The 114,357-nt window shown below is 54.2% G+C and carries 99 protein-coding genes, 1 tRNA gene and 5 pseudogenes; 46 read left to right on the top strand and 59 right to left on the bottom strand.

The features are described from left to right. Positions 1 to 512: 512 nt before the first annotated feature. Positions 513 to 2,225, top strand: a complete 1,713-nt coding sequence (locus ACR0DX_RS18095) for an adenylate/guanylate cyclase domain-containing protein (RefSeq protein ID WP_170356584.1) — start codon at positions 513 to 515, stop codon at positions 2,223 to 2,225. 335 nt (positions 2,226 to 2,560) lie between these two features. Here ACR0DX_RS18095 and ACR0DX_RS18100 read toward each other — a convergent pair whose 3' ends face one another. Continuing rightward, positions 2,561 to 3,463 (bottom strand): LysR family transcriptional regulator, encoded by a 903-nt coding sequence (locus tag ACR0DX_RS18100; protein ID WP_170356585.1) that lies wholly within the window; start codon positions 3,461 to 3,463, stop codon positions 2,561 to 2,563. A 194-nt stretch (positions 3,464 to 3,657) separates the two neighbouring features. On the opposite strand from ACR0DX_RS18100, the gene cuyA reads away from it, so the two are divergent. The 5 genes from cuyA (at position 3,658) to ACR0DX_RS18125 (ending at position 9,048) form a co-directional block, all read left to right on the top strand. After that, a complete protein-coding gene (gene cuyA / locus ACR0DX_RS18105; protein WP_480847016.1) occupies positions 3,658 to 4,671 on the top strand; it encodes a D-cysteate sulfo-lyase in 1,014 nt (337 codons plus the stop codon). A 32-nt stretch (positions 4,672 to 4,703) separates the two neighbouring features. Next, positions 4,704 to 5,663, top strand: coding sequence for an ABC transporter substrate-binding protein (locus ACR0DX_RS18110; RefSeq protein ID WP_170356586.1), 960 nt, complete (start codon positions 4,704 to 4,706; stop codon positions 5,661 to 5,663). A gap of 69 nt (positions 5,664 to 5,732) precedes the next feature. Further along, positions 5,733 to 6,788 (top strand): betaine/proline/choline family ABC transporter ATP-binding protein, encoded by a 1,056-nt coding sequence (locus ACR0DX_RS18115; RefSeq protein ID WP_170356587.1) that lies wholly within the window; start codon positions 5,733 to 5,735, stop codon positions 6,786 to 6,788. Next, positions 6,785 to 8,329 carry an ABC transporter permease subunit gene (locus ACR0DX_RS18120; RefSeq protein WP_170356588.1) on the top strand — a complete coding sequence of 515 codons (1,545 nt, stop codon included), beginning with the start codon at positions 6,785 to 6,787 and terminating at the stop codon, positions 8,327 to 8,329. The genes ACR0DX_RS18115 and ACR0DX_RS18120 overlap by 4 nt, the downstream gene beginning before the upstream one ends. Then, positions 8,326 to 9,048 (top strand): alpha/beta fold hydrolase, encoded by a 723-nt coding sequence (locus ACR0DX_RS18125; protein ID WP_170356589.1) that lies wholly within the window; start codon positions 8,326 to 8,328, stop codon positions 9,046 to 9,048. The genes ACR0DX_RS18120 and ACR0DX_RS18125 overlap by 4 nt, the downstream gene beginning before the upstream one ends. Before the next feature lie 194 nt (positions 9,049 to 9,242). Here the strand turns inward: ACR0DX_RS18125 and ACR0DX_RS18130 are convergent, their stop codons facing one another. From ACR0DX_RS18130 to ACR0DX_RS18145, 4 genes are all read right to left on the bottom strand, one after another. Then, positions 9,243 to 10,145: an SMP-30/gluconolactonase/LRE family protein gene (locus ACR0DX_RS18130; RefSeq protein WP_480846953.1), complete on the bottom strand. Its 903-nt coding sequence runs from the start codon at positions 10,143 to 10,145 to the stop codon at positions 9,243 to 9,245. Between the two features lie 129 nt (positions 10,146 to 10,274). After that, complete coding sequence (locus ACR0DX_RS18135; RefSeq protein WP_170356591.1) at positions 10,275 to 11,234, bottom strand: glutaminase; 960 nt, start codon at positions 11,232 to 11,234, stop codon at positions 10,275 to 10,277. Further along, entirely contained in the window at positions 11,209 to 12,651 is a 1,443-nt protein-coding gene (locus ACR0DX_RS18140; protein ID WP_170356592.1) for an alanine/glycine:cation symporter family protein, read from the bottom strand. The genes ACR0DX_RS18135 and ACR0DX_RS18140 overlap by 26 nt, the downstream gene beginning before the upstream one ends. A 391-nt stretch (positions 12,652 to 13,042) precedes the next feature. Further along, complete coding sequence (locus ACR0DX_RS18145; RefSeq protein WP_480846956.1) at positions 13,043 to 13,585, bottom strand: hypothetical protein; 543 nt, start codon at positions 13,583 to 13,585, stop codon at positions 13,043 to 13,045. A gap of 640 nt (positions 13,586 to 14,225) precedes the next feature. Here ACR0DX_RS18145 and ACR0DX_RS18150 point away from each other — a divergent pair. Beyond that, positions 14,226 to 15,005: a serine hydrolase domain-containing protein gene (locus tag ACR0DX_RS18150; RefSeq protein ID WP_480846958.1), complete on the top strand. Its 780-nt coding sequence runs from the start codon at positions 14,226 to 14,228 to the stop codon at positions 15,003 to 15,005. 737 nt (positions 15,006 to 15,742) lie between these two features. Here ACR0DX_RS18150 and ACR0DX_RS18155 read toward each other — a convergent pair. From ACR0DX_RS18155 to ACR0DX_RS18170, 4 genes are all read right to left on the bottom strand, one after another. Further along, positions 15,743 to 16,411 carry a hypothetical protein gene (locus ACR0DX_RS18155; RefSeq protein ID WP_170356594.1) on the bottom strand — a complete coding sequence of 223 codons (669 nt, stop codon included), beginning with the start codon at positions 16,409 to 16,411 and terminating at the stop codon, positions 15,743 to 15,745. A 355-nt stretch (positions 16,412 to 16,766) separates the two neighbouring features. Beyond that, the gene (locus ACR0DX_RS18160) at positions 16,767 to 17,747 is read right to left on the bottom strand and encodes a CobW family GTP-binding protein (RefSeq protein ID WP_170356595.1); all 981 of its coding nucleotides are present in this window, start codon (positions 17,745 to 17,747) and stop codon (positions 16,767 to 16,769) included. A gap of 4 nt (positions 17,748 to 17,751) precedes the next feature. Further along, complete coding sequence (gntH, locus tag ACR0DX_RS18165) at positions 17,752 to 19,224, bottom strand: guanitoxin biosynthesis MBL fold metallo-hydrolase GntH (protein ID WP_170356596.1); 1,473 nt, start codon at positions 19,222 to 19,224, stop codon at positions 17,752 to 17,754. A 10-nt stretch (positions 19,225 to 19,234) separates the two neighbouring features. Further along, a complete protein-coding gene (locus ACR0DX_RS18170) occupies positions 19,235 to 19,468 on the bottom strand; it encodes a hypothetical protein (protein WP_170356597.1) in 234 nt (77 codons plus the stop codon). A gap of 99 nt (positions 19,469 to 19,567) precedes the next feature. Here ACR0DX_RS18170 and ACR0DX_RS18175 point away from each other — a divergent pair, with 99 nt between their 5' ends. Next, positions 19,568 to 20,902: a tetratricopeptide repeat protein gene (locus tag ACR0DX_RS18175; protein ID WP_170356598.1), complete on the top strand. Its 1,335-nt coding sequence runs from the start codon at positions 19,568 to 19,570 to the stop codon at positions 20,900 to 20,902. Positions 20,903 to 21,840: 938 nt separating this feature from the next. Here the strand turns inward: ACR0DX_RS18175 and ACR0DX_RS18180 are convergent. From ACR0DX_RS18180 to ACR0DX_RS18205, 6 genes are all read right to left on the bottom strand, one after another. Beyond that, a complete protein-coding gene (locus tag ACR0DX_RS18180) occupies positions 21,841 to 22,986 on the bottom strand; it encodes an ABC transporter permease (RefSeq protein WP_170356599.1) in 1,146 nt (381 codons plus the stop codon). Continuing rightward, the gene (locus ACR0DX_RS18185; protein ID WP_170356600.1) at positions 22,983 to 23,909 is read right to left on the bottom strand and encodes an ABC transporter ATP-binding protein; all 927 of its coding nucleotides are present in this window, start codon (positions 23,907 to 23,909) and stop codon (positions 22,983 to 22,985) included. The genes ACR0DX_RS18180 and ACR0DX_RS18185 overlap by 4 nt, the downstream gene beginning before the upstream one ends. Further along, entirely contained in the window at positions 23,906 to 24,856 is a 951-nt protein-coding gene (locus ACR0DX_RS18190) for an HlyD family secretion protein (RefSeq protein WP_480847018.1), read from the bottom strand. Before ACR0DX_RS18190 ends, ACR0DX_RS18185 begins: the two co-directional genes overlap by 4 nt. 122 nt (positions 24,857 to 24,978) lie before the next feature. Beyond that, the gene (locus tag ACR0DX_RS18195; protein ID WP_170356601.1) at positions 24,979 to 25,869 is read right to left on the bottom strand and encodes a haloalkane dehalogenase; all 891 of its coding nucleotides are present in this window, start codon (positions 25,867 to 25,869) and stop codon (positions 24,979 to 24,981) included. 34 nt (positions 25,870 to 25,903) lie between these two features. Beyond that, positions 25,904 to 26,290: a GFA family protein gene (locus ACR0DX_RS18200; RefSeq protein WP_170356602.1), complete on the bottom strand. Its 387-nt coding sequence runs from the start codon at positions 26,288 to 26,290 to the stop codon at positions 25,904 to 25,906. Positions 26,291 to 26,303: 13 nt separating this feature from the next. Beyond that, the gene (locus ACR0DX_RS18205) at positions 26,304 to 26,681 is read right to left on the bottom strand and encodes a hypothetical protein (protein ID WP_170724740.1); all 378 of its coding nucleotides are present in this window, start codon (positions 26,679 to 26,681) and stop codon (positions 26,304 to 26,306) included. A gap of 117 nt (positions 26,682 to 26,798) precedes the next feature. Here ACR0DX_RS18205 and ACR0DX_RS18210 point away from each other — a divergent pair, with 117 nt between their 5' ends. Beyond that, positions 26,799 to 27,392: a TetR/AcrR family transcriptional regulator gene (locus ACR0DX_RS18210; protein WP_170356604.1), complete on the top strand. Its 594-nt coding sequence runs from the start codon at positions 26,799 to 26,801 to the stop codon at positions 27,390 to 27,392. Positions 27,393 to 27,721: 329 nt separating this feature from the next. On the opposite strand, the gene ACR0DX_RS18215 is transcribed toward ACR0DX_RS18210, so the two are convergent. Together ACR0DX_RS18215 and ACR0DX_RS18220 are read right to left on the bottom strand one after the other, a co-directional pair. Beyond that, positions 27,722 to 28,063 carry an antibiotic biosynthesis monooxygenase gene (locus ACR0DX_RS18215; protein WP_170527481.1) on the bottom strand — a complete coding sequence of 114 codons (342 nt, stop codon included), beginning with the start codon at positions 28,061 to 28,063 and terminating at the stop codon, positions 27,722 to 27,724. Between the two features lie 108 nt (positions 28,064 to 28,171). Continuing rightward, positions 28,172 to 28,933 (bottom strand): IclR family transcriptional regulator, encoded by a 762-nt coding sequence (locus ACR0DX_RS18220; protein WP_480846965.1) that lies wholly within the window; start codon positions 28,931 to 28,933, stop codon positions 28,172 to 28,174. Between the two features lie 70 nt (positions 28,934 to 29,003). Between ACR0DX_RS18220 and ACR0DX_RS18225 the strand changes: the two genes are divergently transcribed. The 3 genes from ACR0DX_RS18225 to ACR0DX_RS18235 are packed head-to-tail and all read left to right on the top strand — an operon-like array spanning position 29,004 to position 31,189. After that, on the top strand, positions 29,004 to 30,359 hold the full coding sequence (locus ACR0DX_RS18225; RefSeq protein WP_170356607.1) for a selenium-binding family protein: 1,356 nt from the start codon (positions 29,004 to 29,006) through the stop codon (positions 30,357 to 30,359). Between the two features lie 2 nt (positions 30,360 to 30,361). Next, positions 30,362 to 30,721, top strand: coding sequence for a 2Fe-2S iron-sulfur cluster-binding protein (locus ACR0DX_RS18230; RefSeq protein WP_029621660.1), 360 nt, complete (start codon positions 30,362 to 30,364; stop codon positions 30,719 to 30,721). Between the two features lie 3 nt (positions 30,722 to 30,724). Then, complete coding sequence (locus ACR0DX_RS18235) at positions 30,725 to 31,189, top strand: CoA-binding protein (protein WP_170356608.1); 465 nt, start codon at positions 30,725 to 30,727, stop codon at positions 31,187 to 31,189. Positions 31,190 to 31,532: 343 nt separating this feature from the next. Here the strand turns inward: ACR0DX_RS18235 and ACR0DX_RS18240 are convergent, their stop codons facing one another. Then, positions 31,533 to 32,432 (bottom strand): porin family protein, encoded by a 900-nt coding sequence (locus tag ACR0DX_RS18240; protein WP_170356609.1) that lies wholly within the window; start codon positions 32,430 to 32,432, stop codon positions 31,533 to 31,535. A 138-nt stretch (positions 32,433 to 32,570) separates the two neighbouring features. Next, positions 32,571 to 33,092 (bottom strand): glutathione peroxidase, encoded by a 522-nt coding sequence (locus ACR0DX_RS18245; RefSeq protein ID WP_480846969.1) that lies wholly within the window; start codon positions 33,090 to 33,092, stop codon positions 32,571 to 32,573. 576 nt (positions 33,093 to 33,668) lie between these two features. On the opposite strand from ACR0DX_RS18245, the gene ACR0DX_RS18250 reads away from it, so the two are divergent. Beyond that, positions 33,669 to 34,166 (top strand): lactoylglutathione lyase family protein, encoded by a 498-nt coding sequence (locus tag ACR0DX_RS18250; RefSeq protein WP_480847020.1) that lies wholly within the window; start codon positions 33,669 to 33,671, stop codon positions 34,164 to 34,166. Positions 34,167 to 34,508: 342 nt separating this feature from the next. Here ACR0DX_RS18250 and ACR0DX_RS18255 read toward each other — a convergent pair whose 3' ends face one another. Then, entirely contained in the window at positions 34,509 to 35,726 is a 1,218-nt protein-coding gene (locus tag ACR0DX_RS18255; protein WP_170356611.1) for an HlyD family secretion protein, read from the bottom strand. After that, a complete protein-coding gene (locus ACR0DX_RS18260; protein ID WP_170356581.1) occupies positions 35,723 to 36,103 on the bottom strand; it encodes a hypothetical protein in 381 nt (126 codons plus the stop codon). Before ACR0DX_RS18260 ends, ACR0DX_RS18255 begins: the two co-directional genes overlap by 4 nt. 396 nt (positions 36,104 to 36,499) lie before the next feature. Between ACR0DX_RS18260 and ACR0DX_RS18265 the strand changes: the two genes are divergently transcribed. From ACR0DX_RS18265 to ACR0DX_RS18295, 7 genes are all read left to right on the top strand, one after another. Next, positions 36,500 to 37,165 (top strand): AraC family transcriptional regulator ligand-binding domain-containing protein, encoded by a 666-nt coding sequence (locus ACR0DX_RS18265; protein ID WP_480846971.1) that lies wholly within the window; start codon positions 36,500 to 36,502, stop codon positions 37,163 to 37,165. 54 nt (positions 37,166 to 37,219) lie between these two features. Further along, a complete protein-coding gene (locus ACR0DX_RS18270; RefSeq protein WP_480846973.1) occupies positions 37,220 to 37,507 on the top strand; it encodes a helix-turn-helix domain-containing protein in 288 nt (95 codons plus the stop codon). Positions 37,508 to 37,650: 143 nt separating this feature from the next. Then, positions 37,651 to 37,941 carry a hypothetical protein gene (locus ACR0DX_RS18275; protein WP_170356613.1) on the top strand — a complete coding sequence of 97 codons (291 nt, stop codon included), beginning with the start codon at positions 37,651 to 37,653 and terminating at the stop codon, positions 37,939 to 37,941. A 397-nt stretch (positions 37,942 to 38,338) separates the two neighbouring features. Next, positions 38,339 to 39,721, top strand: coding sequence for a cytochrome ubiquinol oxidase subunit I (locus tag ACR0DX_RS18280; RefSeq protein WP_170356614.1), 1,383 nt, complete (start codon positions 38,339 to 38,341; stop codon positions 39,719 to 39,721). Next, the gene (cydB, locus tag ACR0DX_RS18285) at positions 39,721 to 40,722 is read left to right on the top strand and encodes a cytochrome d ubiquinol oxidase subunit II (RefSeq protein ID WP_170356615.1); all 1,002 of its coding nucleotides are present in this window, start codon (positions 39,721 to 39,723) and stop codon (positions 40,720 to 40,722) included. The genes ACR0DX_RS18280 and cydB overlap by 1 nt, the downstream gene beginning before the upstream one ends. 1,237 nt (positions 40,723 to 41,959) lie before the next feature. Next, positions 41,960 to 43,225: a TAXI family TRAP transporter solute-binding subunit gene (locus tag ACR0DX_RS18290; protein ID WP_170356617.1), complete on the top strand. Its 1,266-nt coding sequence runs from the start codon at positions 41,960 to 41,962 to the stop codon at positions 43,223 to 43,225. A gap of 227 nt (positions 43,226 to 43,452) precedes the next feature. Next, on the top strand, positions 43,453 to 45,330 hold the full coding sequence (locus ACR0DX_RS18295) for a DUF3604 domain-containing protein (RefSeq protein WP_170527478.1): 1,878 nt from the start codon (positions 43,453 to 43,455) through the stop codon (positions 45,328 to 45,330). Between the two features lie 301 nt (positions 45,331 to 45,631). Here the strand turns inward: ACR0DX_RS18295 and ACR0DX_RS18300 are convergent, their stop codons facing one another. From ACR0DX_RS18300 to ACR0DX_RS18340, 9 genes are all read right to left on the bottom strand, one after another. Further along, positions 45,632 to 46,522: a DUF2950 family protein gene (locus ACR0DX_RS18300; RefSeq protein ID WP_170356619.1), complete on the bottom strand. Its 891-nt coding sequence runs from the start codon at positions 46,520 to 46,522 to the stop codon at positions 45,632 to 45,634. 1 nt (position 46,523) lies between these two features. Next, a complete protein-coding gene (locus ACR0DX_RS18305; protein ID WP_480846978.1) occupies positions 46,524 to 47,825 on the bottom strand; it encodes a DUF3300 domain-containing protein in 1,302 nt (433 codons plus the stop codon). An 837-nt stretch (positions 47,826 to 48,662) separates the two neighbouring features. Then, entirely contained in the window at positions 48,663 to 54,197 is a 5,535-nt protein-coding gene (locus tag ACR0DX_RS18310; RefSeq protein WP_480846980.1) for an AAA family ATPase, read from the bottom strand. Next, positions 54,190 to 55,503, bottom strand: a complete 1,314-nt coding sequence (locus ACR0DX_RS18315; protein ID WP_170356622.1) for a tryptophan 7-halogenase — start codon at positions 55,501 to 55,503, stop codon at positions 54,190 to 54,192. Before ACR0DX_RS18315 ends, ACR0DX_RS18310 begins: the two co-directional genes overlap by 8 nt. Beyond that, on the bottom strand, positions 55,500 to 56,822 hold the full coding sequence (locus tag ACR0DX_RS18320) for an FAD-dependent oxidoreductase (RefSeq protein WP_170356623.1): 1,323 nt from the start codon (positions 56,820 to 56,822) through the stop codon (positions 55,500 to 55,502). The genes ACR0DX_RS18315 and ACR0DX_RS18320 overlap by 4 nt, the downstream gene beginning before the upstream one ends. Positions 56,823 to 56,827: 5 nt before the next feature. Next, entirely contained in the window at positions 56,828 to 57,349 is a 522-nt protein-coding gene (locus tag ACR0DX_RS18325; RefSeq protein WP_170356624.1) for a hypothetical protein, read from the bottom strand. 24 nt (positions 57,350 to 57,373) lie between these two features. Then, complete coding sequence (locus ACR0DX_RS18330) at positions 57,374 to 59,665, bottom strand: TOMM precursor leader peptide-binding protein (RefSeq protein ID WP_170724735.1); 2,292 nt, start codon at positions 59,663 to 59,665, stop codon at positions 57,374 to 57,376. Next, positions 59,656 to 59,886, bottom strand: a complete 231-nt coding sequence (locus ACR0DX_RS18335; protein ID WP_170356626.1) for a hypothetical protein — start codon at positions 59,884 to 59,886, stop codon at positions 59,656 to 59,658. The genes ACR0DX_RS18330 and ACR0DX_RS18335 overlap by 10 nt, the downstream gene beginning before the upstream one ends. A 150-nt stretch (positions 59,887 to 60,036) precedes the next feature. After that, complete coding sequence (locus tag ACR0DX_RS18340) at positions 60,037 to 61,323, bottom strand: cytochrome P450 (RefSeq protein ID WP_170356627.1); 1,287 nt, start codon at positions 61,321 to 61,323, stop codon at positions 60,037 to 60,039. A gap of 26 nt (positions 61,324 to 61,349) precedes the next feature. Here ACR0DX_RS18340 and ACR0DX_RS18345 point away from each other — a divergent pair, with 26 nt between their 5' ends. Further along, positions 61,350 to 62,666: a SagB family peptide dehydrogenase gene (locus ACR0DX_RS18345; protein ID WP_170527475.1), complete on the top strand. Its 1,317-nt coding sequence runs from the start codon at positions 61,350 to 61,352 to the stop codon at positions 62,664 to 62,666. Positions 62,667 to 62,999: 333 nt separating this feature from the next. Here the strand turns inward: ACR0DX_RS18345 and ACR0DX_RS18350 are convergent, their stop codons facing one another. Then, the gene (locus tag ACR0DX_RS18350; RefSeq protein WP_480846985.1) at positions 63,000 to 63,899 is read right to left on the bottom strand and encodes a LysR family transcriptional regulator; all 900 of its coding nucleotides are present in this window, start codon (positions 63,897 to 63,899) and stop codon (positions 63,000 to 63,002) included. Positions 63,900 to 64,056: 157 nt separating this feature from the next. Here ACR0DX_RS18350 and ACR0DX_RS18355 point away from each other — a divergent pair, with 157 nt between their 5' ends. The 4 genes and pseudogenes from ACR0DX_RS18355 to ACR0DX_RS18370 all read left to right on the top strand — a co-directional run. After that, entirely contained in the window at positions 64,057 to 64,377 is a 321-nt protein-coding gene (locus ACR0DX_RS18355; RefSeq protein ID WP_480846987.1) for a sulfatase-like hydrolase/transferase, read from the top strand. A gap of 37 nt (positions 64,378 to 64,414) precedes the next feature. Further along, positions 64,415 to 65,119 (top strand): annotated as a pseudogene (locus tag ACR0DX_RS18360) (sulfatase-like hydrolase/transferase); the annotation flags it as partial. Between the two features lie 33 nt (positions 65,120 to 65,152). Then, positions 65,153 to 65,632 carry a hypothetical protein gene (locus ACR0DX_RS18365; RefSeq protein WP_480847022.1) on the top strand — a complete coding sequence of 160 codons (480 nt, stop codon included), beginning with the start codon at positions 65,153 to 65,155 and terminating at the stop codon, positions 65,630 to 65,632. 76 nt (positions 65,633 to 65,708) lie between these two features. After that, positions 65,709 to 65,909: pseudogene (locus ACR0DX_RS18370) on the top strand (integrase core domain-containing protein); the annotation flags it as partial. 222 nt (positions 65,910 to 66,131) lie between these two features. Here ACR0DX_RS18370 and ACR0DX_RS18375 read toward each other — a convergent pair. The 3 genes from ACR0DX_RS18375 to ACR0DX_RS18385 all read right to left on the bottom strand — a co-directional run bounded on the left by ACR0DX_RS18375 (position 66,132) and on the right by ACR0DX_RS18385 (position 68,550). Next, complete coding sequence (locus tag ACR0DX_RS18375; protein ID WP_170724733.1) at positions 66,132 to 66,371, bottom strand: hypothetical protein; 240 nt, start codon at positions 66,369 to 66,371, stop codon at positions 66,132 to 66,134. 125 nt (positions 66,372 to 66,496) lie between these two features. Next, entirely contained in the window at positions 66,497 to 67,957 is a 1,461-nt protein-coding gene (locus ACR0DX_RS18380) for a catalase (RefSeq protein WP_170356632.1), read from the bottom strand. 221 nt (positions 67,958 to 68,178) lie between these two features. Further along, positions 68,179 to 68,550: a DDE-type integrase/transposase/recombinase gene (locus tag ACR0DX_RS18385; RefSeq protein ID WP_480846988.1), complete on the bottom strand. Its 372-nt coding sequence runs from the start codon at positions 68,548 to 68,550 to the stop codon at positions 68,179 to 68,181. Positions 68,551 to 68,786: 236 nt separating this feature from the next. Here ACR0DX_RS18385 and ACR0DX_RS18390 point away from each other — a divergent pair, with 236 nt between their 5' ends. From ACR0DX_RS18390 to ACR0DX_RS18405, 4 genes are all read left to right on the top strand, one after another. Next, the gene (locus ACR0DX_RS18390) at positions 68,787 to 69,434 is read left to right on the top strand and encodes a hypothetical protein (RefSeq protein ID WP_170356633.1); all 648 of its coding nucleotides are present in this window, start codon (positions 68,787 to 68,789) and stop codon (positions 69,432 to 69,434) included. A 695-nt stretch (positions 69,435 to 70,129) separates the two neighbouring features. Continuing rightward, the gene (locus tag ACR0DX_RS18395; RefSeq protein WP_170356634.1) at positions 70,130 to 70,468 is read left to right on the top strand and encodes a hypothetical protein; all 339 of its coding nucleotides are present in this window, start codon (positions 70,130 to 70,132) and stop codon (positions 70,466 to 70,468) included. Next, complete coding sequence (locus tag ACR0DX_RS18400; protein WP_170356635.1) at positions 70,461 to 71,687, top strand: HlyD family secretion protein; 1,227 nt, start codon at positions 70,461 to 70,463, stop codon at positions 71,685 to 71,687. The genes ACR0DX_RS18395 and ACR0DX_RS18400 overlap by 8 nt, the downstream gene beginning before the upstream one ends. Positions 71,688 to 71,718: 31 nt before the next feature. Then, positions 71,719 to 72,045: a potassium channel family protein gene (locus ACR0DX_RS18405; protein ID WP_170356636.1), complete on the top strand. Its 327-nt coding sequence runs from the start codon at positions 71,719 to 71,721 to the stop codon at positions 72,043 to 72,045. A gap of 98 nt (positions 72,046 to 72,143) precedes the next feature. Here the strand turns inward: ACR0DX_RS18405 and ACR0DX_RS18410 are convergent, their stop codons facing one another. The 4 genes from ACR0DX_RS18410 to ACR0DX_RS18425 form a co-directional block, all read right to left on the bottom strand. Continuing rightward, positions 72,144 to 72,578 carry a c-type cytochrome gene (locus ACR0DX_RS18410; protein ID WP_170356637.1) on the bottom strand — a complete coding sequence of 145 codons (435 nt, stop codon included), beginning with the start codon at positions 72,576 to 72,578 and terminating at the stop codon, positions 72,144 to 72,146. An 11-nt stretch (positions 72,579 to 72,589) separates the two neighbouring features. After that, positions 72,590 to 73,456 carry a CopD family protein gene (locus ACR0DX_RS18415; RefSeq protein WP_170356638.1) on the bottom strand — a complete coding sequence of 289 codons (867 nt, stop codon included), beginning with the start codon at positions 73,454 to 73,456 and terminating at the stop codon, positions 72,590 to 72,592. 2 nt (positions 73,457 to 73,458) lie between these two features. Continuing rightward, positions 73,459 to 73,800, bottom strand: a complete 342-nt coding sequence (locus tag ACR0DX_RS18420; protein ID WP_480846994.1) for a copper resistance CopC family protein — start codon at positions 73,798 to 73,800, stop codon at positions 73,459 to 73,461. A 131-nt stretch (positions 73,801 to 73,931) separates the two neighbouring features. Then, positions 73,932 to 74,645: a DUF6629 family protein gene (locus tag ACR0DX_RS18425; protein ID WP_170356639.1), complete on the bottom strand. Its 714-nt coding sequence runs from the start codon at positions 74,643 to 74,645 to the stop codon at positions 73,932 to 73,934. A 1,048-nt stretch (positions 74,646 to 75,693) separates the two neighbouring features. Here ACR0DX_RS18425 and ACR0DX_RS18430 point away from each other — a divergent pair. After that, the gene (locus tag ACR0DX_RS18430) at positions 75,694 to 76,224 is read left to right on the top strand and encodes a hypothetical protein (RefSeq protein ID WP_170402035.1); all 531 of its coding nucleotides are present in this window, start codon (positions 75,694 to 75,696) and stop codon (positions 76,222 to 76,224) included. A 394-nt stretch (positions 76,225 to 76,618) separates the two neighbouring features. Here the strand turns inward: ACR0DX_RS18430 and ACR0DX_RS18435 are convergent, their stop codons facing one another. Continuing rightward, positions 76,619 to 77,563, bottom strand: coding sequence for an aldo/keto reductase (locus ACR0DX_RS18435; RefSeq protein ID WP_170797863.1), 945 nt, complete (start codon positions 77,561 to 77,563; stop codon positions 76,619 to 76,621). Between the two features lie 653 nt (positions 77,564 to 78,216). On the opposite strand from ACR0DX_RS18435, the gene ACR0DX_RS18440 reads away from it, so the two are divergent. Further along, a complete protein-coding gene (locus ACR0DX_RS18440; RefSeq protein WP_170576671.1) occupies positions 78,217 to 79,143 on the top strand; it encodes a sulfotransferase domain-containing protein in 927 nt (308 codons plus the stop codon). Between the two features lie 345 nt (positions 79,144 to 79,488). On the opposite strand, the gene ACR0DX_RS18445 is transcribed toward ACR0DX_RS18440, so the two are convergent. The 4 genes from ACR0DX_RS18445 to gntH (ACR0DX_RS18460) all read right to left on the bottom strand — a co-directional run bounded on the left by ACR0DX_RS18445 (position 79,489) and on the right by gntH (ACR0DX_RS18460) (position 84,678). Beyond that, entirely contained in the window at positions 79,489 to 80,748 is a 1,260-nt protein-coding gene (locus ACR0DX_RS18445; protein WP_480846998.1) for a HupE/UreJ family protein, read from the bottom strand. Between the two features lie 4 nt (positions 80,749 to 80,752). Then, on the bottom strand, positions 80,753 to 82,522 hold the full coding sequence (locus ACR0DX_RS18450) for a hypothetical protein (protein ID WP_170356839.1): 1,770 nt from the start codon (positions 82,520 to 82,522) through the stop codon (positions 80,753 to 80,755). Further along, positions 82,473 to 83,078: a hypothetical protein gene (locus ACR0DX_RS18455; protein ID WP_170356838.1), complete on the bottom strand. Its 606-nt coding sequence runs from the start codon at positions 83,076 to 83,078 to the stop codon at positions 82,473 to 82,475. Before ACR0DX_RS18455 ends, ACR0DX_RS18450 begins: the two co-directional genes overlap by 50 nt. Positions 83,079 to 83,346: 268 nt before the next feature. Beyond that, the gene (gene gntH / locus ACR0DX_RS18460; RefSeq protein WP_480847001.1) at positions 83,347 to 84,678 is read right to left on the bottom strand and encodes a guanitoxin biosynthesis MBL fold metallo-hydrolase GntH; all 1,332 of its coding nucleotides are present in this window, start codon (positions 84,676 to 84,678) and stop codon (positions 83,347 to 83,349) included. Between the two features lie 168 nt (positions 84,679 to 84,846). Here gntH (ACR0DX_RS18460) and ACR0DX_RS18465 point away from each other — a divergent pair, with 168 nt between their 5' ends. Continuing rightward, positions 84,847 to 86,178 carry a tetratricopeptide repeat protein gene (locus ACR0DX_RS18465; protein WP_170356834.1) on the top strand — a complete coding sequence of 444 codons (1,332 nt, stop codon included), beginning with the start codon at positions 84,847 to 84,849 and terminating at the stop codon, positions 86,176 to 86,178. A 320-nt stretch (positions 86,179 to 86,498) separates the two neighbouring features. Here the strand turns inward: ACR0DX_RS18465 and ACR0DX_RS18470 are convergent, their stop codons facing one another. After that, the gene (locus ACR0DX_RS18470) at positions 86,499 to 86,732 is read right to left on the bottom strand and encodes a hypothetical protein (protein WP_170356787.1); all 234 of its coding nucleotides are present in this window, start codon (positions 86,730 to 86,732) and stop codon (positions 86,499 to 86,501) included. 61 nt (positions 86,733 to 86,793) lie between these two features. Between ACR0DX_RS18470 and ACR0DX_RS18475 the strand changes: the two genes are divergently transcribed. Then, the gene (locus tag ACR0DX_RS18475; protein ID WP_170356785.1) at positions 86,794 to 87,063 is read left to right on the top strand and encodes a hypothetical protein; all 270 of its coding nucleotides are present in this window, start codon (positions 86,794 to 86,796) and stop codon (positions 87,061 to 87,063) included. Here the strand turns inward: ACR0DX_RS18475 and ACR0DX_RS18480 are convergent. Continuing rightward, positions 86,968 to 87,212, bottom strand: a pseudogene (locus ACR0DX_RS18480) (integrase); the annotation flags it as partial. The gene ACR0DX_RS18475 and the pseudogene ACR0DX_RS18480 sit on opposite strands and share 96 nt — an antisense overlap. A 224-nt stretch (positions 87,213 to 87,436) precedes the next feature. On the opposite strand from ACR0DX_RS18480, the gene ACR0DX_RS18485 reads away from it, so the two are divergent. Continuing rightward, complete coding sequence (locus ACR0DX_RS18485; RefSeq protein WP_170356832.1) at positions 87,437 to 88,978, top strand: phospholipase D family protein; 1,542 nt, start codon at positions 87,437 to 87,439, stop codon at positions 88,976 to 88,978. 59 nt (positions 88,979 to 89,037) lie between these two features. On the opposite strand, the gene ACR0DX_RS18490 is transcribed toward ACR0DX_RS18485, so the two are convergent. After that, complete coding sequence (locus ACR0DX_RS18490) at positions 89,038 to 90,312, bottom strand: serine hydrolase domain-containing protein (protein WP_170356830.1); 1,275 nt, start codon at positions 90,310 to 90,312, stop codon at positions 89,038 to 89,040. A gap of 429 nt (positions 90,313 to 90,741) precedes the next feature. On the opposite strand from ACR0DX_RS18490, the gene ACR0DX_RS18495 reads away from it, so the two are divergent. Then, positions 90,742 to 92,703, top strand: a complete 1,962-nt coding sequence (locus ACR0DX_RS18495; protein WP_480847005.1) for an amidohydrolase — start codon at positions 90,742 to 90,744, stop codon at positions 92,701 to 92,703. Positions 92,704 to 92,758: 55 nt separating this feature from the next. Here the strand turns inward: ACR0DX_RS18495 and ACR0DX_RS18500 are convergent, their stop codons facing one another. Next, positions 92,759 to 93,520: a YbaY family lipoprotein gene (locus tag ACR0DX_RS18500; RefSeq protein WP_170356827.1), complete on the bottom strand. Its 762-nt coding sequence runs from the start codon at positions 93,518 to 93,520 to the stop codon at positions 92,759 to 92,761. A gap of 241 nt (positions 93,521 to 93,761) precedes the next feature. Beyond that, positions 93,762 to 94,316, bottom strand: a pseudogene (locus ACR0DX_RS18505) (site-specific integrase). Positions 94,317 to 94,628: 312 nt separating this feature from the next. On the opposite strand from ACR0DX_RS18505, the gene ACR0DX_RS18510 reads away from it, so the two are divergent. The 4 genes from ACR0DX_RS18510 to ACR0DX_RS18525 are packed head-to-tail and all read left to right on the top strand — an operon-like array spanning position 94,629 to position 98,553. Beyond that, positions 94,629 to 96,047, top strand: coding sequence for a circularly permuted type 2 ATP-grasp protein (locus ACR0DX_RS18510; RefSeq protein WP_170356825.1), 1,419 nt, complete (start codon positions 94,629 to 94,631; stop codon positions 96,045 to 96,047). A gap of 2 nt (positions 96,048 to 96,049) precedes the next feature. Further along, positions 96,050 to 96,991 (top strand): alpha-E domain-containing protein, encoded by a 942-nt coding sequence (locus ACR0DX_RS18515; protein ID WP_170356823.1) that lies wholly within the window; start codon positions 96,050 to 96,052, stop codon positions 96,989 to 96,991. Positions 96,992 to 96,994: 3 nt separating this feature from the next. Next, positions 96,995 to 97,792, top strand: a complete 798-nt coding sequence (locus ACR0DX_RS18520) for a transglutaminase-like domain-containing protein (RefSeq protein WP_170356822.1) — start codon at positions 96,995 to 96,997, stop codon at positions 97,790 to 97,792. Positions 97,793 to 97,803: 11 nt separating this feature from the next. After that, positions 97,804 to 98,553, top strand: a complete 750-nt coding sequence (locus ACR0DX_RS18525) for a proteasome-type protease (protein ID WP_170356820.1) — start codon at positions 97,804 to 97,806, stop codon at positions 98,551 to 98,553. Between the two features lie 310 nt (positions 98,554 to 98,863). Here the strand turns inward: ACR0DX_RS18525 and ACR0DX_RS18530 are convergent. The 3 genes and pseudogenes from ACR0DX_RS18530 to ACR0DX_RS18540 form a co-directional block, all read right to left on the bottom strand. After that, positions 98,864 to 99,058 (bottom strand): annotated as a pseudogene (locus tag ACR0DX_RS18530) (DUF6538 domain-containing protein); the annotation flags it as partial. Between the two features lie 56 nt (positions 99,059 to 99,114). Next, positions 99,115 to 99,190: transfer RNA gene (locus ACR0DX_RS18535), tRNA-Val, on the bottom strand. Between the two features lie 62 nt (positions 99,191 to 99,252). Then, positions 99,253 to 100,506, bottom strand: a complete 1,254-nt coding sequence (locus ACR0DX_RS18540; RefSeq protein WP_170527758.1) for an aminotransferase class V-fold PLP-dependent enzyme — start codon at positions 100,504 to 100,506, stop codon at positions 99,253 to 99,255. Positions 100,507 to 100,731: 225 nt separating this feature from the next. On the opposite strand from ACR0DX_RS18540, the gene modA reads away from it, so the two are divergent. From modA to ACR0DX_RS18565, 5 genes are all read left to right on the top strand, one after another. Then, positions 100,732 to 101,511 (top strand): molybdate ABC transporter substrate-binding protein, encoded by a 780-nt coding sequence (modA, locus tag ACR0DX_RS18545; protein WP_170356816.1) that lies wholly within the window; start codon positions 100,732 to 100,734, stop codon positions 101,509 to 101,511. Positions 101,512 to 101,514: 3 nt separating this feature from the next. Next, on the top strand, positions 101,515 to 102,207 hold the full coding sequence (gene modB / locus ACR0DX_RS18550) for a molybdate ABC transporter permease subunit (protein WP_170356813.1): 693 nt from the start codon (positions 101,515 to 101,517) through the stop codon (positions 102,205 to 102,207). Next, entirely contained in the window at positions 102,204 to 103,301 is a 1,098-nt protein-coding gene (gene modC, locus ACR0DX_RS18555) for a molybdenum ABC transporter ATP-binding protein (RefSeq protein ID WP_170356811.1), read from the top strand. The genes modB and modC overlap by 4 nt, the downstream gene beginning before the upstream one ends. 84 nt (positions 103,302 to 103,385) lie before the next feature. Then, positions 103,386 to 103,793, top strand: coding sequence for a hypothetical protein (locus tag ACR0DX_RS18560; protein WP_170356809.1), 408 nt, complete (start codon positions 103,386 to 103,388; stop codon positions 103,791 to 103,793). Positions 103,794 to 103,933: 140 nt separating this feature from the next. Continuing rightward, complete coding sequence (locus tag ACR0DX_RS18565; RefSeq protein ID WP_480847011.1) at positions 103,934 to 104,347, top strand: hypothetical protein; 414 nt, start codon at positions 103,934 to 103,936, stop codon at positions 104,345 to 104,347. Here ACR0DX_RS18565 and hemF read toward each other — a convergent pair whose 3' ends face one another. From hemF to clpS, 4 genes are read right to left on the bottom strand one after another with little or no spacing between them, the layout of a single operon-like run. Beyond that, positions 104,348 to 105,232: an oxygen-dependent coproporphyrinogen oxidase gene (hemF, locus tag ACR0DX_RS18570; protein WP_170356807.1), complete on the bottom strand. Its 885-nt coding sequence runs from the start codon at positions 105,230 to 105,232 to the stop codon at positions 104,348 to 104,350. Between the two features lie 4 nt (positions 105,233 to 105,236). Next, positions 105,237 to 106,034 carry an SDR family NAD(P)-dependent oxidoreductase gene (locus ACR0DX_RS18575; protein ID WP_170356805.1) on the bottom strand — a complete coding sequence of 266 codons (798 nt, stop codon included), beginning with the start codon at positions 106,032 to 106,034 and terminating at the stop codon, positions 105,237 to 105,239. A gap of 37 nt (positions 106,035 to 106,071) precedes the next feature. Further along, positions 106,072 to 107,037, bottom strand: coding sequence for a class I SAM-dependent methyltransferase (locus ACR0DX_RS18580; protein WP_170724894.1), 966 nt, complete (start codon positions 107,035 to 107,037; stop codon positions 106,072 to 106,074). Positions 107,038 to 107,061: 24 nt separating this feature from the next. After that, positions 107,062 to 107,403, bottom strand: coding sequence for an ATP-dependent Clp protease adapter ClpS (clpS, locus tag ACR0DX_RS18585; RefSeq protein ID WP_170356801.1), 342 nt, complete (start codon positions 107,401 to 107,403; stop codon positions 107,062 to 107,064). A 93-nt stretch (positions 107,404 to 107,496) separates the two neighbouring features. Here clpS and ACR0DX_RS18590 point away from each other — a divergent pair, with 93 nt between their 5' ends. Together ACR0DX_RS18590 and ACR0DX_RS18595 are read left to right on the top strand one after the other, a co-directional pair. Next, positions 107,497 to 108,198 (top strand): HAD family hydrolase, encoded by a 702-nt coding sequence (locus ACR0DX_RS18590; protein WP_170356799.1) that lies wholly within the window; start codon positions 107,497 to 107,499, stop codon positions 108,196 to 108,198. A gap of 281 nt (positions 108,199 to 108,479) precedes the next feature. Further along, entirely contained in the window at positions 108,480 to 109,856 is a 1,377-nt protein-coding gene (locus ACR0DX_RS18595; protein ID WP_170724892.1) for a D-alanyl-D-alanine carboxypeptidase family protein, read from the top strand. A 149-nt stretch (positions 109,857 to 110,005) separates the two neighbouring features. On the opposite strand, the gene ACR0DX_RS18600 is transcribed toward ACR0DX_RS18595, so the two are convergent. The 4 genes from ACR0DX_RS18600 to ACR0DX_RS18615 form a co-directional block, all read right to left on the bottom strand. Then, positions 110,006 to 111,253, bottom strand: coding sequence for a hypothetical protein (locus ACR0DX_RS18600; protein WP_170356795.1), 1,248 nt, complete (start codon positions 111,251 to 111,253; stop codon positions 110,006 to 110,008). Between the two features lie 150 nt (positions 111,254 to 111,403). After that, positions 111,404 to 112,165, bottom strand: coding sequence for a 5-oxoprolinase subunit PxpA (locus tag ACR0DX_RS18605; RefSeq protein WP_170356793.1), 762 nt, complete (start codon positions 112,163 to 112,165; stop codon positions 111,404 to 111,406). A gap of 13 nt (positions 112,166 to 112,178) precedes the next feature. Continuing rightward, on the bottom strand, positions 112,179 to 113,177 hold the full coding sequence (locus ACR0DX_RS18610) for a 5-oxoprolinase subunit C family protein (protein WP_170356791.1): 999 nt from the start codon (positions 113,175 to 113,177) through the stop codon (positions 112,179 to 112,181). Next, positions 113,174 to 113,929: a carboxyltransferase domain-containing protein gene (locus ACR0DX_RS18615; RefSeq protein WP_170724889.1), complete on the bottom strand. Its 756-nt coding sequence runs from the start codon at positions 113,927 to 113,929 to the stop codon at positions 113,174 to 113,176. The genes ACR0DX_RS18610 and ACR0DX_RS18615 overlap by 4 nt, the downstream gene beginning before the upstream one ends. Between the last annotated feature and the right edge of the window lie 428 nt (positions 113,930 to 114,357).

The raw sequence follows: 114,357 nt of genomic DNA on the forward strand, positions 1-114,357 counted from the left end.
TGGCAGATATTCATGGATCCAATTGCGACGGAATAAACCCAACGCCTTGCGTCACGGCCAGTGTTTGGGACGCGGAAGCTAAAACGTGGCGCTCGTCTGCTGGATATTGGGAGTAAACTGGAATTGGGCACCGTATTAAAGCCTGAGAGCCTGTTTGTTCGATGGGTTCTCTGTAGCATGCAAACTTAAGGGAAAATCGTGCATAGCTATGCGCAAACACCGCACAGAGTTATGGGCAGGATTTTAAGATTTTATTCAATGAAATCAATGATGGGAATGCAGCGCTTTCAGCGCACCTAAATCCGGTCCCGGAAATTACAAAGTCCTGTTACGAATGTCCGCTTTGGGCTGACTGCGGTCCTTTGGAGAAAAAAATGCGGATTTCAGCAATGTCCCGCAAAACGGTTGCTCATGCCGAGTGTAGCGAATGTCTGCTTCGAGCCCGAAGGTGACCTTGTTGGGCTGACAGAACATGAGTGTCACGTTAAGTTCCCAGAAACGGGAGGCAACTAATGGACAGACGGCTAACCACTGTGCTTGCAGCTGATATTGTCGGCTACTCAGCACTGATGGATCGTGACCGTGAAGGTACGATTAGTGCGCTCAGATCATTCCGTGAAGAAACGCTCCAATTGCTGCTAAAGGCCCATGGAGGGACAATGATCAAAAGCTTGGGCGATGGTTGGATCGCCGAGTTTAAGTCCACGTCAGACGCTGCAGATTGCGCCATTGCAATTCAGTCGGCGCAGAAACCAGACAATATCAAGCTTCGAATTGGCGTCCATACCGGCGAGGTTGTCACCGAAGGTGATGATATTTTTGGTGATGGAATAAATGTCGCTGCTCGTCTCGAAGCTATGGCCGAGCCGGATCAGGTTTTGATATCGGACACGTCTCACAACAGCCTTGACCGAGGCGACGCTTCCAAATTCGAAGGCGGCGAGCAGACAGAACTCAAAAATATCACACGTCGTATCGGTGTCTGGTGTTGGCCCAAGGGCACTTCAGCCAATCTGTCACAAATGACAGATGTCAGACCTGGGATTGCAGTGCTTCCATTCGACAATATGTCTAGGGATCCCGAACAGGAGTTCTTTGCAGACGGCATCACCGAAGACATCATCACAGAGTTGTCTCGTTTCCGATGGCTGATGGTTGTGGCCCGAAATTCGTCCTTCACCTTCAAAGGTAAAAGCACGGATATCCGCGAAGTCGGTCGCATACTGGGAGTGCGCTATGTTCTCGAGGGTTCAGTCAGACGAGCAGGTCAACGCGTCCGCATTACAGGACAGTTGATTGATGCGGAAGACGGCAGTCATCTCTGGGCAGATCGCTTCGACGGCGTGCTTGATGATATTTTCGACCTTCAAGACAAAGTCACATTAGAGGTTGTAACGGCGATAGAGCCATCTCTAAGGCACGCCGAAACCAACCGTGCGCGAGCGAAACCTACGGATAATTTGGAAGCTTATGAACTTTACCTTCGAGCGCAGTCGCATTTCCATCTTTTAACGGATAAAGACAACCGAGAGGCCATACGATTGACGACCTTCGCATTGGGTCGTGACCCAGACTATGCGTCCGCATCAGGGTTGTTGGCTTGGTTACATATTCAACGAATGGTTCAAGGGCTTGAGCCTATTGGCGAAGGCCCGAAAGAGGCCGTAAAGGCAGCCGAGCGGGTACTGTTGAGCGATCGTGCAGACGGGATCGCGCTGGCGTATGCTGCGCATTCGATCTCAATGCTGGCGCGGGACTTGCCACGCGCGCGGGTTGCTTTCAAACAAGCTCTCGAGCAAAACCCAAACGCAGCAACAGTTCACATGCTGGCATCCATCAACCTTTTTCTTCTTGATCGGCCGGAGGAGGCACTAAGTCACGCGATTCAGTCTGTCGACCTGAGCCCGCACGATCCGTTGCGCCATGCTGCTTACATTGCTCAGGCAAGCGCACTCTTTCATCTTGGGCGCTACGAGGAATCGGTTAAGGCTTGCCGAGATGCCTTATCTGTGCGTTCAAGCTTCGTAATGACTCATCTCATGCTGATTGCCGCTCTGGGACACCTCACTGATGATGATGCGGCTCGCGAGGCGGTTGCGAATCTTCAGGCGTTGCGCCCAGGGCTGACCGTAACCTCAGCGCAGACTCAGTTACCAATATTTACTGTTCCATCTTGTGCAAACAATTGGCGTGAAGGTTGGTTAAAAGCAGGGTTACCTCAATAGGTAACTGGTAAAGTTGATAAACATAGATTCACGCCACTCCACGCGAAGCTAGCGAAACCTCAGAAATGTAAAACCAAGAAAACTGAATACCCGAAGCAAAGGCTTTTTACCCCTTGCCACATTCAAAAACCTTACTGTCCCGCGTGCCAGACATTCACTGAATTCTACCGAACGTCTGCACCGAGCCCAAAGCGATCATTGAAAATTTACGAAATCCGGACGACTGTGGGATAGGATACCGCGAGAAGCGCGGCAATTTCACACAGCTTTCAGAGGTCAATGTTTGGTGCCGACAGATGGCTATGGTCTTTGGCGCTGATTGGCGTTTTATCGGCTCAAGACTTTGAAAACGGCCTGTTTGTCCAGAAATCAAGTAACGTTTCCGCTATCTTGGTCTGGTGATGAGCATAGACCACCACGTCGAGCTTTTCCTGGCCCAGTTGGTTGCGTAGGGAGATCAGCTCGCCGCTTTCAATTTCCTTATGCACCATACTGAACGGCAGCCAACCAACACCGAGACCGTTCAGGATCATTTCCTTTGCTCCACTTGAAAAGGCCGTCTGGCAAACGGGGTTTTTGCTGAAATCGGCGGTTCCGAACGGGAGTTTGCTCTTGTTCAATGCTTCGCCGAAATAGCTGTTTTCGGGATAGACGATCGCTGGCGTATCCAAAGGCACGTCGCCGTTTCCACGCACTGCATACCGCAATCCGCCACCGATGACCGGAATAAGGTAGTCGTGACCCCAAGTGCCGCGACGTATGCCTGCTCCGAACGGCATTGGGGCGACGGTTTGCGCCTCGTAACATAGCAGCATGTTGGTATCGCCGCGCAGGAACAGAGTGACGCAATCGTTCAGATTGGCAGTCCTGAGGCGAAAACGGAGCCCCTTGAACGTGGCACGTGCACGCAATGCCATATCAGGGAAGGTGGAGACGACCGATGCGTGTGTCGCGGCGATCGTCACAATCGAAACGGTGGGGCCATGTTGCGCAATTTTTGTGCGAAGGTCATTTAGCCTTGCGATCAAAGAGCGGATTTCGGCCTCGTTAGAGGCCAGTGCTGGACTGATCTCGACCCGGTTCGATTTGCGATCAAGAACTTCAATCCCCAGCCACTCCTCAAAACTGCGAATACGCCTTGAGAACGCTGGTTGTGTGATGTTTCTGCGGGCCGCAGCCCGTGTCATGTTCCGCTCTTCCAGAAGGGCCAGAACATCGTCAAACCACAGCATATTCATCCGCATCTCCCGAGTACCCAAAGAAAATGTATGAGCAGCCTGCGCAATATGCACTGTTTTTCTTCTTTTTCTTTTGAAAGTGTTTGGCTGTTGGCAAACGCAGGGAGAGTGTGGTGGCGGAGACAATTCAGATGACCGGCGGTGACGCGATGGTCGCGCCGGAGATGGTTTTGAGCTTGTGCAAGGAGCTATCGCTGACACTGGCGAAATTTCCCCGGGTATCGCTTGGTCATCTTCCTACGCCTTTGGAGCCGATGGATCGCTTGAGTGAGGTTTTGGGTGGTCCACGTTTATGGGTCAAAAGGGATGATTGCACCGGCCTCTCGTCGGGTGGGAACAAGACTCGTAAGCTGGAATTTCTGATGGCTGACGCTGTCCAGAAAGGTGCAGATACCATCATCACGCAGGGGGCGACGCAATCCAATCACGCGCGCCAGACAGCAGCGGCGGCCGCAAAACTTGGCCTTGCGTGCCATATCCTGCTTGAGGATCGCACGGGTTCTAATGATCCGAACTATATTCTGAATGGAAATGTCCTGTTGGATCGTTTGCATGGCGCCAGTGTCTCCAAGCGCCCCGGTGGTGCGGACATGAACGCAGAGATGGAAGCCTGCGCCGCGCAGATGAAGACAGAAGGCAAAACCCCTTACATCATTCCCGGCGGTGGATCGAACCCGATCGGGGCTTTGGGCTACGTGAATTGCGCGCGCGAGTTAAACGAACAGGCCGTCCATGCCGGGTTGAAAATTGACGCTTTGGTACATGCAACCGGTAGCTCGGGCACACAAGCCGGATTGGTCGCCGGTCTTGCCGCACTGGAAAGTGACATTCACCTTTTGGGCATCGGCGTGCGTGCCCCACAAGACAAACAGGAAGGCATGGTCCATGATCTGGCCGTACGTACTGTCGAGTATATGGAGACGGGTACGCCCATTGCGCGCGAAAATGTACGCGCAAATTGCGACTACGTCGGTGCAGGATATGGTCTTCCCACCAAAGGGATGATTGACGCGCTTAAGCTGTTGGCCCGCACCGAAGGGCTTCTGTTCGACCCGGTCTATTCCGGTAAAGGGTTGGATGGTCTCATCGACCAAACCCGCAAAGGCTATTTCGATGGTATGGACAATGTCGTTTTTCTGCATACCGGCGGAAGCGCAGCCCTATTTGGCTATCCCGAAACTTTCGAACTTCCTGGCTACGTGGCCTGAAAATAAACAACAAACCAACAAGGAGATATCAAATGAAACTAAAAAAATACTTGATCAGCGCGGCTTTGGTTTCAGCTCTCGGCGCACCACTTGCCGCTGAAGAGGTTAAGATCGGTGTTCCTACTTGGACCGGAGCGCAGGCTATTGCCCATGTCTTGGGTGAGATCGTGACCACCCGCATAGGCGGCACGGTGGAGTATGTGCCCGGTAACAATGCCACGATCTTTCAAGCGATGGATCAGGGTAAGGGCGATATCGACGTTCACCCCGATGTATGGCTGCCAAATCAGGAAGCGTTTACCAAGCAATATGTTGATGGTGCTGGCACAGTGACGTTGTCATCGAACCCATATCAGGGCAATCAGGGCTTCTGCGTCTCCAAAGACTTTGCAGCAGAGATGAACATCACCGACATCGCGGATCTTGGACGCCCCGATGTGGCGGCTGCGATGGACAGCGATGGCAATGGTAAGGGTGAGATGTGGATCGGTGCGCCCGGCTGGGCCTCGGCCAATGTCAACGAGGTGAAGGTGCGCGACTATGGCCTGTTGGATTTCATCGATCCGATCCGCGCCGAGGAAGCTGTGAAGACCGCGCGCATCAAGGACAGTATTGCCAAAAAAGAAGGATATGCCTTCTACTGCTATGAGCCGCATGCTGTTTGGTACATGTTTGACGTAGTGATGCTGACCGAACCGACTTATGACCCTGAAAAATACGTGATGGTGCAACCCTCCGACGACCCTGATTGGTACAACAAGTCGATGGTAGCCAGTAAGGACGCTCTGAAGGAAGTTCAGATCGCCTGGTCCAACTCGCTTGCGGATCGCTCGCCGGCGATTGCGGAATTCTTCGCCAACTTCGCGCTGACCGCCGATGACGTTAGCTCGCTGGCCTTCGAGATCAGTGCCAATGGGCGCGATGCTGAGGAAGTTGCGGCCGAATGGGTTAACGCCAATTCCGAGCGCGTAGATTCGATGCTGGGTCTCTGAGCCAAGCCAAAAAACAACGGGCAGCACCTAGCGGTGCCGCCCCACTTGAAGGCACGCACAGGTGGGCGGATGAGCGACGAGACTGTAATCGAAATTTCCAACATCTGGAAAATCTTCGGGGCAAAACCCGAGGCCGCTCTTGAAGCCATTCGTGCGCGGGGGCTGACCAAGGCTGAAGTCCTTGCTGAATTCAACGCGGTGGTGGGTGTTGCCGATGTCAGCCTCGACGTCAAACGCGGTGAGATCTTCTGTATCATGGGCCTATCAGGGAGCGGCAAATCCACGCTCGTGCGCCATTTCAATCGCCTGCTCGAACCAACGGCCGGCAAGATCGAGATCGAAGGCACGGACGTCATGGCCCTCGGCACAAAGGAACTTCAGGCTTTCCGCAACCGGAAAATCGGGATGGTCTTCCAGAATTTTGCGCTGATGCCCCACCGTTCAGTCCTTGACAACGTGGCTATGCCGCTGGAAATCCGCCAAGTCGCCAAGAACGAGCGCATGCGGCAGGCGGCCGCCATTCTCGACATTGTCGAATTGGGGGCTTGGGGGTCAAAATTCGCTCACGAACTCTCTGGCGGCATGCAGCAACGTGTGGGACTTGCCCGTGCGCTCGCAGCCAACCCTGATGTTCTACTGATGGATGAGCCCTTCTCCGCACTTGATCCCCTGATCCGGCGGCAGTTGCAGGATGAGTTCATCCGGCTGTCAAAAATCCTCAAGAAGACCACGATCTTCATCACCCATGACCTTGATGAGGCCGTCCGCATTGGAGACCGGATTGCGATCATGCGTGACGGCAAGATGGTGCAGATCGGCTCGGCTGAGGACATTGTGATGCATCCCGCTGATGACTACGTCGCCGATTTCGTGGCCGGGATATCGCGCCTGAAGGTGGTGCATGCTCATGCGGCGATGCAGCCCTTGGACAGCTATCTCGCTAGGCACGGCCCACTGCCGGCTGACATCGACAGGGTCGACCACAATGAGACACTTTCCGCTTTAATTACACGAGCCATCGACGACGAACGGCCGGTTCTGGTGTCCGAAGGCGGCGAGGACAGAGGTGTCATCACTCGCGCAGATCTGTTGCGCACCGTGATTGAAGGGACGGAAATGTCATGAGCGAAGATCTTGGTGTGAACCCCCTTGAAGACACAGAAAGCGAAGCCGCGCAGGCCTATGCCGAGGAACGCCGAGAGAATATCCGCACCTTTGTGCGCACCAGCCCCGACTACTACATCCGCAACTTCGACAAGATCGGGGCGTCCGCACGCTTTACGGCAACCTTCAACGCGATGGCCGGGCTTTTTGGTCCGATCTGGTTCGGCGCCCGCGGCCTTTGGTCATGGGCATTGGCCTTTCTTGTCGTCGAAGCGATCGGCTTTGTGCAGATCGCGCGGGGCTTGTTCGGAGATCTGGGAGCAGACGCGATGGCCCGTGTGACCTCGATCGAAGGTACGCTCGATTTGCGCTACCAGCAACTCGCGGCCGCGCAAGAGAGCGGCTCGGATCGAGCCGCAGCCATCCAGCGCCAGATCGAAGGTCTAGAGGCCAATATTGAAGGGTTCCGCGCTGAGGCAGATTTGCTCGCTGCGCAAGGCCCATCGATTGCATTCACCGGTGTCGTCATCTTGCTTGTAGCAAAGCTCATACAGGCTGTGGCCGCCAATTGGGCGCTGGAGGCCCGCTTTTCTGACTGGCTCTCAGATCGCACCATTCGCTCCGGCATGCCGGTCAGCCAGATTGTTTTCAGCGCGGGTTTCATGATCCTGTTGGTCGCGACTGCAATGGTCCACTACAGTTTCCCGGGCCGTTTTTCATTTCTTAGCGAATTCCCGACAGATAACTCAATCCGCCTGGCCAGTATTGACAGCGTAGAGGGTTTTATCGCCTGGTGCGTCGCCAACAGTGTGGCGTTCTTTGACGGGCTCACCGCAGCCATTCGCTGGTTGCTGGATGCCATGGAGGTTGCGTTAGTTCAGACCCCTTGGATCGTGGTGGCCGCGCTGATCATTCTTTTGACCTGGCTTACCGCTGGCTTGCGCATGGCTATATGGTCTGGCGCCTTTCTGGCCTACATGGGTCTCCTCGGCTTCTGGGAAAAAGCTATGACCACTTTGGCGCTTCTCGGCACTGCGGCGCTGCTTTCCATCGTGATTGGCATTCCTCTGGGCATGTTTTCTGCGCGTCGACCGCGCTTCTACGCTGTCATCCAACCGATCATGGATTTCATGCAGACCATGCCTGCCTTTGTCTTCATGGTGCCTGTGATTGCCTTTTTCGGGGTCGGCAAGCCAGCGGCAGTTATTGTCACTATGATCTTCGGCGGGACACCCGTGGTACGCCTTACCGTTTTGGGCCTGCGTGGTGTTCCTGAAAGCGTGCGTGAAGCCGCGATCAGTTTTGGCGCCAACAAGTGGTACCTTCTCACCAAAGTTGATCTGCCGCTTGCCAGCCCGTCCATTCGCGCAGGCATCAACCAGACAATCATGCTGTCACTTGCCATGGTCGTGGTGGCCTCGCTTATTGGCGCGAAAGGGCTGGGCGAAGACGTTCTGGAGGCGCTGCAATACGCCAATGTAGGCCAGGGTATCCTCGCGGGCTTTGCCATTCTCTTCTGCGCGATGATCCTTGACCGGATCGTTCAAGGTCAACGAAAGTGACCCCCCTTGTCCTTGTCCATGGTTTCATGGGAGGCAGCGCACAATGGGATGGATGTCGCGATACACTGCAGCAGCATGCTGATGTGATTGCCGTCGACCTGCCCGGGTTCGGAGCAAATGCCCATCTGCCACCAATTGACAGTATTGGCGGATATGCGGATTGGGTCGCCCGGCACCTCCGCGGCCTTGGAGTAGAGGAATACCATCTGCTGGGTCATTCCATGGGCGGTATGATCGCTCAGGAAATTGCCTTGCGCGACGGTGAAAGGATTAACCGACTTGTGCTTTACGCGACTGGCGCGGTCGGTGTTTTGCCGGGGCGGTTCGAGACTATTGAGCACAGTAAGAGGCGCGCTGGGAAAGACGGCCCGGCGGCCACCGCACGTAGGATCGCAGCGACTTGGTTTCTGGATTGTGAAGCTGCAACAGGATATGAACACTGCGCTGGGATCGCTGCTAAAGCCAAACTGGCCGCCATAAATGCTGGGCTTGAAGCCATGCAATCCTGGTCAGGAGAGCAGAACCTTAGCCGGATCCGGCAGGAAACTCTTGTGCTCTGGGGCGATCAAGATCGGACATATCCGTGGAGCCAAATTCAAATGCTTTGGGAAACAATTCCCAATACGTTGTTGGCAGTTGTGCCAGGTTGCGCTCACGCTCTACATGCCGAGAGACCTGATTTTTTCACACGTTTAATCTCCGACTTTTTGGACCGCTGAGCAATACCAACAACTTGGACTTTTGCAGGGCGGCAGCCAAGATCAGCTTTGTCCGCACACCGGTCGTTCACTGAATTTTTCTGAGCGACCGCACTGGGCCCAAAGTTGTCGCTTAAAAAGCGAGCCAGGAGATTTGAGAGCCCATTAGGTAAACCGCTATTCCTAATCGTGCAGAAGCACTTCTGAGAGTAGTGTCATCCTCCCGTCATGCCAGCTACGTTGACATAAAGGGCGTACACAGAATGGCTTGCTGCCATAAAAAGCCGGCTGTTGGCACGGCCTCCAAAGCAGAGATTGGCACATCGTTCAGGCAAAGCGATGCGACCTATTGGAGTTCCATCAGGGGCAAAGACCATCACTCCGTCCAGTTCGGCATCACCCATGCCCCAACCGCACCAGAGATTACCGTCCACATCCACGCGGAACCCGTCAGGCGTGCCAGAACCTGCATCGATTAGCACACGCTTGTTCTGGATCGAGGCACCATCCGTGTTCACGTCATAAGCCAGTATCTTTCGAGACGGTTCACCACGCGATTCAACAATGTAAAGCACGGTCTCATCGGGGCTGAAGGCCAAGCCGTTTGGCCCTAGAATGTCATCGGCTACGACTTTCAGTTTTCCGGTGTCGGGGTCCACTCGGTATACGTTCTGGCCTAACTCTGGTTCGGCGCGATGACCCTCATAGTTGCCCGAGATGCCAAACGGTGGATCGGTGAACCAGACACTGCCGTCGGATTTGACGATCACATCGTTGGGCGAGTTGAGTCGCTTTCCGTCAAAGCTCTCGGCTAGCACAGTGATTGAGCCATCATATTCTGTACGCGTAACCCGTCGTCCACCGTGCTCGCACGTTATCAGACGACCTTGCCTGTCCCGGGTCTGACCATTGGCGAAATTCGACGGCTGGCGAAACGCCGATGACTGTCCGGTAACCTCGTCCCAGCGCATGATCCGGTTATTCGGAATATCACTCCATAGCAGATAGCGCCCGTCACCGAACCACACTGGCCCTTCACACCAGCGACAACCAGTTGCCAATCGTTCGACGCCGGCCAACGGCAGCTTGTATTTATCAAACCGAGGATCGAGTGTCACAACGGAGGGATCTGGATACCGTTGGGATGGTTGCCAGCTATTTTCGAAGTCATTTTTGTCCGTCATATATCGTCCTCAGTCTGGCGCCTGCTCAAGCTATGTGACTGGTCTTGAATTGAACAGGGCAGGCTATGCACTCGGTCCAAAGATCGACCAGCCTGTCGCACGAACTAACTCCTGAAATGCGATAGTCGCCAAATGGGAGTTGCCTTTTTGATCTAGCCCGGGGCTCCAGGCGACTACAGATGCGATACCAGGTACAATGCACAGGATTCCGCCACCAACACCGCTTTTCGCTGGAAGGCCAACACGGAAGGCGAACTCACCCGAGGCATCATAAGAACCACACATCATCATCAGTGCGGTTACTCTTCTGGCTCGCTGTGCCGACAATACTGTGGCACCGGTGGCCGGATTTTGACCCGCTGCGGCGAGAAAGCGGCCCGCCAATGCTAGCTGTTCACATGACATTGCGATGCTACATTGGCGAAAGTACAGAGACAAAACATCCTCTACCGGCGCGTTTAGATTTCCTTCCGCCTGCATAAAATGCGCAAGAGCGCGGTTTCTGGACCCAGTTCGCATCTCAGACTCTGCAACTGACGCATCGACCTCGATCGAGTTGTCTTCCGAAAGCTCTTGGCACAATGCCAAAAGGTCGTTGACTGCTTCATCAGAAGAACGGTCTTCGAGCAGAACATCTGCCACTATGATCGCGCCCGGGTTGATAAACGGGTTCCTTGGGATTCCGCGTTCGTGTTCAAGCTGAACGATTGAATTGAATGGATCGCCGGAAGGTTCCCGACCGACTCTTTGCCACAAAGTGGCACCAACCTGTTGAAGCGCCAATGTGAGCGAGAACACTTTTGAAATGCTCTGACTCGAGAATAGCGTGCTCGCGTCTCCAGCGGAAATTAACGGGCCGTTGATTGGTGCAATGGCAATACCGAATTGGTTCAGATCAACTGTGGCGAGTTCTGGAATGTATTGCGCTACTTTCCCCCTTTCGGACATGCCGGCAATGCGATCTGCGATATCGTCCAAGACTTCCTGAAGCCGTTCGCTATCGGTGATTTTGAGTATCGGCATGGATCTCCTCCGTCCAGACAGTGTGATCTACGCCCTTACTAAACTCGGGAAATTTGCTTGCGACAAAGCGAGGTTCAAGGTTCTGTCGGCGTTGCGAAAAATAGTCCACCGTTAATTTGTATACGGTGCCAGACAGGAGCACTATTGCCACCAAATTGATGGTTGCCATTATTCCCATGGCGGCATCCGCGAAATTGAACACTGTGGCAACAGCTTGCACAGCGCCCCAAACAACCATTGCAAGGCAGCCCAAACGCAAGAAGTAAATCGGCAGCTTCCCTTCCAATTTTAAGAACGTCATCGCGTTTTCGGCATATGAGTAGTTGCCAAGTATGGATGTGAAGCCAAAAAAGACGATAGCAATCGCGATAAAGTGGCGACCGATTTCGCCGAGATGGACCGCCGCCGCGTCTTGAGTCAGTCGCATCCCCGTAGGACCATCAATTTCGATTGCGCCCGACAAAAGAATTAGCAATGCAGTTGCCGTCGCGACCAAAATTGTATCCACAAAACACCCGAATGCCTGAACGAAACCTTGGCTGGAAGGGTGGTGGGGCTCAGGTGTGGCAACCGCTGCAATGTTCGGTGCTGAACCCATGCCCGCTTCGTTGGAGAAAAGTCCCCGTTTTATGCCGTTAAGGGCAGCAGCCATGACGCCGCCTGTCACGCCTCCGGCAGCTTCTTGAAGGCCAAATGCCCCTGCAACAATCGACCACAACATAGCGGGTACTTCGGAAATGTTCAGGACTACCACAACACAGGCAAGCAAGAGGTAGAGACCTGCCATGAGCGGCACGACGATCTCAGCGAACTTTGCGATGGTCCTTATTCCACCGAATATGACCACGGCTGCGGCTGCGGCCAGCGCTATGCCAACGATCAATTTGTTCAACCCGAACGCGCCTTCGAAAGCTTCGGCGATCGAGTTGGATTGGACGGCGACAAAAACCAAACCAAAGCTAACAATCAGGCAGATCGAAAAAATGACTCCGGCCCAAGGAGCATTCAAGGCGTTGGCCATGTAGAACGCTGGGCCTCCTCTGAACCTGCCGTTGGACGATGTGACTTTATAGAGTTGGGCCAAAGTACTTTCAGAATAAGCCGTGGCCATTCCAACCAATGCTACGATCCACATCCAAAAGATGGCGCCCGGACCTCCTAAGGTCAGGGCCACAGCCACGCCAGCCAGGTTTCCAGTGCCGACGCGTGAAGCCAAGCTTACCGTCAGCGCTTGAAACGGAGTAATACCTCTTTTGTCCGTGCTCTTCGAAGACGTGAGTACGCGCACCATTTCCCCAAAATGAAGAAACTGAAGTGCGCCAAGACGAATTGTAAAAAAGATACCGGTTCCAAGAAGTCCGTAAATTAATGCGTAGTTCCAAAGAACCGTGTTTATGCCATTAACCAATACTTCCATAGCACGCCTCTTAATAATTCAAACACTTCCCGGAAGACAAAAACAGTCTGCCTAGTTTTTCATCATGCACAAAGATGCGAAAATTGTCAGGAATAAGCTGCGCGGTATCAATAAAAGGTTGACGTGGATAGCACTGAAATTGAGGCACAGGCATATAGCTACGTATCCATTTGGCAATTCGCTCAGCAGTAGTTCACGCCAAGTGCTGCGAACGACAGCGTCGAACCCAAAGAGGCAAATGCTGCGCTTTATGCGACTGTCCCATTTGATTGGATTCTTCGGAAAGCGGCAAAGCGTTCGTACAATCCCAGTGCAGCCGACGGCTGCTACTAGCACAAAGCAGAAATGCTTGAAGGGCAGCGTGCTCTTAAGTTGTCCCGCGCTTTTTCAACTATTTGCAGATGGGCAATTCTAGTGGCCGTTGTTTAGGCAAGGAAGCTCTCCAACTATTTATGATCGGTTGGAGGCTACTTTTGGGCCAGAACTTTGGTGCGCCTATTGCTTGCAAGCAAGCTGCGTTCCAATAAACTCCTGCCCGCGATAGTGATTTCCCCTTTTTCACAGCCTTAGCGACAGCATTGATATCCTTGGATTCCGGGTAGATATACAGGGTCGTCGGATTCCCTTCCACAAGCGCCAATATCTCTTTTGAGGCCGACTGTGACCAGGTTGTGCAGCCATTGCTACGGCCGCCAGTGTAGTTCACAAGTTTTCCGTAGGGGACATAGCCGTCGTTGTCTGCATGATTGCTTCGAGGACTTTTGAACCTACATTGCCACTTAAGGAAAACAGCGGGATGGCCTCCAATGGCGCGCTCGCGAGCATTGCTCGTTTCTCCTTCCCCATCAAACAAAAGAAAGGTGCGGTAGAACGGCTGCGTTTTACCGGAATGACTGTAATAACCTTTGAAGGACGTGCGGGTTTCAGCCGTCACATAGGCACCTCCGGCGGTAAGTTTAGATCCTTCTGCATTGCTGAAGTTCTTCGCGCATTGCCGACCATTCGAAAAATTGGCGCCCCTTAGTTTTCGGCCATTTCCATAGCCGGACGAAACCGCTCGGAAAGAATTTTGTGACTCGCAGATGACGTAAAACCGCTTCGCGGGATTGCCGTTTCTTGCAGTGCTGGGGCGGGTTGCATCCTTGGCAAAGTAGCAGGGGTTCCTTACTTCGCCTCGTCGTACTTTCTCTATGTAAAGCGCTCGCGCCCTGTTTAAAACGATCGGCGCGATTTGGCCGTCACCCGTACCCACGTGTTTTTGTAACCACACTGGGACATCTTGCGATATCGCCTCGACGCGCTCTGGGAGGACGCCTGCCGAGATGGCAATTGTAGTGGCAGTGAGTGCGAGACGGAGTGAATTCGGTAGCAACTGGAGATCTCCTGCTGGAATGTCCTCCTGGCCAGTCTAACACAGTTCTTATACTTCACGACGCCAGCCAAGTGTACCAACGAAGCTTCGTGTTGCCACAAATCCCACACTACGTTTTTTGGGGGGCTAACACTTTGCGCTATTAGGCTGCTATGTTGCGTAGAATTCTGGACATTCAGAGTTTTGCTTCCAAATAAATGCTATGACCACACGTCGAAAGTTCCTGTTCTTGACCGTAACCGCAATGGCTGCTCCATACATAGCGCGGGGACAAACGGTAGCGCTGAATAATGTGATAAGCGGTCTGCCGCAGTTGCATTCACTTCAAATTCAACGCGGAGATGAAGTCATTTTCGCTAAGACTCAACAGGGTGCAGGCCTAGACAGGCCCGCTAACATTAAGTCCTGTTCGAAAAGCATTGTGGCTCTGTTGCTTGGGACGGCGATCGATCGGCAGGAAATCCCATCTGTAGACGCCACCCTGCGGAAGGTCGCTCCGCAGCTCTTGCCTGCCAATGCTACACCCGGCACCGAAAGCATAACCATGGAGGACCTGGTGACGCTGCGAGCCGGTCTCGAAAGAACCTCTGGCAGTAACTACGGGGAATGGATCAGCTCTCCTAACTGGGTCGCGGATGTATTGACACGGCCGATGGTTGCTGAGCCAGGACAACAGATGCTCTATTCCACTGGATCAACTCATGTTCTTGGTGCAGCGTTGACCGAGGCTGCCGGCCAAAGTCTTTTGACGCTCACGCGTGAGAGGCTGGGAATACCTCTTGGTATTGAGATACCTGCTTGGACGAGAGATCCACAGGGTTACTACCTAGGAGGCAATGAGATGGCAATTACTCCAAAGTCGATGTTGAAGATCGCGGTTTTGCTTCGGGACCGCGGGGCCTTTGCTGAAAGGCAAATTATTCCTGAAAGCTGGGTCTTGGAATCGACCAAGCCATATGGCCGCTCGGCTTTCTCGGGTTAGACTATGGGTATGGTTGGTTTCTGACCCCTTCGGGTTATGCTTTGGCGCGTGGGTACGGAGGGCAAATATTAGCTGCTCATACTGACCGAAACCTAGCCGTAGCAATCACATCTGATCCTACTCGTCCTGCTCGTTCCGGAGGATACTTTGGAGAATTGGTAAGATTATTGGACGGTCCAATCTTGAACGCCACCTAATTAGAACTTTCTATGGAAGTCGCCGAGTACGTTACAAGGGTCAATATACGCAACGGGGGCGTAGCGCATTAATGTTGTCGATTTTACTTGATTGAGCCCCATCTAGTTGAGGAAATCGACGTGGAATTTAATGGCCACGTCGACATCACGGTCATACCCAGATTGGATGGAGCTCGCCGGATTTCCTCCTCCAAGTTCGGCGAGCAATTGAAAAAACCTTTCCAGAAACAACTATAACTGAATGGCTCTCGCAGCCAACATTAACCAAGGCTTTACGATCACAGTTAAAAGTCAGCTTTGTCCGCAGAACGGTCATTCGTCGCAACTCTGGTCAATGTCTGCTTTGCGGGACTTTGCAGACATCCGCAGTATTGCTTCAAAGGACCGCAGTCAGCCCAAAGCGGACCTTCAAACCCGAGTTTGCAATGTCCGAGAGGCGAACAAGTTCGTTCATCCGCATTTAGCGCTGCAATACCTGCAACCGGCCCGGCCGGGCATTTTCGGCTAAAAGTCCATTCGAACAAACCTAAAAGCAGTTTGTTAATTGGGTTTTGAGACAAATACGCTGGCTTCAGGGTTCAGATCATCATTCGGATCCGTGAAAACGCCAGCTGGAAAGGAAACCGAGATGGATCGATCCTTTGTATCAAGGCAGAGCATGTGGTTATTGTCCCCGTCACCCAGATCGGCAAGCGCCGCAGGAGTTACTATGCGATGAGATCCATCCTCGGCCTCTACGATGATCCTGTACAGATCACGTTCCGCATCGCCAGGTTCCTTGCCGTTCGCCAGCGTGACGCCACCCGCCCAAGTTACCCGAATGGCCTGTACGATGTTGTCACTTGGACAAAGGCTTCCTCTGGTTCGGCGTGGTCCCAAATTTCCGACCAAGGTCCAATCTTCAACAACCTCGGCAAAGATCATTGACGGCCCGTCTTCCAGCGGAGTCACGGCTACAGTGGCACCTCGAAAATCAAGTGTTCCATCGATGGAATGAAGGTGTCCAATAACCTCGACTTGAACAGGTGGATCCTCGGAAGCGCTCCCAAAATCCCCGATGAGAAGCACCGTGCGCAATTCACCGGGATCGGTGGCAGGCAATACTGATGCGCAATGCATTGTTCCGATCTGGCCTGATTTTGTTACGACTCTGAAGTCACCAGCTTGCAAAGTTTCCAGATCTACCTCGGCAGAAAAAATAACAGGCATCCCGTCTTTGCCCCTGGAACCTCTGCAAATGAGATTTGCTACTCGAGGCAACGCCTCGAGCCCGTGGAACGCAGAAAGCAACTCGGCATCTCGTCCTCCAGCTGAACTCGGCAATCCGAGGTTTGGGGTTGTGTCTTCAAGTTCTCGACTTGAAACGTCCTGCGCGCGCACAGCCGTTCCCGACAGGGCAATCGCAGTGGCAAGTGCAAGCAATCTGATCGCTTGGCTCCATTTCCTAAACTGCTTAAGCAATAGGGTATTTCTCCACTTTTTGGTCCTCAGCGCTGCGGGCTTTCGAGCTGTTACGTGTTGGAATTCAAGAAAAACACGCAAACAAGTTTTGTCGAACTTGCCGCTATGCGCTTGCTAACAACGCATCGGAAAGCTCGTAATCCGAAAGAGCTCCGGGTGCGCCTATTGCAACAAGCCTGGTTTCGGGTTTTCGGTGGCCCCATGCGCCATCCCTTGCGATGTCCATGCGTTTTCCGACTACCTGTACAAGAATGCGATGATCCGGATCCTCCTCGCTAAAAACAAAGCCCTTGAGGCGATAAACGTCGCCGGGAAGCTTCCGAATTGCACTCCGAAGAGAAGACAAGCTTATCGGGCTTTCAGCTTTCATCATAGTTGTTGAGAAGCTGTCCGAGTGATCAGAGTGGTGGCAACCACAATCCGGTCCATGTTCGTGATGATCGGGTACTTCTGTTTCGAGCTGTTCGGCGGCAAAGCGGCCAACAGAAAGAAGAATATCCAGTGGGACATCCGCGTTGACCGCTTCGACAAGACGATACCGACGGAAGCGAGACCCAAGCCAATCGTGCACCCTTTGAACAGCCGCCCTGTCGACGAGGTCGACCTTGTTCAAAATAACCATGTCCGAGAACGCGATTTGACGGAGCTTCAGTTCCATTTGTTCTGGCGCAGAAAAGAGCTGTTCCGCATCGACCAGGCACATGAGGCTGTCTAAGCGGATCATGTCCCGAAACTTCTGATCGGTGAATGTCATTGCAATTGATGACGGGTCCGACACTCCGCTTGCTTCGAGGACGATGTATTCCGGTTTCTCAGGCCGGGCGAGAACAGCCTCTACCGTTTCGATCAGGTCATCTCGGATCGAGCAGCACACGCAGCCGTTTGCCAAACTCATCACATCATCTTCGAGACCGACGACCAAGTCGGCGTCTACGTTTATTGATCCAAAGTCATTCACCAGAACCGCAACCCGCAACCCGTGATTGCCTGTCAGGATGCGGTTCAAAAGTGTTGTCTTACCGGCTCCGAGAAAGCCGGTAAGGATCGTTACAGGAATTGCGGATGACGACCCAATTTCGATCATGTCGTTACTCCGCCTTCTTCTTGCGGTTCGGGATCACGTCATCGACCTTGATTACGAAATCGCTGGGCCACTCGGGATCGGGAGCGCGGAATACGTCAGCTGGATAGTATTCTTTAGGATCGATCTCCATATCGCGGTATTTCTGGTCTTGCTGTTCGGCACGCGACGACCGCGGCGCAGGCGGCTTGATTTCATCCGGCAACGTGATCTTGCCTTCTGCTTCCATTTTACCCAGTTCGCGGAAGGGCGCGACTGAACCAGATTTTCCGGGAAGCGTCGCCTTCCGATACCAGATTGCATCCTTGGTTACGTTGACGACGGCGACGTCCAACCCCCAGGCGAACAGCCCATCATAATGGGCTCGGATTCCCGCTAGCATTTCGGCATCGATGTCCTCGTCTTGCGTATAGTGGGTTACCATTGCAAGCCGTGGGCGCGCCTCAGCCATCATCTTACCGACCGCATAGTGCGATGTATGATGCGTATCGATTGTATAGTTGAACAGCTCTTGCGGCAGACCGTACTTGTAGGTCATCAACTGACCGATATCCTGTCCGGACATTTCGGTCACAAACACATCGACGCCTTTTCCGTATTCAAGGCTCAGTTCATCAGGGCGGCCATCGCCGGTCCAAACAAAGCTCAGGCCATTCCAATCCAGCCGATACCCCACAGCTCCGTCCTTGGCGTGGCTACGAGGCCAGGACCGAACAGTCACACCATCTTCGTCATAGACGATGCCGCCTTCTTGGCGGAAATCGAATTCATTGACGTCGATCTCGTAGCCGTCTCCAATCGGGAACACATCGAAGGCCTCCAGATGCCATTTGAGCATCTGCTGCATGCCTTTCACCATTCCGGCTGTACCAAGCTCTGGTGTCCGACCAGAAGGACCGTGAATGCGCAGCGGCGTGTATCCACCAGACCAAGCCCGAAACGGGTAGATGTAAGGGATGTCGGCATAGTGATCGACATGCAGGTGCGTAATGAAGATGTCGTTGATCAACTGACCAGGAACCTGCATCCCTATAATGTTGCGGACACAGCCCGAGCCGAAGTCGAAGAAGAAACGCTTTCCGTTACCCAGTTCGACCATGATACAGGTGCCAGCCTGATCTTCGCGGGGCGGAAATGGGGTGGAACCACAGAACGATATCCGCATTTCGTCGGGCCCGAGGTCCTCGGAAAGCGGGAAATAGTTCGCATTCGAGCCCGTCATGTATTTGGTAGGACGGAAGTAATCCGGCAGAGTGATGCCCCCGGCAGGCCGACCGCCGTAAGGGTTCTTTAGGCTTTCGCCCAGTGGTCCATCACCGGGGTGCGCCTGTGCAGTTCCTGTACCGTAGCTTACGGCGCCGGTTGCGACCGCACCTGCTGCCAGTCCCTGCATAACGTGTCGCCGGGCAGGGTTTTCGATGTCGTCAGATTTCTGGATTTGTTCGTGCTTAAGTTCTTTGCCGTTGTCTTCTTTTGTCATGGCTGTGCCCTTAGTTGGAAATGCTACGAAGGTTGCGCTTCACCATCCGGCGAAGCTCGTTCACGAGTTCGGATCTGATGTGGGCCCATTCTGCGCGCTCTGAGGCTGTGATCGATGTGTCATCCAAGAGCGCAGTAACTTTCTTTAGGTCTTCGATTGCCTCGTTGAGCAACGCATCCGTTTCGATACGCCGTGAAAGCGCATCGGAAAGATCTGGAAGCTCGTCACTCAGTTCCCAAGTCACTGGATAATCCCCGGTTCCCACTATCTATTTTCACATCAAGATGAGTGCGGTTGACGACATGCGCCAAGTGAGTCACCGTGAGTTGGGGGTGAGTTCGCTTTGAACCAAGCTAATGAATTGCCGATAGATCAAGATGTTGCACCGCCATCGCCGGAGCTTGTCCGACAGGCACTTCAGAGCGTTGTTTCCAGCGTCGCGTTCCAAGCTTCGCCTCGACTTCAGCAGTTCCTTACTTACGTGGTCGAAGAAACTCTTGCCGGTCGCGGTGCTCAGATTCGTGGCAAAGCAATCGCGGTTGAAGTCTACGGTCGGAGTATTGATGGCACTGGTGGTCGAAACCTTGTCCGCGTCGAAGCCAGGCGGCTGCGACGGCTGCTGAATGAGTTTTATGAAGATCAATGGGACGGTCAGGGAGTTCGAATTTTTGTTGATTCCGGCGGATACAAGCCAAGGTTTTCGCAAGGAAGTACGACAAGAAGCGACAACTCAAATGCTCAGGACAGCGAATTGCTTGGCGGGCATCGACGTCTACAGCAAGTGCTCCCACTTGGGCTGGGTTGCCTGGCGTTGATTGCGGTGACAGGCTTTTGGTTCACTCGGGATAACAAGGTGGTCTTGCCCACAACTCAATCCATCGAACAGGCTGAGCGAACCGCTCTTGGCGAGCAGTCTTTGACAAGGCTTCAAGCGGCTAATCTTGCGGATCAGGCCCGAGGAATGTTTTTTCCTGTTTTCGACGTCAAGCGCCAGCAAATAGCACTGGGAATGTTTCAGCATGCCGCGGAGCTCGACCCCGCACTCTCGGACGGTTATGCCGGATCGGCACAGGTCCTGGCGACTTTGGCCATGCTGTCCCCTGATGAGGCACAAAGAGATGCCCTCTTTAGCCAAGCTTCCGTGATGTCGGAAAGAGCGCTTGATCTATCTCCCACTGACGCATGGGCAAACGGTGCAAATGGTTGGGTGTTGGCCACCCAAAACAATCCAGTCGAGGCTATGAAATACGCAAGACTGTCGGTCGAGCTTGCGCCGAATGATGGTCATATTCTGGATCTTGTCGGCATCACCGCCATCATGGCGGGTGCCCCAGAACTTGCGGCTGAGGTTAGCGATCCAGAAAGATCAAGGTCAGGATCGGGCCGCTTTGGCGCACGAAACATCTGGGGTGTATCGCAACTGATGCTCGGGAAATACGAAAAGGTAGTAGACGCCTTTAAAGGAGCGCCCGCAGCCGGTGCGCCTGTGAGTGCTCCTTCTCTCCTGTTCCAAGCCGTTGCGCAGGATCAGTTGGGACATACCGAAGAAGCTCAGCGACTTATCACCGAAATGCGCAAAACGTGGCCGGAGTTTCCATCTGAGTTTCTTGCCGGCAGGATTTTCCAGAATGATGACGCAACGCGGCAAGCGATAGTGGATACTCTGATCAGATACTGATGAAACGCGTCGCATGGTTGTCGACGCAAAGTCTGCTTTCTGCGCATTGCTGTCATTGGGGCAACGCGCAGCACCGGCCAAAGTGGGCTCTCAACAGACTTTGGCCGTAGCTTCAATGAATGGCGGCTACCGGTATTGGGTCAGAAATGCTTGACGTATGGGTCGGAATTAAAAGACGTGGTTGACCGATTTATTGGGTTTTTGTGCGTCGATTGAGTCAGAAATTAGTGACGTTCCATAGTCTTTGTGAAGCGACACATATTTCTGCCACCAGCGACAGAACCTTACCATTTTCGCCTCACTTCCTTCATCCAGCACCTTACCCCTGATGGCCAGAGGCGTTTGGCTCGTCCAAATCCCGCTGGCCCAAAAACAAGTTCGGCGGAGCAGGCTGCGCCGTTACTTTTCCGCCACAACACGTTGTTTTTCTAAAGTATCGTAGGCAATGTCCAAAACGGGGGCGGTCGGATGACAAAAAGTGACGCCAACCTCATGGACCCTACGAAAAGACTCAATGATGCACCCAAGTGCACAGCAACGGCAAAGTCCACCGGCAAGCGGTGCAAAGCTCCGGCGGTTCGAGGCTGGCGTGTTTGCCGAATTCTTGGTGCAGGCGGCGGGCATGCATCAGGACCCGACCATCTGTCCTGGAGACATGGACAAAGGTCCAGAGAAGCTGAGGAACTGCGCAAGACCATCAATGAATTGATCCGAACAGACAAGACGCTGCAGAAGCTGATCCATTGATTGGGCAAGGGCTGGTAACCGACACAAAGTAGTCATTCGACAGAACTAGTCGGATGTCTGCACCGAGCCCACTTTGACCGATGCTGCGCGATGCCCCAATCGCAGCAGTGCGCAGAAAGCTGACTTTGCAATGTCTTGGGTACAGGTCGTAACAGAAGTCTATTTTCTCAGTATTCCGGGCCCAGCCGTCTTCAACCCAACCGTTTCTTGAATCTTAGAGTGGCCGCCAACAATCCGAATACCGCAAATCCGATCATCCAGAGAATACCCCAGCGCAACTCGTAGAGCGAGGCGTCACGTAGGACCACGCCGCGGATCATGTCCATGAAATGGGTTGCCGGCAGGATCTGAGCAATCACCTGGACGGGTTTTGGCATGCCGTCGAAAGGGAACATGAAACCCGACATCAGGATCGAGGGAAGTAGGACGAAGATGGTCATCTGCATCGACTGCAATTGATTCTGCGCAAGTGTAGAGATCACCAGTCCTAGTGACAGGCTGGCAATGATGAACAGCAATGTTACCACCAGCAAAACGCCCAGCCCGCCATTGATCGGAACATCGAACAGAAAGTGACCAAGGCCAAGGATAATTGCGACCTGTATCAAACCCAGAAAGATGTAGGGGATGATTTTGCCAACCATCAGCTCGATCGATTTGATCGGGGTGTTGATAAGCATCTCCATATTGCCGCGCTCGCGCTCGCGGACAATGGCGGCCGAGGTGAACAGGATCATCGTCATAGTCAGTATGACTCCGACAAGGCCCGGCACGATATTCACCGCCGATCGCTGTTCAGGGTTGAAGTAGAGCGTGACTTCGAACGTGGGTACTTGCCGGTTTGGAGGCTGTTTCAGTAATTCGGTCAAGGGCATCGTTCGCAGAGATTTAATTGCGCTGGCGACCATCGTGTCTGAGCCATCTACGATCCAATGGGCTACAGGCCGGCTGCTGGTCTGATCCGTTGCGTTGGGCAGGCTCAGCCCTACGGACGGGCTGCGGGCAAGGCGTTGGCTGACGTCTTGAGGTATGATCAGCGCGGCACGTACGCGGGATTCGGTGATCGCGCGCTCGGCTTCTTGAGGGGTGGTCAGTTCTTCGGTGATGGTGACGACCTGCGTGGCCTGAACGATTTGCGTCAGCGTGCGAGACAGCTCGGTTCTGGATTCATCTACCAGCGCGACAGGCACGTGACGCAGGTTAGTGTTGATCGCGTAGCCAAACAACAGCAGTTGGATTAGCGGGATCATGATGACCATGGCGAAAGTCATCCGGTCCCGCCGCAGTTGCAATAGCTCTTTCTTTAGCACGGCGACTATGCGGCGCGCAGAGATCACGGTTCATGCTCCCGTGTTGCACTGACGAAGACGTCTTCCAGATTTGGGCGTTGCGGCGTAAGCGACAGGTCCGGAAACCCAACAAGCTGCTTTTGCAGCATTTCCGCAGGCTGAGTCTCGGACTTGTCGACAAGCACACGCAGCCGCGAACCCACTTGTGCTGTCGAAAGCACCTTGGGTTTGCCGTCCAACGCGTGTTTGACCTTTCGCAGGTCGGGACCCTCAACTTCGACAACATCGGCCTGCAAATCATCCATCAACTGACGCGGAGACCCGTCTGCCTTTTTGACGCCATGCTGCAGGATCGCTAGCCGGTGGCAACGCTCTGCCTCGTCCATGAAATGGGTGGATACAATCATGGTCGCGCCCTGATCGACCAGATCGAACAGTTGCTCCCAGAAGGTGCGGCGGGTTTCGGGATCAACGGCCGAGGTCGGTTCGTCCAGAAACAGCAGTTTCGGTCGGTGCATCACAGTGGCCGCAAGCGCCAGCTTTTGTCGTTGTCCGCCGCTCATGCTGCCACTGAGCTGATGGACGTTCATCGTCAGGTCGTAGGTATGTAGCAGCTCGTCGATCCGGCTTGCGGCCGATTTCGCTGGAATGCCATAGATTTCCGCTGCGAAGCGGAGATTTTCCAGCACTGTCAGATCGCGGTAATACGAGAAAATTTGAGTCATATAGCCGATCTCGTTCTTAAGCGGCTCTGCTGCCTCGGGCATCGACCTACCCAATACCGAGATCGCCCCACGACTGGGGGTCAGCAAGCCGGTCAGCATCCGCATGGTCGTGGTCTTGCCGCAGCCATTGGGGCCGAGAAACCCGTAAATCTGGCCCGTTCTGATCTCAAGGTCCAGATTGTTGACTGCGGTGTTTTCCCCAAACCGACGGGTCAGACCCTGCGTTGAGACGACGACATCGTTCATGGCATGGGAACCTGCACTGGTACACCGGCGGGCAGGTCCGGTGTTGCAGTGGGCAGGTCAATCTCGGCCAAATAGACAAGCCGGGTTCGGTCATCCTGGTTCAATCCGTAATATGGCGTGAAAGACGCGTCGTCGCTTATCCAGCGGATCACGCCGTCCAACGGATCGGCTAGCCCGTCAACGCGCACTTCCAGCGTGTCGCCGGGTTTCAGATTGACGCGATGCGGCGCCGGAACATAGACGCGCGCGTAAGGCGTCTGGCCTGTGACCATCACGGCCACCGGACTACCGGATGTTACGCGTTCGCCCAAATTCCACGGCAGGGAATCCAGCACGCCGTCGCGGGTAGCTGTAACCGTCAAGTCGTCCAAAACGGTTTGCTCGGCGGAAACCATCGCTTCGGCGGCCCGTACGTTGGCTTCGGCAACCGCAAGGTCTTCGGGGCGGGTGCCGTTCTGCAGCTCTTTCAGCGATTGCTGAGCGCTGGCCAGTTCTGCCCGGGCAGAATCGCGCAGGGCCAGATCATTTGCCACCTGCGCTTCGGTCACGACCGAGTTCTCGACCAGTCTGGCGTTTCGGTCATAAATGGCTTCGGCATCGGCAAGGCGTGCAACAGCGCCCGCGACTTTGGCTTCGGCTATCGCAATCTCCTCCTCACGCGGCCCCACCTGCAGTTTCAGAAGCGTGGCCTGCGCCTTTTCCAGCTCAGCCTGCGCCAGTGCCAGTTTTGCGCTTTGCAGGGTGGGGTCAAGCTGAACCAGCGTGTCACCTGCCTTGACCACAGTTCCCTCTGCAACCGGTAATTCGACGACGATTTCGCTGGCCGTCGCGGTCAAGGCCACCCGGTCGCGCGCCAATACGCCCAAAGCAACGCTGGTATCGGATCCGGAGCACCGGTCCAGAAATGCGGGCAGTACAGCCGCCAGTATCAAGGGTATCGGGATCATCAGATTCAACAGTGTTTCCCTCCGGTGCTTGGCCTTTGAACGCGCTGGATAATTGTCAAAGCATACAATCAGGAAACCCGATTTATGTATACGGCTCAACCGCTACACGTCGCAGCACTGGTTTATGTGGGCAGTCGTGCCAACCACTCCTCCAGTTTTTCTCCGATCAGATGGGGGTTATCCTCCTGCAGGAAATGAATACCTTTCCCGATATCCACCACTTCCAGATTCTGGATGGTCTGACGGCACCATTCGACCTCTTTAGGCCCGATGGTGCCTCCGGGCGTGGCGTGGAACATCAGCATCGGGGTTTCTGTGTCACCCAGCCAGCGGCTATAGGCGCTGACGAGCTCATGAACGTCAGAAGGCGTACCATCGATCGGAATTTCGCAAGGCCACATACGAACCGGCTTGCGGCTGCGCGCAGTGGAAAAAGGCGCACGATACTGCGACATTTCTTGCGGTGTCAGATCACGCACGATGGCACTTGGCAGAATTTTTTCGACGAACATATTCAGCCCCGAGATCATCAGCCACCCAAGACCGGGCGTCCGCATCATGCGAAACCCGGCGCGGAAATCTGGCGGAAATCCGGCCCAGGTCATAGGACGCACGACACCTTCCATGAAGGCAATGCCGCGTATGTTCTCAGGATGCCGGTGCGCATGATGGAACCCCAATGCGGAGCCCCAATCATGAATGACGAGCGTCACGTCCTTCAGTCCCAACGCCTTGATGAACCCGTCAACGTAGGGAACGTGGTCGACAAAGCGGTAGGGAATATCCGGCTTATCCGACTTGCCCATACCGATCAGATCCATTGCGATAGCGCGGTTCTGCCGGGCGGCATAGGGGATGATGTTGCGCCAAAGATAGGATGAGGTCGGATTGCCGTGCAGAAATAGAACGGGCGCGCCTTCGCCTTCGTCGACATAGTGGATGCGCTGCCCATCCACCTCGACATACTTCGATTCAAACGGGAAGTCGGGTGAGATCTCTTGTTCGGTACTCATTGAGCCGCCCTTTCAGCATTATGCGTTTCTTCGATCAAACCCAGCGCCTCATCATACCATGCGGGGCGGGACGCCCAGCCGACAATCGCTTTACCGGGTTGGGACGGCGGGCGTGACAGGCTGCCAAGGGGACAGCCAGGAACTTGCCGTTCTGAGTCTCGAATGGCAGCGTCGTCCCGCAGTTTCGGCAAAACACCCGACGAACTTGGGAATTGGGCACATCGAAAGATGTAAATTGCTCTTGGCCTTCCAGCCATTCGATCCGGTCGGGCGAGGTGAACGCATTCGCAACATGGGCCGAGCCCGAGGCCTTTTTGCAAAAGTTGCAATAGCAGAGTTTGAAGGCGGCCATGTCGTCCTGCACTCGATAGCGCACTGCGCCGCAGACACATTGCCCTTCGATCTTGTTTGGGTGAACCATCGGAGCGCTTTTCTCAGCCGCGATGCGAAAAATACGCGCGGACAGATGCGGTGAAGGTCAGGCCCATGCTGATGATCGCGATGACAAAGCCGATGACCGAGGTGGCAGGGATCGAGACCAGAAAATCAATGGCAGTCGCAGCGCGAATACCGATCAGGCTGCGTTTGAGGATGGACGCAACGATGCAGGAAAATGTCAACATGTACCCCAGCATCGTATAGAGCATCAGGCTGGCGGCCTGTGGGCCGACCAGCTCTCCGACCTGCAGGCCGTAGAACTTGAAGGCGGCGAAGAAGCCAAAGGCCAGCAGGATTTTCAGCGCGTTCAGGATGAAGATCACGCGCAAAGTGACGGGCTTTGTGGCCCCGGTTGTCGGGTCAATGGCGGTCATGACAGGTCTCCGTTTCAGCTGGGTCGCACGGTATTTGCCGCCGTGCGTCTACGATGCTATCCATGTGGATAGGAACAAATTACTATCCACGCGGATAGAAAATGCAAGGAGAAATCTGTGGCGCGCAAACGGAAGACGGATCACGACAGTGCGGTGGCAGGGGCGCTGGACCTGTTCTGGCGGCGCGGATACCACGGTGCCAGCACGCGGGAGCTTGAGCAGGAGACGGGGCTGACCCGGTTCACACTGCAAACCACCTATGGTGGGAAGGAGAAGTTTTTCCTAAAGACTCTTGATACTTATCTGGACAATGCCGAGGCCCGACATTTCCCTGATCCCGAAATCTATTCGCTGGGTGATCTGGCTGGTTGGTTTCGGGGCATCGCATCAACCGAGCGGATGCCAAAGATTGAGGATGCCGGGTGTCTTGCCTTTAATTCGATCAGTTCATTCGATCGCTCTGACCCTGAGGTCAACGCGCGAATCGAGCGGTACCTGACCGCACTGGAGGGGCGGTTTGCGACGATACTGAGGCGAGCAAAGGCTGACGGGGCCATCCGTTCCGAGTTCGATCCGGATGAGGCCGCACGGGTGCTGATAAGTCTTTTGCTGGGCCTTCATACGATCATGAAAGCTCGAACCTCGGATCAGTTTCCGCGGAGCTACGCCGAGGCGGCGGTCGGTCTGATTGAAGGATGGAAAAACCAGTAAGTTATCCAACGTACAGGCGCGCCTAACCTCTTGTGGCGTAAGAACTGCGCGCCTGCAGCGAATTTCTGGATGGTGGACTGCCCCTGCTGTATTCCGGTTGGCTGTTGAGTGACCGCGATGGTGAAGCCGTAGTGCCGCGCGCGCAGCTTGCTCAACGGCAGGTTTGGGCCGTCATCACAAATCCTAACGAACTGACTTATCCGCAGCTTTGCCCCGCGCTGCGGTAATTGATGCACTACACAGCAAAAGACTGCTTCGAGCCCAACGCGGACCAGCACCAAAATCCATAATTTTCTCGCACCGGAGATAGCTTCAAACGTCGGTCAATTTTACCATAGTAGCAGGCTTGCTTTTTGCGCCTTGAAACCTTTTGGCGTCGGAAAAAGCGAGCGCATCCTGGCAACAAGTTCAATCTCGCCATCCAGCATCTTATGGACTGTGTCTAACCAGTTGTTGAAAGTTTCAGAGTCCCAATAATCCTGAACTGCAGCTTCGTTCCTGAACACTTCGTAGAAATAGAAACGATTTGGATTTGTCTCATCCACCATAATTTGAAGCTGGAAAACTTCGGGTTCTTCACTGACAACATTTTGCGCCTGGAAGATGCTGGCCTCCAAAAAGGCCTGCCGAAACTCGGGCTTTACGTTGATCACGAAGAACCCGCCAAACATTGCATCGTCCATATTTGTCTCCCTCATTGACCTAAAAGCGGCGAAGGTCGCAAAACACACCTGTCCTGCAGAATGGCGTTAACCTACAGCACTGCGATACCCATGAACCTAAGCGGGTATCCTTTCTTTATCTGCTTCACCCCATCCTAGCGCGCGTGCAAGTTCGTGTGACATTGTGGTAAGTGTATGCCCAATCTTTTCTCGCTTCGAAGGTGTAAACACCCGAAGAGACGCCGTAGCGCCGATTGAAAGCGTTGCACCAACACCTGTCTTAGTCAGCGTTGTTGCGACAGAACTGATCCCGCGCTCGAGCTCTTCAACACATTCAGCATACCCTTTTGCTCGAATGACATCGAGTTCCGCAGCCAGATCCTTAGGGTCCGTAATCGTGTGATCTGTGTACCGCTTAAGCTGCCCATCCAATCGGTCTTGAGACAGCAGCTCAGGCGACACGGCGGCGATTGCCTTGGCGCAAGAGCACGCGTGCATTGGTCGTTTGCCCATACCTGGATGAAGAAAAGACACGCCCGTCTGCGGTGTCTCCACATGAATAATCTCAACCCAATGGCCCCGTAGCCGAGACAAGAAAAACGCAGCGCCGTAGTCATTCGCGGCACCAGAGAGGAGAGGCGCAATCACTTGCAAAAGAGCGGGATCAGAGTGATTGCTCAACGTGATATGCTTTAGCCTGTTCCCAATCGCGAACTCACCTCGGGTTGGTGATTCAAGGAGGCCGGATGAAACAAGGTCTTGAACCAGCCTGTAGGCCGTCGGTTTAGGTATATCGGACTGGGCGCAGATATCCGCTACGGACGCACGTCCTTTTTGACCAACGATTTCCAAAATCAGCGCTAATCGTTCGAGATGCATTTTTCTCACTTTATGATAACTAAATTTTCGATATACGATACAATTTAGGGAATCAAGGGAGGAGCACTCGATGGATGGACAATGCTGCGGGCCGGGCTTCAAGAGTCCGCAAGAAGCCATCAAAGCCCCCCGAGAAAAGCTACTCTACACGATCGCCATCTACACTGGGACAGGGATCCAGAAACCTGATTACCTTGCTACAGTGGATGTCGACCCTGACAGCCCGACCTATTCCCAGGTAATCCATAGGCTGGAAATGCCGGGGATTGGGGACGAGCTTCACCACATGGGGTGGAACGCCTGTTCGTCCTGTCACGACGACGGCTCGATGTCCCGCAAATACCTGATCCTGCCGGGCGTACGCTCTAACAACCTTCACATCGTTGATACAGCCACTGACCCGCGTGCGCCGCGGTTGCATAAGATCATCGACGGGGCCGAAATCAAGGCCAAGGCAGATCTATCGGGCCCGCATACGGTGCACTGTTTGGGCTCGGAAATCATCATTTCCTTCCTTGGAAATGCCAAGGGTGAGGCTCCTGGAGGCTATCTGCATCTCGACAAAGAGTTCAACATCGTCGGTCGCTGGGAAACCTCGATGGGCGATATCAAGTTTGGCTACGATTTCTGGTACCAACCACGCCACAACGTGATGGTCAGTTCCGAATGGGCTGCGCCCAATACCTTCATGCCAGGCTTCGATCTGGAAGAAGTGGGCCATCTGAAATATGGGCGGGAGCTGCATTTTTGGGATTTTGAAAAGCGCGAACCGGTCGAAAGCTTCTATTTGGGTGAAGACGGACTGTTGCCACTGGAAGTCAAGTTCCACCATGACCCCGACAGCACGCATGGGTTCTGTGGCGCAGCTCTTTCGACCAATGTGATCCATTGGTGGCAAGACGATGCTAAAAAGTGGCGGTGGGAAAAGATCATCGACGTGGAAAACGAGATGCACCCCGAATGGCCGATCCCGTTGCCGGGAGTTATGTCGGCGATCCTGATCTCGATGGACGACAAATATTTGTACCTGAACAATTGGCTGCATGGAGATATGCGCCAGTATGACATCACCGACCCGCATAATCCTAAGCTGACCGGACAAGTGTTTATGGGGGGCCTTTTGGGTAAAGCTCCGATCGTTAACGGGGTTGAGGTCGCGGGTGGTCCGCAAATGTTCCAGCTCTCTCTCGACGGGCGAAGGCTTTATGTCACGACCTCGCTGTTCTCGACTTGGGATAACCAGTTCTATCCCGAGATCCGCGAAAAGGGTGGGGTTATGGTGATGATCGATTGCGACCCTGAAAACGGCGGTATGAAGATCAACGAGGATTTCATTGTGGACTTTGGCAAAGAACCGAATGGTCCATCGCGCTGTCACGAGAGCCGGTATCCGGGCGGTGATTGCACAAGCGATATCTGGCTATGACTATGTATACCGTGACGATCGCGAACAGAGATGGCGCGCAATACTGTGTGGATGCGCGGCGTCCACTTCTGGAAACGCTGAGAGAACAGGGCGTCGACTTGCCTTTTGGGTGCAAGTATGGCGGCTGCATTACCTGCGCGGCAAAACTACAGACTGGCGCGATCGATCAACGCCGACAGGTTGCGCTGAATAATCGGCAAATCGCGAACGGCTATGTGATCCTTTGCGTGGCGCGTCCGACATCCGACATCACGCTTGAGATCGGGGTCGAGAGCCATGACAAGCTGTACCGCAATCCGTTTCTCGACCCTCTCAAACCCCACGAACTCAAGGCTGACATTGCGACGCCGAAGGAAGGTTAACCGATGCCCGAAGCAGATATCGACCGCATCTACGATTACGACCCCAAATACCTCGCAGACATCCTGCAGTCGGTTAAAACCATTGCAATGGTGGGGGCTAGCGCAGACAAAACGAAATTCAGCTATGGCGTTCTGCGACAGCTGAGTGAAATCGGCTATGAAATTCTACCGGTGAATCCTAACCCGAATGTTTCGGAAATTAGAGGGCTCAAGGTCTACCACTCGCTGGAAGAGATCGACAAACATGTTGATATGGTAGACGTTTTTCGCCCGAAGGAAGAGTTTTATGCCTTTGCCGAGAAGGCTATCGCAATCGGGGCAAAAGTTCTTTGGGGTCAAATCGGTGTGTACGACGACAAAGCAGCGCAACTCGCCGAAGCGGCGGGCCTTAAAGTCGTGATGAACCGATGCCCCAAGATTGAACTCTTCCGCCCGTTTTGGAAGCCGCGTTTGGACCTAGAGATATGATGGAAATTCGATTGGTAGCGGCCTCTTCAGCATCCAATAAGGGTGCCAATTGAGATATTGTGCTTGCGGAAGAGAAGACACGTAATCCTGCCCGCTTTACGAAATCCGCATACTCTAAACCCAAGAACGGCCGTTTTGTTTATGGAACCAACGGCCACCTTGTCCGCGAACCGGATATTCAGGCTACGTCCCAGCGCCGCGCGGCGGTGAACGGCAGCTTTGTCCGCAGAGCAGCCATTCAAAGAAGTAGCAGCCAACTTCGGCTTTGCGGAAAAAGCGGTGGTTCAGACTCAGCCGCGAGAAAACCTCTGCACACGTATGGCAAACTGGCTCGATGCCGTGATCAGAACCTGACCCTAAACGCCAGCCCAACCAACGGCGCAGTGTCATAGCTTTGCCGACTGATTTCTGCTCCATTCGCATCATCTAAAGTCAGGCGGCCATCAAATTCTGCGCCCGCAAACACGCTCATTGAAACCCCAGGATTCGGATTGTACCCAAGAGAAAGAACCACAGGGATACTCTTATCTTCACCCACCCCATCAGGGGCGACGCCATCCCCATCCAACCTGAAACGAATTCTCTCTGATCGTGCGGTTAACGAAAGGTCGATAGCCTCGTTTAGAGCGTAGCTTAGTGACAACCCGGGGCCTTGCGTTGCTCCGACACCAGAGCCAGTGTTCAAATTCCAACGTTCATTTATGTCCCAGTCGATAAGCAGAGCCGGAAAAAAATCAGTACCGCTTTCGTCTAATTCGGAAAACGCACCAAAGGCTGGGCCTATCGTTAGGCGCTCGTTCAGTTGCCATGCAATACCTGCAAAAACACCGTAGGTTCTACCGTCAGATGAGGAGGCCCCGCTTTGGTAGTCCCACCTGATCTGTGGCGAAACAAAAACCGTTGTTGTATCCCCCACACGAAACCGGACAGGAACAGCTACACGAAGGTCCCGGATGTTTTCCCAAGGCTGGTTGTTAGATTGGCTGAAATTATAATCCAGCTTGCCAAAGCTGGTGGAAAGCCCAACGCTGCTTCCGCCTTCTAGATTGTAAAGTGCGGTAGCACGTAGAAACGCTCGACTCGCAGAGAACTTGCCACCGCCACTCAAATCCGCATCCCCTTGAAACGCGGCAAGCCCATCAACCTGATACGCCCAGCCTAACTGAGGCTGGGCAGCCGACGGAAGCGAAGTGAACCCAAGAAAAACAAATCCAAAGCAGCACGTTAGAAGAAGGTTTTTCATCTGACATTTCCCACGTGAGACTGGTTTCCTTTTGGGATGCCATTGCTGGACGAACGGTTCAAGTCCCATACCCGCACAATCATCTGGGTGCTTGCGCTTTGTGATGAATGGGCAGTGTGATCCGGCTGGAGCGGTTTTTCATGGCAGGAGTTCCTCGATCTCGTTCGTAATGGACGCCGAAAGCGGATCAACGATCGAGCCGTACGTTTCGACAGCTGTACCACCAGGGCCAATCAAGACCTTGTTGAAATTCCACCTTGGCGCGAATCCTTCCACCTCTTTCAAGGACCGTAAGAAAAGGTGAGCGTCAGGGCCAGTCACGTGTGTTATCACGCTCATTGAAAAATCGGTACCGTATTGCAGTTCGCAGAAATCGCGCACTTCGTCGTTGGTTGCCAGTTCTTGCTGGAAGTCATCCCTGGGGACCGCGGCGACAACCAGTCCGCGGTTGCGATACCGATCATAAAGGTCTTGAAGCCTCTGGTATTGACGGGCGAACGCGCATTGGGATGCCGTATTGACAACTAGAACCGGTTGACCATTCCAATCTGACAAAGACAAGGTTCCCCCGTCGATCGAGTCAAACTTCGCGCCAAGCTCAACGGCGCGCACTTGTTCGCCTAACAAGAGCAGGCCGCCAAGCACAATTATCCGCAACACTCCACGCCTCCATTTTCATAGTTGGATACGGAAGAACAATGCGGACGGATTTCATTTTGAGGACATAGCGCGCGGGTCGCGTGCAACTGCCGGCGGTCGCAACTCAGAGATAGAAAATTGGGGGCGTTCGAAAGCTCAATTCAGGCCCATGATCAAATATTATCTTGTTCCCCGGTGGCAACGTCAAAATGGCTTTATCCAAATGTATTTGAAATCGGTCGTCGCTAGGACGCAAGAAATCATACCAGAACTAGGAATGCATTCGGCACTTTGAGAAGCGCAATACTGTAATTTGCACCTCTTCACTTTGAACTTCCGCGCTAAGGCGGGCTTTAGACGCAATAAAGAAAAAGACGTTTTCTGCAGGCTAAACAACGCCTGCATTGCTGACTTGATCGCTTTCGATACCGGTCAGATAGCTACCCGTGGATCAACGCCGAAGGGTCAACCGATTTGCCTGCAATGGTCGTAAATTTGGCAAACTCAATTTGACTTTTCTGTTGTTAAGCAAACTTCTACTTGCAGATCATTTTGTTGAAACTGATCCTTGGTCCACAACAGTTGAAGGGAATAACAATGTCGCACACGCCTCGATCCTTTTCTCACATAGGTCTTTCAGTGCCGGACGTGGATGAAGCAGTAAAATTTTATTCCGAGGTATTTGGCTTCTACGTCATCATGCCGCCAACGGACGTTCTGGAGGATGATAGCGATATTGGTGTAATGTGCACGGATGTCTTTGGACCAGAATGGAAAAAACTGCGCATAGCTCACATGGCGACTGCGGACCGCGTTGGGATTGAAATTTTCGAGTTCGACGGGAACTATGCGCCCGAAAACAACATAGACTACCGGCGCAATGGGACATTTCACTTTTGCATCCAAGATCCCGACGTGGAAGGTCTGGTGAAAAAAATTGTAGCGGCGGGGGGAAAGCAGCGGATGCCCATTCGTTACTACTACCCGGGCGATAAACCTTACCGGATGGTCTATGTAGAAGATACATTCGGTATTGTGTTCGAACTGTACAGCCATTCCTACGAATTGACGTATTCGTCCGGTGCTTACAATTGAGAAACGGTTCAATTTGAAGGCTGCTTTGGCTCCAAATAACCGTTCTCTGCGTTGCAGCGTCTCTTGAGTTTTTGAGCGACTGCTTTGAGGTCTGAGTGATCGCTAGTTTCAATTCGCTTCAACGATCGCTTTGCGGACGAAGCTGACATTTCGGGCTAATGTACTTAGCTGTCATTTTGCTGCAAAAGACTGCCTGAGCGACCCATCGAACTGTTCTCTGTGCGGCAGGAAACCGTTATTCACCCCGTTTTCTTTTGGCATCCGGCATGCCCGCACACAGCAGAAACGGCTCCCTACATTTATCGGGAGCCGTGTTTACTGAATAGGAGGGTCTATCGACAATCAGGCGTGTCCACCACCGATCAAACCGATACCCGATGTCAGGCCGAACCAAGCTTTGACCCGCAGACCAACCGCCTTGATGATACCCATTGCTTGGATCCCATGCGCAACAAGTGTTCCTTCCATGTCACCTTCAAAATTGGTGGTGTAGGATTGAACGATACAGCCGCTGCCGGGCACCAAAAGCTCCCGGTGCTCTGGGTGTACGAGGTCCAGATGAACGACGATCTGACCCCGTTTTGCCTTTTCGCTGGGCTCAATCAGGCGACCGCTGGGCGCAAGCTGGCCGGAAGAGATTGAGTCTTGAATACGCACGATCCTTGCTGGAAGAACCGTATTGCGCATCGAGATGTTGAAGTTACTTTCACAGGCAACTTCCGCCGCCATGCCTTCGTACAACTCAGTGTGGGATACCTGCGAGAACCCGGCCACGATACGTCCACGCTCGGCGTCTTTGCGGTCAGGGACGATCAGCATGGCTGGGCTCATGGCCGCCTGAGCGGCACGCGATCCAACGTTGAGCGTGACCTGCTCGACTACTCCGTCCACCGAGCTGAGCGTCAACGTCTTGGACAGTTCCACCTGGGCCTGTTTCAGCGATGCACGCGCTGACGCAAGCTGGGCTGGCAAAACGGCGTTCGCCTGAACTTGCGCTACACCCAGTTGTGTCTCAGCGGCTTCAACCTCTGCTTCACGCGTATCCAAGGTCGCCTGGGCGCGTTCCAACTGGCTTACCTGAAACGCGGCAGATCCTTTGGCCTGCAGAGCGCGGTGATCCAACAGAACAAGTTTTGCCTGCTCTCTGGCGGTGAGCGCCGCGTCCAGAACGGCCTGTGCCGTTTCGACTTGCAACTCGGCCGCCAATTTCGCGCTTTCGATTTCCTCTACTTTGCGCTGCGCGAAATCAACCGCGGCCTGTTCAGACGCGTTCTCGACAGCGAACAGCGGATCACCAGGCTGCACATGGTCTCCGCCCTTCACGAAGACGTCCGTGACGGTCCCACCATTCTCGGCCACGACAGGTACAGTCCGGAACGGAACAAGGCCGGTGTAAGACTTGGGATAGTAGTAGAACACCGCAAAAAAGACGATCAGGGCCAGTACAAACCACATAAAGACGGCGCGGTGAACGTTGTAGAGCGTTACGGGCATCCCGCGCCATTTCAGATAGATCACGCGCAGGACAAACGGAAAAGATGTGACGAGAAGTTCGATCATTTCACCATCTCCTCTTTAGCAGGGCGCCACCACAGCATGAAGTCGCGAGCGATTGCGGTCAGGATCAGGGCGCCCGGCAGCAGGCTGCTAAAGTGGCTGAGTGCAGGCATCAGCTCATACGCCAATGCCACGGTCAGCATCGTCGGAATAGTTGTCCGCAGCGGAGTGCCGATTGATTTGTGTTCGGTACAGCGTTCAAAGCGCGCATACAGGTGCACGACCAGCAGTATCGCAAGGGCGAGAACGATCAAGCCTACCCATGCATAGGTATCGGTTTGATTGGGCGCGACCCACCATCTGGGATCGCCGCCAGCGGCAAAGGCAGGAGTTGAGATGAGCCCTAGTATGGGCGCCATCAGGAACGCGGGTGGTTTCATGTTTCAGGTCCTTTTGTTGCGCAGCCATTCCGTGCGCGAAGATGAAAGTGTCCGAAGAACGTCAATTTTCGGTCGGTTGTTTTGAGGGTTCCGAAGGCTGTTCAGGCGGCTTGTAGGGGGGATCCCAGCGGCGCCCATTCGGGGTTTGTTCGCCAAGCGACGAAGTGTGCAAGCCGCGCATGTTTCCGCCGGAACATTCCTGTCGGGCAGAGTCGTGGATTGCCTTAAATACGCGGTAGTACCTTGCGAAGTAGATCATTGCCTTGTCCTTTCTGATGACCCGGACCTAACCGTCGTCACGCCCCCGATCCTTAGGGTTCTGGACATTTGTTGTTGGCTTTTGGACAATTGCAGCGACTGCAAGGGTTTGCGTGCCAATCAGAGGAGGACGCAAAAGTGCCACGCGTCAGTGCTTACAGGCTGCAAAACGTCGGGCTGCGTTATTCGCAAGAACCCGGCGCGCGCATTCCGTTTCAAGAAATACTGGAAATGGCGGGGGCGCCCTATGATATCCTCGACAGCCCCGACGCGACCATCGAGCTGCTACATGAGGCAGGCGCAGTCGAAACAGCGTGCCGGGTTTTGGAAGATAAAACCTTTGCCGCGCGGGTGGGTCTTTCGGCGCAAGGTCCTGGGACGCTTTTGGCATATATCGTACGGGCGGCTGAAACGATTGAAGATGCGCTGGCACTGACCCAGCGCTTCTACGCAATGCAAGACCCTGACCTGCGCCTGGACGTCGTAGGAGCACCTGGTGAGCCGAGGATTACGCTGGAAAGCAATGTGATCCCAGCACATCAATACCCGCGCCACCGCGAATTGCTGATCTTCGGTCTTTATAAACGCGTTCAACAGATCACCTCGGGTGGGCTTGCCCCGATCTCGATTGAACTGGAAACGGACGATACCGAGCATTGCAAGAAGCTGGCCGAACTTGCTGGCTGTCCCGTCGAAGGGCTCAAAGCAGGATATGCTTTGGCCCTGCCTCCAAATGGCATGAGTTTTCGGATCCCGACTGCGGATCCCAACTTGCTTGGGCATTTGCGTCGGCACGGGGAATAACAGCTGAAGGCTCAGCCTGATGCAGTCCGCAGCCTGTCCGACCGCATTATGGATATGCTTGGCGAACGTCTTCCCGGACCAATACCAAACGGCGACGATATAGCCAGAGAGCTTGGCCTGACGCGCCGCACCATGACGCGGCACCTGTCTTCCGAGGGTACTAGCTTTAAAGCTCTTCTGGAAGGTGTGCTGTGCGATCTGTCCAAACGCATGCTGCGTAGCGGTGAGGGCGTTGCCCGCGTAGCCTTCATGCTTGGATTTGCGGATCAGGCCGCCTTTTCGGTGGCGTTCAAGCGCTGGACAGGTGACACGCCTGCCAGATTCCGTAAAGCTGGCCGCTAGAGGGGCTGGCACCGGGGGTCGAAAGATGTCCAAGATCCGCAAAACCTTGTCCCGTCTCCAAAAGAAAGCGGGCCATCGGGTCACCTAGTTCAATGGCACACAGCAGCCGCGGTGGCTGCTAACCCAGAACAAGGATGAACCCTATGAAGACCTCGAAGAAATTCTTTATCGCCCCGATCTCAGGCGCACTTCTGATCACCATGGCGGCAACAGCTCAAGCTGACTACGTCACCGACAAAGCGATCAAAGGCGCAGTTGTCGGTGCCACTATCGCCGGAATCGCTGGTGAAAGCATCGTAGGTGGCGCGGCCGCTGGTGCCGCAGTCGGAGCTGTGGGCGGCGCGATCCAAAAGGACAATTTTGAAGACGCGCAAGACGAAGCCCAAGAGCGTCGCGACGACTTCAAAGAAGAACACAAAGACTGGAACGACTAAGACACCACCCCCAGTGAAGCAAAAAAGGAGAAGCAAAGCCGAACAAACCCGACCGGTTAGCCTGCGCTGTTAGCATCCGGACGCAGTTTGACTGACCATCCCCCACAGAACTCGCATAGTTTCTGAGAGGTTGCCATCCAGCTCGTAATCGAGCCGGGTGGCAACTTTGTTTTGCGCCTTCGAACGCCCCACGTCCGAGGCGCTGGCGGTTTTAAATTTCAGTCGCCCATCTCGACCCGGGTTTTGTCCAAAACCCAAAAACAACCGTCCAGAACCCAAACGAACTGAACCAGACACCACCCCAAATCCGGCTCATCTGAATGACACCGACGAGTTGGCAGCCGAGACGCCCCTGTTCACTGCCGCACTTTGCAACCCAATGCCAAAGGAAACGGCAATGAACCTATTCGCAAACTTCGACGCAGAGACCCTGGCACGCATCCAGTTTGCCTTTACTGTGTCGTTTCACATCATCTTCCCGGCCTTTTCCATTGGCTTGGCAAGCTTCTTGGCCGTTCTCAATGGCCTATGGCTATGGCGCAAGGACAAGGTCTACCTCAACCTTTTCAACTACTGGAAAAAGATCTTCGCCGTAGGCTTTGCCATGGGCGTCGTGTCCGGCATCGTGATGTCTTACCAGTTCGGCACGAACTGGAGCGTATTCTCGGACACCGCAGGTCCCGTAATCGGTCCCTTGATGGCCTACGAGGTCATGACGGCCTTCTTTCTCGAGGCTGGGTTCCTCGGCATCATGCTCTTTGGTCGTGAACGCGTTGGTTCCGGCTTGCACATGATAGCCACGGCGATGGTCGCCCTCGGCACTCTGATTTCGGCTACGTGGATCTTGTCGGTCAATTCTTGGATGCAGACCCCGGCCGGGTTCGACATCAACGAACTGGGGCAGTTCATTCCCGTCGACTGGTGGTCGATTGTCTTCAATCCGTCTTTTCCCTACCGCCTGACACACATGGTTCTTGCCGCCTATCTCACCACTGCTTTTGTGGTAGCCGGGGTTGCGGCCTGGCACTTGCTACGCCGCAATCGCACAGCTGAGGTCACCCGAATGTTTTCGATGGCAATGTGGATGGCCGTTCTGGTCACCCCACTGCAGATCGTTGCCGGCGACCTTCATGGTTTGAACACGCTGGAGCATCAGCCGCAGAAAGTGATGGCGATGGAAGGTCACTTCGACAGCCATCCCGAAGGTGCACCGCTGATCCTGTTCGGCATTCCAAACGAAGAAGAAAAGCGCGTGGACTATGCCATCGAAATCCCGAAACTATCATCGCTGATCCTGAAACATGACCTAAACGCGCCGCTTGACGGTCTGGACACTATCCCCGACGAGGAGGAACCACCGGTCGCGATCGTCTTTTACAGTTTCCGCATCATGCTCGCTATTGGCTTTGCCATGTTGGGTGTCGGCATGTGGTCGCTTGTTCAGCGAGTTCGAGGCCGCCTCAACGAAGATCGTTGTTTGCACCTGACATCCGTCCTGTTGGCGCCCAGTGGGTTTGTGGCGGTACTGGCCGGTTGGATCACCACCGAAGTGGGGCGCCAACCTTACACGGTGTATGGGCTGATGCGGACATCGGACTCACTCTCACAAGTGGATGCACCTACAGTTGCCGCGTCTCTGATAGCCTTCATCATCGTATATTTCGCGGTTTTCGGGGCAGGCACATTCTACATGCTGCGCCTCATGGGAAAACCACCTGCCGACGGTTTCCAGCAAAGTCAAAAACCCATTGAAATCTCTACTTTGGCGGAGGTTGCGTAGTGCTTGAGCTTTCGACAATCTGGGCAGGTATCATTGCCTTTGCCGTTCTGACTTATGTGATCCTGGACGGTTTCGATCTGGGAGTTGGAATCCTTTTTCCCTTCGCGAAAACCGACAATGATCGCGATGTCATGATGAACTCGGTCACGCCCGTATGGGACGGGAACGAGACTTGGCTGGTTATGGGCGGCGGAGGTTTGTTCGCCGTTTTCCCGCTGGCCTATTCTGTGGTGATGCCCGCGATCTATTTGCCCGTTATCGTGATGCTTCTCGCGCTTGTCTTCCGCGGTGTCGCCTTCGAATACCGGTGGCGTACGGTACGCGCGCGTTGGTTCTGGGATGTTGCGTTTCACGGCGGGTCAACCCTAGCCGCCTTCTGCCAAGGCATCGCGCTTGGCGCGCTGGTCCAGGGTATTCCGGTCGAGGATCGGCTGTATGCAGGCGGACAATGGGACTGGCTGACGCCGTTCTCTATCCTGACGGGTGTTGCCTTGGTGATAGGTTACTCTCTGCTAGGAGCAACCTGGCTCAACATGAAAACCAAGGGCGAGTTACAGCGGCAGATGCGCTCTTTTGCCCGCCCGCTGATGCTCATGACGCTTGCGTTGATTGGTCTGGTCAGTCTTTTGACCCCATTCCAAGACCCGATCTATCTGATTAGATGGTTTTCGTGGCCCGGCGTCGTTTTCTCTGTACTAGTGCCAGCTATCGTTGCTGTTGTTGCTTGGATGCTTGATCGCAGCCTGAGGGAAAAGCGAGACTATCAACCCTTCTTCTGCGCCATTGCCTTGTTTGTCGTCTGCTTCATTGGCATTGGGATCAGCTTCTATCCCTATATGCTACCTCCAAGCCTCACGATTGCAGAAGCCGCAGCGCCAGATAGCAGTTTGGCTTTCGCACTGGTCGGAGCCGTCGTTCTGCTGCCTGTGATCCTAGCGTACACCGCCTACACGTACTGGGTTTTCCGCGGGAAGACCGATCCAGAGGAGAGCTACCATTGAAACTGCTAAAGCAAGTTTTTTGGTTCAGCGCGTTCTGGTTCGGTAGCGTCTTTTGCCTAGCGACTGTCGCTTACGCAATCAGGTTGTTCATCACTTGAAGTGGCAAGGATACCAATGTTCGCGCGTCGGCATGTCTAGATCACGCATATATTAGTCCAAGCGCCGAAAGAAACTCCGTTCCGGCCTACCAGATTCCCAAGAACAAGCGGCTGGCTAGGTCGTCTCAAATTCAACAATTCAAGGGGGCTTTTATGCTTTCTCGCGCAAAACCAATGCCTGTGCAGTGGGATCAGATTGACCCGGCTCTGCCCATACCAGCTAAAAACAACCACGGTGGCAGCCTTTCTCCTAGCATGTTGCCAAAGCTATTCACAGGGCTCGTTGCTGCAGGGCTCGTGACCTTCGTTCTATTGCCCTTCACCTCGGCCGTCAGCGGGGCGGTCTCGAAAGACCTACCCCCAATTATGGACCTATTGTTCGTCTTGTTCTCTGTACTTGTAGTTTTTACTTCCACAGCTGCGATCGTACTGAAAGGGTCAACACTGCGGGCCGTCTTCGGCCGAGGATTGGCTTCTCTCGGCACAGCGCTTATCATTTCGCCCATAGGGCTCTCGGTCCTATTCGCACTATACCTTCAAGACTGGGTATCGATCGTAGTAGGCACGTCTATCGAACAAGCGGGAAGAACAGCGATATCCTTGGTTGGTGGCATCTTCGTAGCCAATGCTCTCGCTATGGGATTGGCTTTTGGATGTTTGTCTCTGCTACTTGGGATTAGGCTGATACCAAATCGTCCAAAATCACTCATTTCGCCTTAGGCGAGTGAATTTCCACTTCGGGCTCAATGCAGTCATTCGGTGTGCAATGTATGAACGACTGCCCTGCGGACTTTGCCGCCATTGGCCCGCTTTCACCGAAGGACCGCAGACAGCCTAAACCGGACATTCGCAACAAGACTTTGCAATTTTCGAGATGCGGGACGTTGGCGACAAAAAAGACAATACTAAAACTCTGGTTTACGATAGGATAAACCGTTGCCTATACGGCCAGTTTTTGATTTCAACCTAGTTCAAGCGCTCTTGGTTTTTTTGCGCTACCAACTTAATCTTTAGGGATACTTGAACCGAAGAACTCGAACTTTCGAGTGCCACCCACTGTGATCGGTTTCTCGTTGGCAAAAAGACTGCTATCAAATGAGAACGAATTATCTGTTCCGATCATCTGAACGTGAGAATAAATGCGCTTAGCTCTTTTCATTCTCTTTCCGATTATGTTTGTCGGGTTGCTTGTTTTTCTGATCTTTGGCTTGAAACCGCCCAACAGTATTAAGCTGGCTGCTGGCATAAGCGGCGGCGGATATTGGCAAGTTGGACAACTCTATAAAGCAGAACTTGCACGTGACGGCATTCAGGTAATTTTAGTTGAAACCGAGGGGTCCGTTGAGAACATTCAGAAACTTGTTTCTGGCGAAGTGGATGCCGCATTTGTTCAGGGTGGCCTGGAAATACCTCAGGACGAAAACTTACAGTCTTTGGGCGCCATTTTTCTTGAACCCATGGTGGTGTTCCGCGGAAAGTCTAGTCCCGTCGGGGCCAATGCAGGAGAATGGGGAGACATTCGCTTAGCTGCAGGAACCAAGGCGTCCGGTACTCGCGCCGCCGCTTTAGCGCTAATTGAGGCCGCCGAGTTGCAAAATGTCGGCATAAACCTCGTCGACGTCGGGGGCAATGATGCGATAAAGGCGTTATATGCCAACGAAGCGGATGCGGCGTTGTTTGTCGCTCCACTCGATGCACCTTACCTTATGGATGCAATTTTTGATCCAGAAATCATTTTCGTCCCTATGGCTTTGGTCGATGCCCTTGCATTGAAACTTTCCGGAGCGAATTCGGTAACTGTACCGGCAGGATCAATCACACTTGACCCTCCGAGACCACCAGAGGACGTCAAGATCTTAGCATTGCGAGCTTCACTTATCGCCGCATCCGATCTGCACCCTGCAGTAACCGATAGGTTAGTGAATGCAGCAAAGAACATTCATAGCGAACCTAGTATTTTGCAAAGTGCGCGCGAGTATCCGAACACGGCTTCGCCGCCTGTACCACTGAACAAAATTGCCACAGAACTCATAAACTCTGGGCCAAACTTTTTGCATGGCGTCTTGCCATATTGGATCGCAGCACAGTTTGGCAGCGTACTGTTATTGCTGTTGCCTTTGTTGTTCTTAGTACCGTTTTTACGGATCGTCCCGTCCAGTTACGTGTGGTTTCAAAAGCGCCGGGTTTGGCGTTTTTATCAGCGTATCACGGCGCTTGAGGAGGAACTCAGCCAGGCACAGACCTCAACTGAGGTAGAAGAAGTCGCCAAAAATATCGAAGACGTGGACACCGCCCTTGCAAATCTGAATCTGCCGCTCGCATACCGCCAGGGAGCATATGATGCACGTTTGCACATAGGCCTAATTCGACAGGAGATTGCGCGTCGTCAAACTGCAAAAAGTTGATGAAACCTCAACGTTCGCAAGCATACCACGCTAAAACACCTTTTTAATTTGAGACTTCGATACAGGTGTGTGCTTTAGTTATTGCGTGTACGCCGCTTTGGGGTCGCAGCCATCGTTCGCAGAGTTTAATTGAGCGGCTGCTGTGCTGGACGAATAGAGTTCAGATTGTGCGTCATAGTTACTTGTATTGAGCGTTGTAAACTTTGAGCAAAATATGAGGTTAGGAAATGATCCGTTTAGCATCTATTCTGACTATCGCGCTTGCGGCTGGTGCGCACTCCGAGGACGTCCCAAGCACTCTACCTGGCGACACAGAGTATTCCCCCTACCCACAACAAAACTTCCCTAATCAGGTCTATTTCGGCGACACTCATTTGCATACATCATACTCTGCCGATGCCGGTATGATCGGCAATGTACTTGGCCCTGATGAAGCATACAGGTTTGCCAAAGGTGAAGTCGTTACATCCAGCACCGGTGTCGAAGCGAGGTTGCGCCGACCATTGGATTTTCTGGTTGTTGCCGATCACGCCGAGAACCTTGGTCTTGCGCCGCTGCTCTCAGCCAAAGATGCCACGCTGCTCTCCACGGAGTTTGGCCAGCAACTGAACGCGGCTGTCGAAGCCGGTGATCCCGTCGGCGCATGGTCCATTTGGAGCCAAGCCAAGTCCACTGGCACAGACCCATTGGCAGATTATCAGGAGATTTACCAAACAGCGTGGAGCAGCATTACCTCCGCCGCTGAGGCACACAATCAACCCGGTTTGTTTACCGCGCTTATCGGGTTCGAGTGGACCTCAAACCCACAGCGGAACAACCTGCACAGGAATGTCATATTCAACGGTGGCAAAGAGGGCGCTGACAAGATCATCCCGTTCTCGAACTTTGATAGCTTCGACCCCGAAGACCTTTGGGCCTGGATGGAACAAGCCGAAGAGACAACAGGCCAAAAGCTGCTTGCGATCCCGCACAATGGCAATTTATCCAACGGGTTGATGTTCGACGAAGTGCGCTTGTCCGGCGAACCGTTCGATGTTGAGTATTTCAAACAGCGTGCCAAGTGGGAACCGATTTATGAAATCACGCAAATGAAAGGTGACGGCGAAGCACATCCCTTGCTATCACCAGACGATGAATTTGCTGACTTCGAAACGTGGGACAAAGGACAACTTGGACCAGAGCCCAAGACACCGGGGATGCTTCCACGCGAGTATGCGCGGGCAGCATTGCGGCGGGGGCTTGGATACGAGGCGGAAACAGGGACAAACCCGTTCAAGTTTGGCGTGATCGGTTCAACCGATGCTCATACATCGCTGTCCACGGTTGGCGAGGACAATTTCTTCGGGAAAGTCGCGGCTGTTGAACCTACTGCTGACCCGATCCGATTTGAAGAAGTCGTCGGCGGCATTGGTGGTGACGAGAGTGTTGCCCAATATGCATGGCAGACTTCGGCGTCTGGTTTGGCGGCCGTTTGGGCAAGGGAAAACACCCGCGAGGCCATTTGGGATGCTTTTGCTCGGAAGGAAGTCTATGCGACCACGGGGCCGCTCATGCGTATTCGTGTTTTTGCCGGATTTGAATTCGACGAAACAGACCTGCCACGTGCGGATTTTGCCGCGTATGGATATGAAAATGGCGTCCCGATGGGGGCGGATTTGCCAGCGGATAGTGACGGTCGGTCTCCGCGCCTTCTCATCCGTGCGCTCCGTGACCCCGATGGGGCCAACCTCGACCGTATTCAGATTGTCAAAGGCTGGCTGAACAGTGACGGCACAACGTCGGAACGTGTTTATGATGTTGCTTGTGGCGGGCGTGAACTTCTAAACGCGGCGTGTGACGGCCCGGTTGGCAATACGGTGGATGTAGAAAACGCGTCTTGGACAAATGACATCGGTCAGGCAATTCTCACCGGATATTGGGAAGACCCGAACTTCGACCCAACGCAAAACGCGTTTTACTATGTCAGAGTGCTGGCAATACCAACGCCGCGATGGACGACATACGATGCAAAGGTGTTCGGAACGGAGATCCCAGACGAAGCACCGCACTCGATACAGGAGCGGGCCTACACATCACCAATTTGGTACACACCCAAGGATGAGTGATATCAGGTTAAGACTAAAAAATCACTTAGTCTGCTCTGGGCTCACAGCAGTCATTCGGCAATTTCAGATGAAAGACCGCTCTGCGAACTATCCGATCATTCAGTTTAAACGTGTTAAGGCAGAATAATGGATCAAACAGTAAGATGGACAATTTGCTCGCAGTCACAATGTGTGTTGCAAGAGCGATCCAGGCTGAACCTGTTCGGGTACACGTAACCATCGAATTGAAGCTCGTTACACGATCCGCAAATAGTGGCCTCAGCAAAGCAGCAGAGCTTAAGCGCCACTATCAATCCAAACATTACTCCACCGGTGACCAATTAGTGTCTGGATCATAGGCAGTAATTTCAGCAGCAATACTGAGTGTTTCCGGGCCAAAATCTGCCTCGTAGACTATGCCGTTTTCGCCAACCAGAAAGGAATGGACACCAGTTTCTCCGTAATCTGCCGGTATTGCCAGCAAGGCATGTCCTGCAACGAAGTGATCCCCGACGAAATAAGGGTAGGCACCCCCAGGAGCGTTAGGGCCCTGCTCTTGCAGGATTGTGTAATAATAGCCAAGAAACGGTTCGGCTTCATAGTCAGCCTGACCGTCACTCCACCCCGAAGCTGCAGCGCGGGCGAGCGCTGCACCGACAAAGCTGTCTTTACCGGGCCAGAATAATCCGTTTTGCTCTTCGGGATCAGAAATGATCGTCTGAGCGAATTCCATAACGCCATTCCCGTTATGGTCCACAAGCCGGAAAGCTGCCTGCAGGTCAACATAGGCCTCAAGCAATTCGATCACTTCCAACTCATTCAAGCCTATTTCACGAGCTGAAAGTTCCTCGATACCAGCCTCCAGGTCAAAGCGCCAACCATCATCTTTTCGCAGAATTGGGATAGGAAAAGGCCAACCGTCTTCACCCAGAAGAAGTACAACGCCATCGTCCTCAGGCCGGAAACGATACCCCTCGGCATACATGCCAAGCATTTCCTGCCTTCTTTCTTGATCTTCCGCCGGATCCCCCGTTCCAACCAGATCTTCGGCTTCAGGCCCGAAAATTTCGATCAGCTTGCTCTGATCATTAGCCTTCAACGCATCAACAAAAGCATCCAGTGCGGTTTGCGGCGTATCAAATCTGGCTCCTTCAGAGAGAGCCGGGCTGGTGGTCGCGGCAAGTAACAAAATTGAAAATACTGATCTACGCATCTTACCGTCTCCGCTTGCCTTTAGCGGCGTGTCCACGCTTGGACGCGCTTTGAGTTCTGCTGCCGGACGCCTTTTTCTTCATCGCTTGCCCTTTGGATGCCGCGGGCTTGCGCTGCGTCGATGCGGCTTTCTTCGCCTGCGGCTTCTTGGCGGTCTGCGGTCTTTGTGCGACTGGCTTTTTCGCTGAATCTGGACGTTTGGTACGATCAATGGCCTGTTGCTTTGCTGCGGCCTTATCCCGATTAGCGTTTCCCCGGTTCGCTAGTGCCCCGCCTGCTACAGCCCCTGCACCGGCACCGACCGCAGCTGCTGCCGCCCCGCGGTCCCGGCTGATATCTGCAGCACCAGATTCTCGGCTCAACTTTGCACGCAGCTCATCCGTGCGACCGTCAGGACGGCTAACCGGCAAGTCGCCGCGGCCACCTTCAGGTCTTTTATGATCCGCTATTTTGTTCCGGGCCTCCTGTTGCCGGTCAGGATCGGGGTTCCATCCGATATCCGTTCGGTCACCTAAATCTATATCATTGCCGATATTGACGTTGCCATCGACGTCTATGTCGATGTTTGGATTTCTGTAAATAGGACCACCGCCCCAGCCACCGCAATTTCGGCACCCCCAGTAGTCATACCAATCATCGTCGTCGTCAAAAATTTCGTCGATCAGGGCAACGGCGCCAAACGTTAGTAGTGCTGCGCCCACAACATCCCCGGTTGACGGCCCAGTATAAACCGTCTCGGGATTGTATTGTGGGACGTATACCGTTTCGGGTTCTGTCGGTGTAATTACTACTGTGTCGTCGTCAGACACTTCGACAGTTTGCTCGGGACCTGAAACAAGAGCGCCGCTGTCAATTGCCTGATCCCGCATGACCTGCACGGCATCCATCACATCATCGGACTGGGCCAACATGGCTGTGCCGACTGTCTCGGTCCAGTCGATATGGGTGGCCATCTGCCCAACAACTTCGGGAAACGCCGTCGCCAATACGCTGACAGAAGGATCCCATCCCATTGCTTCGATTTCCGGCTCAAGTTCAACGGGGTCGCGGTCGGCGTTATCCAGCAAATACCGCTCAGCCTTAACAATTTCCAATGGCTGGGTGGCCGCCACAAATATCTGTATGAGTAACGTGTCGGGATAAAGAGCAACCGGGGCGACCAATGTCTGCAACTCAGCATCAGTTAGCAGGCTGGATGAGGTTGCCGAGGTATCATCTTTTCCCGCCACATCTTCGGACGACTCTTGCGCTAACGCGAAAGTAGATACGCAAACACCGAATGCAATTAATAGAAACCTAAACATATTGCGATCCTTCGATTTCTTGAAGGATCACCTAAGACTGCGATTCTGGCAACCGGTCAGTCAAATAGATGGTTTTGGGATAATAATGGCCCCCAAATCAAGTTTGAGCGAGTGTTCGCTTTGGCTCGAAGGAGACGTTCACTGCACTTTGTATGAGTGTCTGCTATTCTTAGTTACCGGTCGTTCCGTCATGCTCGAACCTGAGGCTTTGAAGCGCCAGTTCCAATGATTAGTGTGGTATGTTTAGTGGTATGCATATTAGCTTCTAAGATTTTAAAAATTTTTAACAAAAAGTCATATAAAGTGTATAGTTGCTCCTCGGTCCGCCATTTGTATCCTTGTCAGGCGACACATAGTTCTGCCACCAGCGACAGAACCTTGCCATTTTCGCCTCACTTCCTTCATCAAGCACCTAGACCGATTTCAATGATCCTGACTTCCCTTTTGGGAAAATCAGGGCTGAATTGCAGATCAGACGCCGAAGGCGCCTGTTCCTGCTGATCTGCCACGTGGCGAACGCGTATATCGGCATTCAATTTTGACTCGCTTAGTGATGAGCAGGCCCCGGCGCTTCAAGCGTCCTCTAATTGATGGGAAATTGGATCCCAAGATCAAAGCGGAAACCACCCGCACAGCGACCTGCAATGGAAACCGCCGCGCAAGTTCACAAGAGCCAAAAACCAATACCGCTTAGTTGTCCGGTGAAACGGGGGCTGGATCACACACAAAACAAGGCCTCGCATTCGTCTGGGTGGAAACTCAACGAGTCTTTTACCAGTGAAGACTTGTTTTGTCGCGCCAACACAATTGAAAGCGAAGCGTTGTGGTTTAGGTCTCCTAAGCGAACTTCTGAAGCGACGCTCGAACGTCAGGGGGTACGGCTGTAAAGCGAACGGTAAAGCACCCGTCCTGATCGTTTTGATCCAGTACTTTGGCAAACACCGTCAGGGGTTCGGTAGAACCGTTTGCTTGCGTGATTTGAATTTGCAGATCCGTAAGGGGGCTGGGTGCCTTTGTCGTCATAATACAGGCTTCCGACGGGGACAGTTTAAAAAGCTTGCCCTCTTGGGTGTCGCCAACGACTTGCTTGCTAACGACGGTCCTAAAGTGAACGGGTAGAGGTGGATTTATCTCGACCAATTCGACCGGTTGAGCGGACAGGCTGATGTCGTAAGTTCCACCCACGCCAAAAAGTTCGTGCAGCACCAGCGGCTTGCCAGCACCCTTGGGTTCGACTGTGCGCTTGCTGCCAAGTTCCAGGGGCGCTCTTGACGACTTGAGTGTCTCATCTGCAATCAGAATTTGCCCGCCGACAGTATAGCTTTCGATCCGCGCCGCCAGATTGGTCGTGCTACCGACAACACTGTATTTTGCGCGCTTGTCTGAGCCGATGTTTCCGACCACAACTTCACCTGTGTTCACCCCGATTCCCATCTCGATTTCAGGAAAACCATTCGCGGTGTTCCACTCGTTCACCCGCACCATCCGCTGCTGCATTTCCAAAGCACAGGCCAGGGCGCGTTCAGTGTCGTCGGGTCTTTGCAGGGGGGCGCCAAACACCACAAGGATTGCATCACCGATAAAGGCATCAATCGTGCCGTTGTATTTCTGAATGACGTTTGTCATCTCACTGAGATAGCTGTTCAGCATAGCCACGATGTTTTCTGGCGGCAGTGTGTCGGACAAGGTCGAGAAACCCCGCAGGTCTGACATCAACACCGTGACCGTCGTCTTCTTACCTCTAAAGTCGATCCCGTCCGCAGATTTCAACAGTTGATCGACGACTTCGCTGGCCAGAAACTGGCCAAAGGTCTGTTCTAGGAACTTGGCGTGAACCTCAAGTTGTTCGGTGCGCTCGCGGACTTTGTCTTCGAGATGTTCAACGATCTCGGCATTGCGCATAGATACCGCAATCTGACCCGAAAGCAGTGAAAGCAAATGAGCGCGTTCAGGTTTAAACGCTGCACTGACCAGATTGTTTTCCAGAAATACAAGGCCGATCAGTTCGTTCTGGTGCAGGATCGGCTGACACAGAACCGAACGTGTTTCGTTTTCCTGGACATAGGCGTCCACCATGAACCGCTCATCAATCTGAGCGTCGTCCACAAGGACAACATCATGCGTACGCGCCGTATAGTTGATCACGCTGGCCGGGACCAAACGTGCGCCTTCAGCCGAGTCGAGCCGAACGGGTTCCTGAACGCCAGTTCCGTCGGATATGACGCTAACCTCGGTTTCGATCACCAGATCGTCCCCGCGCGCCAGTAATAGAACGCCGCGCTGCGCACCGGCGTTCTCGATCAAAATTCCAAGCAGCCGATCCAATAGGCGCCCCACAACCACTTCGGCTGAAATGGTTTGCGCGGCCTTAAGTAAGGTGTTCAGGTCAAGATCTTGCCCAAGCAAGTGATTGGTCGCGACTTGCGTACTCGCAGAAATGCTTTCTGTCACAGGCTGGCTGGTGGCGCGACGCTCGCGATGTTCGGCAAGCAGTTGCGGGAACTCCAGCTCAAGCTCTTCGACTTTGCGTTGAGCCCCCCAAAGGCGGTAGGCATGTCGTGCATCCCGCAGATACATCATCCCGATCCGGGCATTCGGTCGTGGGGTCATGATGTACCGCGCGGCCAGTTCGCAGGCCAACGCTTCGTCCTGAAGGAACCGACCTTTTTGAGCCGCCTCAATAGCTCCGTCAAACAGATCGAGGACTTCGACATCTTTGCCATCCAGACGTGCGACTTCAGCAGCGACCATTAGGCGTTTGGCTTCAAAGTTATCTGGGCCGGACTCAGCCCATTGGCCCAGCCTTTCAAGATTTGCATCAAGCTGGGCTCTGAGATCCGGGTCGGGGTCACCGTGCTGCAGAATAGCCGCAATGGACAGAGACTGGTAGAGCAGTTGATCGGCAAGACAAGGATGGTTGATCACAAAGCTCAGAAGGGGCTCAACGAGTTTTGTCTCGAGCAGTGCGTCATGAGGGCGTCCAAAGACATACAGAGCCTGCGCTTTCAAAATCCGATAGAAACAGATGGCCATGGACATCTGGTTCTGCTCGCACGCTGACAGAAACGCGGCTTCGTCCAGGTCGTCAGTGGAGAAATCGGCACTGGATTGCGTGCGCCCGGCGAGGGTCGAAAGCCCCAGACGATAGGCGTTGATACCTGCGGCTGCCCCATGGTTCTGGGCTTTGTGCAGAGCGTCCAGTTGCGCGGGCATCGCATCCAGAACCTGGTCCAGCGGTTTGCCGGCAAAACTGTCTATCACGACCCGATACATGACCAGATAACCGGCCCACAAGATATCGCCCGAGTTCATTCCCTCGCGATAGCCTCGTTCGATCACCGGAATCGCATTGCGAACGTGTTGGACCCACGGGATCAACTCGACACCTGTGACCAGGCAAACGGTTGCAGTCGGCGCGCGCGCTCCGAACTTGTCACACAACCGCAGGGCCAATTCCCCAAAGGCCAGACCTTCGCGGTACTTGCCCATGAATGCACCGATGATCAGGCCAAAATTGGCAAAGAACAACGCGGATTCCGGTGCGTTGCCATGCTTGAGCGACAGTTGAACCGAGGTGCCGACGATCTGTGGGAAAAGTTTCTGCCTGTTCAGGAAGGCCGCAATGGTCAAATGCCGCAAACAACGTTGGGCCAGCGCGATTTCTGGGCTGTCCACGTCCGGGTTTCCGAAAAGATCTGCTGGGTTGCCCTCGCCCAGCATACCGGCTGCCTGACCGATAGCGTTTTGCCCAGCCTCTTCGAGGTTCTCGAGGCTCATCTGAACCCCGACAAGCTCCAGCGCTTTTATCCCCGCATTGATGGCTTCGTCGAACTCCATCAAAAGGGTGTGCTGGGCGATCCGTGTAAAGTAGATCTCGGCTTTCTCTAGGTCGGTGCGCGCATGTTCAAGGGTTGCGTTAACGATTTCGGTGCAACGTTCGAAATTACCAGTTAGATATTCCAGAGATGCTGACAGGTTTTGGGCCTCGAACATCAACTCGTAATTCTGGTTCCAGCCGTCCGACCCCAAAAGCTCTGAGGCGGTGTTCACGAAAGACAGCGCGGCACCGTAAGCGGCCGAGTCAAAGGCCTTGCGGGCGGCGATCAGGTCAAGATGGGCAAGATCAAGCTGTTCTGCTCGGTCCTCCATATCGTCCCGGCCGATATTCAACTGATCGACCACCTCGAAGATACGGTCGTTTATTTCATCTTCCGCAAGCCGGGCTCTCAGTTGGCGTCCGATTGCAAGGTGCACGCTGCTGTGACCGTCTGTTTCGATTAGGCCATACGCCGCCTGTTGCACTCTGTCGTGCTGAAATGCGAAATCCCGCACGACAAGCGGCGACAGCGCGTTGTCCATTTCCGTCACCACTAGATCGGACAATGGCTGAATCATCTCTTCCCTAATTGCGGGCAACAGACATTCAAATGCTTGTTGAGGTTCGATCTTGAGGATCAGTGCCAGTGTTTCAATATCGAAACGGTTGCCAATACAGGCCGCAATTTGCAGGACGTTCTGCGTATCCTGTTGAAGGCGCCGCAGTTTTTCAAGCAACAGATCAACCACGTTGTCGGTTATTTTGGCAGCGCGGATCGCCTGGATGTCCCAAACCCATTTCGCGGGTTCACCGTTTGACTCGGATTGCTGGGTGATCAGTTTTTCATGGTGCAGATCCGTAAGGAACTGACGCACGAATAGAGGATTACCCTGCGTTTTTTGTACCACAAGTTGCGCTAGGTCGATCAGTCGTGATGCGTCGGCGTGTAGCGTATCTGCAATCAGGCTGGCGATATCCGACATACCCAATGGGGCAAGGGACAGGCTGGACAGACGTCCCCCGGCTTCTTTTACAGCATCCAGAGCACGGGTCATCGGATGCATCGCGTCCACTTCGTTGCTGCGGTACGCTCCGATCAGCAGAAGGCGCCCGATTTCTTCATCGGTCAAAATCACGGACAACAAACCAAGCGTTGCGCTGTCGGCCCATTGCAGGTCGTCCAGGAAAAGCACCACAACCCGGTCATGTGCACACAAAGCACGCAAGAACCGCCGAACTGTTTGATTGAAACGGTTCATCGACTCGGCGGCGTCCAGTTCCGGAGCTTCCGGCTGCGGGCCGATGATCAGTTCAAGTTCGGGTACAACGTCCAACAGAACCGAGGCGTTGGGCGCCAGGGCTTCGTTCAGTTCTTTGTGCCAGGTGGCGTGGCGTGTCTGGCTTTCGGTCAAGAGCTGCCGCACAAGGTCTTTCAGCGCGACTGTCAAACCCGAATATGGGTCGTTCTTCTTGAACTGTTCGAATTTGCCTTTGATGAAATACCCGCGTTCACGGGTGATCGGTTTGTGGACTTCGTTGACCAGCGCGGTTTTACCAACGCCTGAATACCCTGAAACCAGCATCATTTCAGCCGGTCCCTGCCGAACGCGTTCAAAGGCCTCTAGCAAGGTTCGCACTTCGCGGTCGCGACCGTATAGCCGCTGGGGCACAGTGAAGCGTTCGGTCTGGTCCCGACGTCCCGGTTCAAACCGGTCCAGGTTCACGCCAAGGCGAACGGCTTCGAGATCGGCAATAATTCCTGCGGCGCTCTGGTATCGGTCTTCAGCCTTTTTGGCCATCATACGCCCGACAATCTTCGACAGGGGCAGCGATACATCTGGATTGCGGCGATGCGCCGGAACCGGTTCACGCGCTACGTGGCAATGCACCAGTTCCAGCTTGTCTTCGGCCTCAAACGGGGGCACGCCGGTCAGCATTTCGTAGAAAGTCGCACCCATGGAATAAAAGTCGGTGCGATGATCAAGGGTCCGGTTCATGCGTCCGGTCTGTTCCGGCGAGATATAGGGAAGCGTACCCTCCAGAACTTCGGGGCTTTTCAGAACAGGATGTTCGGTCGAAAACTGCGTCGCAATCCCAAAGTCGATCAGTTTGACCTCTCCCGTGCCGGGATTGATCAATACGTTCTGAGGCGAGATATCCTTGTGAATGACGTTGGCTTGGTGGATGCCCTCTATGGCGCGGGTGATCTGCAGGGCGGTCTCAAGGAATTCGTCATGTGACAGCGCCCGGCTGGAGAGCAGTTCACCGACTGAAATGCCATCGAAGTCTTCCAGCACCATCATCAGCGATTTGTCGTGACGATTGAGTTGAAGGGCACGGATCACGCCCGGCAGGTTCAGGCTGTTGGTAATCTCAAACTCGCTGCGGTATCGCGCAAGTCGGCTGGCGCTGGGGAAGTCGTTCTTGAGGATCTTGATGACCACATGTTCCCCATCCGAGTCCCGTGTTGCGCGAAACACAAAGGAGTTGGTGCCTTCATAGAGACGTTCGGACAATTGGAAGCCCGGGACGAAGGACATATTGATACTAGACATGAGTGCCGTTACCCGCCGACGTATTGTTTGCGTTATAATAGCCTATACCATGGCCAACTTGTGCAAAATTTAGTTCCGAGAAGTTTCCGAACGGGATGAATTTAGTCAGCTTGGGCAAGATGTCCTGCTCCCAAATATCCTGTTTCGTGCAAGCGCCGATTTCCGTGCCCGGTAAGTCGCGTCCGACATCCAGAAAATCACTCATGGCACCGATATGCCCCCTCAGGTACGCGTGTTTCCCGGCGTACTCAAGACTGCGCGCAGCCAAATCCCAGAATGGGCTGTTCCAGCGTGAACCACGCACATAGTGCCAGGCGATAAACAACGAGTTGCGCAGGACATAAGCCCGCATTGTTCTGTTGGCATGATCGACGGCTTGGATATCTGTTGTACTTTGGGGGTGATGGTCCGTCATCCAGCGCTGCGCAATACGGACCTGCATGATCGTTGCGCCAATGGCGGTGGCCTCAAGCGGTTCAACGAACGAGGCCGCGTTGCCGATAGTAAAGACGCGCCCATCAAACCACGTGCGCCGCATGAAATTCGGAAAACTGACCCGAACGCGAATTTCGGCCAGTTCCGCACCTTCTTCTTTGAGGAAGCTGTCGAAATCCGCCAATACGTCCTCATCGCTGCTTAGTGAGGGATTGAACACATATCCGCACGATGTCCATTCCCTGAGCGGTATCTGGAAGATCCACCCGTGTGGCCGGGCAACGATACGGGACATGCTGGTGTCCGCGCTGGGCGGAAGGCGGCGCACCATCGCGCGGCCTGTCGGGATCCAATCCATTCGGATTATGTCAGGGTCTGCCGGTGCTTGATCCCACGCCCCTGGAGGAAAACCGCGCGCGTCCAGAACGTAGTCGCAGTGCAGATGGCTGCCATCCTCAAAATCAATATTCACGCCGCCGGGCAAGCTGTCCAACGAAACCACCCTCGCATCCATCTGGGTCGCGCGCACATGGTCTCGGATAATGCCAGTCACGCGACCGGCGTCAAAGTGGTATCCGAACAGGCGCGGTGGCTGGAAGCGGTTCACGAAATCCACGTCCCGCGATCCCCAGCCTTCATAATAGGACCCCAATTTGACCGTCGCGCCGCACCGTTCCGCGATTTCATCCGGGCCGACGCCGGTGACTTCGTCTAGCCACAACGGGAAACGTGGTGTGGTTCCCTCACCAACGCCGATCGGCGGAATGCGGGAATCGTAGATATGCCAAAGCTGCGCCTTTGGGAAATAGCGGGTCATATGGGCCGCAGCGATGAATCCGGCGGTGCCTCCGCCCAATACAGCAACTTTCATGCTACGGCCTCGTTCAAAAAGGATTCGGGTGCGCGTAGCATATGCTGAAACTCCAGCAAAACTATGGCCAACGCTGGGTCAAATGGCGCGGCTTGAACAAGGCTTTCGATCTGAGGTGTCAGGTTGGTATTTGCTTCAGGGTCTGTCCATGTTCCGGTGGCAATGCGCCAAGGCCATTCATTGTGCCGGGCCAATTGAGACTGGAAAGACCGCGCGTGTGGTTCTGGCTGATCCAACCATCGCGAAAGCAGCTGGACCCCCCGCGCGGCCGCAGTCATTCCTAGCCCGGCATAGGGATCCAGCGCGCAAACACTGTCGCCGAGAGCAAACAGGTTTTCGGGCCACGAGGGATAGTCCTCATACCGACGTCGACGGTTTGCCGTGCGTCCAAACAAATGCGGCGGCGCGACTGTTTCGGTGTGTTCCAATATGTCGCTCAAGGTGGGGTCGGACAAACCAGCCGCCAGCTTCAGTACACCCGGCCCATCAGTGGGCAGAGGTTCAGTTTCGGGTGTTTGCAATACCACGCCCCAAAGGTCATTTTCAGCACGCATTATCATTCCCGCTCGTCCGCTCGATTGGCGGGTAGGGGCCAGCGCAAGTCCCTGCCAGTCAGGGGCTTTATCCGCAGGTAGGCGAACCCAAAGTGAAACGTATTGCCGACCGGGCGCGATCTCGGTTCGGGTGATGTGATGCGTGTCTCCGAAGTGCTGGGCTAGCCACCGCGGCAGACGCGAGGCCGCGCCGCTGGCATCGATGACAAGGTCGGCATTGTCCAAGACCTGAACAACGCCCGTGGTCGTCTGAACCCGGACACCAGAGACGCGCGATGCGTCTGGCGTGAGCGTCAGACCCATGACGCGATCGCCTTGCCGGATGCGTATATTTCCGGCGCGGCTCAGTAATCGGGTCAGCGCCGTTTCAATCAGGCACCGCGAAGCGCCGTACAGGGTTATGCCGGTTTCAACCCTCGGGAGCCATCCCGAAGATACCCGCATCGCGACATCCGCGCCCGCATCGTATGGTACTGCACCCAGCGCGATCAATTCCGCGCGCCAACCGGGCACCAGATCGTCAAACGCGCGGGCCCCGGCACCCATAAGCATGTGCAGGCAATGGCTTTGCGGTACGGCTGAGCGGGCCGCTGGGGCGCTGCTGTTTGGTTGGGCATATTCAGACCGTTCAAGCACCGTGACGCGCGTATACCGGTCTTTCAGCATATGGGCGCACAGCAGCCCTGCTATGCCGCCACCAATTACCAGCGCATGTGCGCTTTCCTTGGTTGGCGTAAAGGGCTGAGAGGCTGCTGGCGTGACCATGCGTGTCAGAATGCGTCCTTGGGGACATCATAAGAGATGCGTTCGAAGGTCTGCGACACGACAAACTGAAAACCATTGGTTTTGCCTTCCTCATCCCGCGGGACAAAAGGTCCAATAATGCGCCGTTGGTTGGGATTCAGGAAATACTGGTTGTTGTAGTAGTCCCCGGTCGGAAAATTGAGGTGGAACAGATACGTCCCCGGTGAGCTTTCGACACCGTGGACCTTGACCGCGCCAGTAATCGATTGGCACGATTTGCCATCAACCTGCAGTTCAAATTCTCGCAGCACAAAAAGGTCTTCAAGGGCTTTTCCGTGTTCGTGTTCCTGGATCAGTTGGTCAAGGCTGCCAAGGTCTTCCTGCCGGTAGTGCATGACCTTCCCGGGCTCTTTCCAGTCGATGGTCAGGATGCTTGGGCCAGTGTACAGGTATTCACCCTTGTTATCGTAGACGATCGAATGACCGGTCCACATCCCGATCATAATGTCGAAAGGGCGGGCATAGTCAAAAGGGGTAGGGCTGATCATAACTGAAATCCTATTTGGTTGCGGTCAAAACTGTATCACATGCGGGTTCAGGTCGTTCTCTTGCGTCCGCTCAGCAAGCCAACCCTGCTCTACGGGAACGTCATAAAGCCGTCCGGGGCCGAACCGGGCCCAGAAGTGGCGCAAGCCCGGTGCAACGACCCGCACAACCGGGAAATTCACGTCCGGTCGGGTCTGATCCAGTACCAGAACGTCGATGTTCTTTGCTTTCAGACGTGAGAGGCAGGTCTGGATATCCTCAAGCACGTCGTCAGCTGCGAGGCTGTGCGTGCTGTCCAGCGCAAGCATGGGCTGCGTTTCGTCGGGCACAAGGTAGCGCGCCTCATGCAGCCGTGTTGTGCGCCACCAATCTATTGCATCCGAATTGCCAAGATAGCTTTGCTGCATAGTTGCGCCACACGTTTTAGGAACGGCTTCAAGGGATTGGTTTATTTCCGTCAAAGCTCGCGACAGGGCAACCTCTGGGTCGAGGTGACAACCAAAGCCGTAAATGATGTCTTCTTCTTGTTTGTCTGTTCGGGCCGAGATCGCTGCGAATGTTGGGATGCTGATATCGCTTGTAACGTCTATCACCGTGAGGGTTCGATGCAGTTGGGCATAGTGCGCAGACAGGTCACGACCGTAAGAGTCGCGCGCAGCGGCCAGGTCGACGCCTGGCCGGTTCAGCCGGTTGTACCACCAGATCGCGACAGCGTCGCGTTCGATCAGCTCCAATAGCCCCTGCAGAATAGCTTCTTCCAGTGTTCCGCCGGCGGCACAGCCGTTAGAGTCGGCGCGGCCGAAACTTGGGCCGGGTCCTCGATAGCCAAAATAGCACATGGAGGTCGGCAGATGGCGTATGCGCGCTTCTCCCAATGACCAGAGTGGCGTCCATTCAATTTGCGCCTCAGGGTCGAAAGGTTCAGGCACCCAATAGGCCTTGTGCGTCTTGCGATTAAGCTCGGCACGATCCGCAAACTGCTGGGCGCTATAGCCCTGACACGCGTTTGGCGGGATCGCTCTGTCTAGGTCCCGGTACCGGGCAAGATGCCGAGGTTCCGAGCCGTCGAACACTCCGCAGTACCGTTCCAATGATTCAGCTATCGCGCTGATGCGAGCCTGTTTGGGGTTGCGCCCCTTGCCGCCAGACCGTCGCCGCAGACCCTCGCGCAGGAAGAACTTGCTGTCGTGCAAATCCGAGAAGTTGTGATCGGCGGAATAAGTCGGTGTGATCCACTCGGGGCTGCCGTCTGGCCCGCTGCGGATACCTGGTTCCAGCGCGCCGACAATACCGGTGATCGGACTGACATGCCTGTCCAGAGCAGCCTGAATATCGGCGGGGCGGCGCGATCTGTGCCCGCCATCTGTTCCTTGCAGCTTGGGGCGGGATCGCAGAACCGGTCTATCGGGTGCCGTTTGCGTCTGTGCGGGATCGCCACATACTGGGCATTGAGGGCGACGCGTCAGAACATGGGCCTTTCGTTGCATTGACAGATGATCTGTACTGATCACTCGGTCGGCCAACATCTCTGGTCGGCCCGTTCCGATCCAGCGCGCTACTTCCGTCGCGATTTCGGCCAAGGCCGCAAATTTTGACGCGGCAAGACTACCTTGCGGGGCCAGCCGCGCTTTGTCCAAGCCATTTAAACGACCAATGTGGGTATCGACCCTCCGGTGCCACCGAAGGCGCTGCGTCAAACATTCAAGACATGCGGTTTCGCCGGGAACAAACGCCGGGCCCAGCCAACTTTCCATTCCGCCAGGGCTAACCAATATCCATGGTCTTTGTTCTGCGACGGCCTTTTTGTTCCACTCGGCCAAGTCCCGGTTTAGGTAATCGTCTGCAACAACGACACTCAGTTCACCGCGATCCGCGACACAAAGCCCGTTCCTTTCAAGCAACATGCGCAGATCTTCGGCAGTTCCATCGTCGCAGATTACATCGACCGTCGCGTTTGCTAGACGTTCCACCGCTTGCGACGGCAATGCCCCAGCGCATTCCCAGAAGGCTTGCTGCTCGCGGGGGATGGGGGCCGTATCTTCGGCTAGAAAGCCGCGCTGTTTCAGAATGTCCAACGCTGAGAATATGTCGGCACTGAGATAGCGCCGGCACAGTTGGTCAAATATGTCGTCAACCAGAAAAGACCCGTCCAGCAATGGTGCCAGATCCGAGAAAATTGGGCTGGTCAGGCAAACATGGCCCTTGTGGCTGAAAAGGTACAAGCCCTCTTCCGGGACAACGATCGCCTCTAGGCTTGATTTAAACCGTGGTGCCGCAATGGCACTGGCATACATTGGGGCCCATGCCCTTAGCAGCACGCCGGCGGAGCGACTGCGGTGTCATGCTCATGCAAATCATCGTCATGCACACCGTCTGGCCGGTCGCCGACGTTTACGATCTGAGTGAAGGTTTTGCCGATCTCTTCGCCATATGCTTTGACCGCTGAGGTCGGGTCCTGCTCTAGCAGCGACCGGAACTCTGGGTCTTTCCAAGCCTTGGCGTGCATTTTGCCCCAGTCTTCATTTGTTGGTGCTGTCATGGAACATCCCTCCCTATTTTAGGTCGCCTTCCGCTAATCTGCATTAGGCCTTAGCGTTTTGTTAACCTTTTCACAGGCTAAGGAGTCGATCAAGGTGCGAGTTGGGTTTCTGTTGTCTTGTTCACAACCGGTTCATCTACATGTCGAGATTCAGGTTTGGTTTCTGCTTAGAACTTCAAACTGACCTTCTGTCCCAGCTATCGGGTGAAGAGTGTAGTTTTGCGCAATTACTTGAATTATAACGGCCATCTGCAAAAGTGACTGAGCGGCTGCGACGCAAACTCTTGGACCTGCCCCGAAAGGAATATAAGCTTTGGCTGAGTTGGGCTTAACGCGGCCTGCGGCAAAGCGGTCGGGTTGAAACTGGGATGGCTGAGCAAAGTAACGAGGATCCCGATGCAGCAACTCCGGGCTGATCCAAACCCCAAGACCTTCAGGCAGTTGATGGTCATGCAGCGTAAAGCTTTTGGCGATTTCTCGGTAGAGAATAGGCGCAGGGGGCGACAGGCGCATCGACTCGCGAAGGATTGCCACCGTATCGCTTGCGCCAAGGGTCGCAACGTTCAGGCGTTTCTCTTCATCAAAAGCCGTCGCCTCGGCATGCAGCCCTTCATGCAACTTGTGGCTGGCGACATCGCGCCAAAACTGGGTCAGGGCAAATGGAATCGTGAGATGCCCGGCAAACAGCATCTGAACAATCTCGCCAATAACATCTTGCCTAGACAGAGTTTCAGGCGCGTTGCGCTGGGCCGCAACCAATGCCGACAGAATGTCACCGCGATCGACAAACTCGTCAAACCGCGCATGGATAAGGGCAACCACATTGTCCATGCGCGCGGGAGCACGAGGACGCGTCATCTGCAGTGCTCCGGTGACATGTCTCAGGGTTGCGGTGAAATCCTCGCCATAGGCTTCTTGCATGGTCACAAGTCCACTGCGCCCGTGGTCCGTACCAAAGCCCTGAACGTCGGCATCCAACACGCTGCGTATTGCGAGGCGACTGATCAGCAACCGAACCTCGTGGGGCAGGTCAATCTGTTCACCGCCTTTCCAGCGCGCTACGGTTTCATGTGCAAGCTCAGCCGCCAAAGCCAGCCGAGGTGCGCGCAGACTGCTGCGAAACAACGGCAGCAAAACCTGTCGTCGAGCCCGCCAAGTCTCGGGGTCATTCAGTGTTGTCAGGCCGTCGCCCCAATAGCCTGTATTCGAATCTCGCAAAAAGTCGGGCTTACGCAGGTCGGCCTCGTGAAATCGAAGCAAGGCTCGCACCATATCGGCGTCGTGCACAAAGACGATCGGGCCAGCACCCAGGTCAAATTGCGACACGCTACCGAACGTGTCGAACAGGTATTCCAGAAACGTCAGCGGGCTGCGTTGGAAGAACTGTGCGTTCAGACGCGCGTGTTGAGCCCCAACCGGGCCGGGCGGCAAAGTCACGGCGATAGCCTGGCAGGAGGAATGTGATGGAGCGACCGACTATCTGGGCCTATGGGCTGGCGCCTGATGTTCTGCTGGACACAATAGCGGGGGAAACGAGGCTCAATAGTCCGATGGGGTCGATCAACCTGACAGAGGATGCCCATGTGACGCTTGCCCAGAAGCTTGCGCTGGGCTTTATGAGCGAAACAGACCTCACGAATTTCGTATCCGGAAACCCGGAGGCAGAGGATGTCTGTGCATCGTTTTTGTTTCGTCTGGATCAACGCGGGTTTCTCTGTCGGTTCGTTATGCAGGATGACAAGCCCATCGCGGTTTGTGTTCCGCAACGCTCCCCTGTCTCGGGCCTTCCGAATTTCACGCCTAAAAACAGTCTCAGGCTGTCTCGTGAAACACTGTTGTCTCCGCAAAAGCAAGGGTTGCAGGCGCGGGTACCAGGAAGCTGGGCTTCGATGCAACTTTTGGACGCCAAACTGTCACCGCTGATTTTCGAGCTCTCTGCCGGATCAGATTCCGCAAATGCAGCAAACAGTGTGCCCGAGATTGAGCAGGAAGTATTCGAGGCTGTTATCTGCCTGTTTGCTTGGTGCGGTTTGCTGGAGTGCGACGAAAAACCCGCTGCGCCGGTTCACGAAACCCTATTTGTCGAGCGCACCCGCCTAGGGTTCACCCGCGCGCATATTGGCAAAACCGGACCAGCGCAGCGCCCAACCCAAGCCCCAGGCAATGATCCGGAAATAGTCCTGCCGAAACATGACGTAGACGCCCTTGCCGCAGGTGATCCTCCGTTCGCCGTGGTGTCCCGCAATCGCCAGAGCCGCCGTGAACAAGGGCGCACACCAATTGCGAAGGATCAATTGAGCGAGTTGTTGTTCCGGTGTTTCCATCCGTTGGGTCAACACCATTCTTATCCGAGCGGAGGCGGCCTTTACGCGTTGACCGCGTATCTTTTGGTCAATCGTTGCGAAGGTCTAGAAGCCGGTCTGTACGTCTATGACAGTGCTGAGCATGGCCTTAACATGATCGCAGAAGTTAACGCCCTATTGTGTAGCATGCTGAAGGACGCCGCCGCGTCGGCAAACCGCTCTGAACATACGCAAGTTCTGCTACTGCTCTCGGCGGATATGACTGCCGTCCGAGCGGCCTATTGCGATTTGGCCTATGCGTTGGTGTTGAAAGAGGTTGGCGCGGTTTATCAGAACATCCAACTTGTGGGTACGGCGATGAAACTGGCGACCTGTCCTCTGGGAACGGCAAACTCGGTTGCGTTCGCGGCTGTTAGCGGCCGTGACCTACACAATATGCCTTTGGTTGGGGAAATGATGATTGGATCAATCGAATAAGCGGCCGACAACCCCGCAGAATTTGGCTGGCCACGTCTGTTTCAAACCACCTATCAGTTCCTTTAACTGAAACAATGCTGATGAGCCGATACAATCGATGTGGCCCGCCCCTTTGAAAAAACGGTTTGCGCAATGAAGTTGTCCAGTGAAACACCGGCACTGCTGCGTGTCAGACAATTTGACCCTTAGGGGCCTCTGGCGCTGCCAGAAGAGCACATGCAATTGCGTTACATGTTCCGGCTGATTGAGAACACTCGAGGCGCTGTATCCCTTCCGTTAGCTGACGAGATTTACGGTCTGGGCGTTGCGGTGAGAGCACGGCAGGCTCTCCGATCATGCCCCATAACTAACAAGCTCGTTCCAAAATAATTCAACTGCGGCAGACGTGTTCTGCGACTTGCGCGCCGCACAGATGTTCCATGTCAAATTCTGTTTCATCGACACGGGTCTGACAGTCTTTGTGCGGATTAGTTCCGCGAACGTGTCCGGCATCCCTCCCACCACGAAGTCAGGCTCCGCCAACAGTCCGGTCAGGAGGTTGTAGTCGTCGCATTCGATATGCGGCTGTGAATTGACCTTTTCGACGGCCTCAACACCGCCACCAAGTGCCTTCGTCAAGGCAGCTTTCCAGTGTTTATGCAGATGCGGTGACGCAAAGGGAAAGTCGAAAATACCTGCCATGGTTTGCGGACCTCGCTGGTGAATCTCATGGTCTCGATGAGCGACGAATTGGATAGTTTGCTTCTCCATCACCATGATCTCGACGTCTTCGGCTTCGGGTGTGTAGGTCAGATCGCCGAGGAACACGTCGAATTCGCCCGCCTGCAATAAGTCAAGTGGACGCGCGTAGGCACTTACCAGAATTCGGAAACGCAGGTCAGGTATCGCCCGTCGCACGACGCGTAAGACAGGCAGGATCAAAGTTCTTGTGGTGAGCGGCCCACACCCAATTAGCAAAGTGCCCAGCCCGGATTCACGCAATCCAGCCACGCGAGTTGCATAGCGGTCAAGATCTTCGCGCAGCGCCTTAGCGATAGGCAGAAACTCCTGCCCCGCGCGTGTCAACGTGCTGCTGTTGCGGCTGCGATGGAATAATATAAGGCCCGTGTGATCCTCAGCTTGCCCGACATAGCGGGACAAGGACGCGTTCGAGACACCCATCACACGAGCCGCATTTTGAAAGCTGCCGGTTTCCGCCAATACCAGAAAGGCGGTCAATGCGTTTTCGTTCATCGTGCAGCCAATTTCATTTCAAGTTTCGTGTTTTAGATTTCACAATATGAAATCATGGTAAAGCTCTGTTGCGACAAGAAAGTCTCAATCGTTATCCCTGATGGACCCTTCGATATTTCCACCATCGAGATCTTTTTCTAAGTCCACAGAGGTGACAATGTTCGCTCTTAGATCTATTGCGGTATCCGCCACGCTGGCCACGGCGACGGTCTGTGCCTTGCCAGTATTGGCCGAAACCGATCAGCCCAATATTCTTGTCATCATGGCCGACGATGTCGGCTGGGCCAGTCTTGGCAGCTATCATCAGGTTGTGAAAAGCATCCAAACCCCCAATCTTGATCAACTGGCCGCCGAGGGTATGCGTCTGACGGATTACTATGCGCAGCCAAGCTGCACTGCCGGGCGATCCGCCTTCATCACCGGACAGTTGCCGGTACGTACCGGAATGCACACGGTCGGCCTGCCCCGGAGACCCTGAAAAAGGTCTGAGCGAGGATGATCCAACCCTGGCCAATATGCTGAAGTCTCTGGGCTATAAGACCGGGCAATTTGGCAAGAACCACCTGGGAGATATGAATAAATTCCTGCCGACGGTGAAAGGTTTTGATGAATATTGGGGCTGGCTCTATCATCTGAACGCGATGGAATACACATCCGATCCAGACTGACCTAAGGACCAGAACTTCAACGATACATTTGGCCCTCGGAACATCATTCATGCCTATGCCACGGATACAGTCGATGAAGCGGTAGATCCGCGTTGGGGTTTGGTTGGCAAACAACGCATCATCGACGATGGCCCAGCCCCGCCCGAGCGGCAAAAGACGCTGGACGACGAAGTGACAGCCCACACGCTGGACTTCATCAACCGCGCAGTCGACAGCGAAACGCCGTTCTTTGTCTGGATGGCCCCGGCGCGCGCGCACGTCTGGACGCATCTGAGCCCCGAATACGAGGCCATGCTGGGTGACGGGCGCGGCCTGCAGGACGTCGTGATGAAAGAGCTGGACGACAACGTGGGCAAAGTCATGGCGCGACTGGAAGAATTGGGCGTCTCGGACAACACTATTGTTGTCTTTACGTCTGACAACGGACCGGAAACCATGACCTGGCCGGACGGTGGAACAACGCCGTTCCATGGCGAAAAGGGCACAACCTGGGAAGGCGGCTTCCGCGTCCCCGGCATCATTCGCTGGCCCGGTAAAGTTCCTGCCGGAACTGTGAGCAACGGTATTTTTGCCGGTCTTGACTGGATGCCCACCCTTGTTGCCGCTGCTGGCGGGCCCGATGATCTGACCGGTTCATTGCTGGAGGGTTACGAGGGCTATCAGGTGCACCTGGATGGGTACAACCAACTGTCGTTCCTAACTGGTGAGGGGGAGAGTAACCGGGAAGAGATCATCTACTATGAGGGCCCCGATCTGCAAGCCGTGCGCCATGGCGATTGGAAAGCACATTTTACGATCCAGACCGAAGGTTGGGCAGGGCCAAAAGAGGAGCTGAACGCCCCTTTGCTGTTCAACCTGCGGCGCGATCCCTACGAAAAAGCGGCCGAAGAGTCGGGGATGTATACACGGTGGATGGGCAACAAAATGTGGGCCTTTGGTCCTGCTGCCAAAATCGTCCAAAACCACCTATCTACGTTCAAGGACTATCCTCCGCGGGGTTCGGACATAACCAATCAGTCTCACGTTGAAGAACAGATTTCGACCGAAGGCGGGATGTCACAGTAGAAATCAATTCTCGGGAGGCACTAGTCGTTGCCTCCCGATCCTTACAAGAACTCGCGGGAAACACCTGCTGACTGAGGGCCGCTTCCTTGATAACATCTTTGTCGAGCGGCTCCGGTGGTCGTTGAAATTCGAATGCGTCTACCTGCACGTCTGGGAGACCGGATCGGATGCAAAAGCGGGCGTTGAGAAATGGATCGAGTTTTACAACCAAAAGCGTCCTCATTCCGCTCTTGGCGGCAAGCCACCAGCCGTGATCTATTGGCTGCGAAAGGAATAAAACCAAACCAATCATCAGGAGCAAAAAGTAGCTTAATCTACGCCGCAGACTGTCCAATAATTGGGGGGAAGCTCAAAGTTCTGCGATGCGGTAAGCAAGAATTTGTGTGCACAAGGTGTGTCAAGTCTCGGACGAAAGCCCGAGGAGCATGTCGGCAGAGCGGTCCGCAGCAACTAGAAAGACTAGCTGACGGACACAATTAGCTCTGCCCTCAAGTCGCGCCTACAGTGTTTTCTTATAGAACTCAGTGTAGTCAGCATCGTACACGGGTTTCTCAACTGGTAGATTCAAAGCCGCGCGCAATTTATTGGCAATATGGCGTCGCGACCAGTTGACGGCAGCAAGCCCCGAGCCATGATCGCTTTCAAGCTCCTCAATCAGAGTTGCAACTTGATGGTACAAGTCATCCTTCGGCGTATCAAACGCTAGCGCGGCTGCCGGGACAGCTGCGGTTAAGGTCATTCCGGACCCCGCTGCCAAAAGGGTGCGGCGGTTTATTGAAAGACGGTCGTGAGAGTTTGTCATAGAGAAAGTCCTGAAATTTGTGAAAAAGCCCGACTGCGTAGCGCACGCCGGGCCGGGTGTCGTTACAGGTCTGCAACATCGCCGAGATTGATTCCCAACGCGTCCGCGATGCCCTGCGCATAGGCCGGATCGGCCCTATGACAGTTACGGATGTGACGGTGCTTGATCTCGATACGAGCCGGAGCGATGGCTCGCGCAGTGTTGTCAAACAGCTGTTGTTTCTGATCTGCAGTCATCAATTGAAACAAGGCACGGGGTTGCGAGTAGTAGTCTTCATCCTCGCGATGGTTCCAGTGATCGGCCTGACCCTCAAGCGACAAGGGCGGTTCGGAAAAATCGGGCTGTTCTTGCCACTCTTCGAACATGTTCGGTTCATAACCCAGAGTAGACCCATAGTTGCCGTCGACCCGCATCGCGCCATCGCGGTGATAAGAATGGAAAGGACAACGCGGCGCGTTGACCGGAATTTGCGAATGGTTCACGCTCAGCCGGTAGCGAGCTGCGTCACCATAGGAAAACAGCCTCCCCTGCAACATTTTATCCGGTGAGAAACCGATGCCTGGCACTACGCTGGAAGGCGCGAACGAGGCCTGCTCAACCTCCGCATAATAGTTTTCGGGGTTCCGGTTCAGCTCGAGCTCACCAACTTCGATCAGAGGATAGTCCGCCTTGGGCCAGATTTTGGTCAGATCGAACGGATTGATGTGATAGCTGCCAGCTTCTTTCTCGGGCATGATTTGCACAAACATCGTCCACTTCGGAAAATTGCCCTGCTCGATGTTGTCATACAAGTCACGCTGATGGCTTTCACGGTCTGCAGCGACGATTTCAGCGGCATCGGCATCGGTCAGGTTCTTAATCCCTTGCGCGCTTTTGAAGTGGAACTTGACCCAGAAGCGTTCGTTGTCTGCATTGATCAGGCTGAATGTGTGGCTACCAAAACCGTCCATGTGCCGATAGGTTGCGGGTAGGCCGCGATCCGACATCACAATGGTGACCTGATGCAGGGCTTCAGGTAGGTTAGTCCAAAAATCCCAGTTGTTGTCTGCACTACGCATGTTTGTGCGCGGGTCTCGTTTGACCGCGTGGTTAAGGTCGGGAAATTTCAGCGGATCGCGCAAAAAGAAGACCGGGGTGTTGTTGCCGACAAGATCCCAATTGCCTTCATCAGTATAGAATTTCATGGCAAAGCCACGAATGTCTCGCTCAGCATCTGCCGCTCCGCGCTCACCCGCTACGGTTGAAAATCGAACGAACATCTCAGTCTCTTTTCCGATTTTGGAAAAGATGTTGGCGCGAGTGAACTTAGTGATGTCATGGGTTACCTTAAACGTTCCGTACGCTCCGGAACCTTTGGCGTGCATGCGGCGTTCCGGAATCACTTCGCGGTCAAAATGTGCCATTTTTTCAAGAAACCACACATCCTGCAGCAACGCGGGGCCGCGACGACCTGCTGTCATGATGTTTTGGTTGTCAGGGACCGGGGCCCCGAATGCGGTGGTTAACTTAGGTTTCTTAGCCATTCACTTTCTCCTCTATTTGTGCGTCGAAGCTATCGTCAGGGAAAATTTTGTGAACCAGGCTAAATTCAACTTATGGTCGCATTTTAAACACGTGTTAGGGATCAAATTGTGTAAAAATATTTTTGAATAAAAGTCCAAAATGTAGCTTACTTACAGGCCGACGAAGGGGACTGTTGCATTAATCTATTTGGTCTGGATTTGCGCGGGCGAGCGTCGATGAACTACGCGGCTTCGAATAGCTTTGCGGTGAACTGGAGCTCTCCAAGAATGCCTGATTGTTTGTGACGAATGTGGCCTTGTTTGAGGGTCTCCAGGCCGCTTAGGGTCGCTTTGGCCGTTCGCAAAGAGCGAAAGCTTTGGCGGTATCCAAACAGTCTTTTCATGGCGGCATGATAACTCTCGATCAGATTGTTTCGCCACTTTCGGTCGATGTGCCGAATGCGGTCAAAATGCGGATCATAACGATGATTGATTTCGCGAACGACACGCCGATACTGTCCACCTTGGTGTGGACAAAGCCGGGTGAGGCTGCCCTGACGCTTTGGATGGTTATGATTGCAGCGGGACAAACGTTCCCGTGTTAAGCGAGTCATTTGTTTCGTCTGCCGCTCACACACCTACGATCGGAGCTAACTGACGGGTTGCGATGCTAGCACGGGCATTGAGAAGGACACCGTTCCCTCAAGGGCAACTGGAGCTTACACGGCGGGGTCTTCCAGACTTCTGGTAGCGGCAATGTCCGCGCAGCCCGAGAGAACCAGCGTGTCACATACTTGTCATATTTGTGCGTTAGCCAAAAACTGAAAAAGATAAAACACAGGAGGCTCCGATGACCTCTCTCAATATTCAGCTATGGGAGCTGATTAAGACGCACAAGATGCCTGATGATGCTGCAGGCAAACCGTTCATTGAACAACTGATGGACGAATACCGCATCTCTCTCGATACCGCCAAAGTAGCGATCGCCGAATATCAAAAATTCATGTATCTTTGTGCTACACGGCACGAGCGTAATGTGCCCTCGAAGGCGGTGGATTTGGTGTGGCATTTGCATATGCAGCACAGTCGCGACTATTGGAATGTCTTTTGCAAGAAGCTGGGCAAGCCCGTGCACCACAATCCTGGTAGCCTGGGCGCGCAACATCTGGATGACTACAAAGCCACCGTCAAAGCCTATTCGGCCCTGTTCGGAACGCCCCCAAAAGGGATCTGGAGACGAAAAGACAGGCTTGGAACTTTTCTGATGTTGATCTTCTTGGCGGTGTTCATTTGCATCGGCGGTATCTCCATCATGCAAAGTGACAATCTACTATTGGGAGTGCTTTGGCTGACTGTACCGGTCGTTTGTTTTGTGATCGCCCTCAACAGCCTGACCTCGACAAGTGAACTCACGCTGATATTTGAAAGTGGCGACCCGTTTGCCGACGACGATGCAGGTGATTGTGGTTCGGGCGATGGCGGTGGTTGCAGCGATTGAGCCGTAAGTCGTGCATGCTGGTTACGGTTGCTCAGGGTCGTAGTACGCTCAAAGAATGACAAACTCGCCCTTGATCGGTTTAGCCTAAAATCCCAATCCGATCCGCGAGGCCGCAAATCATGCGCAGAACGACCAGCGCAAGATTGACAAAAAATCTCAAATATCAAACCTGCAACGATGCGATCCCAGCCAATTGATACAGCCGGGCCGATAGAGGGTGATGAAAATCTTGTGCCAGGTGCGACACGCCGCGTCAGCCTGAAAATGGAAGAAACACGCAGATTTATGGAAGAACTATGAAGGATTTTCCAGTTAGGCTTTGGTGGAGCCTAGGGGAAACGCCGCCGAACGCCTAATTCACTGATAGTAAACACTATTGTAGTGTGTTGGTTTGCAGTGTGTCTCACCTTAGTGTCACTCTCCAATATGCACAACCTCTTCCGCCAAACTGTGCACATCAAAGCGTGCAAACCTCTTTACTGCCCTGCTTGGTCTACTATTCAGACCTACTGCTTTTTCCATATTGAAGTGTTGCGAACGATGTGGAGCGGTTGTGTACAGGTCTGCTCGGCAACTACCTTATTCACGCCGTACTAAGTCGTATCAAAGCCACTTCGCTATCTGCAGCGAGATTGGTCTTTTTGATTTCAATCAGTTATATTCGAATGTGATCACTTGGATTTTTGGGGGTACAGGTGAACAGTTCTATTTCTGATGAGGCGATGGCGAGGCTCCCATTCTGGGTAACACCTCCGGGGGAGACAGACGGGTTTCTGATCGTTGTCGGATTGGTTCTAGTCATAGTGCTGCTGGGTTTTGGTGCACTCTACTTCACCGTACAGGCCATTCCAGACCGCATGGCAGCAGGCGCTCATAAGGTCCAAATGCAGTTGGTCGGTGTGCTTGGGTTGATCTCTCTCTTCACCCTGAACAACGCTTTCTGGATCGCGGCTATTTTGATTGCTGCCGTGCCGTTGCATGAAATCTTTCCACTCAAGACCGAAGTAGACGTCTCGGAGAGCGACGATGCTTGAGTTGGTCTTCTCTGCACTAATCACAATCGTCCCGGACTATCTGTATCGCCGCTACAAGCAAGGCAAGCGTTGGGGGCACGAAATAACCCTGTTCAATGTCTGGTACGAATTGCGGTGGGGTTTGACCGCCTGTGCAATATTGGCTGTGACGCTGATCACGGTGATCTTCTATTTCCACCCCTCAACGCGGAATGTCTCTGCGGCGTTTCGCACAGTTACCATTCTGTCGGATCGTGCGGGGCGGGTCGCGGAAGTCTACGTTGCCAACAATGAAGACGTTTTAGCTGGCGAGGCCATTTTCCGACTGGACACCACACGGCAGGAGGCGGCAGCGCAAACGGCTCAGCGTCGTATTGAAGAGATTGAGGCGGCCTTGGGCCTGACCGCAACGGAAGTCGCGAGCGCCACCGCTCGGGTGGAGGCGACGGAAGCTGACCTTGCACAGGCTACGAGCGATTTGGAGCGACGTCTGGAGCTGGCGGAACGAAACAACACCGTTGTTAGTGAGCAGGAACTGGAACGCTTGCAAACAGCATTGTCCGGCGCGGAAAGTCAGCGTGCTGCCGCTACGGCCACGCTGGATGGTGCCAAATTGCGCCAAACCACTCTTCTACCTGCGCAGCTTGAAACTGCACGTGCGGTTCTGAGCGAGTCGGAGAACGAGATATCAAAATCCACTGTGTTTGCCGAGGTGGATGGGACCGTAACTCAGTTCCTCCTTAAGCCGGGCGATATCGTTAACCCAATTCTACGCCCTGCCGGGATTTTAGTGCCTGAGGTCACGGGACAGGGGCGTTTTATCGCTGCTTTTGGTCAGATTTCTGCCAGTGTACTAAAGCCGGGTATGCTGGTGGAAATTACCTGCGCGTCTAAACCGTTGACCATCGTCCCGATGGTTGTGGATGACGTGCAAGGGGCGATTGCTGCGGGGCAGTTCCGACCGGGTGATGCGCTGCTGGATCAGCAGGATCGAGCGCGACCCGGTACAGTTACAGCGTTCCTAGCACCTATTTTTCCAGAGCATCTTGATAGCATCCCGCCCGGTAGTGCGTGCGTGGGCGTTGCGTATACGAGCCGAGCAAAGGAAATAGACGCTGGTGAGATCACCGGCCTGCCGGCCTTCATTGCAAGGATTGTGGATGGCATGGGTATAGCAAATGCAATTGTCTTGCGTGCGCAAGCCATCCTGCTTCCGGTGAAGACATTGGTATTCAATTAGGCCCCAACCGGCAGAGAGGTAGAGTTTCGCTATGGGTTGCGACGCCAGCTACATTTGCACGTTTCTATCGGTTTTCTTCTACGACCTAATCTACCTGTCACCCATAATTGTGTTTTTATTGGTTCTGGTTAGCACACTGGGGATATCGATTGGCAAGATCGAAGGCTGGTCAACTGGATCGAGCCTCTACCATGCGTTTATAAACGCTACCACGGTAGGTTACGGCGACATTAAACCTGAGAAACCTGCGAGCCGGGCTTTGGCCGTTATAAACGCATTTGTTGGGCTGATCTTTGCCGGAATTATTGTCGGTATAGGCGTCCATGCCGTCGAGACCGCGATGACGGCAGAGTTCTAATTTTTTAGGCTGAACTAGTCGATTGAGATTGCGCATCCGCACATTGCCGCTGGCGTAAGGTAGCGAGTGTAATGTCGGCAAACTGGGCCTACAGCCTTCTACTGGTGCGGAAGGTTGCGGCTGGCCTGCATTTGCTGAACATCGTCGGGCCAAGTGGAGCGTATGTAGGCCAGCACGTCCCATATGTCTTCGTCAGTCAGGGTGCCTTCAAAGCCGGGCATGCCACTGTTGAAGTCTTTAATACCACGTGCTGCCAATGCGTCTGCTCCACCTTGTTTGGTATACTCAAACAGTAGCTGGTTGTCATGGTGCCATGTGTGCCCTGTCACGTCATGTGGTGGTGCAGGTAACACTCCGTCATCGTTGGGTGTTTGCCAGTTGGGTTGGCCTTCCAGATTAACTCCATGGCATGAGGCACAGTGCTCTGCGTAGAGTTCCTGCCCATTCGCAAGGTCTCTGTCTATCAACTCATGATCTGCAGCGACGCTAGTACCAATACTGCATATAGCGAGTGTACACAGGTGTTTGTTCATTTCTGCCTACCTTAACTCGGAAGCGTTAGTACGCTCGTGAGTGTTGCCGTTGTCGCCAGAACCGCTAATACGACTATTGTCTCAACCTCGATAGATCGGGCGAGGTGACGCGCTGCCTTTGCTTCTCCACTTTGCATGGCGGGAACAAATCGAAGCTTGTTGGCAGCGGCGAGGATCAACAACAGCCCTGCAAGGAACACTTTGAACAACAGTGCCTGCCCGTAGCCAGTGAACAAGAGCCCTTGGAGATTGCCCACAAGTAGCCAAGCCATCCATAGGCCAACACCGATCAAGGCCGGTACAACCAATGCGGCAGTTTGCCCAAACCTATGACCTAGTTCAGCAGCATCCGTGAGGTGTTCAGGCATGAGAGCCATACTCCGTAGCGGGCTAAAGATGCCCGCCCAGAAGGCTACACAAAGCAGGTGCAACAGGAGTAAGATTTGGACGCCAACACTCTCGAGTTCGGGTACGTGCCCGATCTGTGCAAAGGACCACAAAGCCGCTGTGCCACCCAACAGTGCGATCCATTGACCAAAGCGAGGAACAGACAGCCCCACAAGGATCATCACTGCGCCGATAAGGCGGTAGACAAGGGCGTCGCCCACGGATGTCTGCCAAAGCAGACCAAGCATCTCTGGATCGACCATGCCGTCAACTCCGCCTGTTAAGGCGGCTCCACGAAGCATGAAACCAACAACCGTTGCGGCGAGAGCGAGCCACCCTAAGGCCCTAGCTTGGCGCTTTATCCCGAGGTTTATCGGTGCGACAACGCCGGAATAGAGGCAACTAACAATTACAAGCCCGGTGGACCCCGCAAAGCCGATGTAGAGCCCCAGCTTTGCGAAGACTGCGGCAATACCCCAAATATCTGGCATGCTCATTCCACGGTAAAGGAAAACTCGCCCTGCATCGCATGGCCGTCTTCACCTAAGCCTCGCCATTCAATGACATAGGTGCCCGTTCCATTGCTCGGCAGTGGGATCGTGAACTCCTGACCAAAACTTGTCTGCTCGCCCAAATCTAGGCTTACGGTCGAGTGTTCTTCATGGGCCAGCTCTATCCGTGTCAGCCGGATGTCCTTAGAGAAGTTGAGGCCAATTTCAGCGGGCACAGTGGTTATTGTGGCTCCGTCGGCAGGGGTTGTTTCTTCGACCTTGGAATGCGCCAGCACGCCGCTGGGAAGAGCAACCATGAGTGCGAGCGTTATGATCTTTTTCACGGTCCAGTCCTCAATTTATCCCGTTGGCACGTTGAATTTCACGAATGTACGCGATCACCGGATAGGTTCGTAGTTTCCGCAGCAAACTGAGACTGGTTCGAATTGGTCTGACAGCACCCGCAATACGTCCGTCAGACAATGGCCCGGAGATCATCACTCTGCTCCTCTAAGTATTGTACAGTCTTACCTCGAAGAACGTCATATGAAATGACGATGCTGCAAAGCGCAGCGAAGAAACACCACACCGAAGGTAGAACAAACAATTCATAACCGAAGAGCGTGACCAAAAACGACGCTGTAAGCGCTAGGCCAAACTTGAAAGCGGTGGGGTTCGATGAGGCTGCTAGCGCAGTACATGCAGTAAAGAAGTAAATGTATTGGATGTTTGGGATAAGGGTCATACCTTGTAGGTACAAAATATGCCCTCCCCATTCATCGCTAGAGGTGGGAAGTACGGGGTGATTGATTGCGTTCAACATAAGGTAAGTTCCCACAGCCAAACCACCAATGATAAGTCCACCGAATAAGTGTTTACGCCACTTTCGCTTTTCGATCAGAAAACCTGCAGTTGGGCCAGCAACAGGCCAATAGAAAAACGCGAAAAAAATGAAGCCATAGTTTACTATCGTTAAAAGTCTCAAAGACAATTGGTCGGATATCCCGAGCCAGACCAAACCCTCAAGACTTTGTTGTAAACCGAAAACTAACGGAAAAGATGACAGGAATATTAGGCCACACCCCAACTTCTGTCTGCACGCAGAAATCATGGTAGCTGCACCGGCAACGGACAATATTCCCCCCGCGACAAAACTTGCCGTAGCTGAAAAGCACATCTTTAACTCCATTCAGTACATATATCTTTAGCCAGCATCATATGTCGGTGATTGTAGCAGCCAAGCTTTTCATCTCACTATAGGCACACAAGGTCGGCTTTTAGCGGCCTTTTGACTTTGCAGATTAAGAATTTGGTATTCCGGAAACAGCGGCAGCATTGGGAATGTCGGTTCAAACCCTGCAATCCGGGTTGCGAAATGCGGGCACAAACCTGTCGGATACTCGGCAGGAAAGGGATTGCACCTTCCAGTTCCTGAACTATCAGGGTCATGCCCGAACGTTCTATATGCTTTGCTATCGTGTCGCCGCACACTGCAAGACGCCGTGCCAGAGTACCGGCCTCTTTAGGGCATCTAGTACGCAACGACACCCGAAGGGTCCTACGTGTGGTGCTTGGTCTAGTGCGGGGTTTTGGAGTTGTGTCGGGCAGTGGCCAACGAAAGTAGTAGATGCCGTGTCTGGACAGTGAGAGATGCGCATGCAGCTTCATTTTGTGTCACACCTGTGTGTCACACCGCTCTAATGCTTGCTATCTAGTTGTATTGTTAGGTTTTGGTGGAGCCTAGGGCCACCATACCCTCATTGAAAACGCTGCGTTTTCCGCCAGCTGGGACATCTCGCCCCCACATAAAACCCCACATATTACTGAATTCTCCTGACTTCAACTGCTGTCAATTGGGCTAATGAAACCAATTTGGCAGTCCAAAACCTTGATGTCGCGCGGTGCTATCACCTTCATCCAGACAACTTGGCCAACGTGCGTTCAACATTGAGGAATGGAAATTGAGAATTGAGTGGGAGCATCCTAGGTGGTTTGCATGTCTTGTAACTAAGGAATTGAGCGTTGAGCATGTGATGCCAGATGGCCTTGGAGGCATCCTCACGTCTTGATTTCTTTGTGAGAATGCAACAGCCGATTTGGTTTTTCACTTAAAGGAGCGGAACACCTCGCTCTCGAACTCCGTAACCCACGGGTCAATCAGAAGACAGTGACAAGAACGCAAAGTTAAGCTATTATGTCAGTATTATTGACGTATAAATGACGAGATTGACGGTTCTATGCCGCATGACGAGCAACAAGCTAAACGCGGCCCGGATGGCAAGTTCCTGCCCGGGCACAAACCGCCAAAGTCAACCGGCCGACCGCGGGGCGCAAATGGCATTAAAGCACGCGCAGCACGGCTTGCGGGCGAACGGCTTGAAGAGATGCTCGGGCGCGCCACTGATGTAATTTCCGACGAGCTTGATAACGGCAATCCAACCGTAGCCCAATGGCTCGTTGATCGGGTTCGGCCTCCTACACGCTCTGACTTCGTTCAATTGGCTGACAGGAACAAATTGAGCTCAATTGAAGATATCCTCGTCGCTTCAGAGCGGACCACAACTGCAGCATCGCGGGGCGAAATCAGCTTGCAACAGGCAAGGCTTCTTCAGGATGTTCTGGGTCGTCACGCCCAGCTCAAAGGGCTTGAAGAACTGTCCGCACTCCGTGCGGAGGTCGAGGAAATGCGACGTACGGATAGAACGACCGCCGCAATTGATAAGTCACTACTACCAAAATGGGGCCGCCTGAGCGAGGAACAAAAATGAAGAGAGGGTCATGGACAGACAACGGAGGAATGGCTGGAACTCGCCTGCCCATTTCTGATAGCACCGCCATCAAGGCTGCACTAAAAGCCGCAATCGAAGCGGCTGATAGGTTAGAGATATCAATTCGGCATTCTGAAAAGATAGGTGCTCTACCTCCAAACCTAATGTCTGGTCAGCGTGAACTCTACGAGGCAAGACGACTACTGGCTTCGGGTATCGCGCACCTAGGAGAAAAGCGTTATTAGCAACACTTGTACGAACTGAAGCAAGAAGACGCATCTCCCGCTTCAGTAAAATTTTCCGCGAAGGAGACGTTCAAGCAAGTTGCAGCGAATGTCTGCTTCGAGCCCAAAGCGGTCAATTGGAAGAATAGTATTCTATCTTCAAATCGACTCTATACTTCTGGGTCGCTCGAAGTTTTATCGAGCTCAGCGAGTTCCTCCCAAACGCCTTCAGGGATGGACCACTCTGCCCATTCCATCGCCTGTTGAACATGCTGAGGCCACGTAACTCCGCAAATCGTCGAAGTGATATCTTCGTCTTTTAACGAGTATTGCAAGGCTGCAGCACCGACTGGAACATCGTAATGACCGCATATCTCTTCGACTGCACGTATTGGCGCAAGTATTTCATCATCTGCTGGTCGATAAACGTAGAAGCGGTGAATCGCGCTGCCTCGGGCCAATACACCTCCTGAAAAAGGTGCTGCGTTCAACATCGAACAGCCCCGTGATTTTGCGAATTCAATCAGAGGTGCCGCATTGTTATTTACCAGCGTGTGCCTGTTGTGTGTCAGGACTACGTCAAAATCCCAACCCTCCAAAATTGGCATCATCAAATCGACACGTCCCGCAGCAATTCCAACGGCCTTTGCCAAACCTTCGTCCTTGATACGAAACAACTCTTCAATCGCGCCACCGCTTTCTTTGACCTCCGATAAGTCGCTGGCGTATTCGACATCATGGATGTGGAGAATATCAACGCTGTCGACACCGAGAGCTCTAAGGCTTTCCTCAAATGATTTTCGTGCTTGGAATGCATCGAACGCGCCGGTTTCCAGATTCCTGTCGACTTTGGTGGAGAGGACTCGTCCCCCCGGCCACCCGCCAAGCTCACGAATGACTTTCCCGATGCGCTCTTCACTTCGGCCCATGGCATAGCAACGCGACGTGTCCAAGAATGCATTTGGCTGCGAAAGAATTGCCCGAATGGTACTAATCGCTCGGTTTTCGTCGACTTCATAACCATAGATTTCCGGAATACTGCCCAAGCCTGTAGACCCAAACCCGACCCGAGGGACCCGTATCCCAGTCTGACCAATCTCGCGTAACTCCGCCATGCCATCCTCCCACTAGGTTCTGGAAATTTGCAAATGCTGCGCGATTAAATTCTTAGAAACAAGTCAGTATTGCTGCCGGGGTCTCTCTTGGGAGGCGCTGCAATCGTTCATGCAGTCCTACTATGAAGCTTTTCTGCAAAATGGCAGCTTTGTCCGCCTAGCAGTCGTTGAGTGAAACTCACTTAACATCGGCACCAAGGCCGGAGCGTTCGTTGAAAAATGGAATTTAGCAATTTTCATCTCGATAGAAAGCCCCACCAAGTTTGACCAGCAATCAGCCGGGGACCAGCAAAATCGCTTAAACTTGGATGGGGCTGAGTGCTGGTGGTGCAACACCTGTTATCGAAGTAGGCCAAACTATTTAGAAGGCAAAACAACTGCTGCGAACTAGTTGACCACCATTGCACACCCGGACCTCCAAATGAGACATGCGATGTGAGTTAGCGAATGACCGCACCGAGCACGCTCCGGTACTTTCATTTTTAAAGCTGGTTGGCACGAAAAAAAAGTTGTTCGTCCCCCGTCTTGTTTGGGCCATCGCGCATGGATCTGAGTGGTCCTGGTGCACGGGATTTGGAAAAGTCCGCTTTTGCGGGGTAAGTTGGTGGTTTAGTCCTCTCGACCGAAGGGAGGCCAATGAGAGGTCAATCATAATGAACGACGTCCCAGAAGACGGCGCCCCACCTTCAGGGCCACCTTGGATAGCCCCGGAAATTCAACAAAAGATCGCTTGGAGGGACGGTGATGTAGTGATTTCTGTTCCAATTAAAAGCGGGACAACCTGGACAATGAACATCGTTCATCAGTTGTTGACGGGCGGGACTGATGATTTTCGAGACGTCTACGAAGAGGTGCCTTGGATTGAGTTTTTGGCCTTCCCAGGGCAGCCCCAAGAAGCCGTGGTTGAACGGGTAACAGCCATGCCAACCAACACGCGCCGCGCTTTCAAGACGCATTCGCCGCCACCTGCGGTGCCGTTTCAGAGCGTCGGGTCGGGCACCGACGTCAAATATGTCGTAATCATGCGAAATCCGGAGGAGGCCCTCGTTTCATTCAGGCCATTCCTGAACAAGCACTCGGACGCATGGTATGAACTCTGGGGCGTGCCAAGAGAAGCCCTTTGTCGACCCGACTTTCCAACCTTCTATTCTGATGTGATTGACGCCAACGGTATGCAAGGCGCGATCTTTGGCTTTCTCGCCGCGTGGTGGCCGCTCCGGAATGAACCAAACGTTTTGTTCCTGCACTTCTCTGACATGAAGAGTGACCACCAAGGATCAATCCGAAAGATTGCCGAATTCATCGGTGAAGAGTTGACCGAAGAACAATGGGCTAATGTGCTGGAGTTTACATCCTTCCCATGGATGAAAGCGAATGAGGGAAAGTTTGAAGGGCGTACGGCCTCAGAGATCCCAATCCTTAATTCCGGAGCCATGATCCGCAAGGGCGCCGTTGGCGAGGCAAGAATGGATGGAATGACGGAGGAGATTTCCCGGCACCTGCGCGAAGTTGGTGGCCAGATTTGTCCTGAGCCCGCCGCCATCAAATGGGTTTACGAGGGAGGCACTTTACCCAATTAAGTCGCACATGTGCGGCGAAGCAAATACGGAAGAACTGGCAAAACTAAGGACCAATGGGCAGGTTTCTGACAGTCTGCTTTGTCCGCAACTCGGACCTCCGCATAGTCATTTTCGCTGCGTTTGGGCTGAACGTCTGCTTTTCTCACTGCTGCACGGCTAACCATTTTGGCGTTCGCGTTGCTGCACTTGCGAACTTTAGCGCAGGACCGCTTCCGGTTTGGGCTCCATGCGGTCGTTCGCTGCACCTTGCTTGACCGTCTACTTTGCGGACAAAGTTGACGTTCAACAATTCCAATTGAAGGTCCGCTTACTGTACAAATCAGCGCAAGATTAACGTAACAAGTGTCAGAGAAAAAACTCTGCCCGCTCCACTACCCAAACCATAGCTACCAGACTTGCACATGCGGCAACTACCGCACGAGAACCGATCCAGATACGGCCTGGTTGTTTTCGCAACAACAGCACCAATGGCCAAACCAATAGAACGATCATGACTTGTCCTGCCTCTACTCCAACATTGAAGGCCAACAAGCTGTGCCAAACGTTCGGCGCATCAACACGTAGAATTTGGTGCAACATGAAAGAGAACCCAAACCCGTGTAGCAACCCAATGCCCGACGTGATGGCAAATGCCTTCAGATCGCCGTGTCCTTTCTCTGGCGGCCAAACAGCCATTGCAGCGGCGTAGATTATCGAAAGTGCTATTGCCAATTCGACAGTTGGGATGAACCATGCTCCGCTCGGCGCGAAGCCAAAAAATCCCAAAATCAGAGTCACCGTGTGGCCCAAGGTAAAGCCTGTGACGCGGGCGAGAAGGCTGTGCAAGTTCAAGGCACCGATGATCATGCAAAGCACAAAAAGAACATGATCGGGACCTTCCAAAATATGCCGAATTCCCTCAACAAAAAAGGTCGAAGCGGCTGCGGTCGCTGATCCGGAGACATCAACCGGGGAATGCATTAGACCCCGTGCGCGAAATGTCCGAACATCTTGCCCATTGTAGTCGAGGATCAGGTTTGCCGTTTCTTCTTGTCCAGGAAGCCCCGGATCAGAAGTGTAAGACAAACTGTAGGCACCTACCTCTCCCGTAGGAAAGCGCAGATGTACGTCCACCATCACCTCGCCTACATAAATTTCTTCAGGCGTTGGGAAATTGTCTCTTTGCGCAAGTGCCGAACGCGCCTCATTAAGCGTGGCAAATCCAGGTTCTTGCCCCAACGGGTGTAATGCTATCGAAACTATTTCTGCTATTTGTCGGCGACCGCCGATAGATAGCGAAAAGCCGTTTTCAGCAATACGAGCCAAACCGGGCGGGTCTTTGTGAAATGCGGCCTGATCCAGGTAGTGCATGAGCACACCATCTTCGATCTGATTGTATGTGTACGGAGCGGGATCGGGCAAACCGTCCGAACCTTCGGGACCGACCAGTTCCGCGACCAAATAGGGCATCGGAAGGCGTAAGTAGACATCTAACCCATCTTCTGAGTGAGCCACATGATGAATACGTACATTTTGGTTGAGATTGAAATGGGACTCTGCTCTGCCCGCGCACAAAAGGATTGTGGCAAACAAGAACATGGCAAAAAACAACCTTACCTCAACCACAGATTTACCCTCCTGTCCTGGCGCTGATAATCGTCAGGTCATCAAGCATCCAATGGTCGCCATGCCGCGAAACGTCTAGCAAGCCACGATAAGAAACCGTTTGCCTATGCAGGTGCCCCCAGTGGCCTCCGCTTACGCGGGCTGTCCAACTGGCGAGGGCCTGATGCTGATTTCTTTCTTCGCCGGGCGTGAAACTTTCGACACTCAGTTCGGAAATTGCGTCGATGCGAGCCATGGCGCCAGAGGGCAAGGTAACTGATAAACCACGACGCATTTCTGCTTGAACCTTGTCGCGATTGATTGCTTCGACATAAGGCTCCATCGCCGCCACGGAATTATCATCTTGCGTCTCAAGCATCGTGGTCCCGATGTTGGTTAACAGCCCTTCCACGATTTGACGCGTCGCGATTTCATCCGGCTCGGGCGCCGTCGACGGGTTGCCTAGGAAATACGTGACAATCGCAGCGGCACCGAATGCCCCGGTCAGGCCAAGCAAGACCAGACGCTGAACGTTTGCACGCTGCCACGAAAAATAGGCGCATATCAAACATATGAATACTAAGGCGAGCGCAAACGATGGAACCTGAGTTACGCCAGCGACGTTGACGATAACCGGGCTGGTCTTTGGGTTGGTCCAAGTTGTCAGGTAATTGTTCCAACTTACAACAGGATCGGATGCATAAATCTGCGAGGGGACCGCCCCTGCCGGATCTGAAAGGGTGATCGGAATAACATCCAGACCAACTGGGAAAAGCTCCCATGCCAGATCAACTCGGTTCGGCAAAGTCGAAACCGGATAGGCAAGGACGACGCCCAGTAACATTGTCTTTCGGTTTGCCTCGGCTTGATCCGGAAGAACACGCAAACCTTCGGCACCAACTTTGATACGCGAGACCTGCACCGTTTCCGGTTTCATCGGCTTGCCGTCGACGGCGAGAGGGTTTCTCGTCTCAAAAAAGTCCGACACGCTAGACTTGATCCTGGCGACATCATCTGTGGTCAGTCGGTCAGCATCGCCGAAGCCCAAGTTCACCAAAGTCTCAAGGTCTTTCAAACGCAATATGACCTCGTGCCGGACGACACGCGGTTCCATGGCCAGAAACGACATCATCGGAGATTTGTGGTGGCGGGTGAGGTTTGGATTCTCAAACTTGCTAAACCAAGGGTCTTCCCAGTCCGGCAGCATTGTTTCAGCCTGCGACAGATAGCGATAATCTGTCACTGGAACGCCCATATGCTCGGCCACAACGCCAAGTGAAGCCAAGGGAATCCCGTCTGGACTTAGTGGGGGAATGAACGTGATCTGTTCCGGCTTGCCATTGAACGGAAACTCCATGTCCACGTAGACGACATTTTCGCTACGCGGTCGCGGTCGATACAGAGCGCTCGCTGCCGTTTGCCGAGAAATTCTGGGGCGCACATCAATCGTATTCGTTGTGCTGATCAGTTTCTCTTCGTCTGCCCAGATCTGAAGGTTTTGCCCCGTACGCCCAGCCAGTGACGTTCCCGAACCATCATCTGGAATGACGAATATGGGATAGTCGTTTAAATCGACCTCAAGGAGAACCCGCACATGATCAGGCTGCACCGAAAGCTCAACAAAGTTCGGCGCCGTTTCCCCGCCATAGGGGGACACGAGGTCCGCAATCGATTGGCTTGCCCCAAACGCAAGACTCGCAAGTACTGAGCCCAACCGAACCCATGTTTTGCTGCTTTCGCCAAGCTTAGAAATGAAACGCGACGGCAGCATAGATACCATTCTGGTCCACATCATAGGCAAACTCCCCATCCGAACGGTCGGTGGAAAAGTCGATTCCATAGAACTGATAACCAAACCGCAGGGACGTGTTTTCCCAGCCTTTCCAGTCAAACCCAGCCACAACCAGGTATTGCAGGTCATCGCCATTCACACCGAAACCACTCAGTTCAGCCCGGCTGGCGAAATTCCATTTGTCGTTGATTTCCGAGATATATCGAAGTGCGATCATTGGTTCGAGCCATTCTTCTGTCCCACCCAACGTCATACCTGGGCCGGGGCCCGCTAAGTCGATTTCCTGTTTGATCCGGTTCCACTGAACCCCAATTGCGGCATCCGCTGCATAGCGTTGGCCTGAGGCATTTACTCCGTTCGCAAACCGGTAAGCGCCCTGCACGTTGGCGAAGGTCTGCCGGACATCAACATCAACGTCCACCCTACCACCGGGTAGAGTTCCATCTCCGCCAAGCTTTACGTAGTAAACTTCAGAAATGATCCCGAAGTCGCCGTTCCAGCCCTCGTAACGTACTGAAGCAGCGCCTTGCAGCACGTCCAGCACCTCGCTCAAGTTCAAGTCGAAATCGACGCTTGTTCCATCTATAGTTGATGTGCCCGTCGTGCGGAGCGGAAGGAACAAATAGGGCGTGATTGAGTGTCGCCAACCGCCTTTATCCTCTTCAGAACGTGCAAGTGACTGGGCGTTTGCTGCGTGGGATATGGCGGCAAGCAGCCATCCAACGCAGACCAAATAGCGAAAAATCAATGAGGTATGTCGCATAGAGAATTCCGATCAGAATTGAAAGAACCGGCGCGTTATTAAGACGCGCCGGTCAAATTTGACTTTATTCATCGCCCGGATACGGGAACTCTTGGCCTAACGCTTCCGAAGCTTCTTCGTAGATGGGGCGCAAAACGTCGTCTACGTCGTCAAAACCACCCTTTGTGAACTCTGAGAACTCCATTACTTCTGGAGAAAGTCCAACCTTTTCCGCATAAGCGGTCTTGTCAGCAGGGTTTGGCGGCTCAGCTGGTGCAGCGAGAGGCGGTGCCCAAGTGTGCTCTTCCGTTGCTGCCATCCGAACCGTAATCGCGTCTTTCGTGACATTCCAAACCATGAAGTCATCTGCCAGACTTAGCGGACCATCATAAGTGCTGCGTATGCGCTCGAATACATTGTTAGAAGTGTCGAAGTCATTGAAGAAATGATAGGCGACCGCCATTCGTGGTTCGATATCGCTCATGACTTTTCCGAAGGCTTCGGGCGCCGTATGTACTTGAGTTCCAACCAATAAAGCGGACTCGGGTGTGAAACCCATCTTTGCTACAAGGTCGGGAACCGCTACGAAGCATTCATGGATAGCGAGGTCTGCGTTCTTAGCGTACTCCTTGAACCACTTGTTCGGATAAGTGTCTGAGCTAAAAACAAATTTTAAACCATTCCATTCAAGTGCGTAGCTGATTGCACCATCAATTGAATGGATGGCTGGAAAAGTACGAATTTGGACGCCATTTTCTTCGTAAATTACCTCGTTCTCTAACCTGTAATCGAACTCATTAACCTCCATTGAATAGCCGCGGAAATCAGTGACTCCTGCACGGCCTGCTAGGTCCCATGTGAGCATCTTTTGCATATGATCTAGTGCATAAGCAATGCCAAGTTCTTCTGATGGTCCACTTGGGCCCCAAACCCGTAGCGGAATATTCCGCCCCATCAATGCGCCACCGATGAACAGGTCATGCAACGCGCCGAAATGGTCAGTATGAAGATGGCCGATGAAGACCTTGTCCAAATAATTATACGGGATTTGCAGGGAAGAAATTCGCTCGGCCGATCCCGAGCCAATGTCGAACAAGAACTTATCTCCGTTGCCCAGTTCCACAAGGAAACACGCAGCAGCCTGAGCCGCTCGCGTTGTAGGCATTCCGGTTCCACACGCGATGACCCGCATCTCGTCTTCGGCGAGATCTTCGGTATTGGGGTAGTACACATCGCGAGGGCGATCACGCACCATCGTAGGAGAAACTTCTTCTGTTTCCTGCGCGTATGCTGCCGAAGGGGCAATTAATTCGGTGACTGCTTCAGTGACCGATTGTGGAGAAATAGCCCAAGCGCCAAATATCACGCCGATTGCGAAGTGCTTGCTAAGCCTCTCGTAATTCATACGTTGTGTCATGTGTAATCCTCCCGTCGCTTAGTAGATTGGCATGCTGGGAATGCGGATTTTCGCGCTCCGGCTCGCTGTTTTGGTTACAAGTCTGAGGCTTAGGAAACATTCACGTAAGTGACTCACGGTGAATATCGGCGTGACTCACGCGTCATTAATTGCAAAAATAAGAATGTGATGAGGTATTCCAAAGACATTTCGGCCCGTGAAAAGCGCGCCGCCCTTGGCAGGTTGCTTGTTGACGCTCATCTGGATGAATCCGATAGACTTCAGGCGTTCCTGACGTACATCGTCGAAGAAGAACTTGCTGGTCGAGGAGACCAAATTCGCAGCAAGACTATCGCTCAAGATGTCTATGACCGCGATACCTCGGAGGGGACCGATCCGGAAAACATCGTTCGAGTCGATGCACGGCGACTTCGCCAGTTCTTGGAACTGCATTACGAGGGCATCGGAAAAGATGATCCGGTACGGCTGTGTATCGATAGCGGTGGATATCGGCCGCGGTTCGAAAATGTTTCAAAAACAACCGCTGTATCAATCTCAAAAAAGGCCCTACGCTTTGGACTGCCCATAGGGGCGTTCACCATTGGGGCCGTCGTTGGTGCGTTGGTTGCAGTTGGTCTTGCCCAAGATGGACAAGAAACTGTTGCTGCCGAAGTGATTGGTTTATCTGCAACTGATCCCAACACGCACTTGCAGCGCGCAGCAATTTACGAAAAATCCCCTGCTGCATTACAAGCATTCAATTTGGCGCAACAAGCACGGACAATGATATTTCCGATCTTCGACCGACAGCGCCAGTTGCTGGTTCTGTCCGTTTTCGAAGGCGTGATCGAGATCGATCCAGAATATTTCGGCGGATATGCCGGTGCAGCGCAGGCCCTCGCGTCCCTTGCGGTGATAACTCCGCCGTCAGACGCCAAGAACGACTATGCGGATGCCGCCATGAAGATGGCGAGCCAAGCGGTTAGCCTTGCCCCAGACCAAGCCTGGAGCCAGTCCGCAAAAAGCTGGGCCAGTTTCGCCAATCGCGATTATGACGCCGCGCTGCAACTCGGTAGGCGGGCCTCAAAACTTGATCCTAACGATGGCGCCGTTCTCGACTTTCTTGGTGCTGTGGCGATGTTTACTGGCGAGTTTGGCGAAGCTATTGAAACGGCCGACAGGCTCTCTCTGCTAGATTCCAGAAACCAAAGGTTTGCAAATCGAAACATTTCCGGCGCGACGCATTTTCATCTGGGTGAATATCAAACAACGGTAGAACGCTTTGAAGAGGCAAAGCAACTTGGCGATCCACTCAGCGCACCTTCACTTGCATATGTAACGGCGGCGCTGTCAGCTATGGGGCAAGACCATGCGGCTAAAGCCAAACTAGCTGAACTTGAGCGTGCTTGGCCGAACGCACCAATCGGCGCGATGCTCAAAAGTATCCACAAAGATGTCGAGCATGCAGAAGCCGTACTGCGCGAGTTACAAAAACAAGGCTGGGTAAGCCCTGTCCAATAGGCATTGTGTACAACAAATAGGTACAATGCGAAGGTCTAAACAATCTTCACCAGAGCTGGTACTTCAGTCAAAAATAGTCTCACCAGCGCGGTGTCGGGATCGATATCGGAAAGCCAGAAAAGGGGCCTTTGCTAGGGAACCTGATTTTCGCTGCAGAAAAGCGTTTGAAAGGCGTTCTTGTCGAAGCGGACATTTGAGATCGAAAAATGCAACAAATCGCCGAAGTTTTTTGAGCTGCACCAACAAAGACAAGATGGCCAGCCCTGTCACCAGCTCGAATTTCGAACAGATAAGGCTTCATCTAGTTCCGAGGCTGCCAGTCAGTTAATCGCCTCATCATCAAATTCTTCCAACTGCTCATCTTCATCACCGACATCCCAATCGTCGATAGCCGGTGGGTCGCCGAACTCCGCAAATGCTGCGCGAAGTCTCATCGCATGGAGATTGTCCACGCGCCGTCGCGACATTGCGCTGGTGAAGAATTGAGAAATACGGATGGTTCTCGATATGATCAAACGTAGCCCCAGGGATGATGCCCAGTCGCGGACCTTCATAGGCATAGGGCCACGCCGTACTTTCTAAACCGGCGCCGCTTATTGATTGGTTCCAAACAGCTTGATCGATGGGACCACGTACCAAACCTCGATCGGCGGCCTGACTTATGAGGAGGGCACACATCGGATCTTCAACATGAAAGAGAGGGGTGAGCACCCCTCCGGTGATACGAATGTTGAGCGCAAGCGCCATGAACAAATGCCAGATAAGTTCGCCGCTTCGATCTTCCATTGCGAGGGTGGGAACACGATGTTCAATGAAACCTCGCACGCTCTCGACGTCCTCCCTTTTTACCAAGTCACATCCAAGCAGTTTGCTGTCGATCGCTAAGTTGAGCAGAGCGAGATCGCGATGGTTCTTAGCCAGCTCAAGTCGGCCCAGACGTGCTTTGGTTTCAGCGGTCGTTTTTGACCGACGATGCGGCCCTTGTTCCATGCAGGGCGCAGAGCGCGAATGGCTGGTAGGTTTGGTGTTTCCATGACTGATCCTCCGATCCGCCATGCCCTCCCACGACGACAACACGACGTTTACGGGTCCAGCCTATCACGTCATGCTGCGCTGCCTCCGAGGTCAACTCCGAGCCCAAAGTGGATAAAGCTCGGTTCTCTGTCTGTTGTTTGGACCTAAACTCTTGAAAAACTGTCTGTCGATAGGTCAATCTCAACTATAAGGCAAATCCAACTTGCCATTTGTGGAACCCTGAATGCGGCTGATCAGAACATGTTTGATTTTGGTAGCGGTGATCGCAGTGATCATTATGGGGTTACGACTGACATTTCCGCTTCCTGAGGAAAACTTTTCTGAGCCGACGGTTAAGCAAGATGCCGATTGGGACGGACCATTAGGTGCAACAATAAAAAATGCACTTGAACGCAATCCCGGGCTCGACGGTGTAAGGCCGCTGGGAAATGGACGCGCAGCCTTTGCGGCCCGGGCGATCCTTGCAAGAGAAGCGACATCCTCAATCGATGCTCAGTACTATATCTGGCAAGATGACGTGACCGGCCTGATGCTTCTGGAAGAGCTCAGGGCAGCAGCAGAGCGCGGTGTCCGTGTCAGATTATTGGTCGATGACAACGGTATTTCCGGATTGGATGAATTGCTCGCCGAACTGAACGCTCTGCCAAATGCAAATGTTCGCATTTTCAATCCGTTTACTTTGAGAAACCCAAAGCTTCTGTCCTATGCATTTGACTTTGGGCGCCTGAACCGGCGGATGCACAATAAATCAATGACTGTGGACGGAGTCGCCACGATTGTTGGAGGGCGCAACATTGGTGACATCTATTTCGACTACGGTGCAGGAACGCATTATCTTGATGTGGACGCGATAGCTATTGGCCCGATTGTAGATGAGGTGTCGCAATCATTCGACGCATATTGGAACAGTGCCTCCGCGTACGACGCGGAGTTGTTTTTGGAGCCTCCGTCGGAAAAAACTCTGAAAACGAAGGCAGACGCCGCACGCCAGACTGCGGTTGGCGCAGGTTATCAAAGGGCAATTCAGGAAAATGAACTGGCCGACCGGATATCGGCACGCGATCTGAAGTTCGAATGGAGCGAAGTCACTCTTTTCGTCGACGACCCGTCAAAAGGGTTGGGCGAAGTCGAGAGTGAAGATCTGATTGTCGAGCAACTTATCGAATTCGCCAAAACCTCTGAGACCTCGCTAGACCTAGTCTCAGCGTATTTCATTCCGGGCGAAAGAGGCGCGGAGGTTTTGGAGGGGTTGGCAGAGTCCGGAGTGAAGGTCCGCGTTCTGACCAACTCATTGGATGCAACGGATGTGATGCCGGTTCACGCAGCCTATATGCGATACAGAGAAGGCTTGCTGAACAGTGGTGTAGAACTGCTTGAGCTTCGAGCTTTGCGGCGTGAGCATCGCGAGCGCAGCCTGCCCGAGATGCTGGCCGGATCGGCCTCCGGTCTACACGCAAAAGTCTTTGGATCGGATGGAGAACGGATCTTCATAGGCTCTTACAACCTCGACCCCAGATCCGCGCGGCTGAATACAGAAATGGGCCTTATGATCGAAAGCCCAAAGATTGCTGCATCGCTTACGGAGCAATTGAACCGGCCTGAGTTTTCTTATCGAGTCGAACTTAACGACAGCGGCGAGATGACCTGGCTGCAAGAAGAGCAGGATGGGACAGTCACCATTCACACCGCAGACCCGGAAACCACTGGTTTACAGCGTGCCCTGACGGCCGTGGTCAGGTGGCTGCCGGTCGAATGGATGCTCTAGTCACCAAACGACCGACTATACATTGGCCTGCGGCCAGAGACGCCAGTGCGTGATCTGACCTACAGGGAATTCACAATGGCCCTGGCGTAAGCTTCCATGTCGATACTCGCACCTCCGGTTGCGTACCAAACGACGACTGCGTCTTTTCCTGGCGAGACATAGATGCCTTGGCCATTCATCCCACTTTTGTAGAAATCGCCATCGGCAAAAACGGCATCCCATTGGTATGCGTTTGCCATCGGTTGTTCACGGAATGCTTCGGAAAGGTGCGGGCCAAGTGTTCCCTTCATGTAGTTTTCGGCGACACCCGCTGTTTGGATCGTGTCGATCATCTTTTCAGATACAATTCGGTCTGACGCTGTCTTGTGCCAGCTTGGCGTGTAGAGCAGACCAATCTTTGCCATGTCGATCAAGCGGCTGCTGATCAGACCGTGTATGATACCGTTTCCTTGAGGTGACAGCGCAAGGGTGGCGTCGCCAGTCATTCCAGCTTTGCTCCAAACCCGTTCCGTGATCGCTTCGCCAAGTCGCTGGTTCGTAACGGCTTCAATGACAAGACCAAGCATTTGCGTGTTTGCAGAAGAGTATTCGAAGGCTTCCGCCGGTTCCCGCAGCTTGGGTATAGCAAACAGGGCTTCGTTATGCGTTTGCAGGACGCCTGCTTCGTTCGGAACACCAACCTCAGCCCTGACAAAACGCCCATACGGTGTGTCGCCCTTGCGTGAAAGGGGGTTCTCTTCCAGATCCAAACCAGACTGCATGTTCAGGACGTCGATGACTTTTATGCTCTCCCAAGCTGTTCCCTTGGTGCCCTCGACATAGTCGCCAACCGTTTTCTGAACGTCGATCTTACCCTCATCTTGCAATTGACCGATCAGCAAGCTTGAGAGGATCTTTGCATTGGACATCCAGACGTGGTTGTCCGTCCGACGCATCCCCGGGTAAACCTCGTAAGCGATTTCACCGTTGTGAAGAACCATAACGCCCTGCACCGTGGAATTATCGGCATTAATCATCTCGTCAAGCGAGACAGCATTGCCATCAGCGCCCGGGACGCTCGTGGCGCCTATGGCATCGTTAAGGTTTGTCGCAAGCATCGCAACGGCCCCGTCGCGGCGAATAACCGAACTTGGCAGGAACTCGGCGAGGTTCATGTACGAAAAAGCCCCGGCTTCGGTAATGTCGAGGAACTTCTGCAAATTCCATTCAGAGCTCAGGTCGTAAGCTTGCTTGGCTGTGTAACCATTCCTCAAGTCGCGGATGGAAAAGTCTTCTCGCGGCGTCGCGTATGGGTCGTCTTCAGCATGTACAGGAGAAGTTCCAAGGCTTTGCATAATCAAACCTCCAATAAGCGCAAAAACTGGAAAATTGGACTTTGAAAGTAACGAAGTGTTTGGCATCGCAGTATCGCTCCAAATGAGTTGCAACTAAAGTACGGCCGCAGTCGGCTTGTCAAAATCTGGTTTTCAAAGAACTGAACAACTTAGTTTTACGAGGCAAAGCATAGTCCGTTTTCTTGGGAATTCGAGATTTACTGCCGTTCTATGCTGCCTGGTGAAAGTCCAACGTTGTTTCCAATGCAGGCATTCTGCGAATTTGGGCGAATGACTGCTGTGAGCCCACAGCGGTCAACGAAAGTGGCTTTCAAGTTTGGGTTGCTCAGTCAGTATTGAGTGACTGAGGGCTTAGGTTGACACATCGCAGATCAGCCTGCTCTGATCGAAGCAATTTATTTATGTCCGTAATCCCATTCGGAGGCATCAATGAAGTTCTTTAAGTCTCTCACTGTATTCGCTTTTGCGCTGATGCCGCTTCACGGCGCTGCACAGTCCCCCTCATTGCAAGACGCCTTCGAGCGTTTCCCTGAGTTTCCCGGCACAACTGTCTACGTCGGTGGAGAAGTTCTCACCATGAATCCGGACGCCCCGGTGGCTGAAGCGGTGGCGGTCAGGAACGGTCGAATTACTGACGTTGGAACCCTGGAGGAAATCGAGGGTCGCCTACCCGAAGGTAGCTATGCAATTGACCGCAGTTTTGAAGACAAGGTCATTGTGCCTGGGTTCATTGAACAGCATTTGCACCCGCTTCTGGGCGCACTTGCGATGATGTCGGATGCCATCATTTCCATCGAGGACTGGCAATCGCCAGCGGGATTTGCGCCTCTTGCCAATAGCGAGGAGGAGTTTCGCCAACGTCTGTCCGATGTCATCAACACATATGATCCAAGCAGCGGGCGACCGCTGATGGTCTGGGGATATCATGCGTCATGGCACGGCAGCATGAGTCGTGCGATTTTGGACGAACTGGCCCCCGACATTCCGCTAGCTATATGGCAACGCTCCACCCACGAGATGTACTTTAACTCGGTGGCCCTAGAGCAACTTGAAATCACAGAAGAATACATTGCCAGCTGGTCAAGTGAACTGGCTAGGTCTCAAGCCAATCTGGAAAAAGGCCTCTTCCTTGAAGCTGCATTCTGGGAGCATGTGTTCTTTGAGAAATTTGCTCCGGTCTATGCATCTATCGACAGGGTTATGGAGGCGCTGGAGTTCACAGAAGACTATTATCACCGCAGCGGAATCACGACCCTTGCAGAGCCTGCTGGCCCTGTTGATCAAAACGCCCAAGCTCTGGTAGCAGAAGCGTTCGGGCCAGACGACACACCGTTCAATTTTTACTTTATTCCAGACGGGCGGACTCTTGGGGGTATGTTTCTGAACACAGAGGGCCCCGAAAAAGTACTGGCCGAGACCGAAGCTATGCTGGCGTGGAGCGAAGGCCGAACCCAGTTCCTACCTAAGCAAGTCAAGCTGCTTCTGGATGGCGCGATCTTCAGTGAATTAATGATCATGCGCGACGGCTACCTGGACGGGCATGAAGGTCAGTGGATCATGACGCCCGATTTCTTCAAGCAGGTTTTCGACCTTTATTGGGACGCAGGTTTTCAGGTCCATGTTCACAATCTAGGAGACGGCGGTCTGGACATCCTTCTTGATGCCCTTGAAGCCGCCATGCAGCGCAACCCGCGATATGACCATCGCACCGTCGTTGTACACTTTGGCTACGCCCAACCAGATCAGATCGCACGTATTAAACGTCTTGGCGCGATCGTCAGCGGCAATTCCGTTTATACTCCGACGCTCGCAGATCGGTACGCCGCAGGCAGCGTTGGTAGTGATCGGACAGAGCGCATGGTGCCTTTAGGCGATGCCGTTCGGGCAGGTATCCCCTTTTCGATGCACTCGGACATGCCGATGGCTCCTGCAGAGCCGCTGAAGTACATGTGGGCTGCTGTCAATCGGATTTCCACGAGTGGCCGTGTCGTTGGTCCGGACCAGCGCATCAGTGCCGAAGATGCTTTGGAAGGTATCACAATTGGCGCAGCCTATTCCCTGCAAATGGAGGATGAGATCGGTTCCATCGAGCCTGGCAAACTGGCCAATTTCACAATCCTTGAAGAAAATCCGCTAACTGTGGATCCTTTGACGCTGGCCGATATCAATGTGTGGGGAACTGTACTTGAAGGCCGTCTACAGCCCGCTCCTCCTGCAGCGGGAGAAGACAATGATGAAGCCGATGCAGGCCAGTTGATCGATAATCCGGAACGAGTGTTGATGGCGTCACTACGCCACGCACGCAGTAAGGCCCACTATCACGATCACTCGCAATCAAGGCCGTCCAACGTCTATGATCCGCTCGGGATTTCGACCTTTGATTCTCGCTGATATTGGCTTGAACAAGTCGGCTGATTGTCCCAGCTCGCTCCGATAGGCGCGGTACCTATTCTGGCAATTTACGCAGACGCAGAACCGTCGCTCCCGCTGCATTCCTGAGCGCCAGGATTGTGCCGTTTGTCACGTAGGCCACTGCCTCGGACAAGGCTTGGATCGTATCTTGTTCAAGCTTTTCTTGATCCTCCGGGCACGCCATCTTCGTTCCTGCGAAGTTGCCCGGCATGCTGAACTCATCGTTGGCTGCGTCAAGGGTTCCCGTAAACCGGTTACACCCACCGTAAAGGCCAAACTGGCCGTCTTGTTCAACTGTCAAGGAAGGAGGGTTATCAACTATCAGCATACGCCCTGCGATCTCATAGACTTCCCAATTGATATCGTAGATCGATTGGTCTGGGTTGCTGCCGCCCGCTCTCCTTGGCATCATCTCTAAAACGAGTTCAGCAGAATTTGGTGCGCCACGGGTGAGCACAGGTGTCGCCGTCGTAGAACGAAACTTCACGTGACCGTCTGAAATGATCCTGGCAGCTACTGTGTAGGTATGGCGCTCATCGATGAGATCTGTGTCGTAGGCAATTTCAACTGTTCTGGGGACACCCGCAAGTTTGAACCTCTGGGAAGACTGGCTAACCGAAGGGGCATCAGCACGCGAAGTGTCGAGAAGTTCGACTTCTAAAACTGCGTCAGGCGGCAGCGCGATGCGTTCCTGGTAGGTGACTGTGGTCTTCACATGCTTTGTCTCGGCGACTCCAGACGAAGCGATTGAGAGTAGGACAGCTGAAAATATCGCAGTCAGAACGTGTTTAAGCATTGAGAAAGGTTCTCCGAAAAATGTTCAGAAACCAACAGACTACGCGGATCTAAGAAACGCAAGAACAGACTCTTGGAAATGTCTCTTTGTGCCCGCTTTGTCCGCTTGCCGTGAGATCACCAAACCCCGGAACTCACTTGCGCGGTGAACGGAAGGAATGCGGGCAGCAGCCGCAGCATTCGAGGGATGCACTGGATGTCTCCTTTGGGCCGCCAATGACGGCGACCCGAATACGCTAGATTTAAATGGCTTCCGCGATGGCCAAAGCATCCTCCAGTTCTACACCCGAGTACCGAAAGGTGCTGTCCCCCTTGGGGTGACCGAGAAGAAGCTGAACGGCTCGAAGGTTACCAGTCTTCTTGTATATCTGGGTGACCTTGGTTCGGCGCATCGAATAGGTGCCATGGGCACTCGCCTTGAGCCTACCCGGTCACAGGTATTCCGAGCCGACCATGAGTTTATCTTCCATCCATTTCTCAACCGACATACGTGTGCCTTCAGAAATCGCGAAGTGCACCGGTTTCTGCGTTTTGCTTTGCAGAACCGAAGCCCGTTATTTGATCTGACCAGACGCCATGACGTCCACGACTTTCATCTTCACCAGGTAACTTCCGCCCAGTTTGCTGTCGATGGCCATATTGAAAAGTGCGAGATCACGGTGATTCTCGACCAATTCAAATCGAACACGGATCGCCCAAAGATGCTTTGGTTTCAACGGTCGTTTCTGACCCACGATGCGGCCTTTGTTCCATGCAGGGCGAAGGGCGCGAATGGCTGGTAAGTTTGGCGTTTGCATGAAAGATCCTCCGATCCGCCATGCCCTCCCACAACGACAACCCGACGTTGACTACGCCAACATATCGCATGATGCTGCGTTACCTCCGAAGTCTGGAATGAGCCCAATGCGGACGTTCAGAAGCAGTACAAAACCAGATACTGTTGAATTCAAAATACTGAATGTGACTTCAAGTGGAAACACGAATAGCGCCACGTTGTTAAGTTCACGAGACTATCCAGTTAGCCTGAAAATTAGACGCTCCGTCCAAAGGCAGCTTCCAACCAAGCCTGAATGACTTGAAAAATCTGATCTATGCGTAAAACTCAAAGCATGAGTGTGTATTTTGATGAAATGTTCAACGGCGATGGATCACTCAGAGGTCCATACGAGGAGATCGGCCGCTGGTTCAACGCGGAAGACGTATCACGACTGAGGGCGAAACAACGCGAAGCCGAAGAGGTTTTCAGGCTGACGGGCATAACTTTTAACGTCTACGGCAAAGCCGAGGCTGAGGAACGCCTTATACCGTTTGATATCGTGCCACGAGTCATTTCAGCGCGCGAATGGCAGCGGCTGGAACGCGGTATCGAACAGCGGGTGCGGGCAATCAACGCATTTCTACACGACATTTATCACCGTCAGGAAATAGTCCGGGCCGGGCGTGTGCCGGCTGAGATGATTGCCGGAAACGAAGCGTTCCTGCCGCAGATGCTTGGTGTCTCACCGCCCGGTCAGGTTTATACGCACATTGTCGGCGTCGATCTGGTGCGAACCGGCCCAGACGAGTTTTTCGTTCTGGAAGACAACGCCCGAACGCCATCCGGGGTCAGCTATATGCTGGAGAACCGGGAGACGATGCTAAAGATGTTCCCTGAGCTTTTTAGCGCGACCAACGTTCGGAATGTTTCTGACTACCCCCGCAATCTACGACGGTCGCTGGCGGCCTGTGCACCGGCTTGTGCAGACGGGGAACCCACTGTCGCGGTATTAACCCCGGGCATCTATAACTCGGCCTACTACGAACATGCGTTCCTCGCAGATCAGATGGCCGTGGAATTGGTCGAGGGTCACGATCTGCGGGTTGTCGACGGACGTGTCTGCATGCGCACCACCAGAGGCTATACGCCCATCGACGTGCTTTATCGCCGGGTTGATGACGACTTCCTGGATCCGCTGAACTTCAACCCTGATAGCGCATTGGGCGTGCCAGGCATTTTGGACGTATACCGCGCTGGCGGCATCACGATCGCCAACGCGCCGGGAACAGGCATAGCCGATGACAAGGCTATTTATTCCTACATGCCCGAGATCGTTGAGTTCTACACGGGCGAGAAGCCTCTGCTTCAGAATGTTCCTACCTGGCGGTGTAGCGACCCCGTCTCTTTGTCTTATGTACTGGACAATCTTTCCGAGCTTGTTGTGAAAGAAGTACACGGGTCTGGCGGCTACGGAATGTTGATCGGACCGACCGCCAGCAAGAAAGAGATTTCAGCTTTTCGCGACAAGCTCATATCGCGGCCAGCGAACTATATTGCTCAGCCGACATTGTCGCTTTCGACGGTGCCGATCTTCGCGCGTTCTGGGCTGGCCCCCAGACATGTCGATCTGCGTCCTTTCGTTTTGGTGTCACCCGAAGGGGTCAAGATCACTCCCGGCGGCCTGACCCGCGTGGCTCTTAAGAAAGGGTCGCTGGTCGTGAATTCAAGCCAGGGTGGCGGGACCAAAGACACCTGGGTTCTGGAGGACTGACCATGCTGGGAAAAACTGCTGGTGGGTTGTTCTGGATGTCCCGGTATCTTGAGCGAGCGGAAAATACGGCGAGGCTGCTTGAAACAGGTCAGAGAATGGCGTTGACCCGTACCAAAAACTCTGCCGAGGAATGGGGTTCGGTTCTAAAAACGGCCGGTGTTCTGGATGGGTACCACGCCAAGTATGACGAGATTTCGAAGGACAATGCGGTCGATTGGGTGCTGCGTGACGCTGATAACCCATCCTCGATCAAGTCGGTTATCAAGCAAGCCCGAGACAACGCGCGCCTTGTTCGGACAGCGCTCACCCATGATGTCTGGAGCGCAGTGAACTCCACCTGGATGCAGATCGACGCGGTGATGAAACGACGCGTGAATGAGCGGGACTTACCTGCAACGTTGGAACTCATTCGACAACAGGCGGCTTTGGTCCGTGGTGCCACTTTGGGGACCATGCTGCGTAACGACATTTTCGATTTCACCCGCATCGGGACTTTTGTCGAACGGGCTGACAATACTGGGCGCATTTTGGACGTGAAGTACTATGTTCTTCTGCCCACAGCCTTCTCGGTCGGCTCATCACTGGACAACATCCAATGGGAAAGCATTCTCCGTTCCGTCGGCGCTGGTGGAGGGTATCGGATGACCCATGGTGAGAAAACTCGGCCGTCTGATATTGCTCAGTTTTTGATACTGGATCAGCGGATGCCTCGCAGTTTGCACTTCTGCTGCAGAAAGATTCAGGAAAACCTGTCCTACCTGAAGAAAGACTACGGCTTTGCTGGGCCTTCGTGCGAGGCATCAAATGCTCTGTACGAGAAATACTTGGATCAGAAAATTTCCGATATTTTTGAATTCGGTCTGCATGAGTACATTCAGGATTTTCTGACCGATCTCGGCAATTTGAGCCGTCAGATCGAGATTGATTACAGGTTCTACGAGTAGCCAATGAAACTGCACATTCGACACGAGACACGATACGATTTTGACGCGCCGGTTCCCTTCGGTCTGCAACAGCTGCGGAAAACACCAAAGTCATTTCGAAACCAGAGCATTGTGAGTTGGAGCACCCAGATCACCGGTGGGCACAAAGAGCTGACATTTGAAGACTACCACCGCAACACGGTGGAATTGATCAGTTTCGAAACAAACACCCAAAGCATCTCGTTGATCTCCGAAGGTATTGTTGAAGTGAAAGACACGCACGGTGTTCTGGGGCGTCACGAAGGGTCGACGCCCTTGTGGCTATTCAAAAGAAGCACTCCGCAGACATCGCCGGGGAAAAGAGTTGCAGAGCTGATAAGCGCATTGCCCAACGGCGAACCGCTGGAGCAGATGCATGCACTGTCCGAAAGAATTCGAGCTACGGTCTCGTACGAAATTGGAAGTTCACACCCGGGTTGGAGCGCAGAAGATGCCCTCAAAGCTGAGCGGGGCGTGTGTCAGGACCATACGCACATCTTCATTACCTGCGCCCGACAGCTCGGAGTGCCAGCACGCTACGTCTCGGGCTACTTGATGATGAACGAAACGGAGCTGCAGGACGCGACCCATGCCTGGGCCGAAGTGCATTTGGACGGGCTTGGGTGGGTTGGATTTGACGTCTCAAACGGGATTTCGCCAGATGATCGATACGTACGCGTCGCAACCGGTCTGGACTATGCCCAAGCCGCCCCGGTAATAGGGAACAGAATTGGGACAGCGGGCGAGCAATTGACAGTGCAGTTGCAAGTCGCACAGCAGTAACGGAGACATGAATGACCTATGCTGTCGGCATGCGGTTGAACCGCGGGTTGGTATTTATGTCCGATACGCGCACGAATGCCGGCGTCGACAATGTTTCAACCTTCAACAAGATGTTCAACTGGACAGTCGAAGGTGACCGGTCGATCACAATCCTAACGGCCGGAAACCTGGCCACTACTCAGGCAACGATAAGCCTCCTAGAAGAGCGTACGAAAGCACCCGCGGATCGTTCACCATCGATCTTAGAAGCACCGACAATGTTTCAAGTTGCGCAACTGGTCGCGGCTACGCTGAACGACGTCATCGAGGAGCATGCCCGGTCCGGTCAGCAAGCTGACAGCGCTTTTCACGCGACACTCATTGTTGGAGGCCAGATCAAGGGCGGTCCGTCTCGCCTGTTTTTGATCTACCCTGAAGGCAATTTTATCGAGGCCGGCGACGACACCCCGTTCTTTCAGATCGGTGAGACAAAATATGGCCGTCCTATTCTGGTACGCGCCTACGATCCGGAAATGAGTTTTCCAGAAACCGTGAAACTCTTGCTTGTCAGTTTTGACTCCACGATTAAGGCCAATCTGTCTGTCGGGGCGCCGCTCGACCTGCTTCTCTACGATGAAGACAGCCTTGATGGCGGTACGCGGTCAAGATTCGAAGCTGACGACCAGTACTTTCGCAGTGTTTCCGATGGATGGGGTGACGCGTTAAAATCGGCCTTGGCCAAACTTCCAGAATACAGATCGGGGCGAAGATCAAACGATTGAGCGTCCGCTTTGTCCGCGGTCCAGACGTCTGCGATAACAAAAATCGAGCAAGTGCAGCGAATGGCAGCAGTGCGGGTTGCGACTGAGGCATCCAGCCAATGGGTTTAATGTCGGCAATGGGTCGTGAGTGGGGGTCCGAAGATCGCCTCCCACACATTATCCTGACCTTCGTGCTGTTACTTGTCCCGTCCGCTTCAGCTAGCCACCTGTCGGCGGCATCTCCCACAGTATTCCCCTGCTTCGGTTTACTAGGGCCAACAACATGGGACGGTGTTTGTCCTTCGGTGATCGCTTCAATGATTTCCTCAAGGACTCTTGGACGGCGCTTCAATGCTTCGGCTAGATCCTGAGTTCCTAATCCTCTGACAATCTCTCGTTTGCCAACAATATCTTGGTACTCAGTCGGCACAGCTACCCTTACAGCGTACCATTTGCCTCGAAGGAACAATCCTCTGGGCAGTCCAAAACGGTTTTGATGTTTCGATTCCCGTACATTCTTCCTCAAATGGTCTCCAAGTTCTCGTTACAAGACCCTGAATAAACCATTGAAAATAAGGGGAATGGTGGGTGATGAGAGACTCGAACTCCCGACATCTTCGGTGTAAACGAAGCGCTCTACCAACTGAGCTAATCACCCGTGACGGTGCATTTAGCCAAGCCAGCGCCCGGGTGCAAGAGGGTCTGGAAGAATTTATTTGATCAAGCTGTCATCTCGTTCACTGCGGCAAGCAACTGGGCGACTTCTTGTTCGGTGTTATAGTGACAAAGCGATATGCGAATGCAGTCGTTCAGGCCCAGCGGGGTCAGAACGTTGCCACTGTAGTGATCGGCTTTGCGGATGTGGGTTCGGATGCCCTGATCATTCAGGCGTGTCACAACATCGGCAGAGGGGATATCCCGCACGACAATTGAAACTAACCCTTCGCGGGCAGGGTTGTTTGCGCCGCCCAGAATTGAAACATGCTCCATATCGCGCAGGCCCTGCAGATTGCCGGTGCCGTTGATCATTGCACCTGTCAGATGCGATTCGTAGGCATGGATGGCGCGGCCAGCAGCCTCGATCCGGGCGCGGCGGTCCGTGTGGTCCGAGACCTGGTCGCCCAGCCACTCGAAATAAGCCACCACGTCGGACATGGTCGCGTAAGAACCGGTGTCGCGGGTTCCGAATTCCCACCCTTCTGACGGGGCGTCGATCAATTGGTCGTGGGGAAGGGCGGTCAGCCGGTCCGATATCCATGCAACGCCATACCCGTGGCGCGAGAACACTTTGTAGGGTGAGATTGCATAACCATCGACGTCGTAGCTGTTGATATCCAACTGCCCGTGAGCCGCGTGCTGAATACCGTCCACAATGATGAAACACTCGGGCGAGACCTCACGAATTGCCCGCGCGATGGCTGCCACATCCATCCCCATACCTGTGACCGGCGAGGCGTGAACGATTGTGGCGACACAGACGTCCGGAGTCATTGCAGCCCGGAATGCCTCAGCGGTGACGAGACCTGTATCGTTGTCGTGCTGGACGTTGACATAGTCCAGCCCAGCAATGTCAGCCCAGCGGCGGGCGGCGCTGCGACTGGCGGGATGTTCGATGGAACTGCCGATGACCTTGCCGCCTTTGGGCGCGTTCACGCAGGCGGTGCGGATCATACGAAACAGCAGTTCGGTCCCGCTTTCACCGACAAAAAACTGACCTGAAGGCGCATTCATGAACACAGCTAAATCAGCCTTGGCGGTGTTGATGGTGTCGACAAGCGCATGGCTAGCGACGTTGTCGCGCCCCTGATTGTCAGGGATAGCGGCGAACTTGGCCGACGTCTCGACCACGGAATTCAACGTCAGGGCCCCACCTGCGTTTTCAAAGAAAATCCGGGGCCCTTGAAAGGGACAGCTTTCGACATGGGCAAAACGCGCGCGTACGGCGTCGATCAAACCTGGGATAGTGTGCAACATGTCGGCTTTCCTGTTCCTGACTCGCGCGCAGCATCCCCGTGACGCGTATCAGGATCAAGATCGTTTGCGACATTGTCGCTGAGTCTGTTGACGAAAATGGCTTGGGGCAAGGATTTTCCAGCAATCTCTGCCCTTTGGGTGAACCTGAGGCGCATCGGCGCTTGCACGCCCCCCGGTGCCTCAGATATCCCCAAGAGGACCTTAACCCCGAGGGGCGGGAATGAGATGATCCTGTCACGTCTGCTTCGTGTATTTCTTGCGGCCATCGTTCTGGCTATGTTTACACTGGCTCCGCTGCGCGCGGGGGCAGACGGCATATTGGTTTTTGCAGCAGCCAGTCTGAAGAATGCTCTGGACGAGATCGCTCCGGCGTTTGAGGCACAGACCGGACAAGAGATCACGGTTTCCTATGCGGCTTCCTCGGTTCTGGCGCGTCAGATTCAGCTGGGCGCACCGGCGGATGTATTCATTTCGGCGAATGTCGAATGGATGGATGTCCTGCAGGGCAAGGGCCTGATCGAAGCAAATAAGCGGGTCGATCTGTTGGGCAATGGGCTGGTTCTCATTGGCGGCACCTCGGCCCCCGACATGCACGAGGTGACCCCAGAAACCGATCTGGCGGGGGCTTTGGCCGGTGGGCATCTAGCCATGGCATTGGTCGATGCTGTACCCGCTGGGATCTATGGCAAGGCGGCGCTGCGCAGTCTGGGCTTGTGGGATAGTGTTCAGGGGCAAGTGGCGCAAACCGACAATGTGCGTGCAGCGCTTGCTCTGGTTGCAGCAGGAGCAGCCCCCTTGGGCATTGTGTACCGATCGGACGCCGTGGTCGAAGACCGCGTTCGCGTACTCGCTGAGTTTTCGTCTGATTTGCACCCTGCGATCATCTATCCGGCTGGTGTGACAACGTCTGCCCGACCAGAGGCACTTGCTTTTTTGGAGCATCTGCAATCGCCCGAAGCGCAAGAAATCTTTGAAAGGCAGGGCTTTTCCCTGCCGGAGCAATAAGCGATGGGATGGTTGGGTCCCGAAGAGCTTGAGGCCCTGAGGCTGTCATTGCGCGTATCCTTTTGGGCCACGCTGGTAACTTTGCCCTTTGGGGTTTTCACTGCTTATGCATTGGCCCGCTGGCGATTTCCAGGACGACAGGTCTTGAACGGGCTCGTGCACTTACCGTTGATCCTGCCGCCGGTAGTCACTGGCTACCTCCTCTTGCTGACCTTTGGCATTCAGGGGCCGTTGGGTCGCGCCCTGTCCGAAGTCGGAATTGTGTTCGCGTTCCGTTGGACCGGTGCAGCGCTGGCGGCGGGGATCATGGCATTCCCTTTAATGGTGCGCGCCATCCGGCTGTCGATCGAAGCGGTGGACCAAAAGCTAGAGCAGGCTGGGGCTACATTGGGGGCTTCGCGCATTATGGTGTTTGCGACCGTCACTCTGCCGATGATCCTGCCGGGCGTTATCGCGGGGGCCATTCTGGCCTTTGCCAAGGCGATGGGCGAATTCGGCGCCACGATTACCTTCGTTTCCAATATCCCCGGGCAGACCCAAACACTGCCCTCGGCTGTCTACGCCTTTCTTCAGGTTCCCGGCGGTGAAGCGGCCGCCACGCGGTTGGTTGTTATATCGGTTGTTATCGCTCTAAGCGCGCTTTTGCTGTCAGAGTTCATAGCCCGCCGTGTCGCAGCAAGGGTGGCCGGGTCATGAGCCTTTCTGTCCGATTGCAGCATGATCTGCCCAACATCAAACTGGATCTCAATTTTGATGCACCGTCCGGCGTGACTGTTCTGTTCGGACGCTCGGGCTCGGGCAAGACGACGGTTGTCAATGCCGTCGCTGGATTGCTCAAACCGACTTCGGGCCGTGTCGCGGTTGATGGATGGGAGCTGTTCGACACCGAGAAACATCTGTGGCTTCCGCCGCATAAGCGGCGTTTGGGCTATGTCTTTCAAGAGGGGCGGCTGTTCCCCCACCTGACGGTGCGCCAAAACCTGTCATACGGCCGTTGGTTCGCGCCCAAGGGCGCGCCGCGCGAGAACCCCGACAAGGTGATCGAGATGTTGGGGATCGGCCATCTGCTGGACCGCCGTCCTGTTGGCCTTTCCGGGGGCGAGAAACAGCGCGTGGCGATTGGCCGGGCGTTGCTGGCCAGCCCGCGCCTGATATTGGCCGATGAGCCGCTGGCGGCGCTCGACGATGCGCGCAAGGCCGAGATCCTGCCCTATTTCGAACGCCTCAGGGATGAGGTTTCGGTGCCCATTCTGTATGTCACCCACTCTGCCGCCGAGGTGGCGCGCCTGGCGACGTCGGTTGTGGCGTTGCAAGACGGAAAGGCAGTGCGCCACGGGCCAGCCTCAGAAGTTCTGGCCGACCCATCGGTTGCGCCTGCGGGTATTCGCGCGGTCGGTGCGGTGCTGCAAGTGCGGGTTGCCAAGCACCATTCCGATGGTCTGACCGAGTTGAACGCGGGCGGGACAAGCCTGTTCCTGCCGCGTATTCCGCATCAGATTGGCGATGACCTTCGAATCCGTATCCCCGCCCAAGAGGTCATCTTGTCCATCAAACGGCCCGAGGGTTTGTCGGCGCTGAATATGCTGGAAGGTACGGTTGACACCATTCGCGCGGGCGAAGGTCCGGGGGCGATCGTTTCAGTGAAAACTCCGGCGGGATCTGTTCTTGCTCGCATCACTCGCCGTTCGGTCGACGCGCTGGGCCTGCAACCGGGCCAGCTTTGCTATGCTGTGATCAAGACGGTTGCGCTGGCTCCACAGAATGTGGGCGGGCGTGTGCTTAGCGAATAGCACGTTGTGGAGCAGGAACTTTACTAGGTTGTGATGTAGTCTATGCTTTGTTCTGCGGTGCTTAGTGTGAAAGGGTAAGGGATTATGCGGTTTGGGAAAATGCCTGCCATTGCGGCGATTGTATTGTTGCCAGGGGTCGCTCAGGCGATCGGTTTCGGAGTGAATCTTAACCCCGCGGTCCGGGTTGACGTGGCGGACAAAGGCAATGGCATCTACGAGGTATCAACCCGAGGGACCACGGCGCCGGTCGCGTATTGGTGCGGTATTGGGGACTATGCGATCCGAACACTCAGAACCAAGGCGACCCAGCGGATTTACATCACGCGTGCCTATGAAAAACAAACCAGGACGGTTCAGTTTTCACTGACCGCACCAGAAGGGGTCGATACCACTCCGGGATACTCGGTCACGGTCAAACGTGTGGGCGAGAACCTGTCGGCGGGGTCCGCGCAGACCTATTGCTATGACAATTTCCTCGATTTCGGATTCTGAGGGCCTGAACGCTTTGCTGGGATTCATCACGACTGAATGACGCTTTTGTGTTTTGCCAGCGCTTCGCGGTTCAACAACGCTGCGTAGTCAAGGGATGCGGCCAATGAGGGCTGCTGTGACTTGCGCAGAGGTAATCGACCGTGAAACTCTTTAAATGTATGCCTTTAGCTTTGGCGCTGCTTCTCTGTGCGGAAGCTCGGGCGGATCAGCCGGGTATTGGTATATTCCCCACCTTTCAAGTTCACGTGACGCCATTACAAACGGGCAATTTTGAAGTGAACGTAGTTGGGTCATCAGTTGCGTTGGCGTATTGGTGCGGGATTGGGGACTATGCGATCAGGACACTGGGAACTGAGTCGACCCGGCGTATCTATCTTTCAAAACCATATGAGCCGGGTATTCGAACCGTAGAGTTTTCCCTGGACCCGCAAGTTGAGCCCGACACGACATCCAAACATTCGATCACCGTGAAGTATGTGGGCGAAAATTACTCGGCATCCAAGGCTGAAAGCTATTGTTACGACGCTGTTCTGGATATCAGGATGAAGAAGTAATCACACCCATTTCGCCAGTGGAGGCAGGCTCATCAACACGGCATCAGGGTCGTGGCCGGTTTCCAATCCGAACTTGGTGCCTCGGTCGTAGACAAGGTTGTACTCGGCATACAGACCACGATGCACCAGTTGAGTGTTTTTGTCTGCATCATCAAACCCATGCACCCGGCGCTTTTCGACCAAGGGCAGGAAGGCGGGCAAAAAGGCGCGGCCGATATCCTGCGTCAGTGCGAAATCGGCGCTCCAGTCGCCGGTACAGTAGTCATCCATGAAGATGCCGCCCACACCGCGCGCGCGTTTGCGGTGCGGGATATAGAAATACTCATCCGCCCAATCCTTGAGGCGCGGGTAATGCGCCGGCCCATGCGGGTCCAGATGTGCCTTTTGCGTGGCGTGGAAATGGGCGGTGTCGTCGTCATATTCGATACACGGGTTCAGGTCAGACCCGCCGCCGAACCACCAGGCGTGGGGCGTCCAGAACATACGGGTATTCATATGCACCGCTGGCACGTGCGGGTTCTGCATATGCGCCACCAGTGAAATGCCCGAGGCCCAGAAGCGCGGGTCTTCGGTCATGCCCGGAATGCCTTTGCGCGCCGCCATGGCCTGCTGCGCGCGTTCGCCCAGCGTGCCGTAAACGGTCGAGATATTGACGCCCACTTTCTCAAACACGCGCCCGCCGCGCATCACCGACATCAAACCGCCGCCTGCGTCTGATCCGTCGTCTGATTGGCGGGTGGTTTCCTTCACTTCGAAGCGGCCGGGGGTGGCGTCGGAAAACGGCCCAGTGTCGTGGCTGTCTTCCAGGGCTTCGAACGCAGTTACGATCTGGTCGCGCAGGGTGCGGAACCACGCGGAGGCGGTAGCTTTTTCGGTGTCAAACATGGGGTCAGTGCGCCGGTGCTGCAACGGGGTCCAGCAGGGTGCGGCCTCCGTCAATGGTCAGGATTTGCCCGGTGATGAAACCTGCCGCGTCCGAGGCCAGAAACTGCGCCGTCTCGGTCAGTTCGGTGGGGGCGGCAATGCGGGCCAATGGGGTGTGCTTTTCGATATCGTCTCGGAAATCGCGGTTTTCCTTGAGCGTTGACTGCAACGAGGCGCTCATGACCGAACCCAGCGCGATCGAGTTCACGCGGATGCGGTGCGGGGCGAAAGCCACGGCCAGTGACCGCGTCATCTGATCCAGCGCAGCGGTCGAGACGGAATAGGCCATCAGATCCGGATGTGTTCGACGTGCGGCTATCGAAGACAGGTTGATGATCGATCCGGCAGGGCCGTCTCCTTCTCCGGATTGTTTGATCATGCGTTTGGCGACAGCCTGGCTGAGACGCAGGGCTGGCATCAAATTCTGATTCAGCAGGGTCTTGACCGAGTCGTCATCTGTATCCAACGGATCGGACGGAATAACCTGCCGCGACCCGTTGATCAGGATATCCACCTGATCAAAGGCGTCTATCGTGGCGGAAAGCAGGTTTGCGATGGTCAGCTTTTCCCGTAAATCGCCCGCGAAAAAGCGGATATTGCTGTCGTCGGCCTGCTCGCCCAACTCGTCGGTCAGCCGCTTTTCATCCATGTCGGCAAACATCACATTGGCACCGGCATCCGCGAAATGCCGCCCAATGGCTAGCCCGACGCCATTGGCGCCACCGGTGACGATGGCGGTCTTGCCTGCTATGGAAAAGGACATGCGTTGTCTCCCTGAGTTGCGCGCAGGTTAACCGGGATCACCGCCGAGGGCGAGAGGCATGGAACACCTTGAACCGGTTGTCGCCAGTGACTTCGTTGACGCGCGAGAAAGCTTCGTTCAGCGTGGTTTCGTAAGGCAGGTGGCGGTTGGCCACCATCCACAGCTCACCATGTTTTGCCAGATTACGTGCGGCGGATTGAATAAAGCCCTGACCCAGCGCGGGGTCTGCGCTGCGCGAGGTGTGAAAGGGCGGGTTCATAACGACCGCGTCCAGCCCCTCGGGCGCGCGCCACGTTACCGCGTCGGCCCAATGAAAAGACGCCCGGTCATCGGTGATATTGGTCTTGGCACAAGTCAGGGCGATGTGGTCGGCCTCAACCAAGTATAAGGCGCGTAAGCTCTGTATTTGCAACACGTTGGCAGACAGATACCCCCAGCCCGCACCCAGATCGGCCACCCGTGCGCCCAATTTTGCGGGCAGGGCGCCCAGCAACCGGGCCGAGGCCGGGTCCACTCCGTCCGCCGAAAACACACCGGGCGCGGTCGTAAACCCGTCCACCATTTGCCCATGGGGCGCGGCCCAGTCGGCGAAAGCCTCTGGATCAGAGGCAAACCAGAAGATCTTGCCATGCGCTTTGGAAATTGGCCCTTCGACCGGCACACGCTTTCGGATGTCCTTCAGCAGGCTGTCCACCCCATCGGTTTTGGCCCCGTCCACCACAATCGTACCCTTGGCGCGCAGGCAGGCCTGTTGAACAAGGCTGCGGGCCAAAGCTTTTGCGCGGGGTAGGAATATCACCGCATCCTGGCATGGATCACGGGTCTCGGGGATAACGTCAAAACCTTGTGCCGCGAAATGATCATGGAACGGTTTGAAGGGCTGTACCACCTGCGTATCGCGGGGCAGCTCGGACAAGTCATGGGCTGGTGTCGGCCCGATCACCATCAGCGGCTGTGACAGCGAAAGGCCGCTGTTCAGGGCAAGATCAAGGCGAGGGGACATACGCGTTCGTTGGAAGAGCAGACGCTACTCTTCGCGTTCCATTGTGCATTGCAGGGGGTGCTGGTGTCGGCGAGCAAAGTCCATCACCTGACCCACTTTGGTCTCGGCGATCTCGTGGCTGAATACGCCAACCACGGCGACGCCTTTCTTGTGCACGGTCAGCATGATCTCGAACGCTTCGGCGTGGGTCATGCCGAAAAAACGCTCTAGCACGTGCACGACGAACTCCATCGGGGTGTAGTCGTCATTCAGTAGCAGCACCTTGTACAGCGGCGGGCGCTTGGTTTTAGGGCGCGTTTGAATCAGGACGGACGAGTCGCCGTCGTCGTCCGAATTGTCAGACATCATCCAAGGGTTTTCAAACATTGCGCGCAAAAGTCCGATTCAGGCTTCGGTTTATCTGAGCGGTTATATAACGTCCTAGGGGCCAGAGAAAAGAGCCAGCAGGACGTAATCGCAATGGAAGACAAGCTGACCATCGTTGGGTTCGATGCTGATGACACGTTGTGGCACAACGAACGGTTCTTTCAACTGACGCAGGCCTATTTCGCCGATCTGTTGGAGGACCATGCCGAACGGGATCATCTGATGGATCGTCTGCTTGCTGCAGAAAGACGCAACATCCGGCACTATGGGTATGGAATCAAAGGCTTCATTCTGTCGATGATCGAAACCGCGATCGAGGTCACCGAAGATCGTGTCCCGGCTTCGGTCATTCGTCAGTTGATCGACGCGGGGCAAGAGATGTTGGCCCATCCGATCGAACTGCTGCCCCATGCCCGCGAAGCGGTCGAAGCAGTCGGGGCGACTCACAAGGTTGTGCTGATCACCAAAGGCGACCTGATTGATCAAGAAAGGAAGCTGGCGCAATCTGGTTTGGGCGAGCTTTTTGACGAGGTCGAGATCGTTTCGGAGAAAACGGCTGAAACCTATCATGAAATATTTGCGCGCCATGGAACCGGCCCTACCCAAGCGATGATGGTTGGCAATTCGATGCGATCCGACGTCGTGGCTCCGATCGAGGCTGGCTGCTGGGGGGTCTACGTCCCCCATGGGCTGGTCTGGGAGATCGAAAAAGCCGAAGTCCCCACCCGTTCGAACCGGTACAAGGAATTGCGGGATCTGGGTGAGTTGGCGAGCCTTGTTCGCACGCTTGCATGATGTTGCCGAATGGTCCCAGTTACTAAAAATTGAATAGGCTATGTGCGGCGGCACCAGATCGGAGGACGATTTGGTGGTTGAGGTGCGCAGGTCGACCATATGTTGTGGGTGACTGCGCGCCGAAAGAAAGATCGAATTTACCAGCTTTCGGTTTATTTCGGACGTTCTCTGTGTTAGCCTTACGGGTAATAAAATAAATTAATTGCTGACCGGGAAAACCCGGCGGCCCGAGGTAGACAGAGGCAAAGATCGTGCAGGTTCGGCGGACAGTTCCGGCCCGAATGGGCTTACTTCTTATAGCATTCGTGTGGCTGCTTTCTTTTGCGCCGTTGCAATCGGTTGCCGCGCCCTATGCGGCGATGGTGATTGACGCGCGCACGGGTGAGGTTTTGCATTCGCGCAACGCGGATACCCGACTTCACCCGGCTTCGCTGACCAAGATGATGACGCTCTATATAGCGTTCGAGGCTGTCCGGAATGGTGAGATCGAGTTGGATACGCAGGTACGTATCACCAAAGCAGCTGCGGCAGAGCCTCCGTCCAAGCTAGGGTTGCGCTCGGGTCAGCGGATTGCGTTTAGGTACCTGATCCGCGCGGCCGCCGTGAAATCCGCCAATGACGCGGCGACCGCCATCGGGATTGCCATTAGTGGATCCGAGGCCGCGTTTGCACGCCGTATGACGCGCACCGCTAAAGCCATGGGTATGAGTCGCACAACCTTCAAGAATGCGCATGGATTGACCGAGTCCGGCCACTTGTCGACCGCGCGGGACATGACGACGCTGGGGCGGCATCTCCTGTATGACTATCCGCAGTATTACAACCTGTTTTCACGTCAATCGACTCATGCAGGGATCAAAACGGTTCCGAACACCAACCGCCGCCTTTTGGCCGCCTATAAGGGTGCCGATGGGATCAAGACAGGATACACACGAGCGGCGGGCTTCAATCTGGTAGCCTCGGCCAAGCGTAAGGATGAGCGGATCATCGCGACCGTCTTCGGCGGAAAATCTGGTGCATCGCGCAACGCCAAAGTGGCTGAGTTGCTGGATATGGGCTTCCGTCGCGCTCCATCCCGTGCGCCTATCCGTAAACCTGCCCGTCCGGCTTACGCTGGAAATGTGGGCCTGAATGCGCAGGTCGCGCGCCTAACCACTGCGCCAACGGCCAGCCTGCGGCCCGTGTTGCGCCGCGCAGCTACAGTTCAAGTCGCCGGAACAGTTGCGGCAGCAGCGGCAAAAGACGAGAGCAGAATTCAGGATGGCATTGCTGCGGCAATCGCAGCGGCTGATATCCAGACCCCGGATGACGGAACGGTACGCCCGGCACCTCGTCCCGATGATCTGGTTCTGGCGTCGACCAACCCAGCTGCTCAGCCAGAGCCGGAAAGGGAAATTGTCACCCGTCTTTCTACCTCGGGCGGGCATCTTTGGGGCGTAAATGTAGGTCGCTATACTACGCGATACGAGGCCGAGAAGGTGCTGCTGAAAACCGCTTTGGCCGAAATGACCACTCTGGAAGGAACCTTACGCAAGGTGAAGCAAAGCTCACGAGGTTTTGATGCGACGTTCCAGGGCATGACCCGCGAACAGGCCGATCTGGCTTGCCGCAGATTGCAGGCCCGAAATGTCACCTGTTTCATGATTGGGCCGTCATAAGACCCGACATTCTCTCTCCTGATTGGATGGGGCTGCGAGGGAACTCGCAGCCTTTTTTCGGAATTGGCCTAACGCGCGTACATCCCGCGACGCGTTTGCCATTTTCGGGACACTCGTGTCCCAGAGCGTTTCGGAGATGCTTGCAGGCTTTAGTCGAACACGTGACCGTGCTGGTACTGCTCGTCCTGACCGGCGGCGGCGGTTAACGCGGCGACATTGTCCTTGGTGAAAAAGCCATCATATTTGTGGCAGCGTTCAATGTATTCCGTGATCAGCAGCGTGTTTTTTGAGTGTTTTGAGAATATCTGCTTGAGGTTCGGATCGTCTTTGCACTCGCCTACTACATGGGCCAGAAACGGCACGCCTTTGTCTTTGAGGGTGTTCACCACGAAATCCACATTCTTTTCACCCGCGCCATGATCGCCATCCTGAATCTCTACCGCCATGTGATGCAGGCGACGGCCGAAATTGCGGACAAAATCCTCGGTCGGCATCGGCAGTTTGGCAAAGGAATTCACGAAGGACGGCGTGTTGTTGGCGGTGAACACTTTGGCAGGTGATTTCTTGTCGTCATCTACGTTTGGGTTTCGGTTCACATTGGTGGACGAATTCATGTCGAAGATGTTGTACGCGCCCCAGAAATAGTAGGGCACCATCGTCAGGAACTCGAGGATCGCGTCCTCGCGTTCTCCGGCAAGAACACGCGTGGCGAGGTGATCAATACCTAGCATGAGCGGTGCGATATTGCTGTCAGCCCCAAACGCGGCAGCCTGATTCAGACGAGCTTGCTCACTGTCGCTCAATAGAACACGGTCGCCCAGACCGAGGCTATCCGTGTCGTTGAAGTCCAGATTAGAATAGCCAACCCGATTGCAGGTGAAATCCGAAGGTGTAGTGAACTGAAAACCCAGCAGCGTGTAGAACGGATTTTCGGTGTCGCCTGAATACTCGAACCGAATATTCTGATCCTCCAGCGTTTGGGTCAGCGCGGTTAGGTCCGACGCGCCGAAGACCTCTCCGACATATCGGGTTTGCGGAGTCTTTCGAGCCAGCGGATACATGCGGTTGATGCGGGGAATAAAGTCTTCGAAAGCGGGGCTGAGCGGTGCCATCACGATCAGGGCAGGGTAGTCGGAATGTGAATGCAGGACCGAAAATTTATGCGTGCGCCCCAGATAGCTGGCTGTGTGGCGATAGGGCGTCATTACGTAAAGCTCGACCAGTGTGTCAAACAGCGCATCGGATTCGACCTGTATCACGATGGCCTTCATCGCCCCGACCAGATCGGCAACGCCCGAGCTGGCGCGGCGTTCGTAGATTTTTGGCAAATACTCGTTGAAGAAGTCCGAGTTTTTCTTGTCGCCGCGGGGTTCGTAGGACATCAGATCAAAAGACATAAAGCTATCTCCTTGCTCCTGCGCTTTGCAGGTGGTGCAGGGTGTTGCCGGGATTGTGGCACTCAGAACATGAACTTGTGGTTATGCTAGGGGCTGAACCTGACCCCGGCAACACCAACGGTATACGCGTGCTGTCTTAAGCCAATCTGATCAGCGGATGAATTTCGTCAACTCGACCCCGCCAGTGATCAGGTTTTCCCGCACCGAAGCTGCGATTTGTACCGCCGTTGGGCCGTCCCCGTGCAGACATATTGTGTCGATCGAGGTTTCCAGACGTTTGCCGGATTCAGTGATGATGGCCCCTTCGCGCACCATTTTCAGGATGCGTGGCCCGGCAAGTTCAGGGTCGTGAATGACTGCTCCGGGCAGGCTTCGATCCACCAGCGTTCCGTCGTCATTGTAAGCGCGGTCGGCAAAGATCTCTCCGACCCATTTGCAGCCAAGGTCGCGTACAGCTTCATCCTGTTTGGTGACGGCCAGCACCATGATGATGATATCGGGATCCACGTCCAGCGCGCCCAGATAACACGCTCGTGCCATATCCACGTCGACCGAGCACATGTTGGCCAACGCGCCGTGTAATTTCAGGTGCCGGACCTGCGTTCCAACGGCCTTGGCCATACCTAAAGCCGCCCCCAATTGATACCGCACCAGATTGCGCAGGGACGCATGGGGGATTTTCATATTTCTGCGGCCGAAGCCCTGCAGATCAGGAAAGCCGGGATGTGCGCCTATACCGACGCCGTTTTCAGCGGCCAGTTTCATCGTCTGCGCCATCACATCCCAATCACCCGCGTGAAAGCCACAAGCGATATTGGCCGAGGTGATGATCCTCAGCAGACTATCGTCATCGCCCATCTTCCAGGGGCCAAAGCTTTCCCCCATATCGGCATTCAGATCGACGCTGGGCATCGGCAAAACTCCTTTAGTCGGTGGCAGAGATCATTCCGTCGATCAATTGGTAGGACAACAGGTCTGGGATGTCATGAGGATTGCGCACCAGCGGTTCGATCTGACTGTTTAGCCGGATCAGGTCAGCCGAGTGGCGGGCCTGTAGCGTCGCAGCCTCCTCAAGCGTCACGAATTCGAACCGAATTTCAGCACCAGCTGGCGTTTGTGCCGCCCGAGGGATGTCGCAAGGCAAGACCGTGGCGATACGTGGGTAACCCCCAGTGGTCTGGCATTCCGGCAGCAGGATAAACGGGTTTCCAGTGCCGGTCATTTGGATGTCGCCGGGTGTGATGATCTCGGATAGGATATTAAGCTGCCCTTTTGCCGCAAATCCGGGTCCGTGGCTTTCCAATTGCATCCCCATGCGGTTGGCCCTTGCACCGCGCGTAAAGCTGGTGGCGGCAAACCGGTCCAGAGTACTTTGATCAAACAGGGATGTCTGAAAACTGGCGACTACATGCAAAAGTCCGCCCGAGAACCTGTCCTCTGGTCTTAACTTCCAACCAGCACGCCCCGCGCCCTTGGGGCTATTCAGCATGTCATCTTGCTGAACAACTCGCCCAATCTTCGCGGTCAGATGCGTTGAGCGGGACCCCAAAAATTCTGGCACGTCTATACCGCCACCAAGATGAAGGTAGCCATAGCTGCCACGCAGCGCAGCTCCGATCACCAATCGTTGCCCGGCCTCGATCTGATGAGAGGCATTCCACGGCACGGGACTTCCATCAATACTGGCCTGCATCGGTGCGCCAGTGAGGGCAAAATATGTGCTTTGGGTCGCTTCGAACTCTCCACCCATGCCCGCCATTTCCAACGCTGCAAGTTCCGGACTCTGGTCCAACAGCGCAGCCCCTTCGTGCAGGGCAAGGATGTCAGCAGCCCCGGATCTGGACAAACCTTGATCCAGATATCCAATACGTCCCTGGTCCTGAATTGTGCAAGCTGGGCCGATGCGCAGAACGGTCAGAGTCACTGCTTGATCTCCTGACAAGTTGCGCCGCCCGTGCCGTCGGCGTTGTTTGCGCGGATATCCTCCAACGCGTCTCGGGAAATCGGCACGAACTGCATTTCGTCGCCGGGGCGCAGGGCAAAGCTGTGTTCTGCTTCGGGGCGAAAGCATCGGAACGCGGTTTGGCCGACATGCCTCCATCCCGTCGGAGTTGGTCCTGAAAAAAGTACGAACTGAGATATTGCCAGAACCAGCGCGCCCTCGGGCACCATCGGGGTTAAATCCTGAAGTCGGGGTATGTTGAACTCGGGTCCAAGCGGGCCCAGATATGGCTGCCCCGGCGCGAACCCAATCGTCAGGACACGGACGCGAGTTTCCGACAGGCGACGAATAGCTTCCTCGACGCTTAACCCTGCTGCGTTTGCCGCGTCGCCAAGCTGGGGTGCAAGCTCACCACCGTATACTGTTGGAACGCGCCAGAACCTGCGTCCCATGGGCATGGGCGCAGAGTACCAGTCTTGGTAGTCCAAAGCCCCGCATACCCTGGCACCGAGGTCGGCATGTGACAAACGTTTGGTATCGAACCGTATATAAGCGGATGCCAAAGTGGCCGAGGTTTCAAGTACGCCTTCCCAGTTTTCGCTGTCGATGAGATCGCGAAACGCCAAGGCTGCCCGGTTCGAGGATTCTTCCATTGTGTCACCAAAGGAAACCAGCAAACCGTCATATCCGACGGTGCGCACGCGCGGGAATTTATGATCGGGCACTTGGGTCATGGAATTTCGTCAATTCAGCTTGGTTGCCGTGACCTGACCGCATCCGCAGTTGATACGCAAGCATTTGAGCGCGTAGATCCACTTTTGACACGCTGTGGCTTCCGAAATCCTGCTTTTGCGCCGCAGGTTTCGACTCGCAGAGAGACGCACGAGTCGAGAGCTTCTAGTATCTGTCTGCTTACTGCTCACTATATATAGGGCTTTGTTCGCCCCGCCTTGTTGTCATCCAATACCTTGGGCTGTTGTTCGACGCTGAATTGGAGGGAAATGACGTCGATGACTGGTGATTAGATCGTTGTTTTCAAATGAAAAAACAAAATAATGCAAAAAAAATGGCATTTTTCAAATTTTCTGCTTGCGGCTTTGTGGGGTAGACCTTAGAACCCCCTTCACCGGCGCTGCTGAGGCGGTGCTGGGGCGCTGGAGAC

The organism is Ruegeria sp. D3, assembly GCF_056534465.1.

Coding starts and splice junctions, on each gene's coding strand:
- ACR0DX_RS18425 (WP_170356639.1), bottom strand. CDS start 74,645: ATGGAGTTAAAGATGTGCTTTTCAGCTACGGCAAGTTTTGTCGCGGGG.
- ACR0DX_RS18520 (WP_170356822.1), top strand. CDS start 96,995: ATGAAACTGCACATTCGACACGAGACACGATACGATTTTGACGCGCCG.
- ACR0DX_RS18100 (WP_170356585.1), bottom strand. CDS start 3,463: ATGAATATGCTGTGGTTTGACGATGTTCTGGCCCTTCTGGAAGAGCGG.
- ACR0DX_RS18205 (WP_170724740.1), bottom strand. CDS start 26,681: ATGACCGCCATTGACCCGACAACCGGGGCCACAAAGCCCGTCACTTTG.
- ACR0DX_RS18590 (WP_170356799.1), top strand. CDS start 107,497: ATGGAAGACAAGCTGACCATCGTTGGGTTCGATGCTGATGACACGTTG.
- ACR0DX_RS18185 (WP_170356600.1), bottom strand. CDS start 23,909: ATGAACGATGTCGTCGTCTCAACGCAGGGTCTGACCCGTCGGTTTGGG.
- ACR0DX_RS18160 (WP_170356595.1), bottom strand. CDS start 17,747: ATGATCGAAATTGGGTCGTCATCCGCAATTCCTGTAACGATCCTTACC.
- ACR0DX_RS18430 (WP_170402035.1), top strand. CDS start 75,694: ATGCCGCATGACGAGCAACAAGCTAAACGCGGCCCGGATGGCAAGTTC.
- ACR0DX_RS18305 (WP_480846978.1), bottom strand. CDS start 47,825: ATGTTTAGGTTTCTATTAATTGCATTCGGTGTTTGCGTATCTACTTTC.
- ACR0DX_RS18275 (WP_170356613.1), top strand. CDS start 37,651: ATGAAGACCTCGAAGAAATTCTTTATCGCCCCGATCTCAGGCGCACTT.
- ACR0DX_RS18195 (WP_170356601.1), bottom strand. CDS start 25,869: ATGAGTACCGAACAAGAGATCTCACCCGACTTCCCGTTTGAATCGAAG.
- ACR0DX_RS18325 (WP_170356624.1), bottom strand. CDS start 57,349: ATGATCAGCCCTACCCCTTTTGACTATGCCCGCCCTTTCGACATTATG.
- ACR0DX_RS18540 (WP_170527758.1), bottom strand. CDS start 100,506: ATGTTGCACACTATCCCAGGTTTGATCGACGCCGTACGCGCGCGTTTT.
- ACR0DX_RS18485 (WP_170356832.1), top strand. CDS start 87,437: ATGCGGCTGATCAGAACATGTTTGATTTTGGTAGCGGTGATCGCAGTG.
- ACR0DX_RS18385 (WP_480846988.1), bottom strand. CDS start 68,550: ATGACTCGCTTAACACGGGAACGTTTGTCCCGCTGCAATCATAACCAT.
- hemF (WP_170356807.1), bottom strand. CDS start 105,232: ATGTTTGACACCGAAAAAGCTACCGCCTCCGCGTGGTTCCGCACCCTG.
- ACR0DX_RS18155 (WP_170356594.1), bottom strand. CDS start 16,411: ATGCCTGTTATTTTTTCTGCCGAGGTAGATCTGGAAACTTTGCAAGCT.
- ACR0DX_RS18580 (WP_170724894.1), bottom strand. CDS start 107,037: ATGTCCCCTCGCCTTGATCTTGCCCTGAACAGCGGCCTTTCGCTGTCA.
- ACR0DX_RS18465 (WP_170356834.1), top strand. CDS start 84,847: ATGAGGTATTCCAAAGACATTTCGGCCCGTGAAAAGCGCGCCGCCCTT.
- ACR0DX_RS18095 (WP_170356584.1), top strand. CDS start 513: ATGGACAGACGGCTAACCACTGTGCTTGCAGCTGATATTGTCGGCTAC.
- ACR0DX_RS18595 (WP_170724892.1), top strand. CDS start 108,480: ATGGGCTTACTTCTTATAGCATTCGTGTGGCTGCTTTCTTTTGCGCCG.
- ACR0DX_RS18140 (WP_170356592.1), bottom strand. CDS start 12,651: ATGGAAGTATTGGTTAATGGCATAAACACGGTTCTTTGGAACTACGCA.
- ACR0DX_RS18495 (WP_480847005.1), top strand. CDS start 90,742: ATGAAGTTCTTTAAGTCTCTCACTGTATTCGCTTTTGCGCTGATGCCG.
- ACR0DX_RS18260 (WP_170356581.1), bottom strand. CDS start 36,103: ATGAAACCACCCGCGTTCCTGATGGCGCCCATACTAGGGCTCATCTCA.
- ACR0DX_RS18525 (WP_170356820.1), top strand. CDS start 97,804: ATGACCTATGCTGTCGGCATGCGGTTGAACCGCGGGTTGGTATTTATG.
- ACR0DX_RS18440 (WP_170576671.1), top strand. CDS start 78,217: ATGAACGACGTCCCAGAAGACGGCGCCCCACCTTCAGGGCCACCTTGG.
- ACR0DX_RS18280 (WP_170356614.1), top strand. CDS start 38,339: ATGAACCTATTCGCAAACTTCGACGCAGAGACCCTGGCACGCATCCAG.
- ACR0DX_RS18500 (WP_170356827.1), bottom strand. CDS start 93,520: ATGCTTAAACACGTTCTGACTGCGATATTTTCAGCTGTCCTACTCTCA.
- ACR0DX_RS18515 (WP_170356823.1), top strand. CDS start 96,050: ATGCTGGGAAAAACTGCTGGTGGGTTGTTCTGGATGTCCCGGTATCTT.
- ACR0DX_RS18510 (WP_170356825.1), top strand. CDS start 94,629: ATGAGTGTGTATTTTGATGAAATGTTCAACGGCGATGGATCACTCAGA.
- clpS (WP_170356801.1), bottom strand. CDS start 107,403: ATGTTTGAAAACCCTTGGATGATGTCTGACAATTCGGACGACGACGGC.
- ACR0DX_RS18200 (WP_170356602.1), bottom strand. CDS start 26,290: ATGGTTCACCCAAACAAGATCGAAGGGCAATGTGTCTGCGGCGCAGTG.
- ACR0DX_RS18350 (WP_480846985.1), bottom strand. CDS start 63,899: ATGAACGAAAACGCATTGACCGCCTTTCTGGTATTGGCGGAAACCGGC.
- ACR0DX_RS18135 (WP_170356591.1), bottom strand. CDS start 11,234: ATGCCGATACTCAAAATCACCGATAGCGAACGGCTTCAGGAAGTCTTG.
- ACR0DX_RS18600 (WP_170356795.1), bottom strand. CDS start 111,253: ATGTCTTTTGATCTGATGTCCTACGAACCCCGCGGCGACAAGAAAAAC.
- ACR0DX_RS18315 (WP_170356622.1), bottom strand. CDS start 55,503: ATGAAAGTTGCTGTATTGGGCGGAGGCACCGCCGGATTCATCGCTGCG.
- ACR0DX_RS18310 (WP_480846980.1), bottom strand. CDS start 54,197: ATGTCTAGTATCAATATGTCCTTCGTCCCGGGCTTCCAATTGTCCGAA.
- gntH (WP_170356596.1), bottom strand. CDS start 19,224: ATGACAAAAGAAGACAACGGCAAAGAACTTAAGCACGAACAAATCCAG.
- ACR0DX_RS18115 (WP_170356587.1), top strand. CDS start 5,733: ATGAGCGACGAGACTGTAATCGAAATTTCCAACATCTGGAAAATCTTC.
- ACR0DX_RS18110 (WP_170356586.1), top strand. CDS start 4,704: ATGAAACTAAAAAAATACTTGATCAGCGCGGCTTTGGTTTCAGCTCTC.
- modC (WP_170356811.1), top strand. CDS start 102,204: ATGAGCCTTTCTGTCCGATTGCAGCATGATCTGCCCAACATCAAACTG.
- ACR0DX_RS18490 (WP_170356830.1), bottom strand. CDS start 90,312: ATGCAAAGCCTTGGAACTTCTCCTGTACATGCTGAAGACGACCCATAC.
- ACR0DX_RS18215 (WP_170527481.1), bottom strand. CDS start 28,063: ATGTTTGGCGGGTTCTTCGTGATCAACGTAAAGCCCGAGTTTCGGCAG.
- ACR0DX_RS18560 (WP_170356809.1), top strand. CDS start 103,386: ATGCGGTTTGGGAAAATGCCTGCCATTGCGGCGATTGTATTGTTGCCA.
- ACR0DX_RS18435 (WP_170797863.1), bottom strand. CDS start 77,563: ATGGCGGAGTTACGCGAGATTGGTCAGACTGGGATACGGGTCCCTCGG.
- ACR0DX_RS18235 (WP_170356608.1), top strand. CDS start 30,725: ATGCCCGAAGCAGATATCGACCGCATCTACGATTACGACCCCAAATAC.
- ACR0DX_RS18410 (WP_170356637.1), bottom strand. CDS start 72,578: ATGAACAAACACCTGTGTACACTCGCTATATGCAGTATTGGTACTAGC.
- ACR0DX_RS18380 (WP_170356632.1), bottom strand. CDS start 67,957: ATGGCTAAGAAACCTAAGTTAACCACCGCATTCGGGGCCCCGGTCCCT.
- modA (WP_170356816.1), top strand. CDS start 100,732: ATGATCCTGTCACGTCTGCTTCGTGTATTTCTTGCGGCCATCGTTCTG.
- ACR0DX_RS18255 (WP_170356611.1), bottom strand. CDS start 35,726: ATGATCGAACTTCTCGTCACATCTTTTCCGTTTGTCCTGCGCGTGATC.
- ACR0DX_RS18615 (WP_170724889.1), bottom strand. CDS start 113,929: ATGACCCAAGTGCCCGATCATAAATTCCCGCGCGTGCGCACCGTCGGA.
- ACR0DX_RS18150 (WP_480846958.1), top strand. CDS start 14,226: ATGACCACACGTCGAAAGTTCCTGTTCTTGACCGTAACCGCAATGGCT.
- ACR0DX_RS18270 (WP_480846973.1), top strand. CDS start 37,220: ATGCTTGGCGAACGTCTTCCCGGACCAATACCAAACGGCGACGATATA.
- ACR0DX_RS18335 (WP_170356626.1), bottom strand. CDS start 59,886: ATGACAGCACCAACAAATGAAGACTGGGGCAAAATGCACGCCAAGGCT.
- ACR0DX_RS18405 (WP_170356636.1), top strand. CDS start 71,719: ATGGGTTGCGACGCCAGCTACATTTGCACGTTTCTATCGGTTTTCTTC.
- modB (WP_170356813.1), top strand. CDS start 101,515: ATGGGATGGTTGGGTCCCGAAGAGCTTGAGGCCCTGAGGCTGTCATTG.
- ACR0DX_RS18345 (WP_170527475.1), top strand. CDS start 61,350: ATGGAGCGACCGACTATCTGGGCCTATGGGCTGGCGCCTGATGTTCTG.
- ACR0DX_RS18240 (WP_170356609.1), bottom strand. CDS start 32,432: ATGAAAAACCTTCTTCTAACGTGCTGCTTTGGATTTGTTTTTCTTGGG.
- ACR0DX_RS18390 (WP_170356633.1), top strand. CDS start 68,787: ATGACCTCTCTCAATATTCAGCTATGGGAGCTGATTAAGACGCACAAG.
- ACR0DX_RS18220 (WP_480846965.1), bottom strand. CDS start 28,933: ATGCATCTCGAACGATTAGCGCTGATTTTGGAAATCGTTGGTCAAAAA.
- ACR0DX_RS18415 (WP_170356638.1), bottom strand. CDS start 73,456: ATGCCAGATATTTGGGGTATTGCCGCAGTCTTCGCAAAGCTGGGGCTC.
- ACR0DX_RS18470 (WP_170356787.1), bottom strand. CDS start 86,732: ATGAAGGTCCGCGACTGGGCATCATCCCTGGGGCTACGTTTGATCATA.
- ACR0DX_RS18450 (WP_170356839.1), bottom strand. CDS start 82,522: ATGATGTGGACCAGAATGGTATCTATGCTGCCGTCGCGTTTCATTTCT.
- ACR0DX_RS18605 (WP_170356793.1), bottom strand. CDS start 112,165: ATGCCCAGCGTCGATCTGAATGCCGATATGGGGGAAAGCTTTGGCCCC.
- ACR0DX_RS18120 (WP_170356588.1), top strand. CDS start 6,785: ATGAGCGAAGATCTTGGTGTGAACCCCCTTGAAGACACAGAAAGCGAA.
- ACR0DX_RS18290 (WP_170356617.1), top strand. CDS start 41,960: ATGCGCTTAGCTCTTTTCATTCTCTTTCCGATTATGTTTGTCGGGTTG.
- ACR0DX_RS18300 (WP_170356619.1), bottom strand. CDS start 46,522: ATGCGTAGATCAGTATTTTCAATTTTGTTACTTGCCGCGACCACCAGC.
- ACR0DX_RS18365 (WP_480847022.1), top strand. CDS start 65,153: ATGCCCACCCTTGTTGCCGCTGCTGGCGGGCCCGATGATCTGACCGGT.
- ACR0DX_RS18320 (WP_170356623.1), bottom strand. CDS start 56,822: ATGGTCACGCCAGCAGCCTCTCAGCCCTTTACGCCAACCAAGGAAAGC.
- ACR0DX_RS18575 (WP_170356805.1), bottom strand. CDS start 106,034: ATGTCCTTTTCCATAGCAGGCAAGACCGCCATCGTCACCGGTGGCGCC.
- ACR0DX_RS18355 (WP_480846987.1), top strand. CDS start 64,057: ATGTTCGCTCTTAGATCTATTGCGGTATCCGCCACGCTGGCCACGGCG.
- ACR0DX_RS18400 (WP_170356635.1), top strand. CDS start 70,461: ATGCTTGAGTTGGTCTTCTCTGCACTAATCACAATCGTCCCGGACTAT.
- ACR0DX_RS18190 (WP_480847018.1), bottom strand. CDS start 24,856: ATGATCCCGATACCCTTGATACTGGCGGCTGTACTGCCCGCATTTCTG.
- ACR0DX_RS18225 (WP_170356607.1), top strand. CDS start 29,004: ATGGATGGACAATGCTGCGGGCCGGGCTTCAAGAGTCCGCAAGAAGCC.
- ACR0DX_RS18295 (WP_170527478.1), top strand. CDS start 43,453: ATGATCCGTTTAGCATCTATTCTGACTATCGCGCTTGCGGCTGGTGCG.
- ACR0DX_RS18250 (WP_480847020.1), top strand. CDS start 33,669: ATGTCGCACACGCCTCGATCCTTTTCTCACATAGGTCTTTCAGTGCCG.
- gntH (WP_480847001.1), bottom strand. CDS start 84,678: ATGACACAACGTATGAATTACGAGAGGCTTAGCAAGCACTTCGCAATC.
- ACR0DX_RS18230 (WP_029621660.1), top strand. CDS start 30,362: ATGTATACCGTGACGATCGCGAACAGAGATGGCGCGCAATACTGTGTG.
- ACR0DX_RS18375 (WP_170724733.1), bottom strand. CDS start 66,371: ATGACCTTAACCGCAGCTGTCCCGGCAGCCGCGCTAGCGTTTGATACG.